This window comes from Campylobacter sp. BCW_6460, from assembly GCF_001762705.1.
Lineage (GTDB): Bacteria > Campylobacterota > Campylobacteria > Campylobacterales > Campylobacteraceae > Campylobacter_D > Campylobacter_D jejuni.
Window position 1 is genome coordinate 57,672 of sequence record NZ_MJXI01000034.1, and the last position, 83,428, is coordinate 141,099.

Consider the following 83,428-nt stretch of genomic DNA (forward strand, 5'->3'; position numbering starts at 1 on the left):
CCCTTGCAAACAAGCTTGATACCCTTATAGGACTTTTTAGTATAGGAAAAATTCCAAGCGGAACAAAGGATCCTTATGCCTTAAGAAGAGCAGTCAATGGGATCATTAAAATCGCTCTAAATTTAAATAAAGAATTTGATATCCAAATTTTATTAGAAAAACTTTCAAGTCATTATAAAAGCTTTGATATGCAAATTTTAAAAGATTTTATTTTTGAAAGACTTTATACTTTTTATACGGTCAATGCTTCTTTTGTAAAAGCGGTTTTAAGCTCACAAAATACAGATCTTATTCATATCAATCAAAGCGTAAATGCTCTTATAAAACTTAGCAAAAAAGATAATTTTAATGAAAATTTTGCAACCTTTAAAAGACTAGCCAATATCGCCACTAAAAATCCTCATAAAGTTGATGAAAGTCTTTTTACTCAAGAAGCAGAAAGCAAACTTTACAAAGCTTTTCAAGAAAAAACTAAAGCCAACTCTTTACAAGAAAAACTTGAAAATCTTTTTGCACTCAAGCCTTTTATCGACGAGTTTTTTAATCAAGTAATGATTAATGCTGAAGATGAAAAACTTAAAAATAATCGCCAAGCTTTGGTTTATGAAATTTATGCGGAGTTTTTAAAAATCGCCGATCTTAAAGAGTTAAGCCTATGAAAGCCTTATGGCTTTTTTTAAGCCTTACTCTTTGGCTTTTTGGAGCTCAAAATTTAGAACTCATCAAAGGTCAAGCTTTATTTTTGGAGCTAAATAAGAAAGATTTTTTATCTTTAAAAAATAATGATAAAAATATTCTCACCTTTGCACATCCTAAAAATCAAGAAAAAATTCTAGCTATTTTTTCCTTACCTTACAAAAATCCCCCGAAAAATACAAAACTTATCGCATTTTATAAAAATAAAAAAGAAGAAATTTTCATAAAAACTTTAGAAGGTAATTATAAAAGTGAAAAATTGCAAGTTGAAAACAAAAAGATTTTTCCGCCAAAAACCGTACAAGAACGCATCGCTAAAGAATTAAAAGAAGCCAATGCGATTTATAGCTCTTATACTCCAAAAGCTTTATTTAACGGTGCTTTTAATATACCTTTAAAATCTTTTATCACAAGTGATTTTGGCAAAGCAAGAACTTTTAATGAAAAAGTAGCAAGTTATCACAGTGGAACAGACTTTAGAGCTGCCACAGGAACACCTATTTATGCAGCCAATTCAGGCATAGTAAAAATTGCAAAAGATCGTTATTTTGCAGGAAATTCAGTAGTCATTGATCATGGTTTTGGAATTTATTCACAATACTATCATCTTTCTAAAATCGATGTTAAAGTAGGACAAAAGATAAAAAAAGGTGAGCTTATAGGACTTAGCGGGGCTACAGGTAGGGTAAGTGGACCGCATTTGCATTTTGGAATTTTAGCTGGAGGCAAACAAGTCGATCCTTTGGATTTTGTCTCCAAATTTAATGCTATTTTTCAATGAAATTTAGTGACTTTTTCCATGCTTGGCTCCATAAGAGCTATTATAAAAATGCTGTAAGTATAGGAAAAAACGGAGATTTTTTTACTGCTGTGAGCGTAGGAAATCTTTTTGGCACACTTTTAGCCAAGCATTTTTTAAATTTAATAGATAAAAAAATTTTACAACCCCCTTTAGAACTTGTAGAAATAGGCGCTAATGAAGGCTATTTAAGTCGTGATTTTTTAGCCGCTTTGCTTGAATTAAGACCTGAAATTTTTTCTCAAATTTCTTTTTTCATCATAGAACCGCATGAAAAATTAAAAAATTTACAGAAAAAGACCTTAGAAGGAGTGGAATTTACTCACAAAAATAGCCTTAAAGAATGCCATTTTAAGAACGCTTTTTTCTTTTGCAATGAACTTTTTGATAGTTTTACTTGTGAACTTATAGATCATGATAAAATGGCATTTGTAGAAAATTTTAAACTTATTTTTAAAAATATGGATGAAAATTTAATCACAAAATGCAAAACTTTAAATCTTACAAAAGGCGAACTCAGCTTAGAACTTGAAAATTTTTTTAAAGATTTGGATCAAGCTTGCGAGAGGTTTATATTTGCAGGATTTGACTATGGAACTTTTAATGTGCAAAATTTTAGTTTAAGAATTTATCAAAAGCACGAAGTTTTTAACCCCTTTGAAGCACCTTTGAAAGATTTTTTTGGCAAAAGCGATCTAACCTATAATGTCAATTTTGCTCATCTTCAAAAACTCATCAAAGAATATGATTTTAAACCTTTAGCTTTTAAAAAACAAAGTCTTGCTTTAATGGATTTTGGTTTTGAAGATTTATTAGAATACACAAAAAATAAAAACATTAAAACTTACGAAAGTTTTTTATCTCAAGCTAAAATTTTATTTTTTAATTTTGATGAAAAATTTCATTTTTTCGAATTTCAAAAAAACTAAAATTTTATATTTTTCATACTTGCTAAACAAACTCCCTCCCTTAAACCCTCATCAATGACTAGAAGTTTATGTTTATCAAACAAAGCATAAAACAGCAAACAACCTGCACTCAAATAATTTTTTCTCATCATGCCTACTTCTTTTATAGCCTTTTTTTCTTCCATATGAAAAAGTTTAATAGCATAATTTAAAAAATCCTTATGGCAAAGTTTTTTACCATTTACTCTAGTTGTTTCATACTTTTCATAGCTTATATTTTGTTTTAATGCGCTAAGCGTAGTAGGAACTCCGGAATTTAAAACCACCGCTTTAGCCCCTAAAGAACGAAGCTCCTTTTTAATCATAGCCACCTCATCAAAAGCCATAAAAGCTAAATGCTTTAAATAGGGATTTGCAATTAAAAAATGAATTTTAAGTTTTTTATCTTTAATATTGATGATAAATTTAGGATATTTTTTTATCAATTTTTTATAAGAAATACAAGATTTATAATAAGAATGGCAATTTTTTTCATAAAAACTAATAATACCAAAATCAAAACTTTTAAAACTTTTTCTAAAAGAAAGCTCACAAGAAGCCCCTCCTAAATCACAATACGCAAACTCTCCCCAAATTTTAAGCCTTCTTAAACCTGATTGCATGCCTAAAACACTGATCTTAGCTTCACTTTTAGCATCTATAAGCTTAAAATCAATCCCAAATTCTTCTTTTAAATGGGCAAAAATTTCATTTGTATTGCTTGCTTTCCTAAAAGCTGCAGTCGCCACAGCTCTTGCTTTGCTTAAATCTTGTTCTTTAGCTAAAATACTCAAAGCATTTTTTAATCTTTGTATGGCTTCTTTAGAAATTTCTCCACTTTGATTTAGATTTTTCGCTGCCCCAATAACAAATTCATATTCTTTTAATTTATTTAATTTTTCATCCATTTGCACTGCTCTTAAAGTATTCGAACCAAGATCTATACCTAACATGACTTTCCTTGTTTGATTTTATAGTATAATAGCAAAAAAGTTCTAAAGGAAAAATATGCTTTTAGGTGTAAATATCGATCATATCGCAGTGTTAAGACAAGCTAGAATGGTAAATGATCCTGATCTTTTAGAGGCTGCTTTTATAGCAGCTAAACACGGAGATCAAATCACTTTGCATGTAAGAGAAGATCGCCGTCATGCTCAGGATTTTGACTTGGAAAATATCATAAAATTTTGCAAAAGCCCTATCAATTTAGAATGTGCTTTAAATGATGAAATTTTAAATTTAGCTCTTAAACTCAAACCCCACCGCGTTACTTTAGTACCTGAAAAAAGAGAAGAGCTTACTACAGAAGGGGGACTTTGTTTAAATCATGCTAAATTAAAACAAAGCATAGAAAAACTTCAAAGTGCAAACATTGAAGTTTCACTTTTTATCAATCCTAGTTTAGAAGATATAGAAAAATCAAAAATTTTAAAAGCCCAATTCATAGAACTTCATACAGGACATTATGCGAATTTACACAACGCACTTTTTAGCAATATCTCTCATACTGCTTTTGCCTTAAAAGAACTCAATCAAGATAAAAAAACCCTGCAAGCTCAATTTGAAAAAGAATTGCAAAATTTAACACTCTGTGCTAAAAAAGGCACAGAATTTGGTTTAAAAGTAGCCGCAGGACATGGTTTAAATTACAAAAATGTAAAACCTATAACAAAAATTAAAGAAATTTGTGAGCTAAATATAGGACAAAGCATTGTAGCAAGATCTGTATTTACAGGACTTCAAAACGCTATTTTAGAAATGAAAGAACTTATTAAAAGATGAAAAAACTAGCCATTAGCATAGGCGATATAAACGGCATAGGACTTGAAATTTTAGTGCGTTCTCATGAAGAACTAAGCAAAATCTGCACACCTTTTTATTTTATCCACGAAAGCTTGCTTAATAAAGCTTTAAAACTTTTAAATTTAAAACCTTTTAATGTAAAAATCGTAGCTTTTAAAGATAAAAAAGACTATGAGTTTAAATTTCTTAAAAAGCAAAATTCTCTTGAAATTTACTCTTTTTGCCTTCCTTTAGGCTTTAAAGTGGATGAAAATTTTGAAATCCAAGCCGGAGAAATAGATGCAAAAAGTGGACTTTATGGTTTTTTAAGCTTTAAGGCGGCAAGTTATTTTGTCTATGAAAAACACGCCCATGCCTTGCTTACTCTACCTATACACAAAAAAGCTTGGGAAGACGCAGGACTTAAATACAAAGGACATACCGATGCTTTAAGGGATTTTTTTAAAAAAAATGCCATTATGATGCTAGGTTGTAAAGAGCTGTTTGTAGGACTTTTTAGCGAACATGTACCTTTAGCTAAGGTGAGTAAAAAAATCACTTTTAAAAATTTAAGCATCTTTTTAAAAGATTTTTACAAAGAAACGCATTTTAAAAAAATAGGGCTTTTAGGTTTTAATCCTCACGCTGGAGATTATGGAGTCATAGGCGGAGAAGAAGAAAAAATCATGGAAAAATCTATAACTTTTGTTAATGCCTTTTTACGCTCTAAAAAAGATGAAAAATTTTTCAAAAAAGCTTTAAAAGATGAAAATTTACAAAAAGAATTGCTTTTAAGTTTTAAAGACAAGGGTGTTTATCTACCCTATCCTTTAGTAGCTGATACGGCTTTTACTAAGGCTGGTTTAAAAAACTGCAATCGCTTGGTAGCTATGTATCACGATCTTGCCCTTGCTCCTTTAAAGGCCTTGTATTTTGATAAAAGCATCAATGTGAGTTTAAATTTACCTATCATACGCGTCAGCGTTGATCATGGTACGGCCTTTGATAAGGCCTATAAAAATGCTAAAATCAACACTAAAAGTTATTTTGAAGCGGCTAAATTCGCAATTAATTTAAATCCTAAGGCTTAATTTAGCCCTAGAATCAATCAAATCTTCTTTAGCTAAGCTGTCTATAAAATCTTGCAAATCTTTATTGGTATTTAAACTTTGAGCGAGTAAATTTTCATATTTATCAACTTTATTTTTAAAAATTTGCTTAAAAATTCTTTGATCTTTGTATCTTTATTTGCTCTTTGCATAAGCTTCTTGCATGCAATCACTTGCATTGAGTAAAGGTAAAATAGGATTTTCCCCTGCTTTTGTATTTTGCATATTTTTTATACAAATTTTTCTTTCTTTGACCATCTTTTTTGAAATGGCTTTAAAATATTTTTTCATCTTTTTATCTGCTTTTTTGAAATATTTTGATATAAACTGCTATAGAATTATCTGCTAAAGCAAGTTTGTTATTCTCAAATTCATTACATATACCAATTTCATATCATAAGCTCATCATCACTTTTGCCATCATCTTTGATTTTAGAGCAATCAAAACTAGGTTTTACTTCATCTTTATAAATAAGCTCATCAAAACTCAAAGCCCCTAAACTCATCAAACTTAAACCAAGCAATAAAATAATTTTTTTCATTATTTACATTTAAAAATTTTTATTTTATTATAATGCGTTTTTATTTTTATAAGGAAATTAAAATGCAAAATTACAAAAAAGCTCTTTTTGCACTAGCTCTTAGTGCTTTTTGTATGGGTGTAACCGAATTTGTTATGGCAGGAGTTTTGGTTGATGTTGAAGCGTATTTTAGCGTAGATGCAAAAACTGCGGGCTATCTTACAACCTTATATGCTATAGGTGTTGTTATAGGTGCTCCTCTTATTACTATACCTTTAAGTCGTTTTCACAGACATACACAACTTTTAATCAATCTTGGAATTTTTGCTTTAGCAAATTTCATTATCTTTTTTAGCCAAAATTTCTATCTTACAGCGTTTGCGCGTTTTGTAGCAGGAACACAACATGGAGTATTTTTTGTCATTGCTACCTTAGCTGTAAGCGCTATAACCCCAGATGATAAAAAATCAAGCGCTCTAGCTATAATGGTCACAGGACTTACTGTAGCCTTGGTTACTGGAGTGCCACTTGGAACTTTCATAGGGCATTATTTTGGCTTTAAATTTATCTTTTTACTTATTTTTATCATTACAAGCCTAGCATTTTTTGGAGTATGGCATATGATGCCCAAAAATTTACATCCTAGTCCAACAAGTCTTAAAAATCTAATCCCTGCTTTTTCGCATCAAAATTTGTTAAAAACTTATACTATAACCATTTGTAGCTGTGGGGCTCAATTTGTTCTTTATACTTATTTGCAAAAATTACTCGTAGAAATAAGCAGTTTTAAAGTCCAAGATACAGCTTATATCTTACTTTTATATGGAATTTGTGCAATTTGTGGGAATTTATGGGGCGGAAAAATAGTAGATAAAAAAGGTGCTATTTTTTCCCTGCGTCTTATTTTAAGCATACAAGTTCTAGTATTTTTAAGCGTATTTCTCACCATGCATTCTAAAATTTTAATCATTTTTAGCGTAGCTTTGATAGGATTTTTTGCCTTTTCCACTATACCTGCGCTAAAAATGCTTAGCATTGCTAAAGCTAAACGCCATACTTATAAAGTCATAGACAGCACAGTAAGTGTAAATGAAGCAGCTTTTAATGTAGGCATAGCTTTAGCAAGTTTTTTAGGTGGGATTGTTTTAGCAGGATTGGGCATAGAATTTAATGCTTTATTTTCGGCACTTTTTGTAAGCCCTGCTTTGATTTTTGCCTTACTTTTTGCCAAAGATAAATTAAATTATAAAAAATTTCAAAGAAAAAGTTTAAAAAAGATATAAATTGGAATAGAAATTGCTTGTTTGTTTAATGTAAAGTTAAATAAAGGAGGAGAAAATGGTAGTAGATAATACTCAAAAAACATCAAATGCTATTTTTAGCACCACAACAAAGGTTAAAGAGAAAAATACTTCAGCAGATGAATTTCAAGCCACATTAAATGAAGTAAAAAACAAAGAAGAAAAGGAAGAAGAAAAAACAAGTTCAAGCAAATTTACCAACGAAGACATTGATCTTGGTGCTGTTAGAGAAGATTTTAGATCTTATGCTTGGCAAAAAATGAGAGAAGATCAATACAAAAAAAATGAGGAGACTTTGCTAAATAAGCTTTTTGCTACAATTGACGCAGGAAATGCCACAAACAATACAAAGGCTTAATATACAAATCAATCAAAACTCAAATTACATAAACGAGAATTCCAATAATTCTCGTAAATTTTCTAATAACTCCAGATAAAATGAAAAAATTTATTATTTCCTTTATATGAAGCAAATATAGAAAAATTGACCAATTTAATTTATCAATTTCTGTTATAATTTTGCCAAAAACAAAGGAAAATAATGATTTTTATTGATGCTTGCTTTAAAAAACCTACACCCTATACCCCTATTTGGATGATGCGTCAAGCAGGAAGATATTTGCCAGAATATATGGAAGTAAGAAAACAAGCGGGCGATTTTCTCTCTTTGTGTAAAGACTATAAAAAAGCTTCTGAAGTTTCTTTACAGCCTATTGATATTTTAGATGTAGATGCAGCAATCATTTTTTCAGATATCTTAGTTGTTCCTCTCGAAATGGGCATGAATTTACGCTTTGAAAAAGGAGAAGGGCCTATTTTTGATAATCCTATTTCAACCCTAGAAGACTTAGAAAAACTTGACGATCAAAATGCGCATAAAAAATTAAATTATGTCTATGATGCCTTAAAGCTTACTAGAGAAAAATTATCTCAAAACAAGGCTTTAATAGGATTTTGCGGAAGCCCTTGGACTATAGCTACCTATATGATAGAAGGAGGCGGAAGTAAAAATTATGCAAAGTGTAAAAAAATGCTCTATCAAAACCCAGAACTTTTACATAAAATTCTAAACAAACTAACTCAAGTTTTAAAACTTTATTTAGAAGAGCAAATTAAAGCAGGTGCCAATGCTGTACAAATTTTTGATAGCTGGGCAAGTGCTTTAGAATACGATAAGTTTTTTGAATTCTCTTTTAATTATATGCTTGAAATTTCAAATTTTATTAAAAGCAAATACTCAAATATACCTGTAATTTTATTCCCTAAAGGCATTAGCGGTTATTTGGATAGAATCGATGGTAATTTTGATGTTTTTGGGGTTGATTGGAGCACTCCGCTTGATTTAGCACGTGATAAACTATCACACAAATACACTCTTCAAGGCAACATGGAGCCTTGCAGACTTTATGATAAAAATGCCATCAAAGAAGGAGTGGAAAAAATACTAAAAACCATGCAAAATAAAGCTCATATTTTCAACTTAGGACATGGGATCTTACCTGATATTCCTGTTGAAAATGCAAAATATTTTATCAAGCTTGTACAAGAAAGTTCAGCTAAATGAAAATACTCTTTGGTCCTGTTAGCTCAAGGCGTTTTGGAAGATCTTTGGGTATAGATTTAAGCCCTAACAAAAAACAATGCAATTTTGATTGTGTTTATTGCGAGCTTGATCCAAAAAAAGCCCAAGAAAAACAGGATGAAATTATCAGCATAGACAAAATTATCTCCGAAGTTAAAGCCATGCTTGAAAAAAATGTTGAATTTGATTTTCTTACCCTTACTGCCAACGGAGAGCCTAGTCTTTATCCTTATTTAAATGAGCTTATTTTATCTTTACGCAGCATTGCTAAAGATAAAAAGTTGCTTATTTTAAGCAATGGTACAGCTGTATTAGATGAAGACAAATTTAATGCTTTGCTAAAACTAGATGTGGTCAAATTTAGCCTAGATAGTGCAGTTGCTAAAACTTTTTATCGTATTGATAGAGCTTTAAAAAACATTGACTTAGAAAAAATGATAGAAAAAATGGCAGATTTTAGAGCTAGGTTTAATGGAGATTTGATTATGGAAATTCTAGTTGTTAAAGATCTTAATGACAACGAAGAAGAATTTAAAGCGCTCAATCAAGCTTTAAAAAAAATCATGCCTTTAAGAGTTGATCTAAGCACCATAGATAGACCTCCTGCTTATGCTGTTAAAAAAGTAAGCGAAGAAAAACTTTTAAAACTTTCTAAACTTATAGATTCTACTCCCGTACTCTTAGCCAAAAGGCACTATGAAGGTGAAAAACTAAGCTTCAATAAAGAAGAATTATTAAAAATGCTTCATTTACGCTCACAAAGCGAAATAGACATAGAAGCGAAATTTGATGAACAATCTAAAACTCTCTTAAATCAACTTATCAAAGAAAAAAAGGTAAAAATTCTCGATTTAGCTGGAGTTAAATTTTATAAAGTTTAGGCCTTTGGCAAATACTTCCTAAGTAAAGTTATAAGATCATTTCTACTTACATCACTTAAAACTTCACTCACACAATCAAAATCCCTAACTTTTTCCTTTGAAAAAAATATGATATGGCTTTGTGGATGCTGTTTTTTATAAGCACTTAGCAAATTTCTCATTTGCTCAAGATCAAATTTAATTAATTCATAATCAAGCAAAATCAAACGATAAGTCTCCTTGCTTAATTCTTGTTTTAATTGACTAAAAGAATTTATACATATATTTTTATCGCATTGTTTTTCTATTATATTAAAAAATAAGGTTGCATCAAAATCACTTTGTTTAAAAAGCAATACATTATTTTGATAAGGGGTTTTAAATTTTAAAGTGCAAACCTTATCAAGCTTATTTTGCAAAATATTTTCAAGATCTTTTTTTTCAAAAGGTAAAGTTAAAAAATACTCATAATGTATATTTTTATGCCGACCTATCACTATAAAATCATAGTTTTTCTTTACATTTTCATTTAAAATTTTATCCTTGATAAAAATCAAATGAAAGTCATTAACATCAAAACTTAAATTTTTAAAACAAGTACTTTCTATACCAAAATACGAAAGTAAATTTGCAAGTAAAAAATTTTCAAGCTCATCATTATTAACTATAGCCACACTTGCTTCAAACTGCAAAACCTTTCCATGAGATGTCCCTATAATGCTTTTATGATGCTCTAAAGCCTCATTTAATTCTAATCTAATTTGATCTTTTTGAGAATTTAAGGCATTTAAAATCAAAGAATTAATTTCTTTATTATATCCTTCATTTAAGCAACGCATTGCATTGGATATATTTCCAAGCTGATACAAATTTTCTTCTAATAAATGCAAATATCTGTCTTTTTCATGGGATATTTTAGTTAAATTTTGTCCCGTAGTTTCAAATTTTTCCTTTAACAAATCAAGTGCACTATCAACATCAATCTTTTTTTGAAAATTTAAAAAATCATTTTGCATACAAAAAATTTTTTGATATATTTTGTTTATATTTCTATTTTGTCTAAAAGCAAAAATAAAAAGTGTTAAAGATAAAACAAAAATGCTAGAAAACATACCTATTTTCAGTTGTTCAGTAACACTATCAAGCTTTAAGATATCAATACTTAAATACGCTAAAATTAGATTAAAAATAAAAATTATCCCCGCTAATATCAAATCAATTTTCCTTTATCTTTTGCGCCGCTTTCTTGCCCACAAGCATTGCAAGATCTTTAAAATCAGCCTTATATATAGATTCAAAATTTCCATAATACGCTAAAAGTTTTTGTATAACCCCTGAACTAAGTCCTAAATTTACAAGATTGGAACTTTTCAAGTCCTGTTTTTTCTTAGTATTTTGATGAAAGCTGATAGCAAAACGGTGTGCTTCATCTCTTAATTTCTGTAAGAATTGTAGTTTTTTATCGTTAATACTTAAGCTAAATTCTCTTTTTAAGGAATGAATTTTATCCTTAGCACCTCCTTTAGCCCTATGTGCTTTTGCATCGATTTTTTCTTTTGAAATAGCTAAAATATCGACATTAGCTCCGCTACTTACAATGATTTCTTTAGCCAAATCAAGCAAAGCCTTTCCTCCATCTATAAGCCATAAATCAGGAGGGGGTATTTTATCAAAGTCCAAAGCCCTACGCGTTAAGACTTCACGCATTTGTTCGTAGTCATTTTTATGTTTTAAATGAAATTTTCGATATTTTGACTTATCCCAAGAATTTATTCTATAAGTTACCATAGCTCCAACATTTGCCACACCTTGTAAATGAGAATTATCAAAAATTTCTATATCATTTGGTAAATTTTCAAGTTCAAAATAAGACTTTAATTCTTTTTGCATAGTAAAATCATGATTTTTTTGCTCTTTTTCTATATTTAAAAGGGCATTTTGAAAAGCCAAATCACAAATTCTTCTTTTTTCTCCTATTTTAGGGATTTTAATACTGATTTTTTTATCAAACCTTTGGCTTAAAATTTCTTCTAAAAGCACTCTATCTTCAAATTCTTCATAAACATAAATAACATTTGTAAGCAAAGGAATATCCATGCTAAAATTTTCTAAAATCAATTGCTTATAAATTTCATTTTTATCCCATTGTATATCATTTTTTATAGGAGTAATCTTAGAATTTGCACTGATAATTTTTCCATTTTGCACCACAAAACGCAAGGTTGAAAGCATAGAATTTTTAAAAGCTAAAGCAAATACTTCAAAATCTTCTAATTTTGCAATATCTATTTCAACCTTAACTTCCAAATCTTTAATCGTTGTAATCTGATCCCTTACTTTAGCTGCTTCTTCGTAATTTTCATTTTGCGCTAAAACAAGCATTTGTTTTTCTAAATTTTTTATTAAAATACTAGGATTTAAAAGTGCGTGCATAGCCTCATCTAAAATTTCAAGGTATTTTTCCCTGCTGATGCGTTTATCGCAAGGCGCGAGACAACGAGAAATTTGATAAAAAATACAAGGGGATTTACAACTTGCTTTTTGCTTTAAAGGATAGTATAAATAAAGCGCATCTAAAAGCTCTCTAGCGCCTTTAAAAAAAGGGCCAAAATATTTGATTTTGCTTTTTTTTACCAATTTTCTAGTAATCTCAAAGCGTGGAAATTCTTCTTCAAAATTCACATAAATATAAGGATAAGTTTTATCATCTCTTAGTAAAATATTATATTTTGGATGCAGTTGTTTGATAAAAGAATTTTCTAAAATCAAAGCATCAGCCTCTGAATTAGTAGTGATAAATTCCAAATGCACTGTTTCTTCAATCATTTTTTGAATTCTTAAAGAATTTCTTGGATTTGCATGTAAATTTGGAGTAAAAGCAAAATAAGATTTGATACGATTTTTAAGATTTTTAGCCTTACCTACATATAAAAGTTTTCCTTCTTGATTGAAGTATTGATAAACTCCAGCACTATTGGGAAGAGTTTTTAGCTCATTTTCTAAATTCTCTTTAGTCAAGATTAGAACCTTTTTTTATAAGTTCTCTTAAATCTTCAAATTTCTTAAATAATTTTTCATCTTTAAAGCAATTTTTAAATTCACCCTTAGAAAGCTCCAAATAAGAATTTTTAGAGAGTTTTTCATCATTTTTGTTTTTATTTACTGCATAAGTGTATTTTTGGGAAAAGATTTTTATATCTTTTATATCAACAAATCCACTTAAAGGATATTTTTCTCCATATGCTTTTATGAGAAATTTAATATAAATTTTGCTATCATCATGATTTAATTCTTGATAAGCTGCTGGATGTAAGGTTATTATATTTAAAATATGATTTTTTACATAAATTTTAGCAATCAAACGTTGCTTAGCAAGCGGAAAAGAACTTAAAAAATCTTTGCAAAAAAATAAGGTTTTTAAAGGCTTATAATGAGGTTTATCCATCAATTCATTAATAACAGCACTAGCATTTTTAGTCATCTTAATATTATTTCTTTTTCTCATAAGATGATTTTAGCATTTCTTTTCTTAATTTTCTTCTGTGCTTGCGGATATAAAGGCAACCCTCAATACACAAGCTATGAACAAAATGGCTCGGTAAAAACCATTAAAAAATACGAACAATTACATAGGTGGTAAATAATGAAAAAAGCAGATATTTTAGTTTTAGACTTTGGCTCTCAATACACTCAGCTTATAGCAAGACGCTTAAGGGAACAAGGAGTTTATGCAGAAATTTTACCTTTTAATGTAAGCTTAGCCGATATTAAAGCAAAAGAACCAAAAGGTATTATTTTAAGCGGAGGTCCAGCAAGCGTATATGCAACTGATGCGTATTTTTGCGATAAAGGCATATTTGATTTAGGTTTACCTATTCTTGGAATTTGTTATGGTATGCAGCTTATGGCGCATCATTACAAAGCTACAGTTGCACCTGCAGGACATAAAGAATACGGTAAAGCAAACATAGAAGTTAAAAAAGATAGCGCTTTATTTAAAAATCTTCCAAAAAAGCAAACTGTTTGGATGAGTCATTCTGATAAAGTAGAAAATTTACCTCAAGGTTTTGAAGTTTTAGCCACAAGTGAAAATAGCCCTTTTTGTGTTTTTGGAAATGAAGATAAGAAATTTTTTGCCTTACAATTTCACCCAGAAGTGCAACACAGTGAATTTGGCAAAAATATCTTAAAAAATTTTGCTAAATACGCTTGTAATTGTGAAAGTGTTTGGAATATGGGTTCTTTTGCAAAAACTCAAGCAGAAAAAATCCGTGAAGAAGTAGGCAGTGATAAAGTGCTTTGTGCTGTAAGTGGCGGAGTAGATAGTAGTGTAGTTGCTGCACTTTTAGCCAGTGCTATAAAAGAGCAAGTTATAGTAGTTTTTGTAGACAATGGACTTTTAAGGAGCGGAGAAAAAGAACAAGTTGAATTTATGTTTAAAAATACCTTAGGTATCGATCTTATCAGCATTGATGCAAGTGAAATTTTCTTAAGTCGCTTGGCTAATGTTAGAGATCCTGAGCAAAAAAGAAAAATCATAGGAAATACCTTTATAGAAGTTTTTGAAGAAGAAGCAAAAAAACATAAAGATGTAAAATATCTCGCTCAAGGAACACTTTATACTGATATCATAGAAAGTTCTGTTGTAGGTGCAAGCAAAACCATTAAAAGCCATCATAATGTAGGGGGCTTGCCTGAAAAAATGAATCTTAAACTCATAGAGCCTTTAAAAGAAATTTTTAAAGATGAAGTGCGTGCCCTAGGACTTGAGCTTGGACTTAGCAAAGAAGTAGTTTATCGCCATCCTTTCCCTGGACCAGGGCTTGCTATACGCATTATGGGAGAAGTAAATCGCCCTAGCTTAGAACTATTGCGCAAGACTGATGTAATTTTACTTGAAGAACTTAAAAGCACCGGCTGGTATGATAAAACTTGGCAAGCATTTTGCGTACTTTTAAATGTTAAAAGCGTTGGGGTTATGGGGGATAACCGCACTTATGATAATGCAGTTTGTATACGCGTTGTAGATGCAAGTGATGGTATGACAGCTACTTTCTCGCATTTACCTTACGAAGTTTTAGAAAACATAAGTCGCCGTATCATCAATGAAGTAGAAGGTATAAACCGCGTTGTTTATGATATCTCAAGCAAACCACCTGCAACCATAGAATGGGAATGATCCATTTTTTTCTAGCTCTTATTTTTATTATAAAATTTTTATAAAAATAAGGCTAGAATTTATTTAAGAAATTTCAAGGAAGAAATATGCATGGAAAAATAGCTATTTATATGGATTCTACAGGACGTGGAACCGTTACAAACTCAGCAAATACCTTTTTTGACTTCAATCGCCAAATTTGGAATGATAAAAAAAGCATGCCAAGTGTTGGTATGCTTGTGGAATTTAGAACTCTTTCTAGCGAAAAAAAAGCAGAAGACGGCAAGCCCGTTCAAACAAGCAAAACCATAACGGGTATAAAACCTTCAAAATTTCAAGAATTTAAAGAAGGGGATTTTATCACTGAGCATGATTTTTGGAAAACTGATAATGATGATGAATTAGAAGACTTGCAAAACTCAAGAAGAAGTGCTTATATAACAGAACTCTATAGAACAACAGACTTTGACAGTATAGAAAAAATTCCTCTTTCTTTTACTATACCTCAAGCTATACAAAAATATTTTGCCCATGAAATTTTATCCGTAGAAACGCTTCAAGCCAATCTACAAGATGAAAAGGAAATTCCTTGCATACTTGATTATCTTATACTTAAAAGATTTTTATTTAAAGCTTATGATACTTTAATTTTTATGGATAATAGCATAGACCAAACCCAATTTAGCGCATTAAAAAGCATCATGATGCATTTAGAGAATTCATATAAGCAAATGATAGCTGATCAAAAACCAAATATCACTAAAATTTTTAACGAAACTTTTTTATCTTTGCAGTGTCATTACCAAGCTTTAGTAGCCACCATAGATACAAGAAAAAATCGTCTAGCCTCACTTGAAGCACAAATGAAAACTTTACAATCTGAAATAAATCTTAAAAGTAATGCGGCCAATGCAGACCCTGAAAAACTTAAAGCACGGCAAGAAAGATTGGCTAAGCTACAAAAAGAAGCAGAATACTACAGAACAACACTAAAAAGACTTGATGCTATAAGGGAGGATTTTTATAAGAAAAATTACAATATTTTCGAAAATGCTTTTAAGCTTTCACGAGAAAAGCTCTTTAAAAAAATTGTCACAGGTTTAAATCTATGTGCAACCATAATGGATGTTAAAATTTGGCATTTATCTTTAAAATCATCAGGGGTTAAAAATTCTTATTTTACTATGAGCAATATAGAAAATTCTTTCTGTTCTCTTTCTTTTGCAGAACATTACTTAAGTCGCTTAAATAAATCCGCTCTAAATCCTTTTGATCAAAAACTTTTAGTGTATATTCAAAAAATTACAAAAGAACAAAGAAAAAAATTTTTAGTTGTCACATCGGATTTAGATTTATTATGCAAATTAAAAATTGAAAACTTTTCACAAAATCCATATTATTTAGTAAAATACGCACCTAAAAAAGTGAATTATCAGTCTTTAATGCGTGATAACACCTTTGATATAGTCTATATTGATGAAAAACATGTTTGGGAAAATGTTGCCGATATTATTTTACAAGGAAAGCATTTTGACAAATCAGGAAAAACCAAATTTAAACTGATTTAAGACATAGAAATTTAAGCTAAATTAAGTTATAATTTCCTTGCCTAAACAGTTTGTGGTATTTAAAGTGATCCAACACATTTTTATTAACTGCGATTGTGTGATTTACCGTGTTCTGTGGCATCGTTTGAGCTTTGAAAAAAGCGAGAAGTTGCAGCCTTTAAAAATTACCTAGCGGTTTTCTTTGACTTTTTGGGGTCAATCTTTGTTAAACGGCTGTTTGGGTTTAAAAGGAGATATAAATGAAAATAATGATTTTGGGTAGTGGTGCAAGAGAATATTCTATTGCTTTAGCCTTAAGAAGAGTAGACAAAAATTTAGAGTTTTATTTTGCTCCTGGAAATGGCGCTACCGAAAGTCTTGGAACAAATTTAAACCTAAAAGATCCAGTAGTTTTAGCAACCTATGCAAAAGAAAAAGGTTTTGATCTTTGTATAGTAGGAAGTGAAAGTTTTTTAGCTGAAGGTGTTGTAGATATTTTTAAACAACAAGGACTTGCTATTTTTGGGCCAAGTAAAGCTGCTGCAATGCTTGAAACCTCAAAATCTTTTATGAAAAGCTTTCTTAAAAAATACCGTATCAAAACAGCTAAATTTTTAAACACAAATGATATTGAAAAAGCAAAAAATTTTATACATAGTTTAACCCCTCCTATAGTAGTAAAAGCCGATGGACTTTGCGCAGGAAAAGGTGTTATCATAGCTAAGACTCATGAAGAAGCCATAGAAGAAACAGCTAAAATGCTGAGCGGAGAAAGCTTTGGAGATGCTGGAAAACTCGTTGTAATTGAAGAATTTTTAGATGGTTATGAATTAAGCATTTTTGCAGTATGTGATGGCAATGATTTTGTTTTACTTCCTGTAGCACAAGATCATAAAAAATTACTCGATAATGATCAAGGGCCAAATACTGGCGGAATGGGTGCTTACGCTCCTAGCTCTTTGGCGAACGAAAGCTTGCTTAGAAAAGTTCAAAAAGATATTATTTTACCGACTTTAGCAGGCATGAAAAAAGAAGGAGCGGAATTTTGTGGTGTTTTATTTATAGGCGCTATGATCGTTGGAAATAAACCTTATGTATTAGAATTTAATGTTCGCTTTGGAGATCCTGAATGTGAAGTTTTAATGCCTTTAATCGAAAATCCTTTGGAACTTATTTTAGCTGCTACTCAAAGACGCTTAAGACACGCAAAAATCAAAATCAAAAAAGAATTTGCAGTAGGGGTTGTATGCGCGAGTGAAAACTATCCTTACAAAAGTTCACCAAAAAGTGAAATTACTGTAAATAACATTCCTGAAAACTCTCATATCTCTTATGCTGGAGTAAGCCTAGAAGATGGCAAATTAATGGCTGATGGTGGAAGAATTTTGGTTTGCGTTGGCACAGGAAAAAGTATAGAAGAAGCGCAAAAAAATGCTTATAAACTTTGTGATAATGTAAATTTCAAAGGAAAGCAATACAGAAAAGACATCGCTCATCAGGTTCTTAAATGAAAGAAAACTTACAAGACCGCTTAGAGCGTGAAAATCTAAAAATAGCAAGTTTTGGAAAAAGAGTTTTAGCTTTTTTAATCGATGATATGATTATTTCTTTGATTGTGTTTATCATTTTTTATGATCGCCTAATCCAAGCAAAAGATTTATTTGAAACAACTCAAATTATAGGAAATTTTTATCTTGGCTTCATCTTACTTCATTTTAGTTATCAAGCAATTTTTACTTATCTTTATGGGGCGAGTTTGGGAAAAATATTATGCAAAATTATCATCTTGGATGAAAATCTTCTTGACAAACCCAATCTCATCCAAAGTTGCATCAGATCTGCCATAAGACAGGTTAGTGCTATGGCATTTATGCTTGGATTTGCTTGGGCTTTAAGTAATGATTTACGCAAAGCTTGGGAGGATTATCTAGCAAGGACAATAGTAGTCGATGTGGCGTAAATTTTCCCTATTGCTAGGAACTAGCATAGCTTTAAGTGCAGCACAAGTTGATATTTACGCTCTTGATGCAAAAAAAGAAGGTGATATTCTTACTGCAAACAATGATGTTATTATTTTTTCTGATTTTTATTTCATCACTGCCAATAAAGCAATTTACAATGAAAAAACCGGAGATGTTGAGCTTTTTGGCGATGTTAACATCCTAAGGGGACAAAACGAAAGATCACATTCTGATTATGCTAAAATCAACCTAAATTCCAATCAAGCCGATTTTAGTAATTTTTTCTTTTCTAATAATAATCTTGAAGTATGGTTTCAAAGCAAAACAAGCCATCTAAATGATAAAGTCTTTGAAAGTAAAATTTCAGCAGTTTCAAGCTGCAATGTTGAAGATCCTGATTGGGAAATTCGTTTTTCAAAAGGCTGGCTTAACCGGGAAACCAATTTTGTTCATCTTTACAATGCAAGATTATATGTTAAAAATACCCCGGTTTTTTATCTACCTTATTTTGGATTTAGTGCTGATACTCATAGACAAAGCGGACTTTTAATCCCAAAAATCGTTTTAAAAAGTAGCGAAGGCTTATACTATGAACAACCTATTTATATTGCCACTCAAGAAAATTGGGATTTAGAACTTGATCCACAAATTCGAACAAACCGTGGTTTTGGACTTTATTCTACTTTAAGATTTCTTGATTCTCCATATTCAACAGGAGAATTAAATTTTGGTGCTTTTAGAGAAAATAGCTCCTATTTTCACGATGAAAATTTGAAAAACCAAACCCACTATGGAATAGAACTAAAATACTCAAGAGATGATTTAATCAAATCTTTACTCAGTGATAATTTTCAAGAAGGCCTATGGATAGATGCAACCTATCTCAACGATGTGGATTATTTAAATTTAGGAAGTAGGGATTATCGAGATCTTAACTCGCTTGCAACCTCCAAAATCAATTATTTTTTAGCTGATGAAAACAATTTTTACGGAGCTTATGCAAAATATTATATCGACACATCTAAACTTAGCAATAATACAACCTTACAAGAATATCCAAGCTTTCAATATCATAGATTTTTAAATAACCTTTTTGATGAACGCTTGCGTTATTCATTTGATACTTCATTTCATAATTTTTACCGACCTGCTGGTTCTTATGCAAATGAGTTAAATTTAGACTTGCCTATCTCGTATCACAATGCTTTTTTTGGAGACTTTTTACACTTTACTTTCACAGAAAGATTTTATGCTTCTTTTGTAAATTATAGCAACGATCCCGAAAGAAACCATGAGCATTATTTTAGAAACACTCATGATTTTAATCTCTACACCGATCTTTCAAAAGCTTATGAAAATTTCTTTCATACTTTAAATTTAGGGGTGAATTACATTTTGCCAGGAGCAAAATCAGGTAAAATCACGCAAGATTACCTTGAAGAATACGACAAAGAAAACGAACATACAAGTCTTTATGCTGTGCAATATTTCTATAACAACGAAGGACAAAAAAAACTCAAACACAGATTTTCACTTGACTATCTCAATAAACAAAATAAATTCTATGAACTTGAAAATCTTTTAACTTATTATTTTAATGAAAACATCAATCTCAACAGCGAAGTGCTTTACTCTTATGAGCAAAGTCGCTTTACCAATGTCATCAGCCAAATAGAAGTCAATACAAATTCAAAATTTAATTGGATGTTTTCTCATGCTTATCAAAACAATGAGTATGGAAAATATAGCTTTATTGGCACAAGAGCAAATTATATTGCCACACCTAATTACAATTTATTTGGTGGAATTTGGTTTGATACTCAAAGAGCTCATGCAAACATGTGGGAACTTGGCTATACCTACCAAAGAAAATGTTGGAACTATTCTTTAATGTATAGAGAAAGAATCGATCCACAACTCACAAGTGGTGGTATCACAGCTAAAAATCAAAGCGGAGTTTATTTTATTTTCAACTTCTATCCTTTAGGAGGAGTAAAATACGATTTCTCTTTAGCAGAAAGTGAAAACAAAATTTAAAAAGGATGAAATTTGCTAAATATTTTAAAAAATTTTACGAATTTATTATCTGGTAAAAAAGGAAAAATAATGCAATACAGCATAGAAATTAACAAGAATACAGAAATATTTGATATAGATAAAGTCGCCAAACAAGCTGCTGGTGCTGTTTTAATGAGACAAGGCAAAAGCGTTGTTCTAGCTACAGTTGCAAGAGAAGAAAAACAAGTTGAAGAAGATTTTTTACCCCTAACCGTCCAATACATCGAAAAAGCTTATGCCGCGGGAAAAATCCCTGGTGGTTATGTCAAAAGAGAAACCAAGCCAAGTGATGCAGAAACCTTAACAGCACGTATTATCGATAGAAGCTTACGCCCTCTTTTTCCAAAAGGCTATGCTTATCCAACTCAAATCGTTGTGATGGTTCTCTCAGCTGATCCTAAAGTAGATTTGCAAGTAATGAGCTTAAATGCCGCAAGCGTAGCTCTTTATCTTAGTGATATACCTATGAAAGCTCCAGTATGTGGTGTTCGCATAGGAAAGATAGATGGAAATTTCATACTCAATCCAAACAATGAAGAGCTTCAAAATAGCACTCTAGATCTCTATGTAGCAGGTGTAAAAGATGAGCTTTTGATGATAGAAATGAGAGCCTTGCCTGATCAAAAAGAAAATGAAATTTTTATCGAAGCTCCTTATGCTGATGTTTTAACTCAAACCACTTCACAAAATATGAATGAACTTAGCGAAGATGAAATTTTAGAAGCTCTAAATTTAGCTCAAAAAGCTATATTAAATGGTTCAAATGCTTATGAAGAAGCCTTTAGCAAACACAAAAAAAATTCTCAAATCGAACTAAAAAATGAGATTGAACATCCTGAAATTTTAGCTTTTATAGAAAATAATTTCCAAAAACAAATCAAAGAAGCCATCAACCAAATGGCAAAAAGTGAAAGAGCAAGCGAACTAAATAAAATCGCTAAAGAAATTTTAAATCTTGAAATCGCTAAAGACTGGAGTGAAGAAAGTGTATTAAATACCTTAGCTAAAGTCAAACGCAAACTTATTCGTGAGCAAATTTTAAATGAAGGCAAAAGAGCTGATGGTAGAAGTTTAAACGAGGTTCGTCCTATCAGTATAGAAACCAATCTCTTGCCAAACGCTCATGGCTCTTGTCTTTTCACTCGTGGACAAACTCAAGCTCTAGTGGTTGCAACCTTAGGCGGAGAAAACGATGCTCAAATGATAGACTTGCTTACAGAAAAAAATCCTATAAGCGAACGCTTTATGGTAAATTATAATTTTCCAGGTTTTTCAGTAGGCGAAGCAAGTCCTATCAAAGCTCCAGGAAGAAGAGAGCTAGGACATGGAAATTTAGCCAAAAGAGCACTTTATCCAAGCATAGATGAAAACTATCCTTATGTAATCCGCTTAGTCAGTGAAATTTTAGAAAGCAATGGCTCAAGTTCTATGGCAACGGTTTGTGGCGGATCTTTAGCCCTAAAAGCAGCAGGAGTGCCAAGCTTAAAACTTGTTGCAGGAGTAGCCATGGGGCTTATCTTTGAAGATAGCAAATTTGCTGTTTTAACAGATATCATGGGGCTTGAAGATCATGATGGGGATATGGACTTTAAAGTAGCAGGAAGCAAAGACGGCGTTACTGCTCTTCAAATGGATATAAAACTAGGCGGAATCGATCAAGAAACACTAAAACAAGCTTTATACCAAGCCAAAGAAGGAAGAATTCACATCCTAAATATCATGGAAGAAGCTGCCAAAGAAATCGTAGTCAATGAAGAAGTTTTACCTAAACTTGAGCTTTTTAGCGTTGATCCTTCAAAAATCGTTGATATCATAGGGCAAGCTGGAAAAACCATCAAAGAAATCATAGAAAAATTTGGCGTTTCTATAGACTTAGATCGCGAAAAAGGTGAAGTAAAAATAGCAGGTAATCAAAACGAGCAAATCAAAGCCGCAAAAGACTACATCATAAATATCACAAGCTCTCAAAAAGGAACTAAAAAAGGCTCTAAAGACAAAGATATATCAGACTTTGAACTTGGGCAAGAATTTCAAGGTATTATTAAAAAAATCGCTCCTTTTGGAGCCTTTGTGGAACTTAAAAATGGTGTTGATGGTTTATTGCATAGTTCAAAAAGCAAGCATCTTAATTTAAGCGAAAACCAAAGCTTAAAAGTTAAAATCAGCGAAATTAAAAATGGAAAAATTTCTGTGGATTTGTGCGAGTGAGTGAATTTCTAACTCACCCTTTTGAGCCTTTTTTTGACAAGGATTCTAGAATCTTAATTTTAGGATCTTTTCCTTCTATCAAATCAAGACAAGACGGCTTTTATTATCAACACCCAAGAAATCGTTTTTGGCCTATACTAGAAACACTTTTTGATGTAAAATTAGAAAATATCACAGAACAACAAGCCTTTTTAAGAAAAAAACATATCGCTCTTTGGGATGTACTTCAAAGTTGCAAGATAAAAAATTCAGATGATAAAACCATAAGCTATGCAAAAGCCAATGATTTAAACCTGATCCTTTCTCAAGCCAAAATCCAAGCCATTTTTACCACCGGACAAAGTGCTTATAAATTTTTTACTAAATTTCACTCTCATTTAAAAGCCATAGCCCTACCCTCAACTTCTCCTGCAAATTTAAATTTTTCTTTTGAACAGCTTTTACAAAACTATGAAATAATCAAAAAATTTACAAAATAAAAGAATATTTTAATTTTTTAGATTTTAGAATAATTATAAAAATTTAAGGAGTTAAAAATGCCTTTTGTAAATATACGCATCACCAAAGAAAACGGAGAACCTACAACAGAACAAAAACAAGAGCTTATCGCGGGAGTAACGGATTTGCTTGCTAAAGTTTTAAACAAAAACAAAGCCTCAACTGTTGTTATCATCGATGAAATCGATACGGATAATTACGGACTAGGTGGAAAAAGCATCACTCAAGCAAGAAAAGAAAAAAGCTAGTTAATATCTAGCTTTTGTGTGTTATCCTTGAATTCAAATTCCACTCTCTTAGCTCCAAAACCTTTAGCAATAGCTTCTAAAGTATCTTTAGCGCTTTTATGAATTTTGCTTTCTAAATTTTGGATAAGATTTAAAGACAAGTCTTTAACCTCATCTTTGGCTTCTTTTATGAGTTTGTTTTTATCACTTTCGCTAAAACTAATCCCCGTACTATTGATAGAATCGGGCAGTAAAAAAGGCAAAAATTTAGCATTTTTTTCATCATAAAATTTCATATCTATGATGCTGTGTTTGTATCTACACTCTGGCATGATAATCTTATAAGCATCGTCCCCTAAAGGCAAAATATCAAAGTTTTTATCCCTTAAATCATACAAGAAAGTGATCTCAAATTCAAAAATCAAAGCAATCTGTCTTTCACTCAAAGACCATCCTAAAAGATTTTTCCAAATTCCATTAAAAGCGCTATCTTTTTTAGTGACAATCTCTTTACTAAAAACTTGAAAAACACTTAATTCTCCTATGGATTTAAGCTGCATGATATCGCTAAAACTTTGCGTGCTTTTTTCTTCTATTTTAGGGCTTTTATACTGCCTAAAAAGCACTACAAACAAAAGTACAAGTAAAATCATCACTAAAACAAATAAAATCATTTCCATTTTAAACCTTTCTAAATTTATAAACCTTGATTTGAAAAGATATATTTTTTCTCAAACGCTAAGAAAATAAAAGCATTAATGATAAAAATCAAACACACAAAAGCAAAAACAAATTCCACGCTAAAATGAGAAGTCATAAGCCCTCCGCCAAAAGCACCGCAAAAATTTCCCAAAAATTGACAAGTTTGATTAAAACCAAAAATCACACTTAAATTTTTAGCACTCACGCTTTTTTTAAGCAAGGCATTCACACAAGGCAAAAGCCCTCCAAGTCCTACACCTATAAGCAAACGCACGAAAATAAGCGTATAAACATTACTTGCTACAGCCTGCAAGTAAAAGCAAATTCCACAAAATATCAAAGCTCCAAAAATAATCTTACTAGGCCCTATCTTATCAGCGATTTTTCCAAGTTTTGGTGCGAAAAAAAGATTGCTAATCCCACTTGCAGCCACTACTATACCTGCCCAAAGAGCCAAATTTCCACCTTGATGAATTTGCTCAACATAGATACTTAAAATCGGCATCACTCCAAAAGTGCCAAATTGTATCACAAAAGTAGTGATAAAAAGAACGATGATAAGGGTTTTGTTTTCTTTCACTTTTTGAGTATTTTTCTTCGCCTCTTTTTGAATTTTTCTCTCATGGATGAAAAAATAAATCGTCACAAAAGAGCAAGCAATCAAAAAAGCCACCACATCAAAAACCGCACTAATGCTAAAAAATTCAGCCACAAAGCCACCAAACAAAGGTCCAAGCAAACTTCCACTTATAGAAGCCGTAGAAAGAGTTCCTAAAGCATAAGCCACTTTTTCTTTAGGCGCTATCACAGCGATAAACACAACAGCAGCAGAAGTAAAACCTGAAATTATCCCTGTTAAACCCCGCACAAAAACCACTTCTAAAGCACTATGAGCAAAGCTAAGCCATAAGGTTAAAACGGACATCCCAAAACTTGCACGAAGAAGCATATTTTTATAACCATACTTTGCACCCAAAAAAGCCCACAAAGGTGAAAAAACAGCCATAAAAAGCGGAGTGATCCCAAAAGCAAGTCCTGAATAAAACGCTATCTCACTCGTATCAACATGTCCTAGTTCTTTGATATAAAAAGGCAAAATCGGAGCGATTTGACTAAGCCCCATACTTGTGGTAAAAACACCAAACCAACACACAAGCAAAGTTCTATTGAAATTTTCCATGGATTTATTGTATGATATTTTTTATAATTTTTAATTAAAACTCAAGGATAAAAATGAAAAAAATACTCTTTATATGCTTAGGCAATATATGCCGTTCACCTATGGCAGAATTTATCATGAAAGATCTTATCAAAAAAGCAAATTTAGAAAAAGAATTTTTTATAAGCAGTGCTGGAACTTCAGGAGAACACGATGGAGAAGGTATGCACTATGGCACCAAAAACAAGCTTACTCAACTTAACATAGAACACAAAAACTTCAGAAGCAAAAAACTCACTCAAAAGCTTTGCGATGAAAGCGATTTTTTAATCACCATGGACAATTCCAACTTCAAAAATGTTTTAAAAAACTTCACCAACACCCAAAACAAAGTTTTAAAAATCACTGATTTTAGTCCTAGTCTAAACTACGATGAAGTTCCTGATCCTTGGTATAGTGGGAATTTTGATGAAACTTATAAAATTTTATCCCTAGCTTGTAAAAATTTACTTGTTTTTTTATCAAAATAATTTAAAACAACTATATATTACTTCTTGTTTACTTTTTAGGCTTATACTTCTAAACGAACCGAAAAACATTCATAAGAAAAACTCCTTAAAATTACACGCCTAGCTTAAATCCCTTTAGCTAGGCTTTTCTTTAGATGTTTTTATCCTTCGGATTTAAAATTTTTACTATTTTAAGTGCTTCTTAAGAAAAAACTCCAAATTTATGTGCTACAATTACGATGTTTTATTAATTTTTGACAAGGAGAATTCTCATGAAACTAGTTAAACTTAGTTTAGTTGCAGCTCTTGCTGCAGGTGCTTTTTCAGCAGCTAACGCTACTCCACTTGAAGAAGCAATCAAAGATGTTGATGTATCAGGTGTATTAAGATACAGATATGATACAGGTACTTTTGATAAAAATTGGGGAATACCAAATAGCAATTTAAATGACAGCAAACAAGATCACAAATATAGAGCACAAGTTAACTTCAGTGCTGCTATAGCTGATAACTTCAAAGCTTTTGTTCAATTTGACTATAATGCTGCTGATGGTGGTTATGGTGATAATGAAATAAAAAATGATCAAAAAGGACTTTTTGTTCGTCAATTGTACTTAACTTATACAAACGAAGATGTTGCTACAAGCGTAATCGCTGGTAAACAACAACTAAACACTATCTGGACTGACAATGGCATCGATGGTTTAGTTGGAACAGGTGTTAAAGTAGTAAACAAAAGCATCGATGGTTTAACTCTAGCTGCTTTTGCTGTAGATAGCTTCATGGCTGCAGAACAAGGTTCAGATTTAGTAGGAGCAAACCGTAGTGCATTTAACGTAGATTCAATTGGAAATCTTTACGGTGCTGCTGCTATAGGTTCTTATGATATCGCTGGCGGACAATTCAACCCACAATTATGGTTAGCTTACTGGGATCAAGTAGCATTCTTCTATGCTTTAGATGCATCTTATAGCACAACTATCTTTGATGGAATTAACTGGACACTTGAAGGTGCTTACTTAGGAAATAGCCTTGATAGTGAACTTGACAATCCTCAACATGCTAATGGCAATTTATTTGCTTTAAAAGGTAGTATTGAAGTAAATGGTTGGGATGCTAGCCTTGGTGGTTTATACTATGGTGATAAAGAAAAAGCTTCTACAGTTGTAATCGAAGATCAAGGTAATCTTGGCTCTTTACTTGCAGGTGAGGAAATTTTCTATACTACTGGTTCAAGACTAAATGGTGACACTGGTAGAAATATCTTCGGTTATGTAACTGGTGGATATACTTTCAACGAAACAGTTCGCGTTGGTGCTGACTTCGTATACGGTGGAACAAAAACAGAAGCTGCTGGTCATTTAGGTGGTGGCAAAAAGCTTGAAGCTGTTGCAAGAGTAGATTACAAATACTCTCCAAAACTTAACTTCTCAGCGTTCTATTCTTATGTGAACCTAGATGAAGGTGAAAACGCTAAAGAAAATGCTGATCATAGCACTGTAAGACTTCAAGCTCTTTACAAATTCTAAGAAGCTTTCAAGTCTAACTTCAAGGCGGAGTTTTACTCCGCCTTTTTTTATGCCTGATTTTTAAAACTTAAATTTATATAAAATTTTCCCAAGCTAAAAAGCTTTAGGAAAATTAAGACTTAAACCAATTAGCGATTTTTTCAAAAAGCCCTTTTTGCTCTTGATGCATACCATCTTTGATACCAAAACTTTCACTTAGTTTTTCTAAAAGTTCTTTTTGTTCATCGTTTAAAGAAGTTGGAAATTTGATAGAAATTTGAACGATTTGATTTCCTATGCGAGAACTATGAACATCTTTTACTCCTTCTTTTTCAAGAACAAATCTTTGCCCATCTTTAGCACCCTTTGGTAAATTTAAGGTCGCTTCACCGCGTATGGTAGGTACTTTTATACTCTCTCCTAAGATAGCTTGAGTAAAAAACACTGGAAATTCTATATATATATCATCATCATCTCTGATAAAAGTATCATCTTCAGCAGCGATGATCTTAACATACATATCCCCTCTAGTGCCATTTTTTAAGATATTACCTTTAGCATTGACACGAAGTTTCATACCTGTATCTACACCTTCTGGGATATTAAGCTCAACACTATCTTTGCTTTCATTATAACCTAAACCTTTACAATCGCTACATTTTTCACTAGCTTTTTCTCCACTTCCTTGACAATCAGGGCAAGTTTGTGCAAAAGTGATAAAACCTTGAGAAATTCCAACCTGTCCTCTACCTTGACACTTTGGACAAGTTTGAAGTTTTCCATCTTTAGCCCCTGTTCCATTGCAAGTTTTACAAGAACATTTATAAGTAAAGTCTATATTTTTCTTGCAACCAAAAATCGCTTCTTTAAAACTTAATTTTAAATTAACGATAAAATCGGAAGGGATTTTCTCATCATTTGAACTCTTTCTACGACGCGATGATGAGCCAAAGCCTTCTCCAAAAAAACTAGAAAATATATCTCCTAAATCCTCAAAACCACCAAAACCTGAGCTATTAGAACCAAATCCACCGCCTTTTAAAGCATCTTTTCCATATCTATCATAAATAGCTCGCTTTTCATCATTACTTAAAACTTCATAGGCTTCATTAACAAGCTTAAATTTCTCTTCTGCTTCTTTATCGCCTTGGTTTCTATCGGGATGGTATTTTAAAGCCATTTTTCTATAGGCTTTTTTTATGGTTTCTTTATCAGCATTTTGCGTGATTTCAAGAATTTCATAATAACTTATTTCCACATTATTCCTTTAAAAAATTTAAAATTTTGCTAGAATTTTAATCTTAAAAATTCAAAAATCTAATTTTAGCAAAAATAAAATCAATAATTTATCAAATTTTAAATAAAATTATGCAAATATTATAAATCTTAGATAAAATTTAAAGGATACCAAAATGATTAATGTGTTGATGATAGAAGATGATCCTGATTTTGCGCAATTATTATCTGAATATTTAGCGCAGTTTAATATTAAAATCACAAATTTTGAAAATCCTAAAAGTGCTTTAAATGTAGGCGTCCAAGGCTATGATTGTCTAATATTGGATTTAACTTTACCAGGAATTGATGGTCTTGAAGTTTGTAGAGAAATCAGACAAAAAAGTAATATTCCTATTATCATCTCATCAGCTAGAAGTGACTTAAGCGATAAGGTTGTAGGGCTTCAAATTGGTGCTGATGATTATCTCCCAAAGCCTTACGATCCAAAAGAAATGTATGCAAGGATTATGAGTCTTATTCGTCGCACAAAAAGAGTTGAACACGCAAATAATGAAAATATTAATTCCGCTTTCAAAATTGATGAAAGAAGGCATGAGATCACCTATGAAGATAAGGTTTTAACACTTACACCTGCTGAGTTTGAAATTTTGGAATACCTTATCCAACAGCACGGATATAGCGTTTCAAGAGAACAGCTTGTAAGTCGCTGTAAAAACCTAAAAGATAAAGATTCTAAAAGTCTTGATGTTATCATCGGTCGCTTAAGAGTAAAAATAGGAGATAGTTCAAAATCTCCAAAACATATTTTTTCTGTTAGAGGTATAGGATATAAACTAATAGGATGACAAAAAATTATTCTATTTATACCAAGCTAATTATTTTATTTGTTGTTACTTTTTTCTTAGTTTGTGTGCTTTTTATCGTTCTTTTGAAAATAGAAGGAAGTGCTTACAACGAAGAAGAAAGTTTAAAACAAGAAAATCTTATAAAAAATTTACTCATCTCCTATGAAAACACTTCAGGCGCTAAAATAGGTTCCTATCTTGAAAATAGCGGTTTTAATACTATACAAAATCCCTATCTTGTAAAAAGCATAAGAAATAATGGACAATCACTTTTTAAAGCAAATGGAGAATTTTGCACCCTTTCTTCTTTAAAATATCATAGCAATCTTTATTTTGATGTTCAATGTAAAGATTTTGATGGCTTATATGAAGAAAATACTAGCGATAGAGTTTATAATCTTTTATTAATAGGATTTTTTTCTTTTTCTTTGTTGGTTGTTTTTATGTATTTTTCGGTATTAAAATCTTTAGAACCTTTAAAAAAATTAAGAAGGCAAGTTGCTAAAGTTGCAAATGGAGAGCAACCTGATTTTTTAGACTATCAAGAAGATGAAGTAGGCAAAATCGCCTTTGAATTTCAAAAAGCTTTTAAAAAAAATCAAGAATTAATCCAATCAAGACAACTTTTCCTAAGAACAATTATGCATGAGTTAAAAACCCCTATAGGAAAAGGGAGAATCATTTCTGAAATGATCAAAGAAGACAGACAAAAAGAAAGACTTATCGCTATATTTTTACGTATGGATTCTTTGATCAATGAATTTGCCAAAATCGAAAATTTATTTTCAAAAAACTACAACTTACACTTTAAACCTAGTCGTTTTAGCACTATACTTGAGGAAGCTAAAGAACACCTTATGAGAGATGATTTTAATAAAGTTGTAAAAGTCGATATAAGATATGATGCTTTAATCAATGTTGATATGGAAATTTTCTCTGTAATTTTAAAAAATCTTATCGATAATGCCTTAAAATACTCAAACAATGGCACTTGTGAGCTTTTTTGTTGCAAAGAATGTTTTACCATTAAAAATCCAGGCAAGCCTTTAGCAGAGCCTATAGAACATTATCTTGAAGCTTTTACAAGAGAAAAACACAATCAGGTCAAAGGTATGGGGCTAGGACTTTATATAGTTTCAGAGGTATGCAAACTGCATAATTTTGATTTGATTTATTTTTATGATGATGGAAAGCATTGTTTTAAAATTTTCTTTGGAGATAAAGAAAAATAATGGCAAAAGGCCTAGAAAAATTCAACGAACTTGTTGAAAGTTTTGCAAATTTACCTACCATAGGGAAAAAAACTGCCATAAGGCTTGCTTATCACCTTTGCATAAATAATAAAATCGATGGTATGAAACTCGCACACAATATAGAAAATGCTATCCGCTTTATAAAACCTTGTGAGCAATGCGGTGCTTTAAGCGAAAATGAGCTTTGCGAAATTTGCAGCGATGAAGAAAGAAATAAAAACATTTTATGTATAGTTGAAAGTCCAAAAGATATACTAACACTCGAAGAGAGTCAAAGCTACAATGGGCTATATTTTGTTTTAGATGAGTTAAATGAAGAAAAACTTGAAAAACTAAAGCAAATCATACTTAAGCTAAATATCTCTGAGCTCATTTTTGCATTGACACATAGCATTAATTCTGATGCAACTATCTTTTTTATAGAAGATAAATTTAAAGGCTTAAACCTAACTTTTAGTAAAATCGCTCAAGGAATTCCAAGTGGTGTAAATTTAGAAAATGTGGATTTAATCTCTTTAAATAAAGCTATGAATTTTAGAACAAAAATTTAGTAATTTTTATAAGAAATATCGGCTAATTCTTGCAAAGAAAAATCCGCAATCTTTTCATAAACAAAACCTTCCTTGCTTAAAAAATCAAGTAAAGTTTTTTCCATGATTTTAGCCCCTTGTATAAGCTCATTTGAGAGCTTAAAACTCATCGCTTCAATACGCTTTGGCACACAAGCTAAGATGTGTGTTTTAGGCAAATCTCCTGCAAGTTCCATGTATTGTAAGGTTTGAAGCATTTCTATTTCATGAGCACTTCCACTCCAGCTAATTTTATTAGGCATAGCATCATAAGGAAAGAAAAATACATCTCCTATACTCGCATCTTGCGCTTCTATGCAGTCTAAAACGATAAGTCTATCGTACCTAGCGATGATATAGCTAAGCTGCAAAGCCAAAGTTCCACCATCAATAAAATCTAAAGTAAATTTAGGATGAGTAAATTTGTAGTTTTTTTCAAGTTGTTTGCAAAGATGAACGCCTAAGCCTTCATCTGCAAACATGATATTGCCTATTCCAAGGACTAAGAATTTCAATGCTTTTCTTCTTTTACAAATTTATATCCGCTAATAATAGCATCCATAGCACCATCTTTACCTTTTACTGCGTTAAAAATCGCCATGTAAATATGTACTGGTACAAAAATCATAATCACCCACATCAAAATTCTATGATAAGTTCTTACATCAGCCAAACCGCCCATTGCAGCTTCAAGTGGTCTTAAAATATGATATAAAAGCCCACCTAAGCCCTCATGGTAAGTATGAGTATAAAGAATAAGCCCTGTAAGAATGATACCTAGCATCACAAGATAAAAGAAAAAATAAGTTACAAATTGCAAAGGATTATAAACCCCTTTTAAATGTGGATGTTTTCCTAAGAAAATGTAAAATTTTACTTGTTCTATCCATAATTTGATATTAAAAATATCCCATGCACTTCTGCGTTCTTTTGCACTTACCTTATCGCAAAAAAACAAATACACCTTAAAAATAATACAAGCGATTAAAACAAAACCCACCGCTTGATGTACTAAACGGTATTTTGCTTGCATAAATTTTACAGGTTCGCCGTTACTAATAGGACTTTGAAACACATAAGAAAGATAATACCCTGTGCCAATAAGAATCACTATAGCAATAGCTCTTATCCAGTGTGTTAAACGCAAACCTATGCTAAATTCATATTCAGCTTTTCTTTGCAATTTTTCTTCTTTGTTTTGCATGAAAGCCTCCTTATAAATTGACATTCACTTTATATTCGCTTAGATTATTGCCCTTAGTATCCATTACATGCACCGCACAAGCAATACAAGGATCATAAGAGTGAATTTTTCTAATAATTTCAAGCGGTTGTTTTACATCAGCGATTTTAAGTCCTATCAAACATTGCTCATAACTTCCACCTACGCCATTTGCGTCTTTTGGACTTGCATTCCAAGTAGAAGGCACCACAGCTTGCCAGTTTTCAATGACGCCATTTTTAATTCTACACCAATGACTTAATGTTCCGCGTGGCACATGCCCCATATAGCGTCCTTTGTATTCTTTAGAATTATCGATCACATAAGGCGCGCAAGTACTCTGATCTACTTTTAAATTTTCAACTAAATTATTAAACGCTTTTAAAGCATTATTTGCAACGATTTTTGCTTCAATACAACGAGCAGCTGTTCTTCCAAGTGTACTAAATACAGCATTTAAAGGAAGTCCTGTTTCTTTTAAGAACTCATCTACCACAGGAACAACATTTTGATTACCTTTGGCATAATTTACAACGATATTTGCTAAAGGTCCTACTTGCATAGGGTTTCCTTCATAGCGTGGAGCTTTAATCCAACTATATTTACCCTTAGTATCAAACACTTTAGAATGAACATTATTTCCATGATGATCTACGCTTTCTCCATCTACAAGTCCTGTATAATTTGGATTTGTTTTGCCATCATAAGGATGTAAAGGTTCATTGTCTGCATACCAAGAATGAGTTGCCTCTTCAGTAATCTTATCTTCTTCTACTTCATAAACCTTGCTTAAATCTCCATTTTTGATAATACCACTTTCAAAAAGCCATTCATCTCTTCCGAGTTGGAATTCTTTAAAGGTGTAAAGATTATTTACCCCTATATCATTTAAAACACTTGCTTCATGTGCATAAGCTTTTCCTGCCATCACAAGATCAGGATAATACGCACGATTAACAAAGTCTTGTACTTCTTGGAATTTAACCATATATTCACCCATTCTTGCAGGATCAAGTAAATCCATAACGCAAGTTACACCACCAACAGTTAAGCTTTGTGGATGTGGATTTTTAGCTCCAAAAATCGCCATACATTGAGCAATGATTCTTTGGATTCTTAAACATTCTAAATAGTGAGAAAGAACGATTAAATTTTGCTCAGGACTTAAACGATAAGTTGGGTGACCATAGTACGCATTAGCAAAAGGTCCTAAATTTCCTTTATCTACGAAAGTTTTAAGTCTTTGTTGCACTTCAAGAAGTTTATCTGCACCTGTTGCATAAGGATTTGGAGTGTATTTAAAAGCTTCATCGCTTGCTTTTTTAACATCAGCACTTAAAGCACTTACCACATCAGCCCAATCAAGCCCATGAAGTTGATAAAAATGTACAATATGATCGTGTAAGAATAAAGCCGCATTCATTAAAGTTCTTGTTAAAAGGGCATTTAAAGGCGGAGTAATACCTAAAGCATTTTCAACAGCAACTATACCTGCTTTATAATGTGAAAAAGTACAAACTCCACAAATTCTTTGTGTCATAAAACCCGCATCTCTTGGATCACGCCCTTTTACTATGGTTTCAATACCACGCCACAAAGTAGAGCCAGCATAAGCTTCTTTTACCACATTGTTATCATCAACAACAACTTCAACTCTTAAATGCCCTTCAATTCTTGTAATAGGATCTACGATTATTTTTTGACTCATTTTTATTCCTTATCTTTTTGCATGGAAGATATAACTGCGTGCGCTGCTATAGCAACACCTGTGAGCGTAAGCACGCCTATGCCGATTTTATCTGAAACACTATCCGCGCCCAAACCAAAAACAGTATCAAATTTACGACTAGCCATAGGCTCCTCAAAAGGTCCCATAGTATCCCAAAAATCAGGCTCGGAACAACCTATACAACCATGCCCTGCTTGGATAGGCCAAGAAGTGTGCTGGTTAAATCTCTCTCTTGAACAGTTATTGAAAGTATAAGGCCCTTTACAGCCTACTTTATAAAGACAAAAACCTTGTTTTGCTCCTTCATCTCCAAAGGCATGCACAAATTCACCCGCATCAAAATGTCCGCGTCTTTCACAAAGATCATGAATTCTTAAGCCATAAGCCCATTTTGGCCTATTATATACATCAAGTGCTGGTAACTCACCAAATAATAAATAATGAAGCACATTACCCACTATATTTTTTTCACTTGGAGGACAGCCGGGAACATTGATCACAGTTTTGCTTGTTACTTTACTTAAAGGCTGCGCATTACTAGGATTTGGTCTTGCTGCTTGGATTCCTCCAAAGCTAGAACAGGTTCCTATAGCAAAAATAGCCAAAGCATTTTCACTTGCCATTTTTGAAAGCTCATAGCCTGTTTTTCCATGTGCACCTATGGTTAAAAAATGCTCTGTATCACCCATAGGGATGCCACCTTCAACCATTAAAATGTATTTATTTTTATGTTTTTGAATGGCACTTTCTAAATTTTCTTCAGCTTGCCAACCTGCTGCAGCCATCACTGTTTCGTGATATTCTAAAGAAATATAATCAAAAATCAAACTATCAATCGTTGGAGTATCACTTCTTAACAAACTCTCACTACAGCCTGTACACTCAGCCATATGAAGCCACACAACAGGAAGTCTATCAGCAAGTTCAGCAGCTTTTGCTACCATAGGAGTAAAACTCGCTGGTAAAGCCAAAAATGCCGTCATAGCACCTGCCCATTTCATAAAATCCCTTCTAGAAAAACCTGACTTTTCTAATGCTTTTGCAATGCTATCATTGTCTTTTAAAGAAGGAAGCTTTTCAAGAGCCGATAAACGCGACTCTATTTGATGATAATCAATCATTATATTTCCTTTATAATATGAAATTTATTCTCTATAATAATAAAATAAAGGAAGTTAAAATAAAATTAAAAACTTACTCTCATAAGCAAATATTAGTATCAATCTTAATTAAAGTTTAATCATAAGCCTTTTTTGAGTTTGCGAATCAAAAATCTTGCAGGGTGAATAGCGTGGATGTATTTTTTTTCTAAACACAAGGGTTCATTATTTATCAATGCACACAAATACCTTGCCGCTAAAACACTTGTGCTAAAACCCCTTGATCCATGAGCAAAATTAAAATACAAATTACAAGACATTTTAGCTGGTTTTTGCTCCTTGTTTTTTGTCCATAATAAAGCTTTATATTCTTCTTTATAAAACACTTCATCATAAGCATTTCCAACTATCATAAAGCGATCACTCGAATAAGATCTAAAACCTACCTTAGAACCTATGATTTCTAATTTTGTATTTTTATCTATAAATTCGGCTATATTTTCTATATTTTGTTTATCATCTTCTTCTTTTGATTCTAAACTTGTATCAAGTCTATCATAACTTGCTCCAATCACTTGCAAATCATCTTTTATAGGACAAATATAAGCCTTAGAAGATAAAGGAAATGGAGAGTCTAAAAAAGGTTTTAGATGTGTAACTTGACCTCTTACTTTGCTTAATTTCATCTCATCATAAAAAACAAAATCTTTTGTATCTGCACCCATAGCATAAATCAAAACCGCATAATCACTTTTAACAATATCATTTTTAAATTTTAAAGTAAAACACTCATTTTCAAATTTATAAGCTTGAAATTCATGATTAAAATATATACAAGCTTTACTTTTTTCAAAAAGATTTTTAACCAAATTTTTTGGAAAAATCACTCCACCCTCTTCTAAAAAAGCTTGATTTTTTGAAATTTTAAACAAAACATTTTCTCTTTGTGTGTCAAATCTTTCTTGCATCAAATCATTATGTGCAAACTCCACCACACCCTTAAATTCTAAATCTAAAATTTGTCTATAAAAACGGCTTGCTTCTATAAAAGAAAGCTCTGAAAATTCCCCTAAATTTACCTTAGGCTTTAAGATTAAAGAGCTTAAAATTCCACTTTCATTTCCACTTGCACCCTTGCCTAGTTCTAAATGTTTTTCAAAAACATCTATTTCAAAACCCCTTAAACTAAGCTCATAAGCTAGAACAGCACTTGATATACCCGCACCAATAATAGCTACTTTTTTATTTTTTAAAAATGAAAATGTTCTTGAAAAATACGCTTCTTTATCTTTAAACTCAAGCTCATTTTCCAAATAAGCTTTAATCATTTCTCTTTTTCTAAAACCTTTGGTTTTTTCTACTCTAAAGCCATATTTTTTTAAATTTTTTTGCAAAAAACTTGCCGAAGAAAAGGTGCAAATTTGTGTATTTTTTTTAGAAAGTCTTGCCACTTCAAAAATTAAATTTTCATCAAACATTTGCGAGTTTTTATTTGGAGAAAATCCATCTAAATACCAAATATCAGCTTTAAAATCCAATTCTTTTAAAATAGCAATATCTTCAAAAACAAGGTCTAAAAAACAATCTTCAAAATAAAAACGATAAATCCCTTCTTTAGCCTTAGGATAAAATTTTAAAAATTGCTCTAAAAGCTCTTTAAACTCTTCATAAAATCCTAGTTTTTGGTAAATTTCTCTTAATTGTTCTTTTTCGATATAAAAAGCTTCTATACTGATATAAAAAAGTTTTTTGGGACGCTTAAAAGGAGTGGTTTCTAAAAAGCGTTTCAAAGTAAGAAAAAAATTTAAACCTATACCAAAACCACTCTCTGCGATAATAAAATTTTCTTGATTTTTCCATTCAAAAGAATGAGTATAAACAAATTTGCTTTCATTTAAGCCATCTTTGGAATTAAAATAAAAATCATCAAAATCCAAAGAAAAAGGAGTATTATCCTTAAAAATTAGCTTAGCTTTTTTCATCGGTTGTTATAAAAATAACTCTCAACTCCATCAGCAATACCCTTAACCAATAAATCTTGAAAAGCTTTATTGGCGATTCTTTTACCTTCATTTGGATGTGTAATATAGCCAATTTCAATCAAAATTGCAGGCATTTGCGCACCCACTAAAACCCAAAAAGGTGCTTCTCTTACACCGCCGTCTACAATTTTATACTTTTTGCGTGTTTGAATGAGTATATTTTTTTGTACATCAATGGCTAGTTTATTTGAAGCAACGATTTTTTCACGATTTAAGAAATTTAAAATACTTTGTTTTGAGAAATAATTAATCTCTTCAAAATCTCCTTGATTTTCTTTTTCTGCTGCTTTTTTACTTCTTTCGCTTCTTGCAGGACTTAAAAAGAAAGTTTCCACGCCTTCGCTACTTTTGGCCTTGGCAGCATTGGGTGCTGCATTAGCATGTATAGAGATAAACAAATCCGCTCTTTTATCATTAGCATATTTAGTTCTATCGCGAAGATTGATAAATTTATCCGAACTTCTAGTGTAAAGCACTTTATAACCGCGTTTTTTAAGTTCATTTCCAAGTTTTAAAGCCGCGCTTAAAACTATATCTTTTTCTTTTAAACTTCCTTTTTTATCACTTAGAGCACCGCTATCTTTTCCACCATGCCCCGCATCGATAACTATAAGTTTTCCTGATTTGTATCTCGTACTTAAGGTTTTATTAAAGCTTTGAGTTGCTTTTTTATCTACACTTTGACTTGAAGTTTGCGCATGAAAACCTAAAGTGAGATTTTTATTATCCAACTTTTTTAAAAGTTTAAATTCTTTAGGAGCACTCAAAACCACACGAACAATTTTTGGATTATATTGCGTAACGACAATTGTATTTTGTCCAAAGGTAAAGCTTTTTCTATTACCTTCTAACACACCTTTAAAACTTACAATATATCGGAATTTTTGATCTTTGGTTTCAAATATTGCTATTTCTTTTTCATCCAAATCATCGCTCAAATTTAACACCACAGCGTTAGAAATTTTATCCACATCTAAAACATATAAAGGTCCTTGATCTTCTTTTTCGTTATTGGTTTTTTTATCTTGTTTTTTTATTTCTAAAACTTTGGTTTTAATTTCTGTTTTTTGATCTTGCTTTTTCTCTGAAATTTTACTAACTTGCTCAGTCTTTTTTTGGCTAGTAATTTCTTTTGAAAAAATTATTTTTTCTTCTTTAAAAGATATTTCAATAGGAATTTTTTCTTTAGCATAAACCACTATGCGTATGGTTTTGGGATTAAATTGTGAAATCACTAAACGATAGTCATCAAATTTAAACTCTTTTTTACCTCCTTCTAAAACCCCATCAAAATCACTAATAAAACGATAGTTTCCTTTTTCATCTAAAGCAAAACTTTTTAATTGATTCTTATCTAAATTTGTATTTAATTCAAGCTCTACACCTTGGCTTGTTTTACTTGACTTTAAAACATAAATTTTATCATCACTTTTTGTTTTAGAAACGATACTACTCTTTGGCTCTTGTGAAGTTTTAGAATCTATTTTTTCTATATTTTTTATTTGTTCATTAGGTGATTTTTTTTCACTTTTTTGAACTGTTTTTACAGGTTTAAAAGTTGATTTTTCAGTATCTTGAGAAATATTTTGAACCTTAATATCTTTAATAACAGCCTTTCTTAAAGCATTGATACTTGCTTCACTTATACCACTTTCTTTTAACTCATTAGCATATGACTTGTCGTCTAAATTTAAAGTATTTGAACTGATGATCAATCTTTTTAAGATTTCAATTTTAGTTTTTTCATCTTCATTGATAACACTTTGTATATAAAGGCTTTTTAGCTGATGATGAAATTTTACTTGCACTTCGCTTTTAGAACTGATAAAATTTTTATCGAAATTTGCAAGTTCATTTTCATAAGCTCCAAAAAGAGTTGTGAAAACAAATACTAAAAATACAAAAATTTTAGCCATTATTCACCATTAACCAATTTTTCCATAAGTTCTTTAACGCTGATAAGTTTATCTAAACGATATCCATTTGCACCTGTAAAGAAAAGTCCTGTTTCTTTTTTACCTGACCACGCATCAAAAAGCCTATCTGCTATACAATAGCCTACTTTAGTCGCCTCTTTTCCGCGTCCACAAGGCGCTACACAATTGCTTATACAATTGATCTTTGGACCCATTCTTTTATCTACCAAATTTAAAAGATTGGTTCTAACTCCACGAGCAGGATAGCCCACAGGAGATTTAATAAGCTCTATATCTTCTTCTTTAGAAGCTAGCAAAACGCTTTTAAACTCTTCACTTGCATCACATTCAAAAGTTCCTATGAAACGCGTTCCCATTTGAACACCACTAGCTCCTAAAGAAATAGCGTTTTCTATATCTTTTTTATCCCAAATTCCACCTGCAGCAATCACAGGAAAAGATCCCCAATTTTTAGCCTCTTCTACCACAGGAGCGATTAATTTTTCTAGCTGATAATTTGGATCTAAGCACTGCTCATAAGTAAAACCTTGATGACCTCCACTTTTTGGCCCTTCTAAAACCACTGCATCAGGTAGGCGGTTGTAACGGCTTTGCCATCTTTTGCAAATAATTTTTAAAGCCTTTGCAGATGAAATAATAGGCACTAAAGCCACATCAGGAAAATCTACAGTAAATTCAGGTAAATTTGTAGGAAGTCCAGCGCCTGAAACAATCACATTAAAACCAACCTCACAAGCATCGCGTGCTATTCTTGCATAATCATTACTTGCACACAAAATATTACACCCCAAAGGAGCATCGCCGCAAACTTTTCTTGCATTATTAATTAAAGCTTGCAAACCCTTGCGTGAGTAAAAATTTTCACTTCCATAAGGCTTAGCGTTTAATTCTTTACTTGCATACTTTCTTTCTTCATAATATCCTGTTCCCACAGAAGAAATGATCCCAAGTCCACCATTTAAAGAAACTGCAGAAGCTAATCTATCCCAGCTTATGCCTAGTCCCATTCCCCCTTGAAAAATGGGATATTTTATAGTATGTTTTCCTATTTGTAAGGGTTGTAAATTCATTCTTTTACCTTTAATTTTGCAAATTTTCTTTTACCTATTTGTAAGATGTATTCTCCTTGTTCTAAATGCATTTGCTCGTCGCTAACTTTTTGAGAATTTACACTTACTGCATTAGCACCGATGCTTCTTCTTGCTGCAGAAGTAGAGCTTTCCAAACCACATTCAACCAAAGCCTTAGCAAGCCAAATTTTTCCTTGTATTTCAAACTCAGCCATATCGCTTGGTAAAGCATTTTGAGAATGAATTCTATCAAATTCAGATTTAGCATTATTAGCCTCTTCTTTGGAGTGAAAACGCTCCGTAATCTCTAAAGCTAAATTTTCTTTAGCTTTTTTAGGATGTAAATTGCCTTGTTCTATGTCTTTTTTTATTTGCGCGATTTCTTCTAGGCTTTTTTGACTTAAAAGTTCATAATATCTAAACATCAATTCATCACTAATACTTAAAATTTTAGCATACATATCATTAGCTTTTTCTGTAACACCAATGTAATTATTTAAGCTCTTACTCATTTTGTTTACACCATCTAAACCTTCGAGCAAAGGCATCATAATCACAGCTTGTTCTTTTCCTATATTATAAACTCTTTGAAGCTGTCTTCCCATTAAAAGATTAAATTTTTGATCCGTTCCACCCATTTCAATATCGCTTTTTAAAGCCACGCTATCATATCCTTGAAGTAAAGGATATAAAAACTCGCAAATCGAAATAGGGCTTTGCTCTTTAAATCTCTTGGTAAAATCGTCACGCTCAAGCATTCTAGCTACACTAAAAGTTGAAGTAAGCTCTACTATACCCGCGGCTCCAAGTTCATTAAGCCAAGTAGAATTAAACTTAATCTGTGTTTTTTCTTTATCCAAAACCTTAAAAACCTGTGTTTCATAAGTTTTAGCATTGATTAAAACTTGCTCTTTATCCAGTTTTTTACGCGTTGCACTTTTTCCACTTGGATCGCCAATTTGTCCCGTAAAATCTCCAATCAAAAACTGCACAATCGCTCCATGTTTTTGCAAAAAAGCCATTTTTGTTAAAACCACGCTATGGCCTAAATGTAAATCAGGTGCTGTAGGATCAAATCCTGCCTTTATAAAGAAATTTTCACCCTTTTCATAATAATTTTTAATTAATTTTCCTATTCTTTCTTCATCAATAAGCTCTGCACAGCCACGCTTAACTTCTGCTAATATTTTTTTTATATCCATAATAAACCTTTTTAACCTTCTTTATAAGCATCATTTAAAGATGTAAAATCTAAAATCTTACAACGAGATTTTAACCTATCCTTGACACTATCTGGGTTGATATTATCAGGAATTTCCATTGTAATCTCAAAATAATCTACCGCCGAATTTAAATCACTTGATAAATTAATTGTTAATAAATTTATCTGCATTTTAGCTAAAAATGCCAAAAATTCCGCTAAAACACCTTTTTTATTTTCCAAAGAAAAAATCAATTTATAAGATTTAGGGATATTAGAATCCCATTTTATAAATACCATATCTTGATTATTATCTATCATTTTATCGGCTCTATCGCAAAGCTTATGATGGACAATAGCGTTACCACCTTTAACAAAAGCTAAAACAGCATCACCTCTTTTTGGATGGCAACAAAAATCAAAATCCACATTAGCAATTTTATGGTTACAATATAGAGTAAAATTTCCTATTTTTTGTTCTTTAATCTCATATTTATCAAACCAATATGACTTCTTGGCGTATTTTTTAAGACCATTGACTATATCTTTCAAATAAGCACTATCTGTTGCTACTTGTCTAATGCGTCTGATTAAATTTTCTTTTTCTATCCAAGTTTCAATTCTGTTTTTATCAACTCCAAAAATAAAACTTAATATATTAATAGAACTTGCTAGATTAATCTCTCTGATTTTTTGCTTACAAAATTCCCTTATACTTGCTTTTGCTTTTCCTGTTTTAACACTATCTATCCAAGAACAGCGATAAAATTTATCATTGCTAGTAACCACTCGCACAATATCGCCATTTTTAAGCTCAGTTAACAAAGGCACTTTAATACGATTTACATAAGCGCTTTTTGCATGAAGCCCTACTTTGGTATGCACTTCATAAGCAAAATCAAGAACCGTTGCACCACGAGGTAAAGTGAAAATTTCTCCCTTAGGAGAATAAACTGCAACATCTTCAACATAAAGACTATCTTTAGCATATTCATAAAGTTCAATAGCATTGTAATCTTCTGCATTTTCAAGATTGTTTATACTTTGCATTGAAATATCTGTAAGCCAATCAAGACGAGGTGCAACCACGCTGCCATCTTCTTTATATTTCCAATGCGCTGCTATACCAAATTCCGCAATTTTATGCATATCAAAAGTTCGAATTTGCGCTTCTATAATACTTTTAGTATCAAAAAGTGTGGTATGTATGGTTTGATAACCATTTTGTTTAGGCAAGGCTATATAATCCTTAAAACGCGAAACCAAGGGATTAAAATGCGTATGTAAAATTCCCAAAGCCAAGTAACAATCACTTACTTTTTCAACCAAAATTCTTACCCCAAGTAAATCAAGAACTTCTTCAATACCAATGCCTTTTCTTTGCATTTTAAGATAAATAGAATAACTATGCTTAATGCGTTTTTGAATTTCAAAACTACCTTGTCTAAAGCCATTGCTCAAAAATAAAAGTTCGATTTTGGAAATAAATTCATTTAAACCTAATTGCATTTCTTGATTATTGGAATTGATATAATTGTCAATAAGCTTATACTCATCTGGCATAAGATATTTAAAGCTAAGATCTTCTAAATAATTTTTTATGCTTGAAATACCAAGTCTATGAGCTATTGGAGCATATACAACTAAAGTTTCTTCGCTGATTCTTTTTTGCTTATCTTCTCTTAGAATATCAAGAGTAAGCATATTATGCAGCCTATCACATAACTTCACAATCAAAACCCCAACATCTTCAATGCTTGCTAAAAGCATATTTCTGAAAGTCAAGGCTGATTTAGTTAAACTTTTTTTAGATTTTGATGAAATGAGATTATCTTCTCTAATTTCTATAATTTTAGTAAGCCCTAAAACAAGTTTTAAAACCTCAGAACCAAACTGCTCTCTAAGTTCTTCTTCGGTGCAGTTTGTATCTTCGATCACATCATGCAATAAAGCAGCTAAAATATTGCTTTTATTTTCACTTAAAAATCCAACCAGTGTTGCTACTAAAATAGGATGTACCGCATAAGGCTCTCCACTTTTTCTAAACTGCCCTTCATGGCAAAATATACAATAATCTACTGCTTTTTCAAGAATGGCATCATGGCCACAAATTTCGAAAAGTAAAGCCTTAGCAACTTCTAAATCTTTACAATTTTTTACATTATCGATTAATTGTTCAAGTAATAATTCTTCATCGATTGGTTTCAACTAAACCCTCTAAAGTGATTTTATTTTCTGCAATTTCATATAAAGCTATATCTGCAAGTTTATTTTTATTTTTATCAAAATCCACTAAAGGAGTCGCACCATTTGCTAATTGCTCTGCTCTTTTTGCCACCACTAAAGAAAGGCGATATCTATCATTACCCATTTTTTCCAAAGCTTTTGCCGCTACTTCTTCTATTCTTTTATCCATAATTTTCTCCTTAATTATTTTTAACGATTGAACAAAGGCTAGTATCACCTTGTATGATTTTAAGTAAATTACCCTCTTCAAACATATTACAAACCACAATAGGAAGTTTGTTATCTTTAGCTAAAGCTATAGCTGTATCATCCATCACTTTAATATTATCTTGCATAGCCTCATCATAACTTAAAGTATTTAAAAATACTGCATCATCAAATTTTTTTGGATCTTTATCATAAACTCCATTAACTTTTGTAGCTTTTATTACCATATCTGCATCAATTTCTACAGCTCTTAAAATAGCTGTTGTATCTGTAGTAAAATAAGGATTTCCAGTGCCTGCAGCAAAAACCACAACACGACCCTTTTCTAAGTGTCTTTGCGCTCTTCTCATAATATAAGTTTCACAAAATGCTTCCATCTGAATGGCGCTTTGAACCCTAACTTCAAGTCCAGAGCTTTCCAAAGCTTCTTGTATAGCAATAGCATTGATAACTGTAGCAAGCATTCCCATATGATCTCCACTTGTCCTTTTAATCAATCCGCCCTTAGCAGCACTTACTCCGCGAATAATATTACCACCGCCTATAACTATGCCTACTTCTATTTGATTTTTTATAAGTTCTTTAATCTCTGAAGCTATGAATTTTAAAATAGAATTTTCTATACCAAAGCCATTTTCACCTGCTAAAGCCTCTCCTGAAAATTTTACTAAAACTCTTTTTCTCTCTTGCATTATTTCTCCTTATTTAACTTGAAATTATATTTTAAATTCCATTAAATTTAGCTAATTTAAGCTAATGAGTTCCAAAGGATTGATATGAAAATTTTTTTGAGTTACTTCAAAAGTAAGATCATTTTTTATTCTACCCACTACGGCACCTTTTTTAATATTCTTACCAACTTTAATATTAGGAGCAATCTTATCTAAATGTGCATATATTGTATGTATGCCATTATCATGTTCAACAATAACAACTCGAGCTAGCATGCTAGTATCTTTGGCAAAAACTATTTTTCCATCTAACACATTTTTAACAACTGCATCACTTTTATTACTTCTTAAAACTACATTCTCGTTAAAAATTTTAAGATTATAAACAGGATCAACATAATTTCCAAATTTTTGCTTCACAGTAAAAGAATCTAATGGAGCTATGGTTTTTTTTCCTGTGTAACGCTTGACTGAACCTCCTTGATAGCTTGAACCTAATTGCCTTATTTGTTGATTATTTTTTACTATTTTAGTATCATTTTTGCTTGAATTTACATTTTCTTTATCATTAATAATTTTTAATTGATTTAATGTTTTTCTAAGCTCTTCTTGCTGAGCTTGTAAGTCATCAAGTTTTTTTGCATATATGGTTCGATCTGTTTTTTGTTTATTAATTTCGCTAATTTGTTTTTGTTTTAAACTTTGAAGTTTAGCTAATTGAGCGTTGTAATCCTTAAGACTATCATTGATTTTCTTAATCTGAGCTTGTTTATCATCAATAAGCCTATTTACTCCCTCATAATCTTTAGAAATTTTTAAAATTTCTTCATTTAAAACTTTGTTTAAACTTCCTAAAATTTCAAAAGCCATAAAACTTTCTTCACTTTCAATATAGCCTTGAGGGATAGGTAAATCATAAGCAAAATCTTTAGCCATTAAAGATATAAGCTTACCTTCCATATTTGATTTACTTTTAAGCAAATCTTCATTTTGGCTTGTAAGGGTGTTTAACTCTTGATTTTGAGCCTTAGCACTTGCTTCAAGCTTAGAAGTTTGTGAATTTAAGCTTTCAATTTGTAAGCTTAAGTCTTTCAAACTTTTTTCACCATTTAAAATATCACTAGCCAAATCTTCAAGTTTTTTGTTTAGCTGTTCTTGTATACGTTTATTTTCTTCTAAACTTTTTGTTTTTTCATTTATAGCATTTGCTAAACTTATATCAACAAATAAAAAAAAACAAAAAAAGATAAGAATATTTTTTCTCATCTTTTAACCTTAAACATAACCGTATTTACACACAACAAGCAAATAAACAAAGTAGCTAAAAAAATTAAAGTCAAATGTAAAATAAAATTAATAGGTGGAAAAATAATATCTACAGCCTTTAAGCTTTCTTGGATAATAGAAAGATCAAAAATTTGGGTAAAAAAGGCAAGCAAAATAATAAAAGCAATAAAACAATCAACCACAACCACCTTATAAAGCATAAAAGATCTAAACCAAAACGGAGCTCCAAATAAACACATAATTTCAATACGATCGGTATGTTCATAAAGCCAAATTCTCATCTGTTTTAAAAACAAAACAAAGGCAAGTAAAATAATGATAAATAAAAATAACCAAAAAACAAATTTCATCAAAATAAGTAAGGAATATATCTTATCATGGGTTTTGGAAAAAGTTTCAACCTTGCTAACACCTACAATATTTAAAAGTTGATTTTTAATTGAATTTAGTTCATTTTGATCAGGCAAAGAATTTAATTTTAAAGTATAAAATTTTGGCAGAGAATCTTTTAAAACTTTCAAATTCTTTTCAGAAACATCATTTTTCAAACGATCGATTAAATCCTTAGGATCTAAAGATTCAAGTCCAGCAAAAAATGGTACTTTTGTTTTTACCACATTCTGATCAAGTTCAGTTTTACTGACAACTATAATATTATAATCTTTATTAACAAGTTCTTCATAATGTTTTAAAGTTGCATTTGTAATCAAAATAAACTCAAAAGCAAACATCATAAACAATAAAGATAAAATTAAAGATAAATGTGTTTTAAAAAATTTCATTCATTTTTCCATTTTCTATATTAAAACGACGATAATCCACTCTTAAATTGCTAGGAATTCTATGTGTTACCACTATAACACAAGTTCCTAAAAGTTCTCTAGCAGACTTTAAAAGAGTCCATATAATATCAGAAGAATACTCGTCCAAATTTCCCGTTGGCTCATCGCAAAGCAAAAGCTTTGGATTATGAGCTAAAGCCCTAGCCATAGCGACGCGTTGTTGCTCACCACCACTAAGTTGATTAGGCAATTTATCTGCTTTAAAAGTTAAATTTACATGCTTTAAAAGCTTAGCAGCTTGATCATGGCATACTTTTTTACTATAACCTTTAATCATTAAAGGCAACATAACATTTTTTTCAACACTATATTCTTGTACAAGTTTATAATCTTGAAAAATAATCCCTATTCTTTGACGCAATTTTAAAAGTTCTAAATTTCCAATTTTATTCATCAAAGATCCACATACTTCAAGCTTGCCAGAAATAGGTTCTAAATCCCCATAAAAAGACTTTAAAAGCGTACTCTTGCCACTCCCACTTTTACCCGTAATAAAAACAAAATCATCATCCTTAAAAGCAAAACTCGCTTCTTTAATAACTAGTTCATCATAACCTAAAGTAAGTTTATTTGCTTGGATTAAATTAGGCATCCTTTTTCCTTAATTTCCCTTTTTAAATTTTTAAATTATGCTTTATTTTTGCTTAATTTTCAAGAAAAATTATATTTTAAACTGAACTTTTAAAATTTCTTTTAATTCATTTACCGCTTTAATATTTTCTTGAATTTTAAATGGTTCTTTAAAAGCAAAATCAATCGTTTTATCAAGATGTAAATAACAATGTTCAGGCTTATTAAAAGCTCCAAAAGCAACCTTTAAAAGCAAATTCTCATCTTGTTTGTAGATGCTTTCAAAATGCAAGAAAAAATTATCTTTTTTTATAGTAATATTTTTAAAGTTCTGCTCTATTTTTTTTAAATCCTCTCTAGAAAATTCAACCGATGAGAGATTAAATTCATTTAACTCATAATTTTTACAGTCTTGGTTAAAATTCCACACCCAAAGATCATATATATTTTTTTCTTGCTTTTTCCATCTATCTTCATATTTGCTTGAAATTTCTAAATTTTCATTTTTTCTAAGACTAAATTTTGGCGCAGGAAAAGTCAAAAATTGCTCTAAAGTAAAATTAAAATACTCAAAACTATCTGTTCTAAGCTCAAAACGACCATTTTGAACTAAAACCCTAGCACATTCTTTGCAAAAATCTTTCCCAATAACTCGCCTATGAGGCTTTTTGTCCCAAGGAACAGGAAAATGTAAAAAAATCTTTTCAACTGATTTTGATTTTAATACACTCAATAACAATCTCGCATCACTTTGGATTAGCAAAATATTATTTACATTTTGTGCCTTAGCAAGTTTAGCTACTTGAGTTAAAGCTGGATTGTAAATTTCCACCCCTAAAGTTAAAACATTCGGATTTTCTTTTGCTTGATAAAGCAAATGTCTTCCTGATCCAAAGCCTATTTCTATATAAATTTTACCTTGAAGTCTAGATAAAAGTTCATCAAAGCTATCAACAATAAATGGTGTTTTTTCAATTAAAGCATTGTTTTTAAGTCCAAAAGCTTCATTGATAATATCCTCACAAAAACCTTCTTTAAAGATTTTTAAAGCCTTTTGTAGATAACCTATTTTAGAAGGTTTTGTATGTTTATCGCCTTTAATCACAAAACCATTTTGTGCTTTTTTAATCTGCAGAAAAAAACTCTCTTCTTGAACCTTTGTATAAATAAGACTAACATTATCATTCTTAGCAAGCCAAAGAAATTCAACATCATCCTTACTATAAGGCAGATTTATTTCTTTGATCTTTTTGCTTTTAAAATTTGGCACTACTGAGCCGCCTTAACTTTGCTTGAAGGTTCTGAACGAAGCCCAGCCGAATCAATAGCAATAACTTCATAACTATATTCCACCCCTGGTAAAGCTTTTACATCTTTTAATCGCTTTTCTTTAATGCCTTTAAAAACTGCATTTTGCTCTCCACCATAGCGTCTTACTTCATATTCAACAGCTCTAGTATCATTATCACTCCATTCTAAATTTATCCCTTCGCTTGTGCTTTGGGCCAAAATAATACTAGGAGCCAAAGGATTATCTAAAGTTCTACCCTCTACACCATCTTTTGGCATAGGACTTTCAAGACCATCTTTATCCACTATTGTTACTTTATAATACTTGCTTTTACCTGCCCCTTCTACTATATCCTCATAAGAATTTTTATCAGTCTTTGCCAAAACACTAAAAGGAAGGAAGCTTGAGCTCGTAGAATAAACTTTATAATAAGAAAAATCTTCATATGTAGGAGCATCCCAAGTTAAAATGATTTTATTAGAACCATCTGTGCTAGCACTTAAATGCTCAACTTGAGGGGGTAAAGCCTTGCTTGTAGAACTTACAACCTGGCTTGGCTTACTCTTTATCCCATTAAAACTCACAGCAATAATTCTATAACTTGAATTTTCATTAGGTTTTAAATCACTATCGATGTATTCAGCGTTTAAGCGATTTTTTACTTCTGCAATTTTTTTAAATTCTTTATCATCACCTTTGGTTCTTTCAATAATATAAGAATCAACCCTAAAATCAGGATGCGGACGCCAAATAAGTTTAATACGATTAGGCAAATTAGTCACAGCTTGAATAAAAGGAACAGCTTCAAGTCTTGGAGCTGTGCTCACTTCTATAACCTTGCCATCTTCTGAAATTTGTCCTTGCTCATTAAAGCTTTTCATCATATAACGATACTTAGTACCAGGCTCTAATTTAGTATCTACATAATGAGTTTGAAACTTATCTTTAATAGTGCCTACAAGTTTAAAATCAGGATTTTCATCACTAGAACGATACAAATAAAATCCTTTGATATTTTCATTATATAAAGGCTCCCATTCAAAAGCAATATTACTCATATCACTAAGACTTTTTAAACTTTCAACCTTTGGTAAGCTTTCATTTACGGCAGACTCTTTACTTGAAGCTAGCGAATTCATTTGCGAAACACTACAAGCGCTAAGCAAAAGAGTTAAAAAACTCAAGTAAAAACTCAAGCGAAATCTTTTCATCATTCTCTCCTAAATTAATTTGTTCAAACATAATGTTTTTAAAATCTTCCATCAAAGGTGCTTTAACAAAAATTTGCTCTTTGGTTTTTGGATGGATAAAATACAAAAAATAAGCATGCAACATTATCCTACAATCATACTTACCCTTATAACCATACAAACTATCGCCCAAAATATGGCGATTTAAACTAGCCAAATGCGCTCTAATTTGATGAGTTCTTCCTGTAAAAAGCTTAGCAGCCATCAAAGTTAAATTTTCAGTTTTTACTACATTTATGAAAGCTGATTTTGCATTTTTACTGAATTTATTTTCCTTATCTATGGCTATTTTTTTAATAGCATTAGAAGGCGAACGCATTAAAAATTTTTCTACTATAATTTTATCTTCTTTTAGTGGCAAATCAATTAACGCAAGATAAATTCTTCCCATGCTTTTATCTGCAAGCTGTTCGCTTAATCTTTGGTGGGTGAAATTATTTTTCGCTATTAGTATAGCCCCACTTGTATCTTTATCTAATCTATGAACAAGACCAGCTCTTATCTCTCCTCCTAAATTTGATAAAGTATATTTTTTTTCTATTAACCAATCCACCAAAGTGGCATTTTTAACACTACTTGCTCCATGAACGACTAAATTTGAAGGTTTATTTAAAACAAGCAAATCTTCATCTTCGTATAACACATCAATATCAAAATCCACTTCAAACTGAGGTTTTATCTCATCGTAAAGCTTTAAACTTACAATAGAAATAATATCACCATTTTTAAGCTTAAATGAATTTTTATCTTGAATTTTATCATTAACCTGTACGCAATCTTTTTCTATAAGTAAAGCAACTTGATTGCGACTTTGGTTTAATTTTTTAGCCAAAAACACATCAAGCCTTGAATTTTCATCTACTAAAAAAGTTTGCATTTTTTCCTTGGAGGTTTTGATAAATTTAAAATTTTAGTTTATAATTATAGCTTTATATTACTAACTGAAGGCAAATTTTGTTTAGATTAGATAGAAGAATTTTAACTCATTTTGACTATATGCAACCCATTTTATTTTTACCCATAATTCTTATTTCATTTTTCTTGATCTTTGAAGCTAATCCTTTTTTAGCAGAAAAACAGTTTGTTTATGCCTGTGTGGGATTGTTTGCTTTTATGGTTTTTTTCTTCTTTCCCATAAGGAAATTTATTTGGATTATTCCTGTTGCTTATTGGATTAATATTTTTTTATTGCTAAGCGTAGATATTTTTGGGGTTGAAAAATTAGGTGCTAAAAGATGGCTTGAAATTCCTTTTACTCACTTTACTATACAACCTTCTGAAATTTTTAAACCTAGTTTTATTTTAATGCTTGCTTATCTTATTTATCAAAATCCTCCTCCAAAAAATGGATACAAACTTAAACAATTCATCAAACTTAGCTTTTACATCATCTTACCTTTTTTGCTAATTGCAAAAGAACCTGATTTAGGAAGTGCTATGGTTTTACTACTTGTTGGTTTTGGAGTTCTTTTTATCATGGGAGTTCATTATAAAATTTGGTTAAGTATTGTTATAGCTATAAGCATTAGTTCTCCTATTATTTATACACATCTTTTAAAGCCCTACCAAAAACAAAGAATTCATGATTTTATTTCAGAAAAACCAAGTTATCAAGTAGCCCAATCAATGATAGCCATTGGAAATGGTGGTTTAACTGGAAAATCTCAAGATGAAGCTACGCAAACTCATTTTAAATTTTTACCTATTTCAACAAGTGATTTTATCTTCGCTTACATGATAGAAAGATTTGGATTTATTGGGGGATTGACATTAATTATATTTTATATTTTACTTATTTTTCATCTACTTAGTTTAAATTATAAACTTAAAGATGATTATTTTACTAGAGTTGCTATTAATTGTGTTGCATTATTTATTTTTATTTATGCAGCAGTAAATATCTCAATGACTATAGGTTTTGCACCAGTAGTTGGAATCCCTTTGCCTTTTTTTAGTTATGGTGGAAGTTCTTTTACTATTTTTATGATTTTTTTTGGAATTTTACAGCATTTAATCACTTTTAGATATTTTTGGACGGATATAAAGGCTAAATAAAATATTTTTAAGCATTAATAAGATATAATTTTATCTTTTAATTCAACTTTAGGCGGATTTATAGCTCAGTTGGTTAGAGCAACCGGCTCATAACCGGTTGGTCGCAGGTTCGAGTCCTGCTAAATCCACCATTCTATTATAAGCTATAGACTCTCTCTCTTTAAAATAATAATTTTTAGTCCTTTAAATATTTTGGTCTTGTGTAAAAAAATATGTGATGTGATTTTTTGAAAGATATAGTGGTGGTTAGAGGCAGAATCGAACTGCCGACACGCAGATTTTCAGTCTGCTGCTCTACCGACTGAGCTATCCAACCACTTAGTTTGATAAAGTAAAAATGTAATTGTATCTTTTTTTCTTTAATTTAAGTTTAAATACAAAAATAAAATTTTATTTCCCTTAAAGTTTTAATAAGATAGAATACCCGCTTTAGATCATTATCAAATGGAAATTTTTTGAAACAATTTGGACTAGATAGACGAACTTTTAAAATTTTACTAGCTGGTTATATTATTATTGCATTGTTTGGGGCTTTATTGCTACATTCAAGCTGGGCACATACAACTCCTATTGATTTTTTAGATGCCTTTTTTACAAGCACATCTGCTGTTAGTATGACAGGATTAGCAGTTAAGAACACTGCGGTTGATTTTACCTTAGCAGGACAAATTATTATCTTAGCTTTGGTGCAAATTGGAGGCTTGGGATATATGGGTATAGGTTTGTTTGTTTATATACTCATACGCAAAAAAGTTGGTTTTAGTGCAAGAAATTTACTAAAAGAGTCTTTATTTTATCCATCAATGGATGGTTTATTTAAATTTTTTAAAAAGGTTTTACTGTTCATTTTTACTATAGAATTGGTAGGTGCTATACTTCTTACCATGCGTTTTGCCCTTGAAATGAATTTTAAGAAAGCTTTATGGTTTGGAATTTTTCATTCTATTAGTGCTTTTAATAATTCTGGATTTACCATATTTGAACATGGACTTATAGCTTACAAACATGATATAGCAATTAATCTTATTATCACTTCTTTGATTATTATTGGAGGGCTTGGATATTTTGTTTTGGTTGAATTATACTTTTTTCAAAGAAAAAAATTGCAAAATTTAAGCCTACATACAAAAATGGTTGTTATTGCAAGTATTTTTCTTATTTTCTCTTCAACGCTTATTATTTTTGCTTTTGAATACTCAAATCCTCAAACTATAGGACATTTTTCATTTTTTGATAAAATTTTAAGCTCATATTTTATCGCTATTAATTACCGCACAGCAGGATTTAACACCTTAGATATGGGACATTTGCATGATGCGAGCTTATTTTTTGGATCATTGTTTATGGTTATTGGTGGTGCACCAGGAGGGACAGCTGGGGGTATGAAAGTAACAACTGTAATGGTTTTATTACTCTATGCTTATTGGAGTATCCGCGATGGAAGAGTTAGAATTTTTGGACATGAAATTCCAAGAGAAACTATATCTAAAGCTTTTATTATAGCTGTAGGTTCAGCTGTTTATATAGTAATAGCTGTTATTTTGCTTTCCTTGCTAGAGTCAAAATTTGATTTTATAGCCTTGCTTTTTGAAACTTCTTCAGCTTTTGCAACCGTAGGAATTTCAGTAGGAAATGGCGGAAATTTATCTTTATGCGCTTTATTTAGTGATCCTAGCAAGGTGATTATCATCATTATGATGCTAAGTGGCAGGATAGGTGTTTTTGCTTTTTTACTCTCGGTATTCAAACAAGACAAAGCTATTCATTTAAAATTCCCTGAAGGAAAAGTTAATTTATAAAGGTAAAATCGTGAAAAATCTTAATTATGGAATTATAGGACTTGGAAAATTTGGCTCAGTTGTAGCAGATGAACTCATTATTGGAGGTCATACTGTTATCGTTGCGGATAAAGATGAGGAAGCTTTAAAAAGTATACAAAATCCTCCAAGCTATGCTTATATTTTAGATTCTACAAATATTTCAGCCCTAAAAGAAGCAGGCTTTCATGATGTTGAAGTTGTTATTGTTAGTATAGGAGAAAATGTTGAAAAATCAATCCTTACTCTTATGGCACTTAAAGATATAGGTGTTAAAAATATCATTGCCAAAGCAACCTCTAATATCCATGGTCAAATTCTTTCTAAGTTAGGCGCAACAAAGGTTATTTATCCTGAAAAAGAAAGCGCTAAAAGACTAGTAAAAGAATTTTTAACCAAAGATGCCGATTATGAAGTTTTTGATCTTTCAGCAAATACTATACGAGCTATTAAGATCAATATAGATGAAAAACTAGCAGGAAATTCTTTAAAACATGTAGCACAAAATATGAAAGTGATTTCTTATAAAAAATTAAATAGCGACTGGGAAATATTGCCTGATTTAGAAACCACAACAGTTTATAGTGGAGATGTTGTAATACTTCTTGGAACAGTTAAAGAACTTAGAGAATTTGAATACTAATCAAGATTTAAAGCCTTGCAAGCCTTTACAAAACGCTTTAAGGCTGTTTTTTCTTTAGTAGAAATTTTATGATATATAACTTCATCTAAATAATATCTAACATCTTTTATATCCAAATCCCTTGTTTTGGCATAATTTTGCAGTATATAATAAGGAATTTTAATCTTTGTTTTTGGAAATTTTTTCAAAATTTGTTTATATAAAGCTTTTTTTTGCACACAAGAGAATCTAGCAAAAACAAAAGGCAACCCTGTTTTTTCGTGCCATTTTGCACATAAATCGATATATTTAGAAGAATCTTTTAGATAAAGCTTTAAAGCCTTATCACCTATAATTACTTTTCCATCTTGTTTTAATACTTTAGCTAAAGCATTTGAAGTTGCTGAACTTGGATCTTTAGCATTTGATGTATTTTTTTCTACTAAAACACTTAAAACTCTTTTATTAGCACAGATACCCAAATCTAAATTTTTATATTTTTTTCTAGCACTTTCTATGCTTGAAATGATAGCTGCATCAATTCTTCTATAAAATAAATCTTTATTTAGCTTACTTGGAACTCCTTTTTTATACTCCATGCTTGCTTTATAACCATTAGGTAAGGGATATTTCTTAAGATATATATGTAAAGGCAAAAGATTAATATAATCAATTTTTCCAAAAATCATCTCTTTTAAAGAGTGTTAAACACTCTATCTCCTGCATCTCCAAGTCCTGGTATAATATAACCTTTTTCATTTAAACCTTCATCAATACAAGCCACAAAAACTTCTACATCATCATGCATTTGGCTAAATTTTTGCAAACCTTGTGGAGTAGCAAGTATGGATATAAATTTTATTTTTTTAACTCCTTGGCTTTTTAAAAAATTACAAGCCTCTATAGCAGTTCCACCTGTAGCAAACATAGGATCTATGACAATAGCGGTGCGTTGTTTTGCATCTTTGGGAAGTTTTTGAAAATAAAAATCCGCCTTTAAAGTTTCTTCATTTCTTACAAATCCCAAAAATCCAACACTTGCATCAGGAATCATCTTAAAAACACTTTCAAGCATTCCTAATGCAGCTCTTAAAATAGGGCAAATCATAATTTTTTCATCAAGTTTTTTTACTGTAGTTTTTTGTATAGGTGTTGAAATTTCAATTTCTTTTAAAGAAAAATCTTTACTCGCTTCAAAAAGCAAAAAAGATGAAATTTCATCGATTAACATGCGAAATTGAAAGGGCTTTGTCTCTTTAGCCCTTAAAATTCCTAATTTATGTTCGATCAATGGATGATTGATACAATGAATATTTTTCATTTTAAGCTTTCAAAATAAGCTTTCTCGTTAAAATTTTTCACCTTAGCCACACCATCTTTTACCGCAGCTGCTGCTACAGCTGTACTTACTGCAGCTTTTACTCTTTCATCAAAAGGTTTTGGTATAACATATTCTCTTCCAAATTCTAAAGCGCTTAAATTATAAGCCTTTTTAACTGCATCACTTACAGGAAGTTTTGCAAGATCTGCTAATGCTTTAGCAGCAGCTACTTTCATATTTTCAGTGATTTTACTTGCACGCACATCTAAAGCCCCACGGAAAATAAAAGGAAAACCTAAAACATTATTGATTTGATTTGGATAATCACTTCTTCCTGTTCCTACAATCGCATCTTTTCTAAGTCTAGCCACATCTTCAGGCATCACTTCAGGGATAGGATTTGCCAAAGCAAAAATTACAGGATCTTTTGCCATACTTAAAACCATTTCATCATCAAGAATTTTTGGCGCACTAAGTCCTAGGAAAACATCAGCTCCTTTTAAAACTTCTTTTAAAGTCTTTTCCTTAGAATCAACAGCAAATTCAAGCTTTTGAGGAGTTAAGTCATTTCTATCCTTAGAAACAACACCTTTGCTATCTACTAAAATAATATTTTCGACCCCTAAATTTCTATACATCTTAGCACTTGCTATACCTGCGGCACCTGCGCCACTTACAACCACCTTAATGTCTTTAAATTTTTTACCGCTTATCTCCATAGCATTCATAAGTCCCGCAGTTGAAATAATAGCCGTTCCATGCTGATCATCATGCATTACAGGAATTCCTAAATCTTGCAAAGCCGCTTCAATTTCAAAACATTTTGGAGCAGCTATATCTTCTAAATTTATCCCACCCACAGTCGGAGCCAAAGCTTTGCAAAAATTTACAATCTCTTCCACACTATGAACATCAATTTCTATATCATAAGCATTAACATTTGCAAATTTTTTAAACAAACAAGCCTTACCTTCCATAACAGGTTTTGAAGCCTGTGCTCCTATGTTTCCAAGTCCTAAAACAGCAGAACCATCGCTAACTATAGCTACCAAATTAGCCTTATTTGTATAAGTATAAGCAAGCTCATTATCTTTAGCGATTTCAAGGCAAGGTTCTGCAACTCCTGGGCTATACGCCAAAGATAGATCATGACTTGTAGCCATTGGCTTACTTGGGACAATATCAATTTTCCCACCTAAATGGTATTTTAAAGCTTCTTCTTTTAAATTCATTTTATTTTCCTCTAACTTTTAAAAAATTTTCTATTCTTTTTTTACACTCATCAACCCCTAAAAATTCTAATACTTCAAAAATACTAGGACTTACCGCACTCCCTGTTAAAGCTATGCGTATAGGCTGAGCCAAATCTTTTAACTTTGCTTCTTTTTTTTCTAAAAAATCATTTGTAAAATCTTCAAAATCTTTACCTGTTTTTTGATCTTTAAGTGTATTAGCAAATGCTTGAAGCAATTCTAAATTATTTTCGTTAACAAATTTTTGCACTGCATTTTCATCATAATTTTGCGGCGTATTAACTATGCTTTTTGCACCATTGATAATATCATGCAAGGTTTTTGCACGCTCTCTTAATAAATCAAGTAAAAATCCTGCCTTTTCATAAACAGATAAATCAAAACCAAGATCTTTAAGCTGACGGTTAATCTCTTCAAAAGGTAAAGTTTTAATATAATGAGTATTAAGCCATTCAAGCTTTTTAGCATTATAACAAGATGCGCTTTTATTAATATGATAAGGATCAAAAAGTTTTTTCAAATCTTCTAGCGAAAATACCTCATCATCACCATGACTCCAACCTAAACGCACAAGAAAATTAAGCAAAGCTTGAGGTAAAATTCCCATTTCTTTGTATTCCATGACATCAGTTGCCCCATGTCTTTTTGAAAGCTTTTTACCATCTTCTCCATGTATCATAGCCACATGAAAAAATTTAGGAATTTTAAAACCCAATGCTTCATAAAGTACAATTTGTTTAGGAGTATTTGAAAGATGATCATCCCCACGAATCACATCACTTACTCCCATTAAAGCATCATCAATAACAACAGTAAAATTATAAGTTGGAGTTCCATCACTTCTTGCAATGATAAAATCATCCATTATATCCTCTGCTTTAAATTTTACCTCGCCTTTAATCCCATCTTCAAAAATAATCTCGCCGCTTTGAGGTGCTTTAATACGCACAACAGGTTCTATACCCTGAGGTGGCGTGCCTTTAAATTCTCTATATCTTCCATCATATCTTGGGCGCTCTTTGGCGGCTTCTTGCTTGGCGCGTAATTCTTCTAATTCTTCTTTACTCATATAACAATAATACGCCTTGTCTTCATCTAAAAGCTTTTTGACATATTCTTTATAAAGATCAAAACGCTCTGATTGATAAGTTACTTCTCCATCATGTTCTAAACCGCACCATTTAAAAGCTTCGATAATTGCTTTAGTAGCTTCTTTGGAATTTCTTTTTAAATCCGTATCTTCAATACGAAGTAAAAAATTTCCACCATTTTTTCTAGCGTATAAATAATTATAAAGAGCTGTTCTAAGTCCACCTATGTGCAAATACCCTGTTGGGCTTGGAGCAAAACGCGTTGTAAGTTTTTCGTGCATTTTTTGCCTTTTCTTAAATTTTTATTGATATAATGCGATATTTATACTTAAATAAAGGTTTGAAATGAAAAAAATTTTATTAAGTTTTGCATTTTTTGCAAGTTTAGCTAGTGCAAATACCATTAATGCTATAGCTGTAGTTGTAGACAAAGAGCCTATTACAACTTATGATATAGATCAAACTATGAAAGTACTTAAAATTGATAGAAATCAAGCTTTAGGCGTACTCATCAATGAAAAAATGGAAATTTCACAAATGAAACAACTGGGTATTGTAGTCAATGATCTAGAGCTTGATGATGCTATAAATAAAATGCTTGCTCAAAACAAAACTACTTTAAATGCTTTCAAAGCAAATTTAAAATCCAAAAATCAAAGCTATGAACAATTTCGTGCAAATTTAAAAAAAGATTTAGAAAAAAGAAAGCTTTATGAAAAAATCGCAAGTATGGCAAAAACTGATTTTAGTGATGATGGAGCAAAAAAATTTTTCGAACAAAATAAAGATAAATTCACTTTTTATACACAAATTAATGCAAATATTTATTTATCAAACAATCCTCAAACTTTAGAAAATATCAAAAATACAAAAAAAACAATCCTTAAACCACAAAATGCATCTTTAAACACAAGCAATGCCGATCCAAGACTTTTAGGGCTTTTATCGCAAATTCCTGTTGGAGGCTTTTCCCCTGTTTTAAATGGAAAAAATGGCTATGAACTTTATGAAGTTAAAAGCAAAGATGGAGCACAAACTCCTGAATACGAACAAGTTAAAAATGAAGTTTTAAACGCTTATGTAAGCGAACAAAGACAAAATTTCATACAGGATTATTTTGATAAACTCCACTCTAAAATCAATATAGAATATTTAAGATAAAAATTACAATTAAAATTTCCCTTTAATAGGGAAATTTTAATGTCTTGCAAGATAATTTGTATCGTAATTATTATTAATAAAATCAGGATTTTCCATCATAGAAAGATGAAATTCTTTGGTTGTTTTTATCCCACTTATAAGTAACTCATCTAAAGCTACTTTCATTTTTGCAATAGCTTTATTGCGATCTTCTGCCCAAACTACAAGCTTACCTATCATAGAATCATAATAAGGAGGCACGCTATAGTCTTGATAACAATGACTTTCCATTCTGACATTGCGTCCTGCGGGTGGAATGTATTTAGTAATCTTACCTGGACTTGGCAAGAAAGTTTTAGAATCTTCTGCCGTGATTCTACATTCTATAGAATGCCCATTAAGCTTAATACTTTCTTGAGATGGCAAGGCATAACCTTCTGCCACCTTAATCATTTGTTCTATGATATCAATCCCACTTACCATTTCACTTACACAGTGTTCAACTTGCAAACGCGTATTCATTTCTATAAAATAAAAGTCTAAATTTTTATCAACTAAAAACTCAAAAGTTCCCGCACCTTCATATCCTATAGCTTTGGCTGCCTTAATAGCAGTTTCATGAAGCCTAGTGCGTGTTTTTTCATCAAGCAAAATCGCGGGAGATTCTTCGATAAGTTTTTGATGGCGTCTTTGCATAGAACAATCTCTTTCACCCACATGAATCACATTACCAAAACTATCTCCTATAACCTGCACTTCTATATGGCGCGGATTTTGAATATATTTTTCCATATACATAGTTCCATCGCCAAATGCTGTCATAGCCTCGCTTTCAGCTGACCAATACGCTTTTTCAAGATCTTTTTCATTTTCAACCACACGCATACCACGACCACCACCACCTGCAGCTGCTTTTAAAATCACAGGATAGCCTATTTCTTTAGCAAGTTTTTTAGCTGCTTCAGCTCCTGCTAAAGCCCCATCACTTCCTGGGATTACAGGCACGCCTGCTCTTTGCATTACTTGTTTAGCTTTTGATTTATCACTCATTAAATTCATAGCTTCTACAGAAGGACCTATAAATTTGATGTTATGTTTAGCACAAATTTCAACAAAATTTTGATTTTCACTTAAAAATCCATATCCTGGAAAAATCGCATCTGCTTCAGCAATTTCAGCTGCTGTGATAATAGCTGGGATATTTAAATAACTTTCAGAACTTCTTGCTTTTCCTATACAAATGCTTGCATCAGCGTATTTTAAATATAAAGCATCTTTATCTGCTTCAGAATACACACAAATTGCTTTTTTACCCATTTCTTTAATCGTTCTTAAAGCGCGTAGTGCTATTTCTCCACGATTAGCAATTAATATGCTTTTAATTTCCATTTTATAATTTCTCCACCGCAAATAAAGGCATTCCAAATTCTACAGGCTGACCATCAGCAACTAAAATTTCAGCGATCCTGCAATCAAATTCCGCTTCAATTTCATTCATGATTTTCATCGCTTCGATAATAGCTATAGTATCGCCTTTTTTAACCGTGCTACCCACTTTTACAAAAGGTGCTGCACCTGGGCTTGGAGCTTGATAGAAAGTTCCCACCATAGGGCTGTTTATACTTGGCTTGTTTGATTTTGCATTTTGGCTAGGTTGAGCTTCATTTACAACACTTACATTGATAGGTTGTGGAGCTGGAACTGGAGGACAAACAGGAGCTGGAACATCGCAACACATATCTCTTTCAAGTTCTATTTCAAAACCATCTTGTTCTTTGATCTTAATTTTACTAATATTTGCTTCAGCAAAAAGGTTTACTAACTCTTTAATTTCTTCTTTTGTCATAAAATTCTCCTAAAATTTAAGAACTTAATCTTGTATTATATAAAAAAACTTGAAATTTAACTTTAAAAAAGAAAAAAATCATAAAAAATATAGATTTTTTAGGTTATAATCCTTATAAAAAATTACAAATATTAAAAGGTTAAAAATGGGCTTAAAAGCAGATAACTGGATAAGAAAAATGGCATTAGAATACAAGATGATCGAGCCATTTTGCGAAGCAAATATAGGAAAAGGTGTAATAAGCTATGGACTTTCAAGTTATGGCTACGATATACGCGTAGGGCGTGAGTTTAAAATTTTTACCAATGTTAATTCAACCGTAGTAGATCCAAAAAATTTCGTAGAAGAAAATGTAGTAGATTTTGAAGGTGATGTATGTATAGTTCCTGCAAATTCTTTTGCCCTAGCTAGAACTATAGAGTATTTTAAAATGCCTGATGATGTTTTAGCTATTTGTCTTGGCAAAAGCACTTATGCAAGATGTGGTATCATCGTCAATGTTACTCCTTTTGAACCAGGTTTTAAAGGACATATCACTATAGAGATTTCAAACACTACGCCTTTACCTGCAAAAATTTATGCCAATGAAGGCATAGCACAAGTGTTGTTTTTACAAGGCGATGAAAAATGTGATACCACTTATAAAGATAAAAAAGGCAAGTATCAAGCCCAAACTGGCATAACCTTGCCAAGAATTTTAAAATAGGAACACTTGTTGCTTTAATTTTAAAAAAACTTAAGCAAAGGAAGGCAAAATGTTTAACAAAAAAAATATCTTAATCACAGGCGGAACAGGCTCTTTTGGAAAAACCTATACTAAGGTTTTGCTAGAAAATTATAAACCTAATAAAATCATCATTTATTCTCGTGATGAGCTTAAACAATTTGAAATGGCAAGCGTTTTTAATGCTCCTTGTATGCGTTATTTCATAGGAGATGTAAGAGATAAAGAGCGTTTAAGTGCTGCTATGCGTGATGTGGATTTTGTTATACATGCTGCTGCGATGAAGCATGTGCCTATTGCTGAATATAACCCTATGGAATGTATAAAAACAAACATACACGGTGCGCAAAATGTCATCGACGCTTGTTTTGAAAATGGAGTTAAAAAATGTATCGCTCTTAGCACAGATAAGGCTTGCAATCCTGTAAATTTATACGGTGCAACCAAACTTGCAAGCGATAAGCTTTTTGTCGCTGCAAACAACATAGCAGGCAATAAACAAACACGCTTTAGCGTTACAAGATATGGCAATGTTGTAGGTTCAAGAGGTTCAGTAGTGCCTTTCTTTAAAAAACTCATCAGCGAAGGAGCTAAAGAACTTCCTATCACCGATACAAGAATGACTCGTTTTTGGATCTCTCTTGAAGATGGAGTGAAATTTGTGCTGAGTAATTTTGAAAGAATGCACGGAGGAGAAATTTTCATCCCTAAAATTCCTTCGATGAAAATCACCGATCTAGCCCATGCTTTAGCTCCTAATTTAAGTCATAAAATCATAGGTATAAGAGCAGGAGAAAAACTACATGAAATCATGATTTCAAGCGATGATAGTCATTTAACCTACGAATTTAAAAACTACTATGCTATAAGTCCGAGTATTAAACTTGTGGATAAAGATAATGACTTTAGTATCAATGCCCTAGGTGAAAAAGGGCAAAAAGTAAAAGATGGTTTTTCTTATAGTTCGGATAATAATCCTTTATGGGCAAGCGAAAAAGAACTTTTAGAAATCATCAATCACACTGAAGGTTTTTAAAATGCTTACTTATTCTCATCAAAACATCGATCAAAGCGATATAGATACGCTTACAAAAGCTTTAAAAGATGAAATTTTAACAGGGGGTAAAAAGGTAGATGAATTTGAAGAAGCCCTTTGCGAATATGTGGGTGTAAAACATGCTTGTGTATTAAATTCAGCTACTTCAGCCCTTCATCTTGCCTACACGGCACTAGGTGTCCAAGAAAAAATCGTTTTAACCACCCCTTTAACCTTCGCTGCTACGACTAATGCGGCCTTAATAGCTGGAGCTAAGGTAGAGTTTATCGACATTAAAAACGATGGCAATATCGATGAAAAAAAACTAGAAGCAAGACTTTTAAAAGATAGTAAAAATATAGGAGCTATTAGCGTGGTGGATTTTGGGGGAAATAGCGTTGAAATAGATGAAATTTCAAACCTTGCTAAAAAATACAATATCCCTTTAATCGATGATGCAAGCCATGCTTTAGGCGCCTTATATAAAAGTGAAAAAGTAGGAAAAAAAGCCGATCTTTCTATCTTTTCTTTTCATCCTGTTAAACCCATCACTACTTTTGAAGGTGGAGCCGTGGTGAGTGATAATGAAGAGCTTATCGCTAAAATCAAGCTTTTAAGAAGCCATGGCATAATTAAAAAAAGGCTTTGGGATAGTGATATGGTAGAACTTGGCTATAATTACCGCTTAAGTGATGTTGCTTGTGCTTTAGGGATAAACCAGCTTAAAAAACTCGATCACAATCTTGAAAAAAGAGAAGAAATCGCAAAATTTTATGATAAAGAATTTGAAAAAAATCCTTATTTTTCTACGATAAAAATCAAAGATTATAAAAAAAGCTCGAGACATTTGTATCCTATTTTGCTTTTTCCTGAATTTTATTGTCAAAAAGAAGAACTTTTTGAAAACTTACTTCATGCAGGAGTTGGTGTACAGGTGCATTATAAACCGACTTATGAGTTTAGTTTTTATAAAAAACTCTTAGGAGAAATCAGACTCCAAAATGCGGATAATTTTTACAAAGCCGAGCTTAGCATACCTTGTCATCAAGAAATGAATCTAAAAGATGCAAAATTTGTAAAAGATACTTTATTTAGCACTCTTGAAAAAGTTAAAAAGGGATATTGTGGATAAGCTAGACTTTAGAAGTCAAGATTTTGGCCAAACTGGAAAGGCTATGTATGAACTAGCTTGTGAACTTTTTCCTATCCCTAGAAGCATCACAGGGCAAGGTTTTAGAGCTAGCTTAAAAATTTTAAATAAAACTCTGGGGGGGGGTATACTCAAATTTCACTCTATTAAAAGTGGTACAAAGGTTTTTGACTGGATAGTCCCTGATGAATGGAACGCCAAAGAAGCCTATATCATTACTCCAGAAGGAGAAAAAATTTGTGATTTTAAAAAGCATAATCTACACCTTCTAAACTATAGCGAAGCCATCGATCAAGAAATCGAACTAGAAGAACTTCAAGATCATCTTTACTCCATAGAAGAAATGCCTGATGCTATTCCTTATGTAACGAGTTATTACAAAAGGCGTTGAGGATTTTGTCTCACGCACAATGAAAGAAAAAAACTTAAAAAAGGCAAATACAAGGTCTATATCGATGCAAAACATGATGAAAATGGGGTTTTGGACTATGCTGATTTTATCCTACCTAGCACACAAAATTCAAAAGATGAAATTTTAATTTCAACTTATCTTTGTCATCCTTCCATGGCAAATAACGAGCTTAGTGGTCCTGTGGTGGCTATTTTTTTAGCAAAATGGCTTTTGAGTTTAAAAGAAAGAAGATATAATTACCGCTTTGTAATCATCCCTGAAACCATAGGCTCTATAGTCTATCTTAGCAAACATTTAGAGCATTTAAAAAAACATGTTAAAGCAGGCTTTGCGCTTTCTTGCTTAGGCGATGATCATGCTTACTCACTCATACACACACCCAAAAAAAACACTCTAAGTGATAAAGTTACCTTGCATACGCTTAAAAATAAAAAAAATTTCAAAGCTTTTAGTTTTCTAGATCGTGGAAGCGATGAAAGACAATACAATGCTCCGCTTGTAAATCTTGGCATAGTAGGGGTATGTCGCACAAGATACGGTGACTATGATGGATATCATAACTCAAAAGATGATCTCAATTTTATCTCTGAAAAAGGCTTAATGGGTGGACTTTCAAGCATACAAGAAATGATTTTAAATCTAGAAATCAACGCTGTATATGAAAACACCATAGTATGCGAACCTAATCTTGGCAAAAGAGGACTATATCATACCCTTAGCACTGCCAATGACATTCCTTTGGCTTGTAATTTTCTAGCTTACTGCGATGGAGAGAATGATATCATCGATATAGCCAATATCTTAAATATGCAAGCTTATGAATTTAAAGAGCTTTTGGTAAAAATCTTAGAATATAAACTTTTAAGCATAACTCATTAAATTTTTAGCATGATTATCTTTAATATCCTTAACAATTATGTCATATGCCCTAGATAAATCAATTTTCTTAATGCAAAGATTTTCAAATTTTTTAAGTTCCATCACATTTTCTTTTATAAAAAGATCTTCCAAACCATTAACATCCGTTAAAACTCCATCTTTGCGAACAAACATATCATAAGTTTTTAATTGCGTAAATCCCTTTTCATCTGTATATAAAGCCTCAAAACTTTTGTTAAAGCGATAATCCACTTTTAAACATTCTTCCACATAATGCACAAAGGTAAAAGAATCTTGCAAAGGCAAATTTACAATAATCATTTTTGTATTATTTTTATACATAAAAGCAAAGGGAGAATTATTATCAAAAGCTCCTTTATTCTCAAGTGCAACAAGTTCTTTTTGAAATTTTCCAGTAACCGCAAAAGAATAAATAGGGTGTTTTGTTCTTCTAAAATCATCTCTTTTAAGAGCTATATTACCTAAAGCTCCAGTTTGTGATTTAGAATTTAAAATATCATATGCCAAACCTTTACAAAAATCCCAATTAAAAGTATGAATAGCTAATGTATCTACATTATCTTTCATACAATCTAATAAAAAATTTAATTTTTTTCTATTATCTCCATCTATATTTTGCAAAAATTGCATTAAATTCCCTGTAAATAAAATAAAATCATCTTTATTTAACTCTAAGAAATTTATAAATCGTATTATCTTTTCCATGTTAAAACCTAAATAAAATATTTTATAATTAATGAAAAATTTTATGATACAATATATTAATTTTCAACATTCTTAAGAAAGTGCTATACAATGGAAAAACAATTTTATGGAATTTTAGAAAATATCCTTGAAATCAAAGTAGATGAAAATACAAATTTAAGCATGGAAAATTGTAAAAACTGGACTTCTTTAGCTCATATTGATATCATTATGAGCCTAGAAGAAGAATTTGAAATCAAATTTAACAAAGAAGATTTAAGCCTCTTAAAATCTCAAAATGAACTTTTAAAAGCTATTAAGGAAAAATTATGTTAAAAAATACTAAAAAACTATTTAAACTCATAGAAGAAAAAAATGCTTTGCATAAAAAATGTTTAGATGGATTACAACTTTCAGATGAAGAGTATAATGATTTAGAAAAACTTATCATCTATTATAAAGATACATTGAACATCAATCTAGAAGAACAAGCTAAAAGTTATATAGTTGTACTCAATGACACTCTAGAAGAAACTAAATATTTTATAGAATTTGGAAAATATAGATATAGCACTTTAGCAGAAGTAGAAAATATGGTATATTTCAATGAAAATTATATGAAGCAATACATGGTGGGACTTGCTATATCTTCTTTTATTTGGAATGCTCATATTGAAGTTAGAAGATATTTTGCTAAATATATAGATAAAAAACAAGATCGAAAAAGCACTTATCTTGAAATCGGTCCTGGTCATGGAGAATTTTTTGTTAAAGCACTAAGAAGTCAAAAATTTATAGAATATTATGGAATAGATATTTCTCCTATAAGTTGTCAAATGAGCAAAGATATGGTAGAAAATCAATTTGGAGCAATTAATCAAAATAATTTTAAATGTGATTTTATATGTAAAGATTTCACTAAATGCAATTTCAACAATAAAGCAGATTTAGTTGTAATGGGAGAAGTTTTGGAGCACGTAGAGCAACCTTTACAGTTTATGAAAGATGTGAAAACTTTACTTAATGATGGTGGAGAAATTTTTGCAACCATCCCTATCAACGCTCCTGCTATTGACCATATTTATTTATTTTCCCATCCTGATGAAGTTAAAGATTTGCTTAAAAATGCAGGTTTAAAAATCAAAGAATGTGAATATTTTATGGCAAATAATTATTCTTTAGAAAAAGCATTAAAAACAAAAAATGCTATTGTTATGGCAGTGGTTTTGGAAAAATAATGAATCTTTTCTCACCCCATTTAAAACGCAATGAGCTTATAAAATTTGCCAAAGAATTAGACTTTAGTAAAAGTCAAGATCTTCTTATCAATATCCATAGAAATCATGCTTTTGAAGGAGTGCAAAGTATCATTACTCCTTTTTTACATTTTGCCAATTTAAAAGCTGAGTTTAATTTCAGCTCTTATGATGATAGCTTAAGTTTTGATAATTTTAAAGAAGCTAGTTTAGAACTTTTATGGCTGGATTTAACCCGTTATAAAAATAATGTGCAAAATTTTCTAGAAGAAAGACTTTTAGCATTAAGAAAAATTTCACAAAGCCCTATTTTAGTCCTTAGTTTAGGAGAATTTAAAACAGATAAAAAAATTTTAAATTGCGAAATTTTTAATGTGGAAAAACTCATAAAAGAGTATTTTGATGAAGAAGATATTTTAGACTTAGCTAAAGAAGAACTTACAGGCTCTAAACTTAATAATAAAGCCTTGATTTTTTTAGCACAAATTTTAGGACTTAGCCTCATCCCTGCACTCATAAAACCTGCTCTTAAAGCTCTTGTACTTGATCTTGATAATACCTTGTATCAAGGAATTTTAGGTGAAGAGGGTATAGATAATCTTAATTTAAGTCCTTTGCACAAAACCTTACAAGAAAAAATTAAAACTTTTAAAAAACAAGGATTTTTACTTGCCCTAGCTTCAAAAAATGAAGAAAAAGACACAAAAAAACTTTTTGAAATAAGGAAAGATTTCATCTTGCAATGGGATGATTTTGATGCTAGAATGATCAATTGGGAACCAAAAAGTGAAAATATCTTAAAAATTGCTAAAAAATTTAATATAAATACTAATGCCATGCTTTTTATAGATGATAATATCGCCGAGCTTGAAAATACCAAATTTACAGGTGTTAAAACACTTTTATGCGATGAAAATATACTTTATAAAATCAAGCTTTTTCCTAATCTTTTAAAACTTTCAAATACCAAAGAAGATCAAATTCGTGCCAAAGATATAGCAGCCAATGCTTTAAGAGACGAGCTTAAAAGTTTAAGCGATGAAGAATATTTTCAAAATCTTGAAATCAGCTTAAATTTTAGCAAAAATGATCTGCAAAATATCCCTCGCATTAGCGAACTTTTAGGAAAAACCAATCAATTTATCGCTAATTACACACGCTTAAATCAAGAAAAAGTCGCACAACACATGCAAAAAGAACTCATTGTAAGTGTGAGCATGAGTGATAAATTAAGTGATAGTGGGATTATCGCTATTTTTGTTTTTTCTTGCAAAGAAGGAAATTTATTTATCGATGATCTTTGTATTTCTTGTAGGGCTTTAGGTAGAAAACTTGAAACTAGAATGTTTTTTAAAGCCTTTGAACTAGCTTTAAATTTCTTTGATCTTAAAAACAATAATGCAAGGCTTTACTATCAAAAAGGCGAAAGAAATATGCCATTTTTAAGCTTTTTAGAACAAATTTCTAAAGAAATTGAAAAAAACTCAGCCCTTGTTTCATTTCAAAATTTAAATTTTAAAGGACTTATAATCCATGAAAACTAAATTTGATAAAGCCAAAATTTCAGGCATTTGCGTAAGCGTACCTGAACATAAAATTTGCATTGATGATGAGTTAGAGAGCGTTTTTTCAAACGATATCAAAACCCTTAAAAGAATGAAAAAAGTCATAGGCTTAAACACGCGTTATATTTGCGATGAAAACACTTGTGTAAGCGATCTTGGAAAACACGCAGCCAATACACTTTTGCAAGGTTTAAATATAGATAAAAATAGCCTTGATGCACTCATTGTAGTAACTCAAAGTCCTGATTTTTTCATGCCTTCTACGGCTTGTTATTTACATCAGCTTTTAAATTTAAGTTCTAAAACCATAGCTTTTGATTTGGGACAAGCTTGTGCAGGGTATTTATATGGCTTATTTGTCACTCATTCTTTAATACAAAGTGGCTTAGGTAAAATTTTACTCATTTGTGGGGATACTTTAAGCAAATTCATCCATCCTAAAAATATGAATTTAGCCCCAATTTTTGGCGATGGAGTAAGCGCAACTTTGATTGAAAAAACGGATTTTAATGAAGCTTTTTTTGAACTTGGAAGCGATGGGAGATATTTTGATAAACTCATCATTCCAAAAGGTGCGATGAGAATACCTAAAGCAGATATTTTTAACAATGATTCGCTCATGCAAACTGAGGAATTTAGACAATTAGAAAATCTTTACATGGACGGAGCAAATATTTTTAATATGGCTTTAGAATGCGAACCTAAAAGCTTTAAAGAAATTTTAGAATTTTCCAAGGTAGAAGAAAAAGACATTGCTTTTCATCTTTTTCATCAATCTAATGCGTATTTGGTTGATTGTATTAAAGAAGAATTAAAACTTAATGATGATAAAGTTCCTAATTTCATCATGGAAAAATACGCTAATTTAAGTGCTTGTTCGCTACCTGCCCTACTTTGCGAGTTAGATACTCCAAAAGAATTTAAAGCGAGTTTAAGTGCTTTTGGTGCAGGGCTTAGCTGGGGAAGTGCGGTGTTAAATTTCAAGGATTTATACACAAAAGATATTTTAATTTACACAAAGGAGAAATAATGACAAAAACTGAATTTTTAGAAGAGCTTAAAGAAGCTATGCATAGAGATGAAGACTTAAATGAAGATATACTACTTGATGATATAGATGAATGGGATAGTTTGGCTTTTGTATCTGTGATGGTGCTTTATAAAAATCTTTTTGCTTTAAAAATCACAGCCGAGGACTTGAAAAATTGTCAAAAAGTGAGTGATTTAATCAATTTAGCAAAGCTTGATTAAAACCTTTAAGGTTTTAATCTTTTATCTCTAATTCAAATTTATCTCCCGCATCTTTAAATATAAACACTTTATTTCCACAAGGATAAGAGATGGAATTTTCTCGCATAAAAGATTTTTTTCCTTGTAGTTTTTCAAGCATTAAAGGAAGTTCTTTTCTAAATAAGGCTTTATCAGGTATACCACAACCATGATCTAAATTTTTAATAAATTTTCCATCAATTTTATTTTCATCTATCAAATTTAAGGTTACATCGTAACCTAAAATTTTTAATATTTGCATGGTTTGTTCTTTAAAATTTGCTGGAGTTAAAGGATCTTCTTTACTATGATAACTCACATAAATAATATTTTTATTATTAAAAAAATAAGGTGAATTTTCTTTACGTGTCCAATGGGTTTTTACAAAACATTCTATTAGAGTATTTGGATCATTAAATACATAATCACAACCGTTCTCCATTTCTCTTCCTAAAATATAATTTAAAGGCGGCAAAGCCGAACCTGAATTATCAATCACACCATCCACATACCAAGGAGCTATCTTTGCTATGAGTAAAGATAAGTATCCTCCATAAGACCCACCCCCATAAATTTTTGGTAAATCTGCAAATTCTGGAAAGCGTTTAACTAAATCTTTTAAAGCATTGATATGATCAATAGCTGCCATAATACCAAAATTTTGATAATCTCCATTAGGTGGGATAAAAGTTGAAGTAAATTTCGCTTGATAATTTTGTACTAGTTTTCCTTGTAATTTTAAAGTAGTAATACAATGATCTAAATGATGATAATATTCTAAAGCATTATTAGAATTTAAATTTCTGCCATCAATGTTAAAATCATTCAATACTTTAGAAAAATTTTCCAGATCTTCTTCTAAAAATTTTGCACTTGCATCGTATTTTAAAACATCTGAACGTCTTTGACAAAAACAATGATAAAAAACATTTATTGTCACTACATCAAAATTTTTAGCAATATAATTTCTATAAGAATCTAAAAAATATATATTTGCATTAGTTCCATAACCTCCTATGACAAAAACTATAGCTTTGAGATCTTTTTCATCATCATAACTGATGCGATATTCAAGCTTACTGGTTCTTTTAATGCCTAGTTCTACATCATCACAAGAATCAATTTCAAAGGTTTGATTTATGAGCATATAAAGGCCTTTTTTATTAATTTATCGATATTATATTACAAAAAACTAAAAAGGTAAATCATGACAACCCATATCTACGATTTTTTAGAAAAAAGTTTAATCAAATTTAGCAAAAAAACAGCTTTTGTAGAACCCTTTGCCAAGGAAAGAAAAGAAATCACTTATAAAAACTTTGATCTTTTTTCTAAAAAACTAGCCAGTGAAATTTTAAGAACTTTAGGAAATGATAATCCTATACAAGCTCCTGTTTTAATCATCTTGCCTAAAGGGATTGATTGTTTAATTTCATTTTTTGGAGTGGCATTAAGTGGAAATTTTTATACCCTTTTAGATGAAAAAAGTCCTAAAGAAAGAATAGAAAAAGTTATAGAGGTTTTAAAGCCTAAACTTTTTATCACTTCAAAGGACTTAAATTTTAACTTAGATTTGCCTACGCTTTATACACAAGATTTTGAAAGTTTTAATATAGATGAGAGTTTGCTAAAAAATGCCAAAGAAAAACACATAGATACTAATTTACTCTATGTTCTTTTTACAAGTGGGAGCACAGGCATTCCTAAAGGAGTAAGCATAGCTCATAAGAGTGTGATTGATTATACTTTTTGGGTATGTGAGACTTTTAAATTTGATGAGAATGAAATTTTAGCCAATCAAGCACCATTTTATTTTGACAATAGCATTTTAGATATTTTTTCAAGTGTAAAATCAGGAGCAACTTTACACCTTTTACCTAATCATCTTTTTGCCTTTCCAAATAAAATTTTAGAATGCCTTGAAAAAGAAAAAGTAAGCACTATATTTTGGGTGCCTTCAGTGCTGATTTATTTTGCAAATACTGAAGCTTTGAATAATTTTAGTTTAAACGCCTTAAAAAAGATACTTTTTTGTGGTGAAATCATGCCTAATAAACAGCTAAATATTTGGCGTAAACACTTACCCAATGCTTTATTTGCCAATCTTTATGGTCCAACAGAAATCACTGATGTGTGTTCTTTTTATATCATAAATCGCACTTTTAAAGATGAAGAACTTTTACCCATAGGCAAAGCATGTAAAAACACAGAACTTTTAGTTTTTGATGAAAATATGAATTTCATAAGTCCTAAACAAATAGGCATTAAAGGGGAGCTTTACGTGCGTGGAACTTCTTTATCTTTAGGGTATTATAATGACAAAGAAAAAACCAAACAAGCTTTCATACAAAATCCTTTGCATGATAATTATTTAGATTTACTCTATAAAACAGGAGATATCGTTTCTTATAATGAATTTGGCGAACTTTTATGCTATGGAAGAGCGGATAATCAGATCAAATATATGGGGCATAGGATAGAACTTGGAGAGATAGAAAGTGTGATCAATTCTCATGCAAATATAAAAAATAGCGCTTGTATTTTTAAAGAAAATATTATTTGTTTTTATGAAAGTGAAAAAGAGATTAATGTTAAAGCTTTTTTAAAAGACAAATTACCTTCTTATATGATCCCAAAAAATTTTATTAAAATCGAAAAATTTAAGCTTAATCAAAATGGTAAAATCAATAGGAAAGCCTTAAAAGAACTTGTTTAAATAAATATTTTATAATTTCAAAAAACCAAAGGAGTAAAAATGCAAGAAATCAAACAATTTTTTATCAATATAGAAAGAACAGATATCAATGAAAGTATGGAAAATCTAGTAAGTGAAGATTTTATCGATAGTATCGATATCATGGCTTTGGTTGCTGAAATAGAAAAATTTTATAAAAAACCCTTAAAAGCAGAATTTATCACACCTGAAAATTTTGAAAGCTTTGAAAATATCAAAAAAATGCTTGAAACTGCAATGAAAGACTAATCTTTCCTTGCAAGTTCGAGTTGTTCTTTTAAAGAACTGATGATTTCATTTTTAGAAACAATAATTTGCGCTATAAAATCCACCACATCATCCCAGTCTTTGCTTAGTGTATGAGTTAAAGTATAATTTTGTTCATATTCTTCCCAATTTACAGGAGCAAAAAGAGAATTTTTATGCGGGAAATATTTGTTTTTTACCCATTCAAGCGAAGAAGCAAAATAATCCACATAAGCTTTGGCAATATCTTTTTGCACTGCAAATTTTAATCTTTTTTCTTTACTGCCTTCAAATTTTCTTCTTGCCATAAAAAGCAAAGAATTAAGATTATCCTGCTTTAAATCTTTTTGATTTAATCTTGACATAAGCTCCATTCCTAAAAGATTAAAACTTTCATTTTTGGTTTGTTTTAAAACAAAACTCTCATCCCATTCAAGTCCTAAATGATAAACAAAATCTTTAAGCAAAGTCCCTCCTACATAATCCTCTCTTAGAAGTCTTACTATCAAATTTTCTTCTCCAAATACCTCAGCATGAGTTTTGCAAATCCACTCGTAGTCAAAAATATATTTTCTAGGATGATCTTGCGGAGCAAAATCAGCAGAATAATACCCCATATTGTTTTTATGATCTTGAGAACAATGTGAGTTTAAATAACCCAAAGTATCTCTAAAATATACAATAATATAAATTTGAGTAAAGCCTAACTCTCTCATAATCTTTTCTAAAATTTCTACATGTTTTTTGGTAGAAAAATCCCAAACTATACCCTCAGCTGAAAAAATAAATTTTTTATCTTTATGCAAAGCACTTTCACTTTTAAAATTTTCTATAGTTCTAAGAAGTCTTTCATTTGTGATATAACTTAAAACACTCTCTTTTTTTAAAATATTTTCCTTTTGAACCAACTCTAAAACCATATCCACCAAAGCCCAGTGTCTATTTGCCACTCTAAGACTTTTTGGGTAAATATAACCTTTTTGCAAAAGCTTTTCTTCATTTTGCATCAAAAAACCTTGTTTTTCTTGATTTCCTGTATTGGTAGTTCCTATATGTAAATATGCTGTCATTTTATATATCCTTTGTCTTTATTTTAGTTTATTATCTCTAATTCAATTTTATCTCCCACATCTTTAAAAGTAAACACTTTGTTTCCACAAGGATAAGAGATGGAATTTTCTTGCATAAAAGATTTTCTTCCTTGCAATTTTTCAAGCATTAAAGGAAGTTCTTTTCTAAATAAAGCTCTATCAGTCATTCTAAGCCCATGTTCTAAACTTTTTATAAATCTACCATCTACATCACTTTCATCTTTTATCAAATGTAAAGTGGCATCATATCCTAACTCTTGATAACACTTATAAAGCTCTATTTTGTTTTGCACTGGCGCACCTATATCTTGTACACTATGATAACTCGAAAAAACGATATCACTATCAATATTTGCTTGAATTTTAAGATGATTTGAATTTAAAATTGCTCTAATTAAATAATTTTCATCCCCAAAATAATAAGAAGAATTTATATTTCTAGTCCAATATTTATACACAAAGCAATAAAGTCTATGACCACTTCCTTCGAAATAAAATTCCCCTTGATTCATTTCTCTTCCTAAAATGCACGCCAAGAATGGTAAGCAAACACCTGAATTATCAATCACACCATCCACATACCAAGGAGCTATTTTTGCTATGAGTAAAGATAGGTATCCTCCGTATGACCCCCCCCCATAAATTTTTGGTAAATCTGCAAATTTTGGAAAGCGTTTCACTAAATCTTTTAAAGCATTGATATGATCAATAGCTGCCATAATGCCATAGTTTTGATAATCTCCATTAGGTGGGACAAAATCGCAAAAAAGTTCTATTTTTTGGCTTTCATCAACCAAACCTGCTTGTTTAATCTCTCCAGCTCTTTGTTCTATAAAAGGAATAATTTGTTCAAAATTATCTTCATTAGCCAACAAATGCCCTAAATTAATATTTTTTAAAATACCGTTGATACGCTCTAAATCATCTTGATTAGGAATAAGCTTTGGATTGTACTTTTGATCGATACTTTGTCTTGTACAAAAACAATGATAAAAAACATGCACCACTACAACATCAAAATTTTTAGCAATATACTCTCTATCAAAATCTAAAAAAGAAATATTTGCATTAGCTCCAAAACCACCCACTATAAAAACTATAGCTTTGATATCTTTTTCATCATCATAACTTATACGGTATTCAAGCTTACTAGTTCTTTTAATACCTAATTCTACATCATCACAAGAATCGATTTCAAAGGTTTGATTTATGAGCATTATTCCACCCTATTTGCATTATTTTATTGTATTTTAAAGACAATTATACTTAAATTTCAGTAAAATAAAACACAAAAAACAAGGCTTAGCTATGAAAAATCTTTGCATCATCCCTGCACGCGGTGGATCAAAAAGAATTCCTAGAAAAAATATCATTGATTTTCTAGGAAAACCTTTAATCGCTTATAGCATAGAAAATGCTTTAAATTCAGGTATTTTTGATGAAGTAGTGCTTTCAAGCGATGATGAAGAAATCATAGAAGTAGCTTTAAAATACGGTGCAAAAGCTCCATTTGTGCGTGATGAAAATTTAAGTGATGATTATACATCAAGTACCGCTGTGGTGCAAAATGCCATAGAAATTTTACAAAGTCAAAATCAAATTTATGATCATGTCTGTTGTCTTTATGCTACTGCTCCATTAATTAGCAGTGAAATTTTAAAAAAAGCTTTTGAGAAATTTTTAGAAAATGAAAGCAAGTTTTTATTTGCCGCCACTGAATTTGAGTATCCTATACAAAGGGCTTTTCATCTAAATGAGAACAATCAAGTTTATATGTTTGATGAAAAACATTATAAAAGTCGCTCACAAGACTTAACAAAAGCTTATCATGATGCAGGGGCTTTTTATTTTGGTACAAGTAAAGCTTGGCTTGAAGAAGATTTTATGTTTAAACCTCATTCTAGTGTATTTGTATTGCCAAGAAATTTAGTTTGCGATATAGACACCATGCAAGATTTAGAATTTGCAAAAATACTTTATAAGGCAAATCATGAAAGTTCTTATTAGAAGTGATAGCTCCATTCATATAGGTTTTGGTCATATTAAAAGAGATCTCATCTTAGCTAAACAATACGATGATGTAAGTTTTGCTTGTTTGCCTTTAGAAGGCTCTTTGATCGATGAAATTCCTTATCCTGTTTATGAGCTTAGTAGCGAAAGTATCTACGAGCTTATCAATCTCATCAAAGAAAAAAAATTTGAACTTCTTATCATTGATCACTATGGCATCAGCGTAGATGATGAAAAGCTGATCAAGCTTGAAACAGGAGTGAAAATTCTAAGCTTTGATGATGAGATAAAGCCTCATTATTGTGACATTTTACTCAATGTCAATGCTTACTCAAAAGCAAGTGATTATGAAGGTTTAGTACCTTTTAAATGCGAAGTAAGATGTGGTTTTTCTTATGCTTTAATCAGGGAAGAATTTTATCAAGAGGCCAAAGAAAATAGAGAAAAAAAATATGATTTTTTCATTTGCATGGGTGGAACTGATATAAAAAACCTTTCTATCAGTCTTGCTTCTGATTTACCTAGGAATAAAAAAATTGCTATCGCCACAAGCTCGTCAAATCCCAATCTTGCAAAACTTGAAAAATTTATAAAAGATCATGAAAATATCAAACTTTTTATAGATGAAAATCTAGCAAAGCTTATGAATGAAAGCAATAAACTCATCATCAGTGCAAGTTCTTTAATCAATGAAGCCTTACTTTTAAAAGCAAATTTTAAAGCCATCTGTGTTGCTAAAAATCAAGAAAAACTAGCCAATTGGCTAGCTCAAAAAGGCTATGAAGTGGAGTATAGGCATTGATAAAACTTAAAAATTTCACAGAACTCAATTCTCAAGAAATAGAGCTGATTTTTAAATGGCGTAATCACCCAGACATCAGTCAATTTATGAAAACAAAATATATTGATTTTGAAGAACATTTAAGATTTATAAAAAGCTTATATCAAGATTCTAGTAAAAAATATTTTTTAGTTTTTCAAGATGAACAGATTATTGGTGTGATTGATTTTGTCAATATCACAACTAAATCTTGCGAATTCGGACTTTATGCAAAACCTGATTTAAAAGGCGTAGGACAAATTTTAATAAATGAAATCATAAAATACGCTTTTGAAATTTTAAAGATAAAAAATCTAAAAGCTTGCGTTTTTAAAGATAATGAAAAGGCTTTAAAACTTTATAAGAATAATAATTTTATCATCACAAAAGAAGATGGAGATTTTTTTTATATTGTATTAGATAATCCTAACTGCAAAACCTTGCTTAGCTAATTCTTCTTTTACATCTTTAGGGGTATACTTAGAAAAATGAAAAATATAAGCCCCTGCTAAAGCATCAGCACCCAAATTTAAAGCCTTAACTCCATCACTTGGATTGCTAAGTCCTCCATTGATAACAAGAGGAATTCTAAGTTTATTTTGAAAGATCTTTAAAAGCTCTAAATCATAACCCTTTGCTTTTCCCTCAAAATCCACAGAAGTTAAAAGAAGCTCTCCAGCACCTTTTTTTTCATATTCTAAAGCAAGTTCTAAAGGATTTTTTTCAAGTAAATTTCCCCTATCATAAACACAAAATTGATCTCCTTTTCTTTTAACATCTATAGAACAAACTATACATTGAGAACCAAAACGATTTGCTGCTTTACTTATAAAATCCATATCTTCTAAGGCTTTAGAATTGATAGAAATTTTATCCGCACCTAAATTTAAAATCTTTTGTATATCTTCAAGAGTTTTTATCCCGCCGCCTATAGTTAAAGGCATAAAACATTCTTTAGCAAGATCCTCTATGCTTTCAAAGTCTATTTCTCCACTTTTTGAAGCATCTATATCTAAGATAATAAGTTCATCAACATTGCGTGCATTATAAATTCTCATTGTTGAAGTTAAATGCCCTATAGTGCGAAAATCTTTAAATTCTATACTTTTAACAAGTTGAGAATTTTTTAATAACACACAAGGGATAATTCTAGTTTTTAACATTTAAAGCCTTATAAAATTTTCTAAAAGTTTTAAGCCTAAATTTTGACTTTTTTCAGGATGAAACTGCGTCGCAAAAATATGATCTTTTTGCAAAGATGCGACAAATTTATGCCCATATTGTGCTTTAGCACTTACAAACTCATCTTTACATTTCACATAAAAAGAATGCACAAAATAAAAATCACTCTTATCTTCTATACCTTGATATAAAGGCTCTTGTTTTAAAATTTCAAGCTCATTCCAACCCATATGTGGGATTTTTAAATTTAAATCCTCTTCAAATTTGACTACTTCACCTTCTATAAAACCAAGTCCTTCGCAAACTCCACCTTCATAGCCCCTTTCTAAAAAAAGCTGCATTCCCAAACAAATGCCTAAAATAGGTTTTTTTTGCACCAAAACTTGCTCTTTTAAAGCTTCTATAAAACCAAGTTCTTTTAAATTTTTCATCGCTTCTTTAAAAGATCCCACTCCAGGTAAAAGCAATTTATCGGCTTTTTGCAAATCTTTTGGATTCTTAGCTATGAAATTTGTAGCTCCTATTTTTTCAAAAGCCTTAGCAACGGAGTTTAAATTTCCCGCCTTGTAATCAATGAGCGCTATCATTTTAAAACACACTCGTCTTTTCTTACCAAAGAACCATCATAATCTCTTATAAATTTACCATTTTCATCGCGTTTAAAGATTTTTTTATTGGTAAAAGAATCTACGATTTTTTGAAATTCTTCTTCACTAAAACCGCTAAATTCAAGGTATTTTTTAATAGCCTTTTTAGGGGGTTTGCCATCGTATTTTTGCACCAAACGCACCCCTTCTTCACGACTGATATAACCTAAACGAATATCCAAACAAGCATTATCCGTTGCTCTACCAAAGCCGTATTTGCAGTATTTTAAATAATCATGCACATGATTAGAATAACAATCTAAATTTTCAAAATTTTCATAAGTAGTCTCAACAGGATGATCTAGAGTTGAAAAACCATATTTTTTAGAAATTTCAAGAATTTTTTTATAATCCCATTTAAAATAATACCCTAAAAATAGCCCAGTAACCCCTACTTTTTGAAGTTCTTCATCGCTTGGATAAGTATATAAAAACAAATCTTTTTCAGTGATGCCATTTACCCCAAGCATATCAGAAGCACGATTTCCTAAAAGCCCGCCAAATTCTTCAAGCCACTCTCTGCCTAAAATATTTTTATTTTTACTACTCGCAGGACCACCATACTCTATCTGCGGACTTTCTCCCCAAATAATCAAAGGCACTCCAAAATTTACCGCTATGCGTGGAACAGAAGTAAAAATTCCCAAATGGTTTTGCCACTCATTATCCCCTGTTCTTATAAAAGCTTCACGGGCAAGTTTTTGATAAACTTTTGGATCACGCTTGATATGGATCAAATCCACGCCCAAATGATTTAAATTGTCTAAATTTTTGCGCCCTATTTTCGTAGGCACACTAGGCTCAAAACACACACACAAAGGATTAAGTCCAAGTTCAAGCATTTTAACCACTTGAAAAGTAGAATCTTTTCCACCGCTTACTCCGATAACGCAATCATAAACAGGATGTTTTTTGTATTTTTTTACAAGCTCAAAAAATTCTTTTTCTCTTTCTTGCCAATTGATTTTTTGATTTTTAGCTTCTTGAGAACGACAAGCATCACAAATTCCTTCTTCATCAAAATGTAAATCAGGTTTAGTATCTGGCATCACACATTTTTTACAAAATTTCATAATTTTCCTTTAATTAGTCTTAAATATATATCGTTATAATTAAATTTTACTTTATGATTTTATATATTTATATTATATAAAAATTAAAAAATGAATGAATTCTATGATTTAAATCCCTATGGCATTTTTTGAATAAAACCAAGCAAAATCATAACAAAGTCGTAATATTTATATAATATAATTATATATCATTTTAGTCAGGAAATTTACCAAAGAAAGAAAAGTATGCAAATAGGAAATTTTAACACCGATAAAAAAGTTTTTATCATCGCAGAACTTAGTGCAAATCACGCAGGAAGTCTTGAAATGGCACTTAAAAGCATAAAAGCAGCCAAAAAAGCAGGTGCTGATGCGATAAAAATCCAAACTTACACTGCAGATAGCCTTACGCTAAATAGTGACAAAGAAGATTTTATCATCAAAGGAGGGCTTTGGGATAAAAGAAAACTTTATGAGCTTTACGAAAGTGCAAAAACCCCTTATGAGTGGCATTCTCAAATCTTTGAAACCGCACAAAATGAAGGCATACTTTGTTTTTCAAGTCCTTTTGCCAAAGAAGATTTAGAATTTCTAAAACGCTTTGATCCTATGGCTTATAAAATCGCGTCTTTTGAAGCCAATGATGAAAATTTCGTGCGTTTAATCGCCAAAGAAAAAAAACCTACCATCGTTTCAACGGGCATTGCTACAGAAGGAGAGCTTTTTAGGATATGTGAAATTTTTAAAGAAGAAAAAAATCCTGATTTGATCTTTTTAAAATGCACTTCAGCTTATCCTGCCACCATAGAAGATATGAATTTAAAAGCTATGGTGAGTTTAAAAGAAAAATTTAATGTTGAAGTAGGATTAAGCGATCATAGTTTTGGCTCTTTAGCCCCTATTATAGCAGTAAGCTTAGGTGCTAGAGTGATAGAAAAGCATTTTATGTTAGATAAAAGCATAGAAAGTGAAGACAGTAAATTTAGTCTTGATTTTGATGAATTTAAAGCTATGGTAGATGCGGTTAGACAGACCGAAAGTGCTTTAGGCAATGGTAAGTTGGACTTAGATGAAAAGGTGCTTAAAAACCGTGTTTTTGCAAGAAGTTTATATGCAAGTAAGGATATCAAAAAAGGTGAAATGTTCAGCGAAGAAAATGTAAAATCCGTGCGTCCTTCTTTTGGACTACATCCTAAATTTTATCAAGAAATTCTAGGAAAAAAAGCTACTAAAGATATAAAATTTGGCGATGCTTTAAAACAAGGAGATTTTGAATGAAAAATATCTTAGTTACAGGTGCTGATGGTTTTATAGGTTCTCATCTTTGTGAAAGTTTGGTCAAAAAAGGTTTTAAAGTCAGAGCTTTAAGCCAATATAATTCTTTTAATTTTTGGGGACATTTAGAAAAAAGTCCTTTTTTAAAAGACATGGAAGTTATAAGCGGGGATTTAAGAGATAGCTTTTTTTGCGAAAAAATTACCAAAAACATAGATGCGATCTTTCATCTTGGTGCTTTAATCGCCATCCCCTACTCCTACGCAGCCCCACAAAGCTATGTGGATACCAATGTCAATGGCACTTTAAATATGCTCGAAGCAGCTAAAAAAAACAAGATTTCACATTTTATCCACACTTCAACAAGCGAAGTTTATGGCACGGCCTTTTATGTGCCTATCGATGAAAAACACCCTTTACAACCTCAAAGCCCTTATTCTGCAAGTAAGATCGCTGCAGATATGATGGCACTAAGTTATTATAATTCTTTTAATTTAAATGTCAATATTGCACGCCCTTTTAACACCTATGGTCCAAGACAAAGCGCAAGAGCCATCATACCTACCATCATCACACAAATTTTAAGCGGAGCAAAGGAAATCAAACTAGGAGATTTAAGCCCTAAAAGGGATTTAAATTTTGTGCTAGATACTTGTGAAGGTTTTATCTCTCTTTTAAATTTAAAACATTTTGGAGAAGTTTATAATATAGGCTCAGGAGTGGAATACTCCATGCAAGAAGTACTTGATCTCATACAAAAAATTTTAGATTCTAAGGTAAAAATCATCCAAGATGAGCAAAGATTGCGTCCTAAAAAAAGCGAAGTTTTTAGACTTTGTTGCGATGCAAACAAGCTTAAAAAAGCTACAAATTGGCAAAGCAAAATAAGCTTAGAAGAAGGTTTAAGGCAAAGCATAGAGTATTTTAAAGAAAATTTAGAAAATTATAAAAGTGAGCTTTATAATGTTTGAAAAAGAAATTTCTTTTATAAAAAGTCTTTTTAATAAAGAAAATATCGCCCTACATGAGCCTTGTTTTATAGGCAATGAGAAAAAATATCTCTTAGAGTGTATCGATAGCGGTTTTGTTTCAAGCGTAGGAGAATTTGTAACGCGTTTTGAAGAAACTTTAAAAGAAAAAACCAAAGCACGCTTTGTCATCGCTACAAATACAGGCACAGCAGCCCTTCACATCGCCTTGCTTGCCAATGGCATTGATGAGAATTGCGAAGTGATTACCCAAAGCATGAGTTTTGTAGCCACAGCCAATGCTATCGCTTATACGGGTGCCAAGCCCATTTTTTTGGATATAGATGAAAATACTCTAAGTTTAAGCCCTAAAGCTTTAGAGCATTTTTTAGAAAATGAGACTTATCAAAAAAATAGTTTTAGCTATAACAAAACCACGCACAAAGCCATCAAAGCTTGCGTTATCATGCACACCTTTGGTTTAAGTGCTCATATAAAAGCCATCAAAGAGCTTTGTGAAAAATATCATATTCTTTTAATCGAAGATGCCGCTCAAGCACTGGGTAGCACTTACGAAAATAAAGCCTTAGGCACTTTTGGAAAATGTGGGATTTTAAGTTTTAATGGTAACAAAATCATCACAGGAGGATGCGGGGGAGCAATTTTAAGCAATGATGAGAATATAGCTAAAATCGCAAGGCATCTTAGCACCACAGCAAGAATACCTCATGCTTATGAATATGATCACGATGCTATAGGATATAATTATCGTCTTTGTAATATCAATGCTGCAATTTTGCTTGCAGGACTTGAAAATTTAGAATTTTTCTTAGAAAATAAAAGAGAGTTGGCTAAAATTTATAAAGAATTTTTTAAAGATAATGACAAGTGTGAATTTATGGACGAAAAGGCAGATGAAAAAAGCAATTTTTGGCTCAATACCTTGCTTTTTAAAGACGAAAATTTAAGGGATATTTTTTTAAAAGAATGCTTGGAAAATAAAATTTTTTCGCGTCCTATTTGGAAAAGTTTGCCTAGTTTAAAACCTTTTAAACATTGTCAATGCGATACACTCTTAAACACGCAAAAACTAGAAAAATGTTTAGTAAATTTACCTAGCAGCGTCAGAAGAAAATAAACAATTTATGTTAAAATGAAAACTTTTTAAAATGGGAGCGTTAATGAAAAAATATATTAGCAATGAAGAAATTTCAAACAATTTGGGAAGCAATGAAAAAATTTGGGAACAAATTTTTTCTAAAAAAGAATGGGGCAAGTATCCAAGTGAAAATGTTATAAGATTTATAGCAAGGAATTTTTATAATGTGCAAGATAGAAGTAAAATCAATATTTTAGAACTTGGTTTTGGAACAGGAGCTAATTTATGGTTTTGTGCAAAAGAAGGTTTTAGTGTAAGTGGTATAGAATGGAGCAAAACAGGATTAGAGCGTTTTAAAGCTCGTATGAAAGATGAGAATTTAAGTGATAAAATCAAGCAAATTGAACTGGGTGATTATATCGATAAATTAGATAGTTTTAAAAATGATAGTTTTGATGC

At 31.1% G+C, this 83,428-nt stretch carries 80 protein-coding genes, 2 tRNA genes and 2 pseudogenes (1 of these 84 running past the window's edge); 45 read left to right on the forward strand and 39 right to left on the reverse strand.

All coding sequences use genetic code 11. The annotated features are described in order from the left end of the window. The 3 genes in view from glyS to AJ881_RS06805 are tightly spaced (each overlapping or abutting the next) and all read left to right on the forward strand, a layout consistent with a single transcriptional unit that may run on beyond the window. On the forward strand, positions 1–659 hold the 3' end of the coding sequence (glyS, locus tag AJ881_RS06795) for a glycine--tRNA ligase subunit beta (RefSeq protein ID WP_070283107.1). 1,336 nt of this gene lie to the left of the window's left edge; only the last 659 of its 1,995 coding nucleotides appear in the window; its start codon lies beyond the left edge, outside the window; the stop codon is at positions 657–659. Continuing rightward, positions 656–1,477, forward strand: coding sequence for a M23 family metallopeptidase (locus AJ881_RS06800; RefSeq protein WP_070283106.1), 822 nt, complete (start codon positions 656–658; stop codon positions 1,475–1,477). Before glyS ends, AJ881_RS06800 begins: the two co-directional genes overlap by 4 nt. Then, positions 1,474–2,424 (forward strand): SAM-dependent methyltransferase, encoded by a 951-nt coding sequence (locus tag AJ881_RS06805; RefSeq protein ID WP_070283105.1) that lies wholly within the window; start codon positions 1,474–1,476, stop codon positions 2,422–2,424. The genes AJ881_RS06800 and AJ881_RS06805 overlap by 4 nt, the downstream gene beginning before the upstream one ends. On the opposite strand, the gene AJ881_RS06810 is transcribed toward AJ881_RS06805, so the two are convergent. Further along, positions 2,421–3,395, reverse strand: coding sequence for an exopolyphosphatase (locus AJ881_RS06810; RefSeq protein ID WP_070283104.1), 975 nt, complete (start codon positions 3,393–3,395; stop codon positions 2,421–2,423). The genes AJ881_RS06805 and AJ881_RS06810 overlap by 4 nt on opposite strands. Positions 3,396–3,450: 55 nt before the next feature. On the opposite strand from AJ881_RS06810, the gene AJ881_RS06815 reads away from it, so the two are divergent. Next, positions 3,451–4,224, forward strand: coding sequence for a pyridoxine 5'-phosphate synthase (locus tag AJ881_RS06815; RefSeq protein ID WP_044780105.1), 774 nt, complete (start codon positions 3,451–3,453; stop codon positions 4,222–4,224). Then, on the forward strand, positions 4,221–5,315 hold the full coding sequence (gene pdxA, locus AJ881_RS06820; protein WP_070283103.1) for a 4-hydroxythreonine-4-phosphate dehydrogenase: 1,095 nt from the start codon (positions 4,221–4,223) through the stop codon (positions 5,313–5,315). Before AJ881_RS06815 ends, pdxA begins: the two co-directional genes overlap by 4 nt. Here pdxA and AJ881_RS06825 read toward each other — a convergent pair. Then, positions 5,298–5,875: pseudogene (locus tag AJ881_RS06825) on the reverse strand (hypothetical protein). The gene pdxA and the pseudogene AJ881_RS06825 sit on opposite strands and share 18 nt — an antisense overlap. Before the next feature lie 62 nt (positions 5,876–5,937). Here AJ881_RS06825 and AJ881_RS06830 point away from each other — a divergent pair. The 4 genes from AJ881_RS06830 (at position 5,938) to AJ881_RS06845 (ending at position 9,618) form a co-directional block, all read left to right on the forward strand. Further along, entirely contained in the window at positions 5,938–7,137 is a 1,200-nt protein-coding gene (locus tag AJ881_RS06830; protein ID WP_002861936.1) for an MFS transporter, read from the forward strand. 55 nt (positions 7,138–7,192) lie between these two features. Next, positions 7,193–7,513, forward strand: a complete 321-nt coding sequence (ciaC, locus tag AJ881_RS06835; protein WP_002866237.1) for an invasion antigen CiaC — start codon at positions 7,193–7,195, stop codon at positions 7,511–7,513. 183 nt (positions 7,514–7,696) lie between these two features. Beyond that, a complete protein-coding gene (gene hemE / locus AJ881_RS06840) occupies positions 7,697–8,719 on the forward strand; it encodes a uroporphyrinogen decarboxylase (RefSeq protein WP_070283102.1) in 1,023 nt (340 codons plus the stop codon). Beyond that, positions 8,716–9,618, forward strand: coding sequence for a radical SAM protein (locus AJ881_RS06845; RefSeq protein WP_070283101.1), 903 nt, complete (start codon positions 8,716–8,718; stop codon positions 9,616–9,618). Before hemE ends, AJ881_RS06845 begins: the two co-directional genes overlap by 4 nt. On the opposite strand, the gene AJ881_RS06850 is transcribed toward AJ881_RS06845, so the two are convergent. Genes AJ881_RS06850 through AJ881_RS06860 form a run of 3 tightly spaced genes read right to left on the reverse strand, consistent with a single transcriptional unit; the run spans position 9,615 to position 13,102 of the window. Further along, positions 9,615–10,811, reverse strand: coding sequence for a hypothetical protein (locus AJ881_RS06850; RefSeq protein ID WP_070283100.1), 1,197 nt, complete (start codon positions 10,809–10,811; stop codon positions 9,615–9,617). The genes AJ881_RS06845 and AJ881_RS06850 overlap by 4 nt on opposite strands. Before the next feature lies 1 nt (position 10,812). Then, complete coding sequence (gene uvrC, locus AJ881_RS06855) at positions 10,813–12,615, reverse strand: excinuclease ABC subunit UvrC (protein WP_070283099.1); 1,803 nt, start codon at positions 12,613–12,615, stop codon at positions 10,813–10,815. Then, on the reverse strand, positions 12,608–13,102 hold the full coding sequence (locus AJ881_RS06860) for a hypothetical protein (protein WP_070283098.1): 495 nt from the start codon (positions 13,100–13,102) through the stop codon (positions 12,608–12,610). The genes uvrC and AJ881_RS06860 overlap by 8 nt, the downstream gene beginning before the upstream one ends. Positions 13,103–13,240: 138 nt before the next feature. On the opposite strand from AJ881_RS06860, the gene guaA reads away from it, so the two are divergent. The 8 genes from guaA to AJ881_RS06900 all read left to right on the forward strand — a co-directional run bounded on the left by guaA (position 13,241) and on the right by AJ881_RS06900 (position 23,275). Beyond that, complete coding sequence (gene guaA / locus AJ881_RS06865) at positions 13,241–14,776, forward strand: glutamine-hydrolyzing GMP synthase (RefSeq protein ID WP_044779041.1); 1,536 nt, start codon at positions 13,241–13,243, stop codon at positions 14,774–14,776. Positions 14,777–14,862: 86 nt separating this feature from the next. Beyond that, a complete protein-coding gene (locus tag AJ881_RS06870) occupies positions 14,863–16,323 on the forward strand; it encodes a hypothetical protein (protein WP_002871009.1) in 1,461 nt (486 codons plus the stop codon). 239 nt (positions 16,324–16,562) lie between these two features. Next, positions 16,563–17,813 (forward strand): phosphoribosylamine--glycine ligase, encoded by a 1,251-nt coding sequence (purD, locus tag AJ881_RS06875; protein WP_070283097.1) that lies wholly within the window; start codon positions 16,563–16,565, stop codon positions 17,811–17,813. Continuing rightward, positions 17,810–18,262: an RDD family protein gene (locus tag AJ881_RS06880; protein WP_002871012.1), complete on the forward strand. Its 453-nt coding sequence runs from the start codon at positions 17,810–17,812 to the stop codon at positions 18,260–18,262. The genes purD and AJ881_RS06880 overlap by 4 nt, the downstream gene beginning before the upstream one ends. Then, positions 18,252–20,300, forward strand: a complete 2,049-nt coding sequence (locus AJ881_RS06885) for an LPS-assembly protein LptD (RefSeq protein ID WP_070283096.1) — start codon at positions 18,252–18,254, stop codon at positions 20,298–20,300. Before AJ881_RS06880 ends, AJ881_RS06885 begins: the two co-directional genes overlap by 11 nt. Before the next feature lie 69 nt (positions 20,301–20,369). After that, a complete protein-coding gene (locus tag AJ881_RS06890) occupies positions 20,370–22,529 on the forward strand; it encodes a polyribonucleotide nucleotidyltransferase (RefSeq protein WP_070283127.1) in 2,160 nt (719 codons plus the stop codon). Then, positions 22,526–23,008: a DNA-deoxyinosine glycosylase gene (locus AJ881_RS06895; protein ID WP_070283095.1), complete on the forward strand. Its 483-nt coding sequence runs from the start codon at positions 22,526–22,528 to the stop codon at positions 23,006–23,008. Before AJ881_RS06890 ends, AJ881_RS06895 begins: the two co-directional genes overlap by 4 nt. A 57-nt stretch (positions 23,009–23,065) precedes the next feature. Beyond that, positions 23,066–23,275: a 2-hydroxymuconate tautomerase family protein gene (locus tag AJ881_RS06900; RefSeq protein ID WP_070252816.1), complete on the forward strand. Its 210-nt coding sequence runs from the start codon at positions 23,066–23,068 to the stop codon at positions 23,273–23,275. On the opposite strand, the gene AJ881_RS06905 is transcribed toward AJ881_RS06900, so the two are convergent. Both AJ881_RS06905 and AJ881_RS06910 read right to left on the reverse strand, forming a co-directional pair. After that, positions 23,272–23,934, reverse strand: a complete 663-nt coding sequence (locus AJ881_RS06905) for a DUF4230 domain-containing protein (protein ID WP_002859315.1) — start codon at positions 23,932–23,934, stop codon at positions 23,272–23,274. The genes AJ881_RS06900 and AJ881_RS06905 overlap by 4 nt on opposite strands. A 17-nt stretch (positions 23,935–23,951) precedes the next feature. Next, on the reverse strand, positions 23,952–25,136 hold the full coding sequence (locus AJ881_RS06910) for an MFS transporter (protein ID WP_070283094.1): 1,185 nt from the start codon (positions 25,134–25,136) through the stop codon (positions 23,952–23,954). 53 nt (positions 25,137–25,189) lie between these two features. On the opposite strand from AJ881_RS06910, the gene AJ881_RS06915 reads away from it, so the two are divergent. Together AJ881_RS06915 and AJ881_RS06920 are read left to right on the forward strand one after the other, a co-directional pair. Then, entirely contained in the window at positions 25,190–25,645 is a 456-nt protein-coding gene (locus AJ881_RS06915; protein WP_070283093.1) for a low molecular weight protein-tyrosine-phosphatase, read from the forward strand. Positions 25,646–25,896: 251 nt separating this feature from the next. Then, positions 25,897–27,153, forward strand: coding sequence for a major outer membrane protein (locus AJ881_RS06920; RefSeq protein ID WP_070285352.1), 1,257 nt, complete (start codon positions 25,897–25,899; stop codon positions 27,151–27,153). A 112-nt stretch (positions 27,154–27,265) separates the two neighbouring features. Here AJ881_RS06920 and dnaJ read toward each other — a convergent pair whose 3' ends face one another. Further along, positions 27,266–28,390: a molecular chaperone DnaJ gene (gene dnaJ, locus AJ881_RS06925; protein ID WP_044780120.1), complete on the reverse strand. Its 1,125-nt coding sequence runs from the start codon at positions 28,388–28,390 to the stop codon at positions 27,266–27,268. A gap of 154 nt (positions 28,391–28,544) precedes the next feature. Between dnaJ and AJ881_RS06930 the strand changes: the two genes are divergently transcribed. Genes AJ881_RS06930 through recR form a run of 3 tightly spaced genes read left to right on the forward strand, consistent with a single transcriptional unit; the run spans position 28,545 to position 31,020 of the window. Then, positions 28,545–29,216: a response regulator transcription factor gene (locus tag AJ881_RS06930; RefSeq protein WP_070283091.1), complete on the forward strand. Its 672-nt coding sequence runs from the start codon at positions 28,545–28,547 to the stop codon at positions 29,214–29,216. Next, on the forward strand, positions 29,213–30,448 hold the full coding sequence (locus tag AJ881_RS06935) for an ArsS family sensor histidine kinase (protein ID WP_070283090.1): 1,236 nt from the start codon (positions 29,213–29,215) through the stop codon (positions 30,446–30,448). The genes AJ881_RS06930 and AJ881_RS06935 overlap by 4 nt, the downstream gene beginning before the upstream one ends. After that, entirely contained in the window at positions 30,448–31,020 is a 573-nt protein-coding gene (gene recR / locus AJ881_RS06940; protein WP_070283089.1) for a recombination mediator RecR, read from the forward strand. Before AJ881_RS06935 ends, recR begins: the two co-directional genes overlap by 1 nt. Here recR and AJ881_RS06945 read toward each other — a convergent pair. The 17 genes from AJ881_RS06945 to AJ881_RS07025 form a co-directional block, all read right to left on the reverse strand. After that, positions 31,017–31,553: a HyaD/HybD family hydrogenase maturation endopeptidase gene (locus AJ881_RS06945; RefSeq protein ID WP_070283088.1), complete on the reverse strand. Its 537-nt coding sequence runs from the start codon at positions 31,551–31,553 to the stop codon at positions 31,017–31,019. The two genes, recR and AJ881_RS06945, sit on opposite strands and share 4 nt — an antisense overlap. After that, on the reverse strand, positions 31,550–32,242 hold the full coding sequence (cybH, locus tag AJ881_RS06950) for a Ni/Fe-hydrogenase, b-type cytochrome subunit (RefSeq protein WP_070283087.1): 693 nt from the start codon (positions 32,240–32,242) through the stop codon (positions 31,550–31,552). The genes AJ881_RS06945 and cybH overlap by 4 nt, the downstream gene beginning before the upstream one ends. Positions 32,243–32,252: 10 nt before the next feature. Next, entirely contained in the window at positions 32,253–33,968 is a 1,716-nt protein-coding gene (locus tag AJ881_RS06955; protein WP_002861960.1) for a nickel-dependent hydrogenase large subunit, read from the reverse strand. Between the two features lie 2 nt (positions 33,969–33,970). Further along, complete coding sequence (locus AJ881_RS06960; protein WP_002861961.1) at positions 33,971–35,110, reverse strand: hydrogenase small subunit; 1,140 nt, start codon at positions 35,108–35,110, stop codon at positions 33,971–33,973. 119 nt (positions 35,111–35,229) lie between these two features. Then, on the reverse strand, positions 35,230–37,071 hold the full coding sequence (gene mnmC, locus AJ881_RS06965; RefSeq protein ID WP_070252802.1) for a bifunctional tRNA (5-methylaminomethyl-2-thiouridine)(34)-methyltransferase MnmD/FAD-dependent 5-carboxymethylaminomethyl-2-thiouridine(34) oxidoreductase MnmC: 1,842 nt from the start codon (positions 37,069–37,071) through the stop codon (positions 35,230–35,232). Continuing rightward, positions 37,068–39,047: an N-acetylmuramoyl-L-alanine amidase gene (locus AJ881_RS06970; protein WP_070283086.1), complete on the reverse strand. Its 1,980-nt coding sequence runs from the start codon at positions 39,045–39,047 to the stop codon at positions 37,068–37,070. Before AJ881_RS06970 ends, mnmC begins: the two co-directional genes overlap by 4 nt. Further along, positions 39,047–40,138, reverse strand: coding sequence for a nitronate monooxygenase (locus AJ881_RS06975; protein WP_002861964.1), 1,092 nt, complete (start codon positions 40,136–40,138; stop codon positions 39,047–39,049). The genes AJ881_RS06970 and AJ881_RS06975 overlap by 1 nt, the downstream gene beginning before the upstream one ends. Beyond that, positions 40,135–41,340 carry a tyrosine--tRNA ligase gene (tyrS, locus tag AJ881_RS06980; RefSeq protein ID WP_070283085.1) on the reverse strand — a complete coding sequence of 402 codons (1,206 nt, stop codon included), beginning with the start codon at positions 41,338–41,340 and terminating at the stop codon, positions 40,135–40,137. The genes AJ881_RS06975 and tyrS overlap by 4 nt, the downstream gene beginning before the upstream one ends. Before the next feature lie 11 nt (positions 41,341–41,351). Then, positions 41,352–43,547: a RelA/SpoT family protein gene (locus tag AJ881_RS06985; RefSeq protein ID WP_070283084.1), complete on the reverse strand. Its 2,196-nt coding sequence runs from the start codon at positions 43,545–43,547 to the stop codon at positions 41,352–41,354. Then, a complete protein-coding gene (locus AJ881_RS06990; RefSeq protein ID WP_002853464.1) occupies positions 43,531–43,755 on the reverse strand; it encodes a DNA-directed RNA polymerase subunit omega in 225 nt (74 codons plus the stop codon). The genes AJ881_RS06985 and AJ881_RS06990 overlap by 17 nt, the downstream gene beginning before the upstream one ends. A 10-nt stretch (positions 43,756–43,765) precedes the next feature. Continuing rightward, complete coding sequence (gene pyrH / locus AJ881_RS06995; RefSeq protein ID WP_002861967.1) at positions 43,766–44,485, reverse strand: UMP kinase; 720 nt, start codon at positions 44,483–44,485, stop codon at positions 43,766–43,768. Between the two features lie 51 nt (positions 44,486–44,536). Next, positions 44,537–45,730: a murein hydrolase activator EnvC family protein gene (locus AJ881_RS07000; RefSeq protein ID WP_070283083.1), complete on the reverse strand. Its 1,194-nt coding sequence runs from the start codon at positions 45,728–45,730 to the stop codon at positions 44,537–44,539. Beyond that, complete coding sequence (locus tag AJ881_RS07005) at positions 45,727–46,533, reverse strand: FtsX-like permease family protein (RefSeq protein ID WP_044779023.1); 807 nt, start codon at positions 46,531–46,533, stop codon at positions 45,727–45,729. The genes AJ881_RS07000 and AJ881_RS07005 overlap by 4 nt, the downstream gene beginning before the upstream one ends. Then, positions 46,520–47,185: a cell division ATP-binding protein FtsE gene (locus tag AJ881_RS07010; RefSeq protein ID WP_002856386.1), complete on the reverse strand. Its 666-nt coding sequence runs from the start codon at positions 47,183–47,185 to the stop codon at positions 46,520–46,522. The genes AJ881_RS07005 and AJ881_RS07010 overlap by 14 nt, the downstream gene beginning before the upstream one ends. 69 nt (positions 47,186–47,254) lie before the next feature. Continuing rightward, complete coding sequence (trmB, locus tag AJ881_RS07015) at positions 47,255–48,433, reverse strand: tRNA (guanosine(46)-N7)-methyltransferase TrmB (protein ID WP_070283082.1); 1,179 nt, start codon at positions 48,431–48,433, stop codon at positions 47,255–47,257. Beyond that, positions 48,433–49,668, reverse strand: coding sequence for a fibronectin type III domain-containing protein (locus tag AJ881_RS07020; RefSeq protein WP_083259465.1), 1,236 nt, complete (start codon positions 49,666–49,668; stop codon positions 48,433–48,435). Before AJ881_RS07020 ends, trmB begins: the two co-directional genes overlap by 1 nt. Continuing rightward, on the reverse strand, positions 49,613–50,581 hold the full coding sequence (locus AJ881_RS07025; protein WP_044780130.1) for an RluA family pseudouridine synthase: 969 nt from the start codon (positions 50,579–50,581) through the stop codon (positions 49,613–49,615). The genes AJ881_RS07020 and AJ881_RS07025 overlap by 56 nt, the downstream gene beginning before the upstream one ends. 77 nt (positions 50,582–50,658) lie before the next feature. Here AJ881_RS07025 and AJ881_RS07030 point away from each other — a divergent pair, with 77 nt between their 5' ends. Beyond that, positions 50,659–51,759: an FtsW/RodA/SpoVE family cell cycle protein gene (locus AJ881_RS07030; protein WP_002861973.1), complete on the forward strand. Its 1,101-nt coding sequence runs from the start codon at positions 50,659–50,661 to the stop codon at positions 51,757–51,759. A 54-nt stretch (positions 51,760–51,813) separates the two neighbouring features. Next, positions 51,814–51,890: transfer RNA gene (locus AJ881_RS07035), tRNA-Ile, on the forward strand. A 109-nt stretch (positions 51,891–51,999) separates the two neighbouring features. On the opposite strand, the gene AJ881_RS07040 is transcribed toward AJ881_RS07035, so the two are convergent. Next, a tRNA-Phe gene (locus AJ881_RS07040) sits at positions 52,000–52,075 on the reverse strand. 139 nt (positions 52,076–52,214) lie between these two features. Here AJ881_RS07040 and AJ881_RS07045 point away from each other — a divergent pair. Together AJ881_RS07045 and AJ881_RS07050 are read left to right on the forward strand one after the other, a co-directional pair. After that, positions 52,215–53,558 carry a TrkH family potassium uptake protein gene (locus tag AJ881_RS07045; protein WP_070283080.1) on the forward strand — a complete coding sequence of 448 codons (1,344 nt, stop codon included), beginning with the start codon at positions 52,215–52,217 and terminating at the stop codon, positions 53,556–53,558. Between the two features lie 10 nt (positions 53,559–53,568). Then, positions 53,569–54,219 (forward strand): potassium channel family protein, encoded by a 651-nt coding sequence (locus AJ881_RS07050; protein ID WP_070283079.1) that lies wholly within the window; start codon positions 53,569–53,571, stop codon positions 54,217–54,219. Here AJ881_RS07050 and AJ881_RS07055 read toward each other — a convergent pair. The 4 genes from AJ881_RS07055 to gltX are packed head-to-tail and all read right to left on the reverse strand — an operon-like array spanning position 54,216 to position 58,144. Next, positions 54,216–54,887, reverse strand: coding sequence for a menaquinone biosynthetic enzyme MqnA/MqnD family protein (locus tag AJ881_RS07055; RefSeq protein WP_044778991.1), 672 nt, complete (start codon positions 54,885–54,887; stop codon positions 54,216–54,218). The two genes, AJ881_RS07050 and AJ881_RS07055, sit on opposite strands and share 4 nt — an antisense overlap. 5 nt (positions 54,888–54,892) lie before the next feature. After that, positions 54,893–55,519: a uracil phosphoribosyltransferase gene (upp, locus tag AJ881_RS07060; RefSeq protein WP_002861977.1), complete on the reverse strand. Its 627-nt coding sequence runs from the start codon at positions 55,517–55,519 to the stop codon at positions 54,893–54,895. After that, a complete protein-coding gene (locus AJ881_RS07065; protein WP_044780586.1) occupies positions 55,516–56,751 on the reverse strand; it encodes a malic enzyme-like NAD(P)-binding protein in 1,236 nt (411 codons plus the stop codon). Before AJ881_RS07065 ends, upp begins: the two co-directional genes overlap by 4 nt. A gap of 1 nt (position 56,752) precedes the next feature. Then, a complete protein-coding gene (gene gltX, locus AJ881_RS07070; RefSeq protein ID WP_044780588.1) occupies positions 56,753–58,144 on the reverse strand; it encodes a glutamate--tRNA ligase in 1,392 nt (463 codons plus the stop codon). 64 nt (positions 58,145–58,208) lie between these two features. On the opposite strand from gltX, the gene salC reads away from it, so the two are divergent. Further along, positions 58,209–59,024 carry a peptidylprolyl isomerase SalC gene (gene salC, locus AJ881_RS07075; RefSeq protein ID WP_070283078.1) on the forward strand — a complete coding sequence of 272 codons (816 nt, stop codon included), beginning with the start codon at positions 58,209–58,211 and terminating at the stop codon, positions 59,022–59,024. Between the two features lie 36 nt (positions 59,025–59,060). On the opposite strand, the gene AJ881_RS07080 is transcribed toward salC, so the two are convergent. Both AJ881_RS07080 and accB read right to left on the reverse strand, forming a co-directional pair. Further along, positions 59,061–60,392, reverse strand: a complete 1,332-nt coding sequence (locus AJ881_RS07080) for an acetyl-CoA carboxylase biotin carboxylase subunit (protein WP_070275047.1) — start codon at positions 60,390–60,392, stop codon at positions 59,061–59,063. A gap of 1 nt (position 60,393) precedes the next feature. Further along, positions 60,394–60,849, reverse strand: coding sequence for an acetyl-CoA carboxylase biotin carboxyl carrier protein (gene accB / locus AJ881_RS07085; RefSeq protein ID WP_002861982.1), 456 nt, complete (start codon positions 60,847–60,849; stop codon positions 60,394–60,396). 145 nt (positions 60,850–60,994) lie between these two features. Between accB and dcd the strand changes: the two genes are divergently transcribed. From dcd to AJ881_RS07105, 4 genes and pseudogenes are all read left to right on the forward strand, one after another. Then, the gene (gene dcd / locus AJ881_RS07090) at positions 60,995–61,555 is read left to right on the forward strand and encodes a dCTP deaminase (protein ID WP_070283077.1); all 561 of its coding nucleotides are present in this window, start codon (positions 60,995–60,997) and stop codon (positions 61,553–61,555) included. A 49-nt stretch (positions 61,556–61,604) separates the two neighbouring features. Next, positions 61,605–62,609, forward strand: coding sequence for a UDP-N-acetylglucosamine 4,6-dehydratase (inverting) (gene pseB / locus AJ881_RS07095; RefSeq protein ID WP_070283076.1), 1,005 nt, complete (start codon positions 61,605–61,607; stop codon positions 62,607–62,609). 1 nt (position 62,610) lies between these two features. Continuing rightward, a complete protein-coding gene (gene pseC, locus AJ881_RS07100; RefSeq protein ID WP_070283074.1) occupies positions 62,611–63,741 on the forward strand; it encodes a UDP-4-amino-4,6-dideoxy-N-acetyl-beta-L-altrosamine transaminase in 1,131 nt (376 codons plus the stop codon). Next, positions 63,734–65,050: pseudogene (locus AJ881_RS07105) on the forward strand (DUF4910 domain-containing protein). The gene pseC and the pseudogene AJ881_RS07105 overlap by 8 nt, the downstream one beginning before the upstream one ends. Here the strand turns inward: AJ881_RS07105 and AJ881_RS07110 are convergent. Next, positions 65,033–65,776: an AAC(3) family N-acetyltransferase gene (locus tag AJ881_RS07110; protein ID WP_044780594.1), complete on the reverse strand. Its 744-nt coding sequence runs from the start codon at positions 65,774–65,776 to the stop codon at positions 65,033–65,035. The pseudogene AJ881_RS07105 and the gene AJ881_RS07110 overlap by 18 nt on opposite strands. A gap of 90 nt (positions 65,777–65,866) precedes the next feature. On the opposite strand from AJ881_RS07110, the gene AJ881_RS07115 reads away from it, so the two are divergent. Genes AJ881_RS07115 through AJ881_RS07135 form a run of 5 tightly spaced genes read left to right on the forward strand, consistent with a single transcriptional unit; the run spans position 65,867 to position 69,827 of the window. Then, complete coding sequence (locus AJ881_RS07115; RefSeq protein ID WP_070283072.1) at positions 65,867–66,091, forward strand: acyl carrier protein; 225 nt, start codon at positions 65,867–65,869, stop codon at positions 66,089–66,091. Beyond that, positions 66,085–66,993 carry a class I SAM-dependent methyltransferase gene (locus tag AJ881_RS07120; protein ID WP_070283070.1) on the forward strand — a complete coding sequence of 303 codons (909 nt, stop codon included), beginning with the start codon at positions 66,085–66,087 and terminating at the stop codon, positions 66,991–66,993. The genes AJ881_RS07115 and AJ881_RS07120 overlap by 7 nt, the downstream gene beginning before the upstream one ends. Beyond that, positions 66,993–68,555 carry an HAD family hydrolase gene (locus tag AJ881_RS07125; RefSeq protein WP_070283069.1) on the forward strand — a complete coding sequence of 521 codons (1,563 nt, stop codon included), beginning with the start codon at positions 66,993–66,995 and terminating at the stop codon, positions 68,553–68,555. Before AJ881_RS07120 ends, AJ881_RS07125 begins: the two co-directional genes overlap by 1 nt. Next, entirely contained in the window at positions 68,545–69,606 is a 1,062-nt protein-coding gene (locus tag AJ881_RS07130) for a beta-ketoacyl-ACP synthase III (RefSeq protein WP_070283067.1), read from the forward strand. The genes AJ881_RS07125 and AJ881_RS07130 overlap by 11 nt, the downstream gene beginning before the upstream one ends. Then, positions 69,606–69,827 carry an acyl carrier protein gene (locus AJ881_RS07135; RefSeq protein ID WP_070283065.1) on the forward strand — a complete coding sequence of 74 codons (222 nt, stop codon included), beginning with the start codon at positions 69,606–69,608 and terminating at the stop codon, positions 69,825–69,827. The genes AJ881_RS07130 and AJ881_RS07135 overlap by 1 nt, the downstream gene beginning before the upstream one ends. 13 nt (positions 69,828–69,840) lie before the next feature. On the opposite strand, the gene AJ881_RS07140 is transcribed toward AJ881_RS07135, so the two are convergent. Continuing rightward, on the reverse strand, positions 69,841–70,992 hold the full coding sequence (locus AJ881_RS07140) for a DUF2920 family protein (RefSeq protein WP_070285353.1): 1,152 nt from the start codon (positions 70,990–70,992) through the stop codon (positions 69,841–69,843). Between the two features lie 60 nt (positions 70,993–71,052). On the opposite strand from AJ881_RS07140, the gene AJ881_RS07145 reads away from it, so the two are divergent. Both AJ881_RS07145 and AJ881_RS07150 read left to right on the forward strand, forming a co-directional pair. Then, on the forward strand, positions 71,053–72,561 hold the full coding sequence (locus AJ881_RS07145; protein ID WP_070283062.1) for an AMP-binding protein: 1,509 nt from the start codon (positions 71,053–71,055) through the stop codon (positions 72,559–72,561). 39 nt (positions 72,562–72,600) lie between these two features. Then, positions 72,601–72,828 (forward strand): acyl carrier protein, encoded by a 228-nt coding sequence (locus AJ881_RS07150; protein WP_002777686.1) that lies wholly within the window; start codon positions 72,601–72,603, stop codon positions 72,826–72,828. Here the strand turns inward: AJ881_RS07150 and AJ881_RS07155 are convergent. Together AJ881_RS07155 and AJ881_RS07160 are read right to left on the reverse strand one after the other, a co-directional pair. Next, entirely contained in the window at positions 72,825–73,895 is a 1,071-nt protein-coding gene (locus tag AJ881_RS07155) for an acyl carrier protein (RefSeq protein WP_070283060.1), read from the reverse strand. The genes AJ881_RS07150 and AJ881_RS07155 overlap by 4 nt on opposite strands. Positions 73,896–73,918: 23 nt before the next feature. Beyond that, complete coding sequence (locus tag AJ881_RS07160) at positions 73,919–75,133, reverse strand: DUF2920 family protein (protein ID WP_070283059.1); 1,215 nt, start codon at positions 75,131–75,133, stop codon at positions 73,919–73,921. A gap of 91 nt (positions 75,134–75,224) precedes the next feature. Between AJ881_RS07160 and pseF the strand changes: the two genes are divergently transcribed. The 3 genes from pseF to pseH are packed head-to-tail and all read left to right on the forward strand — an operon-like array spanning position 75,225 to position 77,198. Continuing rightward, positions 75,225–75,923: a pseudaminic acid cytidylyltransferase gene (gene pseF, locus AJ881_RS07165; RefSeq protein WP_070283058.1), complete on the forward strand. Its 699-nt coding sequence runs from the start codon at positions 75,225–75,227 to the stop codon at positions 75,921–75,923. Continuing rightward, positions 75,907–76,728 (forward strand): UDP-2,4-diacetamido-2,4,6-trideoxy-beta-L-altropyranose hydrolase, encoded by an 822-nt coding sequence (gene pseG, locus AJ881_RS07170; RefSeq protein ID WP_070283056.1) that lies wholly within the window; start codon positions 75,907–75,909, stop codon positions 76,726–76,728. The genes pseF and pseG overlap by 17 nt, the downstream gene beginning before the upstream one ends. Beyond that, the gene (gene pseH / locus AJ881_RS07175; protein ID WP_070283055.1) at positions 76,725–77,198 is read left to right on the forward strand and encodes a UDP-4-amino-4,6-dideoxy-N-acetyl-beta-L-altrosamine N-acetyltransferase; all 474 of its coding nucleotides are present in this window, start codon (positions 76,725–76,727) and stop codon (positions 77,196–77,198) included. The genes pseG and pseH overlap by 4 nt, the downstream gene beginning before the upstream one ends. Here the strand turns inward: pseH and AJ881_RS07180 are convergent. From AJ881_RS07180 to pseA, 3 genes are read right to left on the reverse strand one after another with little or no spacing between them, the layout of a single operon-like run. Beyond that, a complete protein-coding gene (locus AJ881_RS07180; RefSeq protein ID WP_070283054.1) occupies positions 77,163–77,909 on the reverse strand; it encodes a HisA/HisF-related TIM barrel protein in 747 nt (248 codons plus the stop codon). The genes pseH and AJ881_RS07180 overlap by 36 nt on opposite strands. Further along, positions 77,910–78,515: an imidazole glycerol phosphate synthase subunit HisH gene (hisH, locus tag AJ881_RS07185; protein ID WP_072224063.1), complete on the reverse strand. Its 606-nt coding sequence runs from the start codon at positions 78,513–78,515 to the stop codon at positions 77,910–77,912. It lies immediately after the preceding gene. Beyond that, on the reverse strand, positions 78,512–79,648 hold the full coding sequence (gene pseA, locus AJ881_RS07190) for a pseudaminic acid biosynthesis protein PseA (protein WP_070285354.1): 1,137 nt from the start codon (positions 79,646–79,648) through the stop codon (positions 78,512–78,514). The genes hisH and pseA overlap by 4 nt, the downstream gene beginning before the upstream one ends. Before the next feature lie 225 nt (positions 79,649–79,873). Between pseA and pseI the strand changes: the two genes are divergently transcribed. From pseI to AJ881_RS07210, 4 genes are all read left to right on the forward strand, one after another. Next, on the forward strand, positions 79,874–80,905 hold the full coding sequence (pseI, locus tag AJ881_RS07195) for a pseudaminic acid synthase (RefSeq protein ID WP_070283051.1): 1,032 nt from the start codon (positions 79,874–79,876) through the stop codon (positions 80,903–80,905). Further along, a complete protein-coding gene (gene legB, locus AJ881_RS07200; protein WP_070283049.1) occupies positions 80,902–81,873 on the forward strand; it encodes a 4,6-dehydratase LegB in 972 nt (323 codons plus the stop codon). The genes pseI and legB overlap by 4 nt, the downstream gene beginning before the upstream one ends. Continuing rightward, positions 81,866–83,008 (forward strand): aminotransferase LegC, encoded by a 1,143-nt coding sequence (gene legC / locus AJ881_RS07205; protein ID WP_052853885.1) that lies wholly within the window; start codon positions 81,866–81,868, stop codon positions 83,006–83,008. Before legB ends, legC begins: the two co-directional genes overlap by 8 nt. Positions 83,009–83,051: 43 nt before the next feature. Continuing rightward, the coding region (locus AJ881_RS07210; protein ID WP_148123006.1) for a class I SAM-dependent methyltransferase at positions 83,052–83,428 on the forward strand (377 nt) is incomplete at its 3' end.

Excerpts from the sequence above, each read along its gene's own strand:
- AJ881_RS06800 (WP_070283106.1), top strand. The coding sequence starts at position 656 with ATGAAAGCCTTATGGCTTTTTTTAAGCCTTACTCTTTGGCTTTTTGGA.
- AJ881_RS06805 (WP_070283105.1), top strand. The coding sequence starts at position 1,474 with ATGAAATTTAGTGACTTTTTCCATGCTTGGCTCCATAAGAGCTATTAT.
- AJ881_RS06810 (WP_070283104.1), bottom strand. The coding sequence starts at position 3,395 with ATGTTAGGTATAGATCTTGGTTCGAATACTTTAAGAGCAGTGCAAATG.
- AJ881_RS06815 (WP_044780105.1), top strand. The coding sequence starts at position 3,451 with ATGCTTTTAGGTGTAAATATCGATCATATCGCAGTGTTAAGACAAGCT.
- pdxA (WP_070283103.1), top strand. The coding sequence starts at position 4,221 with ATGAAAAAACTAGCCATTAGCATAGGCGATATAAACGGCATAGGACTT.
- AJ881_RS06830 (WP_002861936.1), top strand. The coding sequence starts at position 5,938 with ATGCAAAATTACAAAAAAGCTCTTTTTGCACTAGCTCTTAGTGCTTTT.
- ciaC (WP_002866237.1), top strand. The coding sequence starts at position 7,193 with ATGGTAGTAGATAATACTCAAAAAACATCAAATGCTATTTTTAGCACC.
- hemE (WP_070283102.1), top strand. The coding sequence starts at position 7,697 with ATGATTTTTATTGATGCTTGCTTTAAAAAACCTACACCCTATACCCCT.
- AJ881_RS06845 (WP_070283101.1), top strand. The coding sequence starts at position 8,716 with ATGAAAATACTCTTTGGTCCTGTTAGCTCAAGGCGTTTTGGAAGATCT.
- AJ881_RS06860 (WP_070283098.1), bottom strand. The coding sequence starts at position 13,102 with ATGAGAAAAAGAAATAATATTAAGATGACTAAAAATGCTAGTGCTGTT.
- guaA (WP_044779041.1), top strand. The coding sequence starts at position 13,241 with ATGAAAAAAGCAGATATTTTAGTTTTAGACTTTGGCTCTCAATACACT.
- AJ881_RS06870 (WP_002871009.1), top strand. The coding sequence starts at position 14,863 with ATGCATGGAAAAATAGCTATTTATATGGATTCTACAGGACGTGGAACC.
- purD (WP_070283097.1), top strand. The coding sequence starts at position 16,563 with ATGAAAATAATGATTTTGGGTAGTGGTGCAAGAGAATATTCTATTGCT.
- AJ881_RS06880 (WP_002871012.1), top strand. The coding sequence starts at position 17,810 with ATGAAAGAAAACTTACAAGACCGCTTAGAGCGTGAAAATCTAAAAATA.
- AJ881_RS06885 (WP_070283096.1), top strand. The coding sequence starts at position 18,252 with ATGTGGCGTAAATTTTCCCTATTGCTAGGAACTAGCATAGCTTTAAGT.
- AJ881_RS06890 (WP_070283127.1), top strand. The coding sequence starts at position 20,370 with ATGCAATACAGCATAGAAATTAACAAGAATACAGAAATATTTGATATA.
- AJ881_RS06900 (WP_070252816.1), top strand. The coding sequence starts at position 23,066 with ATGCCTTTTGTAAATATACGCATCACCAAAGAAAACGGAGAACCTACA.
- AJ881_RS06905 (WP_002859315.1), bottom strand. The coding sequence starts at position 23,934 with ATGGAAATGATTTTATTTGTTTTAGTGATGATTTTACTTGTACTTTTG.
- AJ881_RS06910 (WP_070283094.1), bottom strand. The coding sequence starts at position 25,136 with ATGGAAAATTTCAATAGAACTTTGCTTGTGTGTTGGTTTGGTGTTTTT.
- AJ881_RS06915 (WP_070283093.1), top strand. The coding sequence starts at position 25,190 with ATGAAAAAAATACTCTTTATATGCTTAGGCAATATATGCCGTTCACCT.
- AJ881_RS06920 (WP_070285352.1), top strand. The coding sequence starts at position 25,897 with ATGAAACTAGTTAAACTTAGTTTAGTTGCAGCTCTTGCTGCAGGTGCT.
- AJ881_RS06930 (WP_070283091.1), top strand. The coding sequence starts at position 28,545 with ATGATTAATGTGTTGATGATAGAAGATGATCCTGATTTTGCGCAATTA.
- AJ881_RS06935 (WP_070283090.1), top strand. The coding sequence starts at position 29,213 with ATGACAAAAAATTATTCTATTTATACCAAGCTAATTATTTTATTTGTT.
- recR (WP_070283089.1), top strand. The coding sequence starts at position 30,448 with ATGGCAAAAGGCCTAGAAAAATTCAACGAACTTGTTGAAAGTTTTGCA.
- cybH (WP_070283087.1), bottom strand. The coding sequence starts at position 32,242 with ATGCAAAACAAAGAAGAAAAATTGCAAAGAAAAGCTGAATATGAATTT.
- AJ881_RS06955 (WP_002861960.1), bottom strand. The coding sequence starts at position 33,968 with ATGAGTCAAAAAATAATCGTAGATCCTATTACAAGAATTGAAGGGCAT.
- AJ881_RS06960 (WP_002861961.1), bottom strand. The coding sequence starts at position 35,110 with ATGATTGATTATCATCAAATAGAGTCGCGTTTATCGGCTCTTGAAAAG.
- mnmC (WP_070252802.1), bottom strand. The coding sequence starts at position 37,071 with ATGAAAAAAGCTAAGCTAATTTTTAAGGATAATACTCCTTTTTCTTTG.
- AJ881_RS06970 (WP_070283086.1), bottom strand. The coding sequence starts at position 39,047 with ATGGCTAAAATTTTTGTATTTTTAGTATTTGTTTTCACAACTCTTTTT.
- AJ881_RS06975 (WP_002861964.1), bottom strand. The coding sequence starts at position 40,138 with ATGAATTTACAACCCTTACAAATAGGAAAACATACTATAAAATATCCC.
- tyrS (WP_070283085.1), bottom strand. The coding sequence starts at position 41,340 with ATGGATATAAAAAAAATATTAGCAGAAGTTAAGCGTGGCTGTGCAGAG.
- AJ881_RS06990 (WP_002853464.1), bottom strand. The coding sequence starts at position 43,755 with ATGGATAAAAGAATAGAAGAAGTAGCGGCAAAAGCTTTGGAAAAAATG.
- pyrH (WP_002861967.1), bottom strand. The coding sequence starts at position 44,485 with ATGCAAGAGAGAAAAAGAGTTTTAGTAAAATTTTCAGGAGAGGCTTTA.
- AJ881_RS07000 (WP_070283083.1), bottom strand. The coding sequence starts at position 45,730 with ATGAGAAAAAATATTCTTATCTTTTTTTGTTTTTTTTTATTTGTTGAT.
- AJ881_RS07005 (WP_044779023.1), bottom strand. The coding sequence starts at position 46,533 with ATGAAATTTTTTAAAACACATTTATCTTTAATTTTATCTTTATTGTTT.
- AJ881_RS07010 (WP_002856386.1), bottom strand. The coding sequence starts at position 47,185 with ATGCCTAATTTAATCCAAGCAAATAAACTTACTTTAGGTTATGATGAA.
- AJ881_RS07020 (WP_083259465.1), bottom strand. The coding sequence starts at position 49,668 with ATGATGAAAAGATTTCGCTTGAGTTTTTACTTGAGTTTTTTAACTCTT.
- AJ881_RS07025 (WP_044780130.1), bottom strand. The coding sequence starts at position 50,581 with ATGCAAACTTTTTTAGTAGATGAAAATTCAAGGCTTGATGTGTTTTTG.
- AJ881_RS07055 (WP_044778991.1), bottom strand. The coding sequence starts at position 54,887 with ATGATTTTTGGAAAAATTGATTATATTAATCTTTTGCCTTTACATATA.
- upp (WP_002861977.1), bottom strand. The coding sequence starts at position 55,519 with ATGAAAAATATTCATTGTATCAATCATCCATTGATCGAACATAAATTA.
- AJ881_RS07065 (WP_044780586.1), bottom strand. The coding sequence starts at position 56,751 with ATGAATTTAAAAGAAGAAGCTTTAAAATACCATTTAGGTGGGAAAATT.
- gltX (WP_044780588.1), bottom strand. The coding sequence starts at position 58,144 with ATGCACGAAAAACTTACAACGCGTTTTGCTCCAAGCCCAACAGGGTAT.
- salC (WP_070283078.1), top strand. The coding sequence starts at position 58,209 with ATGAAAAAAATTTTATTAAGTTTTGCATTTTTTGCAAGTTTAGCTAGT.
- AJ881_RS07080 (WP_070275047.1), bottom strand. The coding sequence starts at position 60,392 with ATGGAAATTAAAAGCATATTAATTGCTAATCGTGGAGAAATAGCACTA.
- accB (WP_002861982.1), bottom strand. The coding sequence starts at position 60,849 with ATGACAAAAGAAGAAATTAAAGAGTTAGTAAACCTTTTTGCTGAAGCA.
- dcd (WP_070283077.1), top strand. The coding sequence starts at position 60,995 with ATGGGCTTAAAAGCAGATAACTGGATAAGAAAAATGGCATTAGAATAC.
- pseB (WP_070283076.1), top strand. The coding sequence starts at position 61,605 with ATGTTTAACAAAAAAAATATCTTAATCACAGGCGGAACAGGCTCTTTT.
- pseC (WP_070283074.1), top strand. The coding sequence starts at position 62,611 with ATGCTTACTTATTCTCATCAAAACATCGATCAAAGCGATATAGATACG.
- AJ881_RS07110 (WP_044780594.1), bottom strand. The coding sequence starts at position 65,776 with ATGGAAAAGATAATACGATTTATAAATTTCTTAGAGTTAAATAAAGAT.
- AJ881_RS07115 (WP_070283072.1), top strand. The coding sequence starts at position 65,867 with ATGGAAAAACAATTTTATGGAATTTTAGAAAATATCCTTGAAATCAAA.
- AJ881_RS07120 (WP_070283070.1), top strand. The coding sequence starts at position 66,085 with ATGTTAAAAAATACTAAAAAACTATTTAAACTCATAGAAGAAAAAAAT.
- AJ881_RS07125 (WP_070283069.1), top strand. The coding sequence starts at position 66,993 with ATGAATCTTTTCTCACCCCATTTAAAACGCAATGAGCTTATAAAATTT.
- AJ881_RS07130 (WP_070283067.1), top strand. The coding sequence starts at position 68,545 with ATGAAAACTAAATTTGATAAAGCCAAAATTTCAGGCATTTGCGTAAGC.
- AJ881_RS07135 (WP_070283065.1), top strand. The coding sequence starts at position 69,606 with ATGACAAAAACTGAATTTTTAGAAGAGCTTAAAGAAGCTATGCATAGA.
- AJ881_RS07140 (WP_070285353.1), bottom strand. The coding sequence starts at position 70,992 with ATGCTCATAAATCAAACCTTTGAAATTGATTCTTGTGATGATGTAGAA.
- AJ881_RS07145 (WP_070283062.1), top strand. The coding sequence starts at position 71,053 with ATGACAACCCATATCTACGATTTTTTAGAAAAAAGTTTAATCAAATTT.
- AJ881_RS07150 (WP_002777686.1), top strand. The coding sequence starts at position 72,601 with ATGCAAGAAATCAAACAATTTTTTATCAATATAGAAAGAACAGATATC.
- AJ881_RS07155 (WP_070283060.1), bottom strand. The coding sequence starts at position 73,895 with ATGACAGCATATTTACATATAGGAACTACCAATACAGGAAATCAAGAA.
- AJ881_RS07160 (WP_070283059.1), bottom strand. The coding sequence starts at position 75,133 with ATGCTCATAAATCAAACCTTTGAAATCGATTCTTGTGATGATGTAGAA.
- pseF (WP_070283058.1), top strand. The coding sequence starts at position 75,225 with ATGAAAAATCTTTGCATCATCCCTGCACGCGGTGGATCAAAAAGAATT.
- pseG (WP_070283056.1), top strand. The coding sequence starts at position 75,907 with ATGAAAGTTCTTATTAGAAGTGATAGCTCCATTCATATAGGTTTTGGT.
- AJ881_RS07180 (WP_070283054.1), bottom strand. The coding sequence starts at position 77,909 with ATGTTAAAAACTAGAATTATCCCTTGTGTGTTATTAAAAAATTCTCAA.
- hisH (WP_072224063.1), bottom strand. The coding sequence starts at position 78,515 with ATGATAGCGCTCATTGATTACAAGGCGGGAAATTTAAACTCCGTTGCT.
- pseA (WP_070285354.1), bottom strand. The coding sequence starts at position 79,648 with ATGAAATTTTGTAAAAAATGTGTGATGCCAGATACTAAACCTGATTTA.
- pseI (WP_070283051.1), top strand. The coding sequence starts at position 79,874 with ATGCAAATAGGAAATTTTAACACCGATAAAAAAGTTTTTATCATCGCA.
- legB (WP_070283049.1), top strand. The coding sequence starts at position 80,902 with ATGAAAAATATCTTAGTTACAGGTGCTGATGGTTTTATAGGTTCTCAT.
- legC (WP_052853885.1), top strand. The coding sequence starts at position 81,866 with ATGTTTGAAAAAGAAATTTCTTTTATAAAAAGTCTTTTTAATAAAGAA.